General features: G+C 74.0%; 102 protein-coding genes, 3 tRNA genes, 3 pseudogenes and 2 riboswitches (1 of these 110 only partly in view). Of the genes and pseudogenes, 67 read left to right on the forward strand and 41 right to left on the reverse strand.

The window, feature by feature from the left end; genetic code table 11:
• Positions 1-275: pseudogene (locus AB0E77_RS11685) on the reverse strand (serine/threonine protein kinase); the annotation flags it as partial.
• A 735-nt stretch (positions 276-1,010) separates the two neighbouring features.
• Positions 1,011-1,631 carry a TetR/AcrR family transcriptional regulator gene (locus tag AB0E77_RS11690; RefSeq protein WP_361568874.1) on the reverse strand — a complete coding sequence of 207 codons (621 nt, stop codon included), beginning with the start codon at positions 1,629-1,631 and terminating at the stop codon, positions 1,011-1,013.
• A 109-nt stretch (positions 1,632-1,740) separates the two neighbouring features.
• Here AB0E77_RS11690 and AB0E77_RS11695 point away from each other — a divergent pair, with 109 nt between their 5' ends.
• Complete coding sequence (locus AB0E77_RS11695; protein ID WP_361568876.1) at positions 1,741-2,748, forward strand: GNAT family protein; 1,008 nt, start codon at positions 1,741-1,743, stop codon at positions 2,746-2,748.
• A gap of 55 nt (positions 2,749-2,803) precedes the next feature.
• On the opposite strand, the pseudogene AB0E77_RS11700 reads toward AB0E77_RS11695, so the two are convergent.
• Positions 2,804-3,004, reverse strand: a pseudogene (locus AB0E77_RS11700) (aldehyde dehydrogenase); the annotation flags it as partial.
• Between the two features lie 459 nt (positions 3,005-3,463).
• Here AB0E77_RS11700 and AB0E77_RS11705 point away from each other — a divergent pair.
• The 20 genes from AB0E77_RS11705 (at position 3,464) to mnhG (ending at position 22,587) form a co-directional block, all read left to right on the forward strand.
• Positions 3,464-5,551 carry an ATP-binding protein gene (locus AB0E77_RS11705; RefSeq protein WP_361568878.1) on the forward strand — a complete coding sequence of 696 codons (2,088 nt, stop codon included), beginning with the start codon at positions 3,464-3,466 and terminating at the stop codon, positions 5,549-5,551.
• 125 nt (positions 5,552-5,676) lie between these two features.
• The gene (locus AB0E77_RS11710) at positions 5,677-6,111 is read left to right on the forward strand and encodes a roadblock/LC7 domain-containing protein (RefSeq protein ID WP_104633373.1); all 435 of its coding nucleotides are present in this window, start codon (positions 5,677-5,679) and stop codon (positions 6,109-6,111) included.
• 2 nt (positions 6,112-6,113) lie between these two features.
• Positions 6,114-6,488 carry a DUF742 domain-containing protein gene (locus tag AB0E77_RS11715; RefSeq protein ID WP_361568880.1) on the forward strand — a complete coding sequence of 125 codons (375 nt, stop codon included), beginning with the start codon at positions 6,114-6,116 and terminating at the stop codon, positions 6,486-6,488.
• On the forward strand, positions 6,466-7,101 hold the full coding sequence (locus AB0E77_RS11720) for an ATP/GTP-binding protein (protein ID WP_361568881.1): 636 nt from the start codon (positions 6,466-6,468) through the stop codon (positions 7,099-7,101). Before AB0E77_RS11715 ends, AB0E77_RS11720 begins: the two co-directional genes overlap by 23 nt.
• Positions 7,098-7,673: a GAF domain-containing protein gene (locus AB0E77_RS11725; RefSeq protein WP_361568882.1), complete on the forward strand. Its 576-nt coding sequence runs from the start codon at positions 7,098-7,100 to the stop codon at positions 7,671-7,673. Before AB0E77_RS11720 ends, AB0E77_RS11725 begins: the two co-directional genes overlap by 4 nt.
• Positions 7,674-7,850: 177 nt before the next feature.
• The gene (gene tdh / locus AB0E77_RS11730) at positions 7,851-8,879 is read left to right on the forward strand and encodes an L-threonine 3-dehydrogenase (protein ID WP_361568883.1); all 1,029 of its coding nucleotides are present in this window, start codon (positions 7,851-7,853) and stop codon (positions 8,877-8,879) included.
• A gap of 64 nt (positions 8,880-8,943) precedes the next feature.
• Positions 8,944-10,137: a glycine C-acetyltransferase gene (locus AB0E77_RS11735; protein WP_361568885.1), complete on the forward strand. Its 1,194-nt coding sequence runs from the start codon at positions 8,944-8,946 to the stop codon at positions 10,135-10,137.
• A 27-nt stretch (positions 10,138-10,164) separates the two neighbouring features.
• Positions 10,165-11,067, forward strand: a complete 903-nt coding sequence (locus tag AB0E77_RS11740) for a LysR substrate-binding domain-containing protein (RefSeq protein WP_361568886.1) — start codon at positions 10,165-10,167, stop codon at positions 11,065-11,067.
• A gap of 64 nt (positions 11,068-11,131) precedes the next feature.
• Positions 11,132-12,538 carry a radical SAM protein gene (locus tag AB0E77_RS11745; protein ID WP_361568888.1) on the forward strand — a complete coding sequence of 469 codons (1,407 nt, stop codon included), beginning with the start codon at positions 11,132-11,134 and terminating at the stop codon, positions 12,536-12,538.
• 10 nt (positions 12,539-12,548) lie between these two features.
• On the forward strand, positions 12,549-13,133 hold the full coding sequence (locus tag AB0E77_RS11750) for an XRE family transcriptional regulator (protein WP_361568889.1): 585 nt from the start codon (positions 12,549-12,551) through the stop codon (positions 13,131-13,133).
• Positions 13,130-13,666 carry a GNAT family N-acetyltransferase gene (locus tag AB0E77_RS11755; protein WP_361568890.1) on the forward strand — a complete coding sequence of 179 codons (537 nt, stop codon included), beginning with the start codon at positions 13,130-13,132 and terminating at the stop codon, positions 13,664-13,666. Before AB0E77_RS11750 ends, AB0E77_RS11755 begins: the two co-directional genes overlap by 4 nt.
• A 42-nt stretch (positions 13,667-13,708) precedes the next feature.
• Positions 13,709-14,068 (forward strand): MmcQ/YjbR family DNA-binding protein, encoded by a 360-nt coding sequence (locus tag AB0E77_RS11760; RefSeq protein WP_361568892.1) that lies wholly within the window; start codon positions 13,709-13,711, stop codon positions 14,066-14,068.
• Positions 14,069-14,304: 236 nt separating this feature from the next.
• On the forward strand, positions 14,305-15,633 hold the full coding sequence (locus AB0E77_RS11765) for an MFS transporter (protein ID WP_361568894.1): 1,329 nt from the start codon (positions 14,305-14,307) through the stop codon (positions 15,631-15,633).
• A gap of 103 nt (positions 15,634-15,736) precedes the next feature.
• Positions 15,737-15,810 (forward strand) — tRNA-Pro (locus AB0E77_RS11770).
• Between the two features lie 203 nt (positions 15,811-16,013).
• A complete protein-coding gene (locus AB0E77_RS11775) occupies positions 16,014-18,929 on the forward strand; it encodes a Na+/H+ antiporter subunit A (protein ID WP_361568896.1) in 2,916 nt (971 codons plus the stop codon).
• Positions 18,926-19,687 carry a Na(+)/H(+) antiporter subunit C gene (locus AB0E77_RS11780; protein WP_361568897.1) on the forward strand — a complete coding sequence of 254 codons (762 nt, stop codon included), beginning with the start codon at positions 18,926-18,928 and terminating at the stop codon, positions 19,685-19,687. The genes AB0E77_RS11775 and AB0E77_RS11780 overlap by 4 nt, the downstream gene beginning before the upstream one ends.
• Positions 19,684-21,315 (forward strand): Na+/H+ antiporter subunit D, encoded by a 1,632-nt coding sequence (locus AB0E77_RS11785; RefSeq protein ID WP_361568898.1) that lies wholly within the window; start codon positions 19,684-19,686, stop codon positions 21,313-21,315. The genes AB0E77_RS11780 and AB0E77_RS11785 overlap by 4 nt, the downstream gene beginning before the upstream one ends.
• Positions 21,312-21,911, forward strand: coding sequence for a Na+/H+ antiporter subunit E (locus AB0E77_RS11790; protein WP_361568900.1), 600 nt, complete (start codon positions 21,312-21,314; stop codon positions 21,909-21,911). The genes AB0E77_RS11785 and AB0E77_RS11790 overlap by 4 nt, the downstream gene beginning before the upstream one ends.
• The gene (locus AB0E77_RS11795; protein ID WP_361568902.1) at positions 21,908-22,225 is read left to right on the forward strand and encodes a monovalent cation/H+ antiporter complex subunit F; all 318 of its coding nucleotides are present in this window, start codon (positions 21,908-21,910) and stop codon (positions 22,223-22,225) included. Before AB0E77_RS11790 ends, AB0E77_RS11795 begins: the two co-directional genes overlap by 4 nt.
• Complete coding sequence (gene mnhG / locus AB0E77_RS11800) at positions 22,222-22,587, forward strand: monovalent cation/H(+) antiporter subunit G (RefSeq protein WP_361568904.1); 366 nt, start codon at positions 22,222-22,224, stop codon at positions 22,585-22,587. Before AB0E77_RS11795 ends, mnhG begins: the two co-directional genes overlap by 4 nt.
• 33 nt (positions 22,588-22,620) lie before the next feature.
• On the opposite strand, the gene AB0E77_RS11805 is transcribed toward mnhG, so the two are convergent.
• The 8 genes from AB0E77_RS11805 to AB0E77_RS11840 all read right to left on the reverse strand — a co-directional run bounded on the left by AB0E77_RS11805 (position 22,621) and on the right by AB0E77_RS11840 (position 29,150).
• Positions 22,621-23,148, reverse strand: coding sequence for an NUDIX hydrolase family protein (locus AB0E77_RS11805; protein ID WP_361569305.1), 528 nt, complete (start codon positions 23,146-23,148; stop codon positions 22,621-22,623).
• Between the two features lie 79 nt (positions 23,149-23,227).
• The gene (locus tag AB0E77_RS11810) at positions 23,228-24,373 is read right to left on the reverse strand and encodes an amidohydrolase family protein (protein ID WP_361568906.1); all 1,146 of its coding nucleotides are present in this window, start codon (positions 24,371-24,373) and stop codon (positions 23,228-23,230) included.
• Between the two features lies 1 nt (position 24,374).
• Entirely contained in the window at positions 24,375-25,778 is a 1,404-nt protein-coding gene (locus AB0E77_RS11815) for a glutamine synthetase family protein (protein ID WP_361568908.1), read from the reverse strand.
• A 167-nt stretch (positions 25,779-25,945) separates the two neighbouring features.
• Entirely contained in the window at positions 25,946-26,821 is an 876-nt protein-coding gene (locus tag AB0E77_RS11820) for a hypothetical protein (RefSeq protein ID WP_361568909.1), read from the reverse strand.
• Between the two features lie 152 nt (positions 26,822-26,973).
• Entirely contained in the window at positions 26,974-27,627 is a 654-nt protein-coding gene (locus AB0E77_RS11825) for an endonuclease (protein ID WP_361568911.1), read from the reverse strand.
• Positions 27,624-27,956, reverse strand: a complete 333-nt coding sequence (locus AB0E77_RS11830) for a DUF3140 domain-containing protein (protein WP_361568912.1) — start codon at positions 27,954-27,956, stop codon at positions 27,624-27,626. The genes AB0E77_RS11825 and AB0E77_RS11830 overlap by 4 nt, the downstream gene beginning before the upstream one ends.
• Before the next feature lie 64 nt (positions 27,957-28,020).
• Positions 28,021-28,311, reverse strand: coding sequence for a WhiB family transcriptional regulator (locus AB0E77_RS11835; protein ID WP_361568914.1), 291 nt, complete (start codon positions 28,309-28,311; stop codon positions 28,021-28,023).
• Between the two features lie 29 nt (positions 28,312-28,340).
• Complete coding sequence (locus AB0E77_RS11840; RefSeq protein ID WP_361568916.1) at positions 28,341-29,150, reverse strand: lysophospholipase; 810 nt, start codon at positions 29,148-29,150, stop codon at positions 28,341-28,343.
• A gap of 196 nt (positions 29,151-29,346) precedes the next feature.
• Between AB0E77_RS11840 and AB0E77_RS11845 the strand changes: the two genes are divergently transcribed.
• The 3 genes from AB0E77_RS11845 (at position 29,347) to AB0E77_RS11855 (ending at position 32,938) form a co-directional block, all read left to right on the forward strand.
• Positions 29,347-30,534, forward strand: a complete 1,188-nt coding sequence (locus AB0E77_RS11845; protein ID WP_361568918.1) for a thiolase family protein — start codon at positions 29,347-29,349, stop codon at positions 30,532-30,534.
• Positions 30,535-30,591: 57 nt separating this feature from the next.
• A complete protein-coding gene (locus tag AB0E77_RS11850) occupies positions 30,592-32,100 on the forward strand; it encodes a long-chain fatty acid--CoA ligase (protein ID WP_361568919.1) in 1,509 nt (502 codons plus the stop codon).
• 64 nt (positions 32,101-32,164) lie between these two features.
• Positions 32,165-32,938 (forward strand): sulfite exporter TauE/SafE family protein, encoded by a 774-nt coding sequence (locus tag AB0E77_RS11855; RefSeq protein WP_361568921.1) that lies wholly within the window; start codon positions 32,165-32,167, stop codon positions 32,936-32,938.
• 22 nt (positions 32,939-32,960) lie between these two features.
• On the opposite strand, the gene AB0E77_RS11860 is transcribed toward AB0E77_RS11855, so the two are convergent.
• Complete coding sequence (locus AB0E77_RS11860; RefSeq protein ID WP_361568922.1) at positions 32,961-35,261, reverse strand: helix-turn-helix domain-containing protein; 2,301 nt, start codon at positions 35,259-35,261, stop codon at positions 32,961-32,963.
• A 239-nt stretch (positions 35,262-35,500) separates the two neighbouring features.
• On the opposite strand from AB0E77_RS11860, the gene AB0E77_RS11865 reads away from it, so the two are divergent.
• Together AB0E77_RS11865 and AB0E77_RS11870 are read left to right on the forward strand one after the other, a co-directional pair.
• The gene (locus tag AB0E77_RS11865; RefSeq protein WP_361568923.1) at positions 35,501-36,229 is read left to right on the forward strand and encodes a DUF4232 domain-containing protein; all 729 of its coding nucleotides are present in this window, start codon (positions 35,501-35,503) and stop codon (positions 36,227-36,229) included.
• Positions 36,230-36,375: 146 nt separating this feature from the next.
• The gene (locus tag AB0E77_RS11870; RefSeq protein ID WP_361568925.1) at positions 36,376-37,125 is read left to right on the forward strand and encodes a cobalt-precorrin-6A reductase; all 750 of its coding nucleotides are present in this window, start codon (positions 36,376-36,378) and stop codon (positions 37,123-37,125) included.
• A 28-nt stretch (positions 37,126-37,153) separates the two neighbouring features.
• Here AB0E77_RS11870 and AB0E77_RS11875 read toward each other — a convergent pair whose 3' ends face one another.
• The 3 genes from AB0E77_RS11875 to AB0E77_RS11885 all read right to left on the reverse strand — a co-directional run bounded on the left by AB0E77_RS11875 (position 37,154) and on the right by AB0E77_RS11885 (position 40,661).
• A complete protein-coding gene (locus AB0E77_RS11875) occupies positions 37,154-39,232 on the reverse strand; it encodes an MDR family MFS transporter (RefSeq protein WP_361568927.1) in 2,079 nt (692 codons plus the stop codon).
• Positions 39,233-39,295: 63 nt separating this feature from the next.
• A complete protein-coding gene (gene cobF, locus AB0E77_RS11880) occupies positions 39,296-40,069 on the reverse strand; it encodes a precorrin-6A synthase (deacetylating) (RefSeq protein WP_361568929.1) in 774 nt (257 codons plus the stop codon).
• Between the two features lie 64 nt (positions 40,070-40,133).
• Positions 40,134-40,661, reverse strand: coding sequence for a DUF309 domain-containing protein (locus AB0E77_RS11885; protein WP_361568930.1), 528 nt, complete (start codon positions 40,659-40,661; stop codon positions 40,134-40,136).
• Positions 40,662-40,762: 101 nt separating this feature from the next.
• Between AB0E77_RS11885 and AB0E77_RS11890 the strand changes: the two genes are divergently transcribed.
• A tRNA-Pro gene (locus tag AB0E77_RS11890) sits at positions 40,763-40,836 on the forward strand.
• Between the two features lie 53 nt (positions 40,837-40,889).
• Here AB0E77_RS11890 and AB0E77_RS11895 read toward each other — a convergent pair.
• Positions 40,890-41,342, reverse strand: coding sequence for an ankyrin repeat domain-containing protein (locus tag AB0E77_RS11895; protein ID WP_361568932.1), 453 nt, complete (start codon positions 41,340-41,342; stop codon positions 40,890-40,892).
• 198 nt (positions 41,343-41,540) lie between these two features.
• On the opposite strand from AB0E77_RS11895, the gene AB0E77_RS11900 reads away from it, so the two are divergent.
• Positions 41,541-41,888, forward strand: a complete 348-nt coding sequence (locus AB0E77_RS11900; RefSeq protein ID WP_361568933.1) for a MerR family transcriptional regulator — start codon at positions 41,541-41,543, stop codon at positions 41,886-41,888.
• A 93-nt stretch (positions 41,889-41,981) separates the two neighbouring features.
• On the opposite strand, the gene AB0E77_RS11905 is transcribed toward AB0E77_RS11900, so the two are convergent.
• On the reverse strand, positions 41,982-42,347 hold the full coding sequence (locus AB0E77_RS11905) for a MarR family winged helix-turn-helix transcriptional regulator (protein ID WP_361569307.1): 366 nt from the start codon (positions 42,345-42,347) through the stop codon (positions 41,982-41,984).
• Positions 42,348-42,419: 72 nt separating this feature from the next.
• Between AB0E77_RS11905 and AB0E77_RS11910 the strand changes: the two genes are divergently transcribed.
• Positions 42,420-42,809 (forward strand): amidohydrolase family protein, encoded by a 390-nt coding sequence (locus tag AB0E77_RS11910; RefSeq protein ID WP_361568935.1) that lies wholly within the window; start codon positions 42,420-42,422, stop codon positions 42,807-42,809.
• A 198-nt stretch (positions 42,810-43,007) separates the two neighbouring features.
• A complete protein-coding gene (locus AB0E77_RS11915) occupies positions 43,008-43,664 on the forward strand; it encodes an alpha/beta hydrolase (RefSeq protein ID WP_361568937.1) in 657 nt (218 codons plus the stop codon).
• A gap of 31 nt (positions 43,665-43,695) precedes the next feature.
• Here the strand turns inward: AB0E77_RS11915 and iolD are convergent, their stop codons facing one another.
• From iolD to iolC, 4 genes are read right to left on the reverse strand one after another with little or no spacing between them, the layout of a single operon-like run.
• The gene (iolD, locus tag AB0E77_RS11920) at positions 43,696-45,570 is read right to left on the reverse strand and encodes a 3D-(3,5/4)-trihydroxycyclohexane-1,2-dione acylhydrolase (decyclizing) (RefSeq protein WP_361568939.1); all 1,875 of its coding nucleotides are present in this window, start codon (positions 45,568-45,570) and stop codon (positions 43,696-43,698) included.
• Entirely contained in the window at positions 45,567-46,460 is an 894-nt protein-coding gene (gene iolB / locus AB0E77_RS11925) for a 5-deoxy-glucuronate isomerase (RefSeq protein ID WP_361568941.1), read from the reverse strand. Before iolB ends, iolD begins: the two co-directional genes overlap by 4 nt.
• A gap of 27 nt (positions 46,461-46,487) precedes the next feature.
• Positions 46,488-47,375 carry a deoxyribose-phosphate aldolase gene (locus AB0E77_RS11930; protein WP_361568943.1) on the reverse strand — a complete coding sequence of 296 codons (888 nt, stop codon included), beginning with the start codon at positions 47,373-47,375 and terminating at the stop codon, positions 46,488-46,490.
• A 13-nt stretch (positions 47,376-47,388) separates the two neighbouring features.
• On the reverse strand, positions 47,389-48,351 hold the full coding sequence (gene iolC / locus AB0E77_RS11935; protein WP_361568945.1) for a 5-dehydro-2-deoxygluconokinase: 963 nt from the start codon (positions 48,349-48,351) through the stop codon (positions 47,389-47,391).
• Between the two features lie 228 nt (positions 48,352-48,579).
• On the opposite strand from iolC, the gene AB0E77_RS11940 reads away from it, so the two are divergent.
• The 5 genes from AB0E77_RS11940 to AB0E77_RS11960 all read left to right on the forward strand — a co-directional run bounded on the left by AB0E77_RS11940 (position 48,580) and on the right by AB0E77_RS11960 (position 53,095).
• The gene (locus AB0E77_RS11940; protein ID WP_361568946.1) at positions 48,580-49,602 is read left to right on the forward strand and encodes a sugar ABC transporter substrate-binding protein; all 1,023 of its coding nucleotides are present in this window, start codon (positions 48,580-48,582) and stop codon (positions 49,600-49,602) included.
• A complete protein-coding gene (locus AB0E77_RS11945; RefSeq protein WP_361568948.1) occupies positions 49,602-50,675 on the forward strand; it encodes an ABC transporter permease in 1,074 nt (357 codons plus the stop codon). Before AB0E77_RS11940 ends, AB0E77_RS11945 begins: the two co-directional genes overlap by 1 nt.
• 6 nt (positions 50,676-50,681) lie before the next feature.
• The gene (locus AB0E77_RS11950) at positions 50,682-51,683 is read left to right on the forward strand and encodes an ATP-binding cassette domain-containing protein (protein WP_361568950.1); all 1,002 of its coding nucleotides are present in this window, start codon (positions 50,682-50,684) and stop codon (positions 51,681-51,683) included.
• Between the two features lies 1 nt (position 51,684).
• Positions 51,685-52,587 carry a sugar phosphate isomerase/epimerase gene (locus AB0E77_RS11955; RefSeq protein WP_361568952.1) on the forward strand — a complete coding sequence of 301 codons (903 nt, stop codon included), beginning with the start codon at positions 51,685-51,687 and terminating at the stop codon, positions 52,585-52,587.
• 94 nt (positions 52,588-52,681) lie between these two features.
• Positions 52,682-53,095 carry a VOC family protein gene (locus tag AB0E77_RS11960; RefSeq protein WP_361568953.1) on the forward strand — a complete coding sequence of 138 codons (414 nt, stop codon included), beginning with the start codon at positions 52,682-52,684 and terminating at the stop codon, positions 53,093-53,095.
• Positions 53,096-53,123: 28 nt separating this feature from the next.
• Here AB0E77_RS11960 and AB0E77_RS11965 read toward each other — a convergent pair whose 3' ends face one another.
• The 3 genes from AB0E77_RS11965 to AB0E77_RS11975 form a co-directional block, all read right to left on the reverse strand.
• On the reverse strand, positions 53,124-54,128 hold the full coding sequence (locus AB0E77_RS11965; protein ID WP_361568954.1) for a Gfo/Idh/MocA family oxidoreductase: 1,005 nt from the start codon (positions 54,126-54,128) through the stop codon (positions 53,124-53,126).
• Between the two features lie 208 nt (positions 54,129-54,336).
• Positions 54,337-55,500 (reverse strand): Gfo/Idh/MocA family oxidoreductase, encoded by a 1,164-nt coding sequence (locus AB0E77_RS11970; protein WP_361568955.1) that lies wholly within the window; start codon positions 55,498-55,500, stop codon positions 54,337-54,339.
• Positions 55,501-55,622: 122 nt separating this feature from the next.
• Complete coding sequence (locus AB0E77_RS11975; RefSeq protein WP_361568956.1) at positions 55,623-55,970, reverse strand: cupin domain-containing protein; 348 nt, start codon at positions 55,968-55,970, stop codon at positions 55,623-55,625.
• A 198-nt stretch (positions 55,971-56,168) separates the two neighbouring features.
• Between AB0E77_RS11975 and AB0E77_RS11980 the strand changes: the two genes are divergently transcribed.
• From AB0E77_RS11980 to AB0E77_RS12010, 7 genes are all read left to right on the forward strand, one after another.
• Positions 56,169-56,819, forward strand: coding sequence for a GntR family transcriptional regulator (locus AB0E77_RS11980; protein ID WP_361568958.1), 651 nt, complete (start codon positions 56,169-56,171; stop codon positions 56,817-56,819).
• A 48-nt stretch (positions 56,820-56,867) separates the two neighbouring features.
• Positions 56,868-57,620: a PIG-L deacetylase family protein gene (locus tag AB0E77_RS11985; protein WP_361568959.1), complete on the forward strand. Its 753-nt coding sequence runs from the start codon at positions 56,868-56,870 to the stop codon at positions 57,618-57,620.
• Positions 57,617-58,324, forward strand: a complete 708-nt coding sequence (locus AB0E77_RS11990; RefSeq protein ID WP_361568961.1) for a 4-carboxy-4-hydroxy-2-oxoadipate aldolase/oxaloacetate decarboxylase — start codon at positions 57,617-57,619, stop codon at positions 58,322-58,324. The genes AB0E77_RS11985 and AB0E77_RS11990 overlap by 4 nt, the downstream gene beginning before the upstream one ends.
• A complete protein-coding gene (locus AB0E77_RS11995) occupies positions 58,321-59,436 on the forward strand; it encodes a 4-oxalomesaconate tautomerase (protein WP_361568962.1) in 1,116 nt (371 codons plus the stop codon). Before AB0E77_RS11990 ends, AB0E77_RS11995 begins: the two co-directional genes overlap by 4 nt.
• Entirely contained in the window at positions 59,417-60,367 is a 951-nt protein-coding gene (locus AB0E77_RS12000; RefSeq protein ID WP_361568963.1) for a VOC family protein, read from the forward strand. Before AB0E77_RS11995 ends, AB0E77_RS12000 begins: the two co-directional genes overlap by 20 nt.
• A 175-nt stretch (positions 60,368-60,542) precedes the next feature.
• Positions 60,543-61,865, forward strand: a complete 1,323-nt coding sequence (locus AB0E77_RS12005) for an aromatic acid/H+ symport family MFS transporter (RefSeq protein WP_361568965.1) — start codon at positions 60,543-60,545, stop codon at positions 61,863-61,865.
• A 118-nt stretch (positions 61,866-61,983) separates the two neighbouring features.
• Complete coding sequence (locus tag AB0E77_RS12010) at positions 61,984-62,430, forward strand: GNAT family N-acetyltransferase (protein WP_361568967.1); 447 nt, start codon at positions 61,984-61,986, stop codon at positions 62,428-62,430.
• Positions 62,431-62,469: 39 nt separating this feature from the next.
• Here the strand turns inward: AB0E77_RS12010 and AB0E77_RS12015 are convergent, their stop codons facing one another.
• Positions 62,470-63,429, reverse strand: a complete 960-nt coding sequence (locus tag AB0E77_RS12015; protein WP_361568969.1) for a bile acid:sodium symporter family protein — start codon at positions 63,427-63,429, stop codon at positions 62,470-62,472.
• A gap of 139 nt (positions 63,430-63,568) precedes the next feature.
• Between AB0E77_RS12015 and AB0E77_RS12020 the strand changes: the two genes are divergently transcribed.
• From AB0E77_RS12020 to AB0E77_RS12070, 11 genes are all read left to right on the forward strand, one after another.
• A tRNA-Pro gene (locus AB0E77_RS12020) sits at positions 63,569-63,642 on the forward strand.
• A gap of 214 nt (positions 63,643-63,856) precedes the next feature.
• Positions 63,857-65,260 (forward strand): threonine/serine exporter family protein, encoded by a 1,404-nt coding sequence (locus tag AB0E77_RS12025; protein ID WP_361568971.1) that lies wholly within the window; start codon positions 63,857-63,859, stop codon positions 65,258-65,260.
• Between the two features lie 127 nt (positions 65,261-65,387).
• Positions 65,388-65,510: a putative leader peptide gene (locus tag AB0E77_RS12030; RefSeq protein ID WP_361568972.1), complete on the forward strand. Its 123-nt coding sequence runs from the start codon at positions 65,388-65,390 to the stop codon at positions 65,508-65,510.
• Positions 65,511-65,599: 89 nt separating this feature from the next.
• Positions 65,600-66,283: a glutathione S-transferase C-terminal domain-containing protein gene (locus tag AB0E77_RS12035; RefSeq protein ID WP_361568974.1), complete on the forward strand. Its 684-nt coding sequence runs from the start codon at positions 65,600-65,602 to the stop codon at positions 66,281-66,283.
• A gap of 53 nt (positions 66,284-66,336) precedes the next feature.
• Positions 66,337-66,446, forward strand: a riboswitch (SAM riboswitch).
• Positions 66,447-66,477: 31 nt separating this feature from the next.
• The gene (locus tag AB0E77_RS12040) at positions 66,478-66,627 is read left to right on the forward strand and encodes a hypothetical protein (protein ID WP_361568976.1); all 150 of its coding nucleotides are present in this window, start codon (positions 66,478-66,480) and stop codon (positions 66,625-66,627) included.
• 210 nt (positions 66,628-66,837) lie between these two features.
• Positions 66,838-67,818 (forward strand): amino acid ABC transporter permease, encoded by a 981-nt coding sequence (locus tag AB0E77_RS12045; protein ID WP_361568977.1) that lies wholly within the window; start codon positions 66,838-66,840, stop codon positions 67,816-67,818.
• On the forward strand, positions 67,815-68,597 hold the full coding sequence (locus AB0E77_RS12050; RefSeq protein ID WP_361568979.1) for an amino acid ABC transporter ATP-binding protein: 783 nt from the start codon (positions 67,815-67,817) through the stop codon (positions 68,595-68,597). Before AB0E77_RS12045 ends, AB0E77_RS12050 begins: the two co-directional genes overlap by 4 nt.
• Before the next feature lie 50 nt (positions 68,598-68,647).
• A complete protein-coding gene (locus AB0E77_RS12055) occupies positions 68,648-69,673 on the forward strand; it encodes an ABC transporter substrate-binding protein (protein WP_361568981.1) in 1,026 nt (341 codons plus the stop codon).
• A 59-nt stretch (positions 69,674-69,732) separates the two neighbouring features.
• Positions 69,733-70,476 (forward strand): GNAT family N-acetyltransferase, encoded by a 744-nt coding sequence (locus AB0E77_RS12060; protein WP_361568983.1) that lies wholly within the window; start codon positions 69,733-69,735, stop codon positions 70,474-70,476.
• A 91-nt stretch (positions 70,477-70,567) separates the two neighbouring features.
• Positions 70,568-71,773: an LLM class flavin-dependent oxidoreductase gene (locus AB0E77_RS12065; protein WP_361568984.1), complete on the forward strand. Its 1,206-nt coding sequence runs from the start codon at positions 70,568-70,570 to the stop codon at positions 71,771-71,773.
• A 20-nt stretch (positions 71,774-71,793) separates the two neighbouring features.
• Complete coding sequence (locus tag AB0E77_RS12070) at positions 71,794-73,170, forward strand: NtaA/DmoA family FMN-dependent monooxygenase (protein ID WP_361568986.1); 1,377 nt, start codon at positions 71,794-71,796, stop codon at positions 73,168-73,170.
• A 186-nt stretch (positions 73,171-73,356) separates the two neighbouring features.
• Here AB0E77_RS12070 and AB0E77_RS12075 read toward each other — a convergent pair whose 3' ends face one another.
• Positions 73,357-74,436, reverse strand: a complete 1,080-nt coding sequence (locus tag AB0E77_RS12075; RefSeq protein ID WP_361568987.1) for a M12 family metallopeptidase — start codon at positions 74,434-74,436, stop codon at positions 73,357-73,359.
• A 109-nt stretch (positions 74,437-74,545) separates the two neighbouring features.
• On the opposite strand from AB0E77_RS12075, the gene AB0E77_RS12080 reads away from it, so the two are divergent.
• The gene (locus AB0E77_RS12080) at positions 74,546-76,432 is read left to right on the forward strand and encodes a LuxR C-terminal-related transcriptional regulator (RefSeq protein ID WP_361568988.1); all 1,887 of its coding nucleotides are present in this window, start codon (positions 74,546-74,548) and stop codon (positions 76,430-76,432) included.
• Between the two features lie 26 nt (positions 76,433-76,458).
• Here the strand turns inward: AB0E77_RS12080 and AB0E77_RS12085 are convergent, their stop codons facing one another.
• The gene (locus AB0E77_RS12085) at positions 76,459-79,257 is read right to left on the reverse strand and encodes a CHAT domain-containing protein (protein WP_361568990.1); all 2,799 of its coding nucleotides are present in this window, start codon (positions 79,255-79,257) and stop codon (positions 76,459-76,461) included.
• Between the two features lie 146 nt (positions 79,258-79,403).
• Between AB0E77_RS12085 and AB0E77_RS12090 the strand changes: the two genes are divergently transcribed.
• From AB0E77_RS12090 to AB0E77_RS12100, 3 genes are all read left to right on the forward strand, one after another.
• Positions 79,404-80,837 carry a S8/S53 family peptidase gene (locus tag AB0E77_RS12090; protein WP_361568991.1) on the forward strand — a complete coding sequence of 478 codons (1,434 nt, stop codon included), beginning with the start codon at positions 79,404-79,406 and terminating at the stop codon, positions 80,835-80,837.
• A 72-nt stretch (positions 80,838-80,909) separates the two neighbouring features.
• Positions 80,910-81,485, forward strand: a complete 576-nt coding sequence (locus AB0E77_RS12095; protein WP_361568992.1) for a sigma-70 family RNA polymerase sigma factor — start codon at positions 80,910-80,912, stop codon at positions 81,483-81,485.
• Entirely contained in the window at positions 81,482-81,976 is a 495-nt protein-coding gene (locus AB0E77_RS12100) for a hypothetical protein (protein WP_361568994.1), read from the forward strand. The genes AB0E77_RS12095 and AB0E77_RS12100 overlap by 4 nt, the downstream gene beginning before the upstream one ends.
• 21 nt (positions 81,977-81,997) lie before the next feature.
• Here the strand turns inward: AB0E77_RS12100 and AB0E77_RS12105 are convergent, their stop codons facing one another.
• From AB0E77_RS12105 to AB0E77_RS12120, 4 genes are all read right to left on the reverse strand, one after another.
• On the reverse strand, positions 81,998-82,795 hold the full coding sequence (locus AB0E77_RS12105; RefSeq protein ID WP_361568995.1) for an N-formylglutamate amidohydrolase: 798 nt from the start codon (positions 82,793-82,795) through the stop codon (positions 81,998-82,000).
• A gap of 112 nt (positions 82,796-82,907) precedes the next feature.
• Positions 82,908-85,127: an NADP-dependent isocitrate dehydrogenase gene (locus AB0E77_RS12110; protein ID WP_361568997.1), complete on the reverse strand. Its 2,220-nt coding sequence runs from the start codon at positions 85,125-85,127 to the stop codon at positions 82,908-82,910.
• Positions 85,128-85,258: 131 nt separating this feature from the next.
• On the reverse strand, positions 85,259-86,338 hold the full coding sequence (locus AB0E77_RS12115; RefSeq protein WP_361568998.1) for a mechanosensitive ion channel family protein: 1,080 nt from the start codon (positions 86,336-86,338) through the stop codon (positions 85,259-85,261).
• 288 nt (positions 86,339-86,626) lie between these two features.
• Positions 86,627-87,640, reverse strand: a complete 1,014-nt coding sequence (locus tag AB0E77_RS12120) for a lysylphosphatidylglycerol synthase transmembrane domain-containing protein (protein WP_361569000.1) — start codon at positions 87,638-87,640, stop codon at positions 86,627-86,629.
• Positions 87,641-87,775: 135 nt separating this feature from the next.
• Here AB0E77_RS12120 and AB0E77_RS12125 point away from each other — a divergent pair, with 135 nt between their 5' ends.
• Positions 87,776-89,650, forward strand: a complete 1,875-nt coding sequence (locus tag AB0E77_RS12125; RefSeq protein ID WP_361569309.1) for an ABC transporter ATP-binding protein — start codon at positions 87,776-87,778, stop codon at positions 89,648-89,650.
• Positions 89,651-89,722: 72 nt separating this feature from the next.
• On the opposite strand, the gene AB0E77_RS12130 is transcribed toward AB0E77_RS12125, so the two are convergent.
• The gene (locus tag AB0E77_RS12130; protein ID WP_361569002.1) at positions 89,723-91,504 is read right to left on the reverse strand and encodes a SpoIIE family protein phosphatase; all 1,782 of its coding nucleotides are present in this window, start codon (positions 91,502-91,504) and stop codon (positions 89,723-89,725) included.
• 278 nt (positions 91,505-91,782) lie between these two features.
• Here AB0E77_RS12130 and AB0E77_RS12135 point away from each other — a divergent pair, with 278 nt between their 5' ends.
• The 5 genes from AB0E77_RS12135 (at position 91,783) to AB0E77_RS12155 (ending at position 97,293) form a co-directional block, all read left to right on the forward strand.
• Positions 91,783-93,369, forward strand: coding sequence for a Re/Si-specific NAD(P)(+) transhydrogenase subunit alpha (locus tag AB0E77_RS12135; RefSeq protein WP_361569004.1), 1,587 nt, complete (start codon positions 91,783-91,785; stop codon positions 93,367-93,369).
• A 6-nt stretch (positions 93,370-93,375) separates the two neighbouring features.
• Positions 93,376-94,842, forward strand: coding sequence for a Re/Si-specific NAD(P)(+) transhydrogenase subunit beta (pntB, locus tag AB0E77_RS12140; protein WP_361569005.1), 1,467 nt, complete (start codon positions 93,376-93,378; stop codon positions 94,840-94,842).
• A 198-nt stretch (positions 94,843-95,040) separates the two neighbouring features.
• Entirely contained in the window at positions 95,041-96,441 is a 1,401-nt protein-coding gene (locus AB0E77_RS12145) for a DEAD/DEAH box helicase (protein WP_361569007.1), read from the forward strand.
• Between the two features lie 99 nt (positions 96,442-96,540).
• Complete coding sequence (locus AB0E77_RS12150) at positions 96,541-96,783, forward strand: DUF5302 domain-containing protein (RefSeq protein WP_361569008.1); 243 nt, start codon at positions 96,541-96,543, stop codon at positions 96,781-96,783.
• 27 nt (positions 96,784-96,810) lie between these two features.
• Positions 96,811-97,293, forward strand: a complete 483-nt coding sequence (locus tag AB0E77_RS12155) for a protease inhibitor I42 family protein (protein WP_361569009.1) — start codon at positions 96,811-96,813, stop codon at positions 97,291-97,293.
• Positions 97,294-97,299: 6 nt separating this feature from the next.
• Here AB0E77_RS12155 and meaB read toward each other — a convergent pair whose 3' ends face one another.
• Genes meaB through AB0E77_RS12170 form a run of 3 tightly spaced genes read right to left on the reverse strand, consistent with a single transcriptional unit; the run spans position 97,300 to position 102,311 of the window.
• Positions 97,300-98,310, reverse strand: coding sequence for a methylmalonyl Co-A mutase-associated GTPase MeaB (gene meaB / locus AB0E77_RS12160; RefSeq protein WP_361569010.1), 1,011 nt, complete (start codon positions 98,308-98,310; stop codon positions 97,300-97,302).
• 12 nt (positions 98,311-98,322) lie between these two features.
• Complete coding sequence (gene scpA / locus AB0E77_RS12165; protein WP_361569012.1) at positions 98,323-100,500, reverse strand: methylmalonyl-CoA mutase; 2,178 nt, start codon at positions 100,498-100,500, stop codon at positions 98,323-98,325.
• Positions 100,500-102,311, reverse strand: a complete 1,812-nt coding sequence (locus AB0E77_RS12170; protein ID WP_361569014.1) for a methylmalonyl-CoA mutase family protein — start codon at positions 102,309-102,311, stop codon at positions 100,500-100,502. The genes scpA and AB0E77_RS12170 overlap by 1 nt, the downstream gene beginning before the upstream one ends.
• Before the next feature lie 105 nt (positions 102,312-102,416).
• Positions 102,417-102,634: riboswitch (cobalamin riboswitch) on the forward strand.
• 36 nt (positions 102,635-102,670) lie between these two features.
• Between AB0E77_RS12170 and AB0E77_RS12175 the strand changes: the two are divergent.
• Positions 102,671-103,096 (forward strand): annotated as a pseudogene (locus tag AB0E77_RS12175) (ABC transporter ATP-binding protein); the annotation flags it as partial.
• Between the two features lie 565 nt (positions 103,097-103,661).
• On the opposite strand, the gene AB0E77_RS12180 reads toward AB0E77_RS12175, so the two are convergent.
• From AB0E77_RS12180 to AB0E77_RS12205, 6 genes are all read right to left on the reverse strand, one after another.
• Positions 103,662-105,365, reverse strand: coding sequence for a hydrogenase maturation protein (locus tag AB0E77_RS12180; RefSeq protein ID WP_361569016.1), 1,704 nt, complete (start codon positions 105,363-105,365; stop codon positions 103,662-103,664).
• A 193-nt stretch (positions 105,366-105,558) separates the two neighbouring features.
• The gene (locus tag AB0E77_RS12185) at positions 105,559-106,674 is read right to left on the reverse strand and encodes a PP2C family protein-serine/threonine phosphatase (RefSeq protein ID WP_361569017.1); all 1,116 of its coding nucleotides are present in this window, start codon (positions 106,672-106,674) and stop codon (positions 105,559-105,561) included.
• A gap of 134 nt (positions 106,675-106,808) precedes the next feature.
• Positions 106,809-107,321, reverse strand: coding sequence for a hypothetical protein (locus AB0E77_RS12190; protein ID WP_361569019.1), 513 nt, complete (start codon positions 107,319-107,321; stop codon positions 106,809-106,811).
• Positions 107,322-107,391: 70 nt separating this feature from the next.
• On the reverse strand, positions 107,392-107,883 hold the full coding sequence (locus tag AB0E77_RS12195; protein ID WP_361569021.1) for a class F sortase: 492 nt from the start codon (positions 107,881-107,883) through the stop codon (positions 107,392-107,394).
• 148 nt (positions 107,884-108,031) lie between these two features.
• A complete protein-coding gene (locus AB0E77_RS12200; protein WP_361569022.1) occupies positions 108,032-108,868 on the reverse strand; it encodes a DUF4397 domain-containing protein in 837 nt (278 codons plus the stop codon).
• A gap of 104 nt (positions 108,869-108,972) precedes the next feature.
• Entirely contained in the window at positions 108,973-109,581 is a 609-nt protein-coding gene (locus AB0E77_RS12205) for a sigma-70 family RNA polymerase sigma factor (RefSeq protein ID WP_361569023.1), read from the reverse strand.
• Between the two features lie 165 nt (positions 109,582-109,746).
• Here AB0E77_RS12205 and AB0E77_RS12210 point away from each other — a divergent pair, with 165 nt between their 5' ends.
• From AB0E77_RS12210 to AB0E77_RS12220, 3 genes are all read left to right on the forward strand, one after another.
• Positions 109,747-110,751 carry a MerR family transcriptional regulator gene (locus AB0E77_RS12210; protein WP_361569024.1) on the forward strand — a complete coding sequence of 335 codons (1,005 nt, stop codon included), beginning with the start codon at positions 109,747-109,749 and terminating at the stop codon, positions 110,749-110,751.
• 231 nt (positions 110,752-110,982) lie between these two features.
• Positions 110,983-112,233 carry an NAD(P)/FAD-dependent oxidoreductase gene (locus AB0E77_RS12215; protein WP_361569026.1) on the forward strand — a complete coding sequence of 417 codons (1,251 nt, stop codon included), beginning with the start codon at positions 110,983-110,985 and terminating at the stop codon, positions 112,231-112,233.
• A 398-nt stretch (positions 112,234-112,631) separates the two neighbouring features.
• Positions 112,632-113,271, forward strand: partial view of a lycopene cyclase family protein gene (locus tag AB0E77_RS12220; protein WP_361569028.1) — the 5' portion only. It continues 575 nt past the right edge of the window; only the first 640 of its 1,215 coding nucleotides appear in the window; the start codon lies at positions 112,632-112,634; its stop codon lies off the right edge, out of view.

Raw genomic sequence — 113,271 nt, forward strand, 5'->3', positions numbered from 1 at the left:
TGCAGGACGGTGTCCTCGGGCAGTGCCGTCGTCTCGGTCAGGGCGCGCTGAAGGGTGGGTCCGTGGTGGAACTCGTAGGCCAGCCAGGGCACTCCGGCCTCGGAATCGGCGTCGATCACGCGGGCGGTGCGGGGGCTGTGGACGCGTCGGGCGGCGAGGGCTTCGCGGCGTAGTCGGTGCCGGAAGGTGTCGTCGTAGGCGGCGAAGGTGTCGCGTACGAGTTTGACGGCGACGAGGCCGCCCGCGGGGCCGGAGGCCAGGAGGACCCGGCCCATGCCTCCCTCGCCCAGTACCGCGCGCGTCCGGTACGGCCCGACCGTACGCGGATCAGACGGCGCCAGGTCCCACACAGACGGCCTCTCCCCGATGAAGGTGGTGCGCCTCGACTTCTCTTCCCGGTCTCGCGGCCACTTTTCACGTAACCGGGAGTGGGCGTCACTGTAGTGGACGACGTCCGAGGGACGTCGACGTTCCGGCAAGGTCACCGCAGCGGGTCCGCGTCTCCCGCGAAGCCTCCGTCACGCCCATTGCCCGCACTGCCCCGCCTCGCCATGTCAACGAAGAATCACCTCACTCGACGAGGTGCGGGATGTGATGGACCACCCGACCCTCGGTGTCGCGCTCGGGCTCGTGGGCGTGGCGGACGGCGCGAAGGCATGGGCGTGGTCGTAGGCCGGCTCGGTGGCCGGCAGCGACACGGGTGCCGGCCCGGAGTACGTGTGGGACGACGCGACGGGCCCCCTGATGGCCTCGTTGCTCGAGAACGGCAGCGTCCCTACCGTCAACGCGGCGATGAAGGGGTGGGTGAACAACGGCGGCCCGCTGCCCGGTGGTCTGCCGGCCGCCCTCACCGCGCACCTGAGCCGGCCGACAGGCTGCCCTCCTGAGCCGGCCGGGCCGAACCGACCCGCGCCGGCGACTGCGACCGGCGCCGGGACACCTGCCTGTTCATGCTGTACGGCCCCGGCAGCGGCATGATGAGCACCGTGATCCCGCGAGGCCGGAAGCGTCTACTGGCCGGCGGGCGCCGCCGGCCCCGGCCCGGCGAGCCGGGCGACGAAGTCGTCGACCATGGCGATCTGCACGTCCTCGGGAAACCGTCCGGGGTCGAAGAGGGCCTGTACGACGAGTCCGTGGACGAAGGCGACGGCAGCGGCGGCCAGCTGACCCGTGTCGGCCGTCGCGGGGATCTCCCCGAGGTCACGTGCCGTCTCCAGATGAGGGCGGAAACCGTCGCGCAACCTCGCGTACCGGTCGCCCTGTCGGGCGGCCAGCGCCTCGTCGGCGAGGGACTGGTCCCAGGAGCCGACCCAGACGCGGTTGCGGGCGGTGTCGGCCGGCGTGAGCGGCAGGATGTCGAGCAGCATGGCCCGCACGGTGGACAGGCCGTCGGCGGGGGGAGTCCGGCGCGGGCGTCCGGCCGTGTCCTGTTCCAGCAGCTCCAGCGCGTGCGTGACGAGGGCCCGCTTGCTCGGGAAGTAGTGCGTCAGCATGCCGGTCGAGACGCCCATCTCGGCGGCGACGGCGCGCAGCGTCAGCCCGTCGAATCCCTTGGCGGCAAGGACGCGCCACACCGCCTCGGACACGTCCTTGCGGCGGGCTTCGTGATCTCCGGGTGCGGGGGGCGTCATGCCGCTAGCCTACATACCAAACGCTTGTTACGTACCCTCCCTGCCATGTGACCGCGGGCAGCTCCTCGTCTGCGTCATCGGCCGGCCCGACCCGGAAGGCGGAACGCCCATGTTCACCGACCCGCTCGACGACCGCGCACACCTTGGTCCCCTGGAGCCTTGGCAGGCTCCGGAGTTCCTGGCGCACATCGACCGGGCCCGCCCCCTGGTCGACCCGTGGATCCCCTGGGCGTCACTCACCACCGACCTGGCCTCGGCCAGATCGACCCTCCAGCGCTACGCCGACCTCTCGTCCTGCGACAGCGGCCGGATATACGGGATCTGGCTGGACGGAGTGCTCGTCGGCGGCGTCATGTTCACCCGCTTCGACGCCTCCTCGGGCGTGTGCGAGATCGGCTGCTGGCTGGAGGAGGCCGGGCAGGGCCGAGGGCTGGTGACCCGTGCGTGCCGGGCACTGATCGACTGGGCCTTCACCGAGCGCGGAATGAGCAGGGTCGAGTGGTGGGTCGCCTCGGGCAACACCCGCAGCATCGCGTCCGCCCGCCGTCTGGGGATGACCCGGGACGGCGTGCTCCGGCAGCGTTACCCGTACCGCGGGGTGCGCCACGACAGCGAGGTGTGGTCCGTCCTGGCGCAGGAGTGGCCGCCGGCAGAGGGTCGGGCCACACGCGAGCCCGAGCCCGGGTTCGTGTCCGCCTCCGGCGACCAGGCGGAGATCGACCGGTTGATGGGCCTGTTCATGGACTCCTTCACCAACACCGGCGGAAGGCGCTGCGATCTGGAGATCATCCGTGAACTCTTCGTCCCGGAGGGGCGGATCATCTCCAACATCGGGAACGACCCCGTGATCATGGACGTGGACGCGTTCGTCGAACCGCGTCGCAAGATGCTCAGCGACGGCACGCTGACGGAGTTCTCCGAGTGGGAGGTCTCCCAGCGCACCGAGATCTTCGGATCGGTCGCGCACCGGTTCAGCGAGTACCGCAAGTCCGGCGTCCGGGACGGAGCACCCATCGAGGGGCGCGGTCACAAGACCACCCAGTTCCTCCGGACCCGAGACGGCTGGAGGATGTCCTCCATGGCCTGGGACGACGAACCGGCCCGCCGTCCGGAGTGACGGGCACCCGGCTCCCCGGCCCACGGCCACGTCCTGCCCGGCGGGCGGTCCAGTGCCGCAGGTGCGGGGCCCGGGCCGGCCGCACCGCGCGCTCCCGGGCCGCGGCCGGCACCTCGAACGAGGTCAGCGCGACCGGCGGGGCGAGCCGCTGCACCGTCGTCGACTGCACGGCGAAGGCCCGCAGCCCCTCCGCTCCGTGGACCCGCCCGAAACCGGAGTCCTGCGAACCGCCGAACGGCAGCGTCGGCGCCGCCGCGTGGTGCGGGGGCGGTGTCTGGGGGGCGGTCATGGGGTCCCCTGTGAGGTGAAGATGCAAAAGCCACTTCGCATGGGGAGCCTTGCATGCTCGGGCCCGGCACCTGTCCGGGCATGCGTGGACACCCCCTCGTCACCGTCACGCACGGTGACCGATTCTGATCGAGTCCGACCGCTTCTCGATACTTCCGGAGCGACTGCTTCACCGGCTTATCGGTCTGTCGTACGACGCCTCATACCAGAGCGGGACGTTGTCCGAAGGACTTTGGCAACTGCCCACCGCACTTGATGTGCGGGCGACTACTGTCAGTGTCCGTCGGGCGGCGTAGGGCCGGAGCCCCGGTCCGTCCGGCCGACCCGCGACGGCGCACACCCGTGTGGCGTCGCGTGCCCGCGTGACGTCCGCCCCACGCGCCGGCACCCGTGCCCGACGGACCAACGGACCAGTACGAGGACCCCGATGTCTCACCTCCGCGCCCCCGCCGCGCGAGCAGACCGCCGTGAGGGCGGACGGCACGGCCGGCCGGCCTCACATACCGCCCCCGCGCTGCACGAGACCCACATACGGCCCCAACTCCTGCGCCTGGCCGTGCTGCCGCCCGTCGCGGTCGCCCTCAGCGCCTGCGCGGCCGTGCTGTTCATCGTCCGCTCCACCGGCGTACGGCCGGGTCCCGCCCTGTGGGCCGTGCTCGGCGGAGCGGTCTCGGTGGCACTGGCCGCCGTCGTCATCGCCGCCGTCGCCGCCGGCCGCGCCGCGCGGTCCGTGCACGACCGGGTCGCCGCGCTGCGCCGCAGCGCCGCGCGCGGGGAGGGCGAACTGCGCGCCGCCCTCGAGGCGTTGCGCCGCGGCGAGACCCCGCCCCGGCGCAAGTCGCGCGGCGGGCCCCCGGCCGACGCCGACGACTTCGAGCTGCTCGCCGCCGACCTCTCCCGCGCCCACGACGCCGCCGTCACCGCCGTCGTCAAGGCCGCCCAGCTCTCCAGCCAGGCGGGCAGCGAACAGAAGCTGGAGGTCTTCGTCAACCTCGCCCGGCGCCTGCAGTCCCTGGTGCACCGCGAGATCTCCATCCTGGACGAGCTGGAGAACGAGATCGAGGACCCCGACCTCCTCAAGGGCCTCTTCCACGTCGACCACCTCGCCACCCGCATCCGCCGCCACGCCGAGAACCTCGCCGTGCTCGGCGGCGCCGTCTCCCGCCGGCAGTGGAGCAACCCGGTGGACATGACCGAGGTGCTGCGCTCCGCCATCGCCGAGGTCGAACAGTACTCCCGGGTCCGGCTCGTCCCGCCGATCGACGGGACCCTGCGCGGCCACGCCGTCGCCGACGTCATCCACCTGCTGGCCGAACTCGTCGAGAACGCCACGCTGTTCTCCGCCCCGCAGACCCAGGTGCTGATGCGGGCCAGCCTCGTCACCTCGGGCCTCGCCGTGGAGGTCGAGGACCGCGGACTCGGCATGCCCGTCGCCGAGCAGAGCCGGATGAACGCCCTGCTCGCCGACCCCGACCAGGTGAACGTCGCCCGGCTGCTGGCGGACGGCCGCATCGGGCTGTACGTGGTCTCGCAGCTCGCCAAGCGGCACGGCATCACGGTCCGCCTGCAGACCAACATCTACGGCGGGGTGCAGGCCGTACTCGTCGTACCGCAGGCCCTGTTGGGCACCGAACCGGGCCTTGAGGAGGGCGGGGAACAAACCGGGGAGACCACGGGCCCCACGCCGGCGCTCGCACCCCCTCCGCAGCAGCACCGGCTGCCCGGGACGTCCGCCTCAGCCCTGCCGGGCCCCGGGACGCCTGCCACCGAGCCCGTGCCGGGGGCGCCCGTTCCCCCGTCCGCGGTGCCCGTGCCGGGGGCGTCGGCTCCCGCCGCTCAGGTGCCGGGTGTCCCCACCCCCGTCCCGCCCGGCACCGGGGCGCCCGCGTCCGACGCACCGGCCTCCGACGCGTCCGGCACCGGGGCGCCGGTGCCGGGCGGGACGTGGGCGGACGAGCCCGCTCCCGGGTCCTCCGTCTCCGCCGTACCGGCCGTCCCCGAGCGCGAGCCCGCGCCCGCCGCTCCCGGGGCGGCGGCCCCCGGCCGTCACGCCTCGTCGGTCCCCGCGCACGGCGGGGAACCCGCGCCGCTGCCCGTGCGGGGCGCACGGCAGGACCGGGCCAACCCGGCCGCCGCCGTGCCGGGCATCGGGCCCGCCGACCGGGCCCCCCTCGCCGAGCACGCGACCACCCGGCCCGTCCCGCGCCACAGCGCCGTACGCGGCACCATGGGCAAGCCCCAACTGCCCCGCCGCCGCGCCCACGAGCACCTCGTGCCGCAACTGCGCGGCGGCCCCGCGCCGCGCCCGGAACCCGGCCCCGAGCAACTCGTCGGCCACGACCCCGGCCTGATGGCGGCCTTCCAGCGCGGCGTCGGCCTCGCCGAGGCACAGCAGCACCTGGAGCAGGCCCACCCGGACGCACCCCCCACCCCGCCCGGCACCCCCGTCGCGTTGCCCGCGCCCCGCGCCGACCGCAGCGCCGCCGCGCACGACGGGAGCGAACCGGCCGGATGACAGCACCCCCGACCATCCCCGGCACGCCCACCCCCACCCCCGCACCCATGCCCACGCCCGCCCCCACCCCCGCACCCACGACCAGCGCTCCCGCAGACCTTCGTACCCCAAGGAGTCGATCCACCATGGCGAGCGATGCGCCGACCGGCCACGTGTCCGACCTCGACTGGCTGATGAGCGGCCTCGTCCAGCGTGTGCCGCACACCAGCAGCGCGGTGCTCCTGTCCGCCGACGGACTGGTGAAGTCCGTCCACGGCCTCGACGCGGACAGCGCCGACCACATGGCCGCCCTGGCCTCCGGCCTCTACTCCCTCGGCCGCAGCGCCGGCGTCCGCTTCGGCGACGGCGGCGACGTACGGCAGGTCGTCGTCGAACTCGACTCGACCCTGCTCTTCGTCACCACCGCCGGCTCCGGCACCTGCCTCGCCGTGCTGGCCGGCCGCGAGGCCGACGCGGCCGTGCTCGGCTACGAGATGGCGATGCTGGTCAAGAGCGTCCGCCCCTACCTGGTCACCGCCCCCCGGCAGCACGCCGTGGAACCCCCGGCGATGAGGCCTTGAGGGTGGCAGCGGCCGGCGACGGGCCCTGGCTCGACGACGCCGCCGGACGGCTGGTGCGCCCCTTCACCGTCAGCAACGGCCGTACCCGGCCCACCGTCGCGCTCGACCTGATGTCCCAGGTGATGGCCACCGGTGCGACCCCCCTCGGCTATCTCGGACCCGAACACGCGCAGGCGCTCGACCTGTGCCGGGGGCCCCTCCCGGTCGCCGAGCTCGCCGCCCACCTGAGGCTGCCGGTCGCGGTCACCAAGGTGCTGCTGTCGGACCTCGTCGACTGCGGCGCGCTGACCACCAAACCCCCCGCCGCGTTCCACCACGACCCCACGGACCGGGCCCTTCTGGAGGCAGTGCTCGATGGACTACGACGACAGCTCTGACTACGGCCGCGGCCACGACGACGGCACCGACCCCTTCCCCACCGCGCTGAAGATCCTCGTGGCGGGCGGATTCGGTGTCGGCAAGACGACCTTCGTCGGCGCGGTCAGCGAGATCGCCCCGCTGAGCACGGAGGAACTGCTCACCACCGTCAGCGCCGCGACCGACAACCTCGACGGCATCGAGAACAAGCTCGAGACGACCGTCGCGATGGACTTCGGCCGCATCACCCTCGACCCGCAGCACGTGCTGTACCTGTTCGGTACCCCCGGCCAGGAACGGTTCTGGTTCATGTGGGACGAACTGTGCGAGGGTGCGCTCGGCGCGGTGATCATCGCCGACACCCGGCGGCTGGAGGAGTCCTTCGCCGCCGTCGACTTCTTCGAGGAGCGCGGCCTCGGCTTCATCGTCGCGATCAACGAGTTCGACGGCTCCTACCGCTACGACCCCGAGGAGGTGCGCGCGGCCATGGACCTCCATCCCGAGATCCCGATCGTGCGCTGCGACGCCCGGATCTCCAGCTCCGGCGTGCAGACGCTGCTCACCCTCGTCCGCCACCTCATCGCCCACACCCCGGCCCCCACGACGGGGTCCGGCGCCGGAGCCCGCCCATGAGCTACGACCCGCCGCGCCCGGTCGGACGTCTGCTGCTCACCCCCGAGGACCGGGAGGCCCCCGCCCGGGTGCGCCGGCTGCACCGGCTCGGGCTCGCGCAACGCCCGGACCCGGCCCTCGACGCCTTCGCGGCCCATCTCGCCGGGCTGGTCGAGGCGCCGTACGCGATGGTCAACTTCCTGGTCGAGGGCGGGCAGTTCTTCGCCGGCCTGCGGGTGCCCGAGATACCGCCCGTGCGGCGCGGGGACGGCACCAGTCCCGAGTTCGGCCGCGTCCAGCCCCGTGACCGCGGCTTCTGCCCCCATGTGGTGGTCCGGCGCAAGGCACTGGTCCTGGAGGACGTGCGCGACTACCCGCGCTTCGCGGGCAACGCGGTCGTCGACGAGTTCGGCATCCACTCCTACCTCGGCGCGCCGCTCATCGACAGCACGGGCACGGTGCTGGGCACCGTCTCCGCCGCCGACGTACGGCCCCGGACCTGGGGGAAGCCCGGCCTGGAGACCGTCAAGGCGTCGGCCGCGGACCTCGTACGGCGCATCGAACGCAGCGCGGAGGACGGGCTCCCCCTGTGAGGCGGTCCCGCGGCCGTGCGGGGGTGTGAAGGAAAGCTGCGGCCGGGCTTAAGAAAGGCTCGATGGACCCGGGGCGGTCGCGTACGGCAGATTGCTGTGCGATTCCACTTCCCTCCCCGGACGCGGGCCGCTTCGGCATGCCCGGCGCCGGGACCACACCCGTCAGGAGCCGTAGCGTTGAAGGCGCTGGTCAAGGAGAAGGCGGAGCCCGGGCTCTGGCTCGCGGACGTCCCCGAGCCCGCCGTGGGCCCCGGTGACGTGCTCATCAAGGTGCTGCGCACCGGTATCTGCGGCACCGACCTGCACATCCGGGCCTGGGACGGCTGGGCGCAGCAGGCCATCCGCACCCCGCTCGTCGTCGGCCACGAGTTCGTCGGCGAGGTCGTGGAGACCGGCCGGGACGTCACCGACATCAAGGCCGGCGACCGGGTCAGCGGCGAAGGACACCTCGTGTGCGGCAAGTGCCGCAACTGTCTGGCCGGACGGCGTCACCTGTGCCGCGCCACGGTCGGCCTCGGAGTCGGCCGCGACGGGGCCTTCGCCGAGTACGTCGCCCTGCCCGCCGCCAACGTCTGGGTGCACCGCGTCCCCGTCGACCTCGACGTCGCCGCGATCTTCGACCCGTTCGGCAACGCCGTGCACACCGCCCTGTCCTTCCCGCTGGTCGGCGAGGACGTCCTCATCACCGGCGCGGGCCCCATCGGCCTGATGGCTGCCGCCGTGGCCCGGCACGCGGGCGCCCGCAACGTCGTCGTCACCGACGTCAGCGAGGAACGCCTCGACCTCGCCCGCAAGATCGGCGTGAGCCTCGCCCTGAACGTCTCGGCCGCCACCATCGCCGACGGCCAGCGCGAACTGGGCCTGCGCGAGGGCTTCGACATCGGCCTGGAGATGTCCGGCCGCCCCGAGGCGATGCGCGACATGATCGCCAACATGACGCACGGCGGCCGGATCGCGATGCTCGGCCTGCCCGCCGAGGAGTTCCCGGTCGACTGGGCCAGGATCGTCACGTCGATGATCACGGTCAAGGGCATCTACGGCCGCGAGATGTTCGAGACCTGGTACGCCATGTCGGTGCTGCTCGAGGGCGGCCTCGACCTCGCCCCCGTGATCACCGGCCGGTACTCCCACCGCGACTTCGAGGCCGCCTTCGCCGACGCCGCCAGCGGCAAGGGCGGCAAGGTCATCCTCGACTGGACCGCGTAAGTCTTTCGCCTCTTGCGGCCTTTCCAGCTTTGCAAGCTTTTCCAGGAGCTTAGGAGTTTCCGAGATGTTCGACTCCGTGCGCGACGACCTGCGCGCCACCCTCGACGAGATCCGCGCCGCCGGCCTGCACAAGCCCGAGCGCGTCATCGGCACCCCGCAGTCCGCGACCGTGGAGGTCACCGCCGGGGGCCGCCCCGGCGAGGTCCTCAACTTCTGCGCCAACAACTACCTCGGCCTCGCCGACCACCCCGAGGTCGTCGCCGCCGCCCACGAGGCGCTGGACCGCTGGGGCTACGGCATGGCGTCCGTCCGCTTCATCTGCGGCACCCAGGAGGTCCACAAGGAGCTGGAGGCACGCCTGTCCGCGTTCCTCGGCCAGGAGGACACGATCCTCTACTCCTCCTGCTTCGACGCCAACGGCGGCGTCTTCGAGACCCTGCTCGGCCCCGAGGACGCGGTGATCTCCGACGCCCTCAACCACGCCTCGATCATCGACGGCATCCGCCTCAGCAAGGCCGCCCGCTTCCGCTACGCCAACCGCGACATGGCCGACCTCGAGGCGCAGCTCAAGGCCGCCGGCGACGCCCGCCGCAAGCTGATCGTCACCGACGGCGTCTTCTCCATGGACGGCTACGTCGCCCCGCTCGACGAGATCTGCGACCTCGCCGACCGCTACGACGCCATGGTGATGGTCGACGACTCGCACGCCGTCGGCTTCGTCGGCCCCGGCGGACGCGGCACCCCCGAGCTGCACGGCGTCATGGACCGCGTCGACATCATCACCGGCACCCTCGGCAAGGCCCTCGGCGGCGCCTCCGGCGGCTACGTCGCCGCCCGCGCCGAGATCGTCGCACTGCTGCGCCAGCGCTCGCGGCCCTACCTCTTCTCCAACACCCTGGCCCCGGTGATCGCCGCCGCCTCCCTCAAGGTCCTCGACCTGCTGGAGTCGGCCGACGACCTGCGCGTCCGCCTCGCCGAGAACACGGCCCTGTTCCGCCGCCGGATGACCGAGGAGGGCTTCGACATCCTCCCCGGCGACCACGCCATCGCCCCGGTGATGATCGGCGACGCGTCGAAGGCGGGCCGCATGGCGGAGCTGCTGCTGGAGCGCGGCGTGTACGTGATCGGCTTCTCCTACCCGGTGGTCCCGCAGGGCCGGGCCCGCATCCGCGTGCAGCTGTCCGCCGCCCACTCCACCGAGGACGTGAACCGCGCGGTGGACGCCTTCGTGGCGGCGCGGGAGCAGCTCGGCGCCTGACCCCGGCGACCTGAGAGGATCGATTCCGTGATCGAAGCGCGGCGGCTGCACATCCTCCGAGCGGTGGCGGACCACCGCACCGTGACGGCGGCTGCCGCCGCGCTGTACCTCACCCCGTCGGCGGTCTCCCAGCAGCTGACCGCCCTGGAGCAGGAGACCGGGCACCGCCTGGTCGAGCGCGGCGCCAAGGGCGTACGGCTGACCCCGGCCGGCGAGATCCTGCTCAGCCACACCAACGCCGTCCTCGCCCAGCTGGAGCGGGCCGAGGCCGAGCTGGCCGCGTACGGCTCGGGCGAGGCCGGCACGGTCACGGTCGCCGCCTTCGCGACCGGCATCACCCTGGTCGTCGGGCCCGCGCTGGCCCGCCTCGCTCAGTCGGCGCCCGGCATCCGCATCCGCGTCCAGGACGCGGAGGGCGACGCCAGCCTGCCGATGGTCCTGGACCGGCAGGTCGACGTGGCGGTGGCCGTCGAGTACCGGGGGGCGCCGGCCGCCGACGATCCGCGCCTGACCCACGTCCCGCTGTACGCGGAGCCGTTCGACGCCGTCGTCCCGGTCACCCACCGCCTCGCCGACGCCGCGGAGGTGCCGCTCGCGGAGCTGGCCAAGGACCCGTGGATCGGCCCCTACCCCGGCAATCCCTGCCACGACGTGGTGGTGCTCGCCTGCGAGACGGCCGGATTCCAGCCCCGCCTGGAGCACTCCTCGGACGACTTCCGCGCGGTGGTCTCCCTCGCCGCGGCCGACGCGGGCGTGGCGCTCGTCCCGCGCTCGGCGCTGCTCGGCATGGACCTGGCCGGCGTGGTCGTCCGTCCGGTCGACGGCGTCGCCCCCACCCGCCGGGTCTTCGCGGCCGTGCGCCGGGGAGCGGAGGGGCATCCGCTGATCCGTCCGGTGCTCGACGCGCTGGAGGCGGTCGCCGAGCGGTAGGCCGTGCCCGCGGCGAAGACCGGCCGGCGGAACCGGCCACCCGCCCTCCGCAGTCTGGGCTGTCATGCGCGTGACGATGATCCTCCCGGCCCTGACCGAGGCGACGAGCCCGCTGTTCCGGCCCATCAAGTACTCGCTGTTCCCACCGCTGGGCCTCGCCACCCTGGCCGGCTACCTGGACCCCGACGACGAGGTCGCTCTCCACGACGAGCACGTGGAGCGCCTGGACCTGGCCGCCATGCCCACCCCGGACCTGCTGGTGATCCAGCCGTACATCACCTCGGCGCGGCGCAGCTACGAGATCGCCGACCACTTCCGGGCCCGCGGCGCCCACGTCGCCATGGGCGGCCTGCACGTCACCTCGCTGCCCGACGAGGCGGCGGCCCACGCCGACACGGTCTTCACCGGCCCCGGCGAGGACACCTGGCCGCTGTTCCTGAAGGACTTCCGCGACGGCGCCCCGGCCCGCCGCTACGACTCCACCCTGCGCACCCTCGCCGCACTGCCACCGGTGCGCCGAGACCTGATCAGACGTCACCTCTACCTCGTGCCCAACTCCCTCGTCGTCTCGCGCGGCTGCCCGCACCACTGCGACTTCTGCTACAAGGACGCCTTCTTCGAGGGCGGCAAGTCCTTCTACACCCAGGCCGTCGACGACGCCCTCGCTGAGATCGACCGCCTGCCCGGCCGCCACCTCTACTTCCTCGACGACCACCTCTTCGGCAACCCGCGTTTCGCGGAGGCCCTGTTCGACGGCATGAAGGGCATGGGCCGGCTGTGGCAGGCGGCCGGCACGGTCAACTCCGTGCTGAAACCCGGTCTGCTGGAGCGGGCGGCCGAGGCGGGGCTGCGCAGCCTCTTCGTCGGCTTCGAGACCGTCAACGACGCCAACCTCGCCGAACGCCGCAAGAACCAGAACATCGGCACGGACTACGGCGCGGCGGTACGGCGCCTGCACGACGCCGGGGTGATGGTCAACGCCAGCTTCGTCTTCGGCCTCGACCAGGACGGCCCCGACGTCTTCGACCGGACGGTCCGGTGGGCGGTCGAGCAGGGCGTCGAGACGGCGACCTTCCACATCATGACGCCCTACCCGTCGACCGGGCTGTGGCGCCAACTGGAGTCCGAGGGCCGCATCCTGCACCGCGACTGGGACCTGTACGACACCCGCCACGTCGTCCACCGGCCCCGGGGCATGACGGCCGAGCAACTGGAGGACGGCTACTGGCGGGCCTACCGCGACTTCTACCGCTGGTCCAGCATCTGGCGGGGCTCGGCCGCCCAGCCCGGCGCGCACGAGCGGCTGCGGCACCTCGCGTACGCCGGGGGCTGGAAGAAGTTCGAGCCCGCCTGGGACCTGCTGATCCGTTCGAAGCGGGTGGTCCGGGCGCTGCCGGCCCTGGAGCGCACGCTGAGCGCGTTCGGCGGGCGTTCCGCCCCTGCCCGACCCGGCGTTTCGCATCTGGGATAGCATCCCGGATATGAGACATGCGGAGGCAGTGCACGAGCCGGACCCCGTCGACGCCAGGCTCGGCGCCCGCCTCGCCGAGCTGCGGGCCGAGCACGGCTGGTCGCTGGGCGAGCTGGCGGAGCGCAGCGGGGTGAGCCGGTCCACCCTGTCCCGAGCCGAACGGGCCGAGATCAGCCCCACCGCGTCCGTCCTGAACCGCCTGTGCGCGGTGTACGGACGGACCATGTCCCGGCTGCTCAGCGAGGTCGAGGCGGAGCCGGCACTGCTGCTGCGCGCCGGGGAGCAGCCGCTGTGGGAGGACCGCGCCGCCGGATTCGTGCGCAGGTCGGTGTCCCCGCCGCACGCGGGCCTGCGCGGCGAACTCGTCGAGGGACGCCTCGCCGCCGGCGCCGACATCGCCTACGACCGGCCGCCCGTGCCCGGCCTCGAACAGCACATCTGGGTCCTGGACGGAGCCCTGGAGGTGACCGTGCGGGACCTCGCGCACGACCTCGGCACCGGCGACTGCCTGCGCCTTCGGGTGTGGGGGCCGACCCGCTTCCGCTGCCCCGGCCCGGGCGACGCCCGCTACGTGCTGGCGGTGGTGCTGCCGTGACCGTGACCCGCGTCGACGAGGCCCGGCTGACCGCGCTGCTGGGGGAGCTGGCCGACCTGCTGACCGACACCGTGGACGGGGGCGCATCCATCGGCTTCCTGGCGCCGCTCGGCCGCGACGAGGCCCTCGCCTGGTGGCGGGAGCGGGCCGCTGCCGTGGCCGCCGGGCGGATCGCCGTCTGGGTGGCGCACGACGGGGACCGGGTGGCCGGGACGGTGAGCCTCGCCCTGCCCGACAAGCCCAACAGCCGCCACCGCGCCGAGCTGGTGAAACTCATGGTGTCCCGCGAGGCTCGCGGCCGGGGGCTCGGACGCCGGCTGCTGGCCACCGCCGAGAAGGCCGCCGCCCGGACCGGCATCACCCTGCTCCACCTGGACACCGAGACCGACAGCCCGGCCGAGCACCTCTACCGCTCCGCCGGGTGGACGCGGGCCGGGACGATCCCCGACTACGCGGCGAGCCCGGACGGCGTGCTGCGGCCGACGACCCTCTACTTCAAGCAGGTCGGCGCCGCCGCGACCGCCGGAACCTGAGTATCAGGATCAATGTCAGTGGCGGCGGCTACGGTGCCTGACATGCCGGACGCAGAAGACGTACGCCGTATCGCCCTGTCCCTGCCGGACACCACGGAGAAGACCGCCTGGAGCATGCCCACCTTCCGGGTCGCGGGCAAGATGTTCGCCACGCTGCCCGAGGACGAGACCTCCATCGCGGTGCGCTGCCCCAAGGAGGAGCGCGACGAACTGGTGCTGGCCGAGCCGGAGAAGTTCTGGATCGCCGGTCACGAGGCACAGTTCGCCTGGGTGCGGGCGCGCCTCGCCGCCCTCGAGGGCGAGGACGAACTGCGCGACATCCTCGCCGACTCCTGGCGCCAGGCCGCCCCCGCCCGGCTGCTGGAGGCGTACCCCCGGCTGGGGCTGCCGGCCGGGGGCTGAAAACCCCTCGGGCGTTGTCAGTGCCCCGTGGCATGATCCGGAGACACGCGTGGCAGCCGGGGCCGGAGGGGGGCTCCGGCTGCCGGAGGCGCGGGGACGATCAGGGCCAGGGAGATCGACGGCGGCCTGGAAGGGAGCGCGGAGGCCGGTGCGACCGGCCGGGCGGCGCACAGGGCCGGCGCGAGCGGCCGGGGAGCACGGAGCCGGTGCGGGCCGGCCGGGAGGGGAGCGCACGGATGGCCGGGACGCCAGCGGGGGCCGTGCGCGAAGGGCCTGGCCGGAAGGCAGTGCGGCCGGTCTGGTCGCGGGACTTCGCGCTGTTCTTCGTCGCCCGGGCCGTCGCCCGGCTCGGCGACACCATGCTGCCCGTCGCCCTGGCCGCCGGCCTGCTCCAGCACGGGTACGGGGCGGGCGCCGTCGGTCTCGCCATGGCCGCGACGGCCGCCGCCTTCGCCGGGCTGGTCGTCTTCGGCGGGGTCCTCGCCGACCGGTTCAGCACCCGCAAACTCATGATCGGCGCCGACCTGGTCCGCCTGGTCACCCAGGCCCTGGCCGCCGCGCTCTTCTTCTCCGGCCACGTGGTGCTCTGGGAAATCTGCGCGATCGGCTTCCTCAACGGCGTCGCCGGCGCCGTGTTCCAGCCCGGCGTCGCCAGCACCGTGCCCCGGCTCGCCTCCGACATCCAGGGCGCCAACGGCGCCATACGCGTCGCCGAGTCCGCGGCCCAGCTCGCCGGCCCCGCCGCGGCCGGACTGCTGGTCGGCTTCGCCTCACCCGGCGGGGTCTTCGCCGCCCACGCCACCACCTACGCGGTCAGCGCCCTGTGCCTGCTGCTGCTCCGGCTGCCACCGCTCCCGCCCCGGGACCGCGCGGCGGAACCCCCGGAGCGCCGCGCCGGCGCAGCCTTCCGCGCCGACCTCGTCGAGGGCTGGCGCGAGTTCCGCTCTCGCACGTGGCTCTGGGGCGTGATAGCCGTCTGGGGCATCTACATGATCGCCGTCTGGGGTCCGACCGTGCCCCTGGTGGCGACCGAGGTCGTCCAGCAGCACGGCCCGCGCGCCTACGGCCTGGTCAACTCCGCCCTGGGTGCCGGCACGGTCGTCGGCGGACTCCTCGCGCTGCGGCTGCGCCCACGCCGCATGCTCCGCGCGGGTGCGATCGCCCTCTTCGGCTTCGCCGCCTTCCCGGCGAGCGTCGGCGCCGGCCTCGGTGTACCGGCCATGGCCGCCGGCGCCGCCGTCGCCGGCGCCGGGATGTCCTTCTGGGGCGTCATGTGGGCGACCAGCGTGCAGACCCAGGTCCCGCCCGACGTCCTCAACCGCATCCACGCCTACGACGTCGCGGGCTCCCTCGCCATGATGCCCGTCGGCCAGGCCCTCGCCGGTCCCGCCGCCTCGGCCCTCGGCGCGGACCACGTCCTGCTCGTCGCCGGCGCGATGAGCTTCGTGGTCTGCGCCGCCCTGCTCGTGATACCGGCGGTGCGCGGCCTGGTGCGCGTCGACGCGAGTGCGGCCGGCCCGGCTCCGGCGGCGCCGCGCGGACGGGCCCGAGCGGAGCAGGGCTGACCCGCAGGGCGCCGCCCGGAAAAGCCGTGCGCGACCACCGGCCCGAGTGCGGTATGGTTTTCCTGCGCGTTCGGCCAGGGGAAAGCCCAGGTCACACGGGCAACGGGACGTGGCGCAGCTTGGTAGCGCACTTGACTGGGGGTCAAGGGGTCGCAGGTTCAAATCCTGTCGTCCCGACTGGAGACAGCGGTAGTTCGAGGGGCGGTCCCGGAGAGATCCGGGACCGCCCCTCGACCGTTGTCCCGCTCCCGTGACGCCGGCCGCCGGGACAGCTGCCCCGCCCTCGCTGCGGCGTGCCTGGGTGCCCTGGCGAGATGCCCGATATATCACTGTCGGGTGTCCTGTCCCTCCGTCGCCCCCGTGACCCAGTCCGGACCCGCATGACCGCGCTCATCCTCTGCCACTTCGCGCTCGCGCTGTTCGCCGCGCCGCTGGTGCGCTGGTGGGGGACCCGTGCCTTCCTCGTGCTGGCCCTGCCCCCCACGGCGGCGGCCGTCTGGGCGGCCACCCGGTGGAGCACGGCCGCCGGGGGCGGCGCCGACACCGCCGAGTGGACCTGGCTGCCGGCCTACCACGTGGACTGGGCGCTGCGCCTGGACGCCCTCGCCGAACTCATGGTGCTGCTCGCCGCGGGAGTCGGCGCCCTCGTCCTGGTCTACTGCGCCTCCTACTTCGACGACCGGTCGCGGCAGCTGGGCAGGTTCGCCGGGAACCTCCTCGCCTTCGCCGGCGCGATGCTCGGCCTGGTCCTCGCCGACGACCTGGTCCTGCTCTACATCTTCTGGGAACTGACGACCGTCTTCTCCTACCTGCTGATCGGCCAGACCAGCGACCACAAACGGAACCGGCGCAGCGCCCTGCAGGCCCTCACGGTCACCACGCTCGGCGGGCTGACCATGCTCGTCGGCTTTCTGCTTCTGGGCCACGAGGCGGGCACCTACCGGATCTCCGCGATCCTCGCCGACCCGCCGCCCGCGTCGGCCGCGCTGTCCACCGCGATCGTGCTGATCCTCGTCGGCGCCCTCTCCAAGTCCGCGATCTGGCCGTTCAGCCTGTGGCTGCCCAACGCCATGGCCGCCCCCACCCCGGTCAGCGCCTATCTGCACGCCGCCGCGATGGTCAAGGCCGGCGTCTACCTCATCGCCCGGCTCGCCCCCGCCTTCGCGGACGTCACGCCCTGGCGGCCGCTCCTGCTGGTCCTCGGCTCCGCGACGATGCTGCTCGGCGGCTGGCGGGCACTGCGGCTGCACGACCTGAAACTCGTCCTCGCGTACGGCACCGTCAGCCAGCTCGGCTTCCTCACCGTCCTCGCCGGCGCCGGACGCCACGACACCGCCCTCGCCGCCACCGCCATGATCCTCGGCCACGCCCTGTTCAAGGCGCCGCTCTTCCTGGTCACCGGCATCGTCGACCACGCCACCGGCACCCGCGACCTGCGCAGGCTCTCCGGGCTCGGGCACAGGCTGCCCGCCGTGTGCGCCGTCGCCGTGACCGCCGGGCTGTCCATGGCCGCCGTACCGCCGCTGCTCGGCTTCGCCGCCAAGGAGGCCGCCTTCCAGTCCCTCCTGGACGGGGACACCGCCGACCGCTGGGCCCTCGCCATGACCGTCGTCGGCTCGGCCCTGACCACCGCCTACACCCTGCGCTACCTGTGGGGCGCCTTCGCCCGCAAACCCGGTTTCCAGGACACCGACGCGCACCCCGTCGCCCCCGCCTTCCTCGCGCCGCCCGCCCTGCTGGCCCTGGCCTGCCTCGCCCTCGGGCCCGGAGTCACCTGGCTCCAGGGACTCCTCGGCACCTACGCCGGGCAGTTCCCCGCTCCCGCCCACCCGTACCACCTGGCGCTGTGGCACGGGCCGGGCGCGGCCCTCGGCCTGTCCTGCGCGGCCTGGGCCGGAGGCGTCCTGCTGTTCCTCGCCGCGAGCCCCGTCCTGCGGGCCGGGCAGGCCCTCGCCTGGCGCTCCGCCGACCGGGTCTTCGGCACGTTCCTGCTGGCCCTGGAACGCACCGCCCTGCAGTGCACCGGCTTCGTGCAGCGCGGCTCACTGTCGGTGTACCTGGTGACGACCATCAGCGTGGTCCTCGCCGGGCAGATCGCCGTCCTCGTCGTGGACGAACCCTGGGCCGGCGTGCCCGCCCCCCGGCTGTGGGACCACCCGGCCCAGGCCGGTGTCGCGGCGCTGACCTGCACCGTCGCCCTGCTGTGCCTCGGGGTGCGGCGCCGGATGAAGGCCGTCGTGCTCGCCGGGCTCACCGGATACGGCACCGCGCTGCTCTTCGTCACGCAGGGCGCGCCCGACCTGGCGCTGACCCAGTTCTGCGTGGAGACCGTCTCGATGATCGTCTTCGTGCTCGTGCTGCGCCGGATGCCGGTGCGCTTCGAGGAGAACTACAGCCGGTGGCGGCGCGTGGTGCGGATGCCCGTCGCGCTCGCCGGCGGTGCCGCCGTCGCCGTCGTCGTCTGGATCATGGCCGGGCACCGCAGGGCCGACAGCGCGGGAGCGGCCATGGTCGAGGAGACCGGCCACCACGGCCTGAAGGACGTCGTCGCGACGATCCTCGTCGACCTGCGGGCCTGGGACACGATGGGGGAGTCCGCGGTGCTCGCCGCCGCGGCGATCGGCGTCACCAGCCTCATCTACCTGCACCGCCGCACCGATGGCGACGAACAGCCCGTCCTGCCGCTGCCCGGGGACCATCCGCACGCCGGGCTGCGCACCGCCTGGCGGGCGACCGGCTACGAACTGGCCGGCCTGCCCAGCGGCGACGAGGGCGCGCCGGAGCGGACCTGGCTCGCGGGCAGCTCCACCCTCGCCCCCGAGCGCCGCTCCCTCGTCCTGGAAGTGGTCGCCCGCCTCATCTTCCACCCCGTCCTCGTCCTCTCCGTCTATCTGCTGATGTGCGCGGAGAACCTGCCGGGCGGCGGCTTCGTCGGGGGCCTGACCGCCGGCGTCGCCTTCATCACCCGCTACCTGGCGGGCGGACGGCACGAACTCGCCGACGCCGTGCCCTTCAAGCCGGGCATGTTCACCGGCCTCGGCCTGTTCGTGTCCACGGCGGTCGCGCTCGCCGGTCTCGCCGACGGCACCGTGCTGCACGGCTGGACCTGGCACGGCCATCTGCCGGTCTGGGGCAAGGCCCACATGTCCACCGCCGTCCTCTTCGACTGCGGCGTCTACCTGCTCGTGCTCGGCGTGGTCCTGGACATCGTGCGGGCCCTCGGCGCCCGCATCGACCACCAGATCGAACGGGCCGCCGCCCGGCAGGCATCGCGCGGAGAGGCGGGCCCCGCATGACCGTCAGCCTGTCCCTCCTGGTCGCCGCCGCCGTCCTCAGCGCCGTCGGCGCCAGCCTGCTGCTCACCCGGTCCCTGACCCGGATCCTGCTCGGCGCCGTCGTCCTCGGCAACGGCGTCAACCTGCTGGTCCTCGCCTCGACGGGCAGCGCGGGCGAGGCACCGCTGCTCTACCCGTACGTCATCCGCAACCGGGTCACCGACCCGCTGCCCCAGGCCATCGCCCTCACCGCCATCGTCATCACCCTCGCCACCACCGCCTTCCTGCTCGCCATGGCCTACCGCAGCCACCAGGTCACCGGCTCCGACGAGATCAGCGACGACACCGAGGACCGGCTGGTCGCCCTGCGCGCCGAGTTCCTGGACCGGCGGGGCGAACTGCGCGACCGCTACCGCGAGGACCGCGCCGACGGCGGCACCAGCCCCGAACAACGCGCCCGCTACCGCGCCGCCCGCAGACGGCTGCGCCGGCGGGTCCGCGAGGAACGCGCCTACCAGGCCCGCGCCACCGAGGTCTCCGGAAACCTCTGGAACGACATCCTCGGCGCCGACCCCGAGGACTACCGCGAGGGCGAGCAGCGGGGCTCCACCGACGCCGCGGGCCGCCCGGGGCCGGCTCCGGCCCGCGTCACCGGCCCCTCCAACGACCCCGAGGAGACCGGCCGCGAGCCCGACTCCCTGCCCGGAGAGGACTCCGGCCACCCGCCGCCCGACCAGCCCGACGACCCCGGGGGCGCCGGCACGGAAGGAACCAGGTGAACGCGCTCGTCCCGCTCCCCGTCCTGCTGCCCCTGTGCGTCACGGGCCTGAAGCTCGCCATCGGCCCCCGCCTCCAGCGGTTCCAGCGCCTCATCAGCCTCGCCGTGCTCGGCGCGGTCCTCGTACTCTCCGTCATCCTCATGATCGCCGCCGACCGGCACGGACCGCTCAGCGTGCACCTCGGCGATTTCGCACCGCCGATCGGCATCACCCTCGTCGCCGACCGGCTCGCCGGGCTCATGCTCACCGTGTCCAGCGCCGTCACCCTGCTCGTCAACCTCTACTCGCTCGGCCAGGGCATGGCCGACCGCGACGACCAGACACCCGTCGGCGTCTTCCACCCCGCCTACCTCATCCTCGTGGCGGGCGTCTCCTGCACCTTCCTGGCCGGCGACCTCGTCAACCTCTACGTCGGCTTCGAGATCATGCTCGTCGCGAGCTTCGTCCTGCTCACCATCGGCGGCACCGCGACCCGCATCCGGGCCGGTTCGACGTACGTGATCATCTCCCTCTTCTCCTCGGTGCTCTTCCTCGTCGCCATCGCCATGACGTACTCGGTCGCGGGGACCGTGAACTTCGCCCAGCTCGCGGGGCGGCTCCAGGACGTGCCGACCGGCGTGCGCACCCTGGTGGAGGCCATGCTGCTGACCGTCTTCGCCATCAAGGCGGCGGTGTTCCCGCTCGCGGCCTGGCTGCCCGACTCCTACCCGACCGCGCCCGCACCCGTCACCGCGGTCTTCGCCGGCCTGCTGACCAAGGTCGGCGTGTACTCGATGCTGCGCACCCAGACCCTGCTCTTCCCCGGGCACCGGCTCGGCGACCTGCTGCTGCTCGCCGCGCTCGCCTCCATGGTCGTCGGCATCCTCGGCGCGGTCGCCCAGACCGACCTGAAGCGGGTGCTGTCCTTCACCCTGATCAGCCACATCGGCTACATGGTCTTCGGCATCGGGCTCGCCGGCCGGGACTCGATCAGCGGGGCGATCGTGTACGTGGCCCACCACATCACCGTGCAGACGACCCTCTTCCTCGTCGCCGGACTCATCGAGCGGCGCGGCGGCACCACGGAACTCACCCGCCTCGGCGGCCTGGCGAAGACGGCACCGCTGCTCGCCGTGCTGTTCTTCGTGCCCGCCATGAACCTCGCCGGCATCCCGCCGCTGTCCGGGTTCATCGGAAAGCTGGGCCTGATGCGGGCCGGTGTCGCGGCCGGCGGCGGCTGGGCGTGGGCGCTGGTCGCCGGGTCCGCCGCCACCAGCCTGCTCACCCTCTACGTGATGGCGAAGGTCTGGAACCTCGCCTTCTGGCGCGACGCCCCGCCCGGGTACGAGGGCGAGGGCGTGGTGCTGGAGTCCGCCGGCGACGAGGCCGACGACACGGACGAGGAGCCGACCGGCGCCGCGAGCGACCTGCCGGAACCGGCCGGCGCCGTCGTCTCCGCCGGGTTCCTGGGGCAGTCCATCGTCACCACCAGACGACTGCCCTGGCCGATGCTGGTGGCGACCGGCGCCGCCGTCGGCCTCGGCCTGCTCTACACCGTGCTCGGCGGCCCCCTGACCACCTTCACCGAGGCCGCCGCCACCGAACTGCTCGCCCGTACGCCCTACATCGAGGCGGTGCTCGGACGATGAGCGACCTCTTCCGCGACCGCTCGCCCTACAGCTGGTCCTTCCGCGTGGGGCGCGGCCGGCGCGTGCTCGACCTGCCGCTGATCGCCTGGATCGCCGTCATCTGGATCCTGCTGTGGGGCACCTGGTCCTGGGCCAACCTCGTCAACGGGATCCTCGTCGCGGTGGGCCTGTGCCTCGCCTTCCCGCTGCCCGCCGTCGACATCGGCCTGCGACTGCGCCCGGTGGGCATCCTGCGGCTGGCGGCCTACCTGCTCTACGACATGTTCTCGTCCAGCGTCGAGGTCACCCGGCAGATCTTCGCCAAGGGCCCGTACCACGCGGCGGTCGTCGCCGTCCCGCTGCGGGTGCGCAGCGACCTCATGCTCACGGCCACCGCCGTCGCCGTCTCCAACGTCCCCGGCGGCTCCGTGATCGAGGTGCGCCGCTCGACGGCCACCGTCTTCCTGCACGTCCTCGACGCCGACGACCCCGGGGAGATCGAGAGCGCCCGGCGCTCGGTGTGGCGCATGGAGGAACTCGTCGCCCGCGCCTTCGGCACCGCCGAGGACATCGCCCACGCCGCCCGGCCCGTACCGGAAGGGGACACCTCGCCGTGACCACCCTGGACACCGTCGAGGCGGCCATGCTGACCGCCTCCGCCGTCATGGTCCTCATCGCCGGCGCCCTGCTGCTGTTCCGCATCTGGTACGGGCCCTCGATGCTGGACCGCGCGGTCGCCCTGGACGTGGCGGCGGCGCTCATCATCGCCGGCATCGCGGTCAAGGCCGCGCACGACCGCGACTCCTTCTACTTCCCCGTGATGCTGGTGCTGGCCTTCCTCGGCTTCACGGGCTCGGTCGGCATCGCCCGGTTCATCGCCGTACGCGACCGGCCCTCGGTGCGGGCGGACGGCAAGGAGGACCACCGGTGAACGCCTGGACCGAGGCCGCCGACCTGGCCGGGGCGATCCTGCTGCTCCTCGGCTGCCTGCAGTGCCTGCTCGGTGTGATCGGGATGCTCCGCTTCCCCGACGTGCTCTCCCGCAGCCACGCCGCCACCAAGCCGCAGACCCTCGGGATGCTCCTGGTCCTCGTCGGCGTGGCGCTGCAACTGCGTCACGCCATCGACCTGGGCACCCTGACGCTCATCGTCTTCTTCCAGTTCCTCACCAGCCCGGTCGCCTCCCACCTGGTGGCCCGCTCCGCCTACCGCACCGGGCAGACGGGGTCCCGGGGCCTGCTGCGGGACGACCTCGACCCGCAGCTGAGCGACGGGGAGCAGCCGCAGGAGTAGCACGGGAGCGGCGGAAGCCGAGGCACCGGGGCCTCAGATCACGCAGCCCACATGCGCCAGCGCCTGCTTCAGCAGCACCCCGTGCCCACCCGGCATCTCGCTCTGCACGGCCTCCGACAGTGCCTCCCGCGGGCTGAACCACACCAGGTCCAGCGCGTCCTGCCGCGGCCGGCAGTCGCCGGCCACCGGCACCACATAAGCCAGGGAGACCGCGTGCTGACGGGGGTCGTGGTACGGCGTGACGCCGTGCGTCGGGAAGTACTCGGCCACCGTGAAGGGCTGGAGCGAGGACGGCACCCGGGGCAGCGCCACCGGGCCGAGGTCCTTCTCCAGGTGCCGCAGCAGGGCGTCGCGGACCCGCTCGTGGTGCAGCACCCGGCCGGAGACCAGGGTCCGGCTGACCGTGCCGTCCGGCCCGATGCGCAGCAGCAGGCCCACACTGGTGACTTCGCCGCTGTCGTCGACGCGCACGGGCACGGCCTCGACGTACAGGATCGGCATGCGGGCGCGCGCCATCTCGAGTTCGTCGGTCGTCAGCCAGCCCGGCGTGGTTTCGGTCATGTCAGACATCGCTTGATCATACTTTCGGTGTCTCGTGCTTCCTGGGCGCCGCTCCGGACTGTGACCGTCCCCACGCCGCTCAGCCGTCGTCCTGCGGGTCGCCGGGCAGGCCGTACACCCGGCGCGCGTTGTCCCGCCCCGCCCACCGCGCGATGCGCAGCGCGTCCGGCAGGGCGATCTCGTCGGCGTCCACCCGCCGCTGCAGCAGCCCGGCGAGTCCCTGGCGGAAGGACACCGCCCCGAGGTGGTGGAACTCGGCCACTCCATAGGCGTCGGAGCTGTGGAGCAGCTTGCGGAACGGCGTGATCTCCAACGCCTCCGCGAGGATCGCCCCCGCCCGGCCCGGGCCGACGTGATGCAGGGTGAGCCCCACGTCGAGGTACACCCCTTCGAAGACCGCCGACAGATAGGCGGCCTGCCGCTGGTAGGGCCAGCAGTGCAGCAGCAGGACCGGGACCGTCCCGGCGGTCAGACGCAGCCAGTCGGTCAGGCGGGCCGGGTCGGCGCGGTGCAGGCGGAGGTCGCCGTCGCCGAACCCGGTGTGCAGTTGCAGCGGCCGTCCCAGGTCGACGGCGGTCCACAGCAGATGCCGTACCAGCACCGGATCGTCGAGCCGGCCGCCGCGCGCCAGCCAGCCCCGGGCGGCCCGCGTCACCTCCTGGTCCGACGGGCGCGCCGGATCGAGGTCGAAGCCGGTGCGGTACGCGGCCACCGACTTCACGCCCACCACGCCCGGCCGCCGCACCGCCTCCCACGCGGCCGTGCGGAACGCCTCCGCGTACGCGTCCGGTTCCACGCCCCCGGACGCCACCGCCTCCGCCACGCCCTCCAGCCGGACGACCTCGTACGCCACCGCGTCCGCCGCCCCGGCCAGCTCGGCCGGCGTGGTCACGGGGTGCGGGGCGTACCCGGTGTCCACGCAGAACGCCCCCGTGCCCGCGGCGCGCAGCAACCGCCGGTTCACCTCGGTGGGGCCCAGCTCGGACCGGCGGGCCAGGTACGCCTCCGGCGCTGCGTGCCGCGGCAGGTCCAGCACGGGCGCGCAGTACCGGCGCACGGCGAGCCCGACCGGGGTGTCGAAGGCGGAGAGGCCGGGCCACGCCTCGCCCTCGGTGAGGAGGGACTCGAAGCCCGCCCGGTCCAGGCCGGTGGTGACGGCGCCGTGGCAGTGGTGATCGACCAGGTCCAGGGCGGCGAGGGTCTCGTGGACGGGGCCCGCGGCCATGTCAGTAGACCCAGCGGTAGGCCGCCGCCACCCGGTCGTCGTCCAGCCCGTCGACCGCCGCGATCTCGCCCCGCCGCACCGTGGTCACCGCGTCGGCCAGGACCGGCCCCAGCGCGTCCCGGAGCACCTCGTCCGCGCGGAACGCCTCGACCGACTCCGCGAGCGAGAGCGGCAGCCGGTGAACACCCCGGGCCGCCGCCTCGGCCGCGTCCAGCCGTGCCGGGTCGCCGGTGATCTCCTCGGGCAGGGACGCGGAGGACGCCAGGCCGTGCAGTCCGGCGGCGATCACGCAGGCGAGCGCGAGATACGGATTGGCGGCCAGGTCGACCGGCTTGACCTCCAGGTTCGCCGCCTGGTCGCGCACCCCGGCCGTGCCGGTGACCACGCGCAGGGCCGCCTCGCGGGTCTCCCGGCCCCAAGAGGTGAACACCCCGGCCCACTGGGACGGCTTGAGACGCAGACGGCTGGCCGGACTGGGCGCGGTCACCGCGGTGAGCCCGGGCAGGTGCGCGAGCACCCCGGCGACCAGCGACTCGGCCTCGGCCGTCATGCCGTACCGGCCCGCACCGCCCGCGTGCAGGTTCCGCCCGTCCCGCCACGCCGACAGATGCAGGTGCCCGCCGTTCCCGACGCCCCGCGCCGACACCGCGGGGGAGAAGGAGACCCGCATCCCGTGCCGCTGGGCGACCGCACGGATCGTCTGGCGCACCAGGACGCTGCGGTCGGCCGCCGCCACCGGGTCGAGCGCGCCCACCGAGACCTCGAACTGCCCCGGCGCGTACTCGGGATGCAGCTGCTCCACGTCCACGTCCTGCGCCGCCAGGGCGGCCAGCAGCTCGGCGGCGCAGTCGCTCAGGCCGACCTGCCGGGTCGCGCCGTACGCCGGTCCGGACACGGCCGGCACGAAGGTGTCGTCGGGCGCGTCGCCCCGGCCGAGGACCCACTCGATCTCGACGGCGGCCCGGAAGGCGACCCCGTGCCGTTCGGCGGCCTTCGCCACGATCCGGCGCAGCACCGTCCGTCCGCACGCCGGATGCGGCTCGCCCTCCTGCGTGATCCGGTCCACCGGCGCCCACGCCCAGCCGGGCTGCGCCGCGAGCACGGTCAGCCGGTCGAGGTCGGGGTAGAGGCGCAGGTCGCCGTCCGGGGAGCCGAGGACGTCCGTCGAGACGATCGCGTCGTTCGCGAGGAAGGTGTCGAACACCGGCGACATCCCGACGCCCCAGGCGGCGGCCGAGGCGAGCTTCGCGGTGGGCACCGTCTTCACCCGGCCGATCCCGGCGGTGTCGACGTACGCGAGGACGACTCCGTGCACTCCCCGCCCGGCCAGCTCGCCGCTCAGCGAGGCGGCCCGGGCGACGTCACCGGGCCGTCCGCCGGGGACGGGATCGGCAAGGTCGGTCATACGTCCTCCCTGACGGGACGGCATGCGGTGCCCACCGGGCCGCGCGCGTGCGCCGCCCGCCGCGGACCATTGTGCCGCCCGTTCGATCACGGTGTCCCGGGATTCGCCGAGGGCCGCACGGCACCCGCCCCGCGCCGAGGACGCGGGGCGGGTGCCGTGCGGCGCGGTCAGTCGAGGTTGCCGGGCTGCGGGGAGGGCGTCTTGCCGGCCAGGACGGTCTCCAGCCGTTCGGTGCCCTGCTGCGCCGCCTGCTGGACGGAGCCGGTCTCGGCGCCGCCCAGGCCGCCGCCGGTGACCGCGACGGCGTTCGTGCCGACGCGCACGGCGGCGACGTCCAGGGTGAGGGTCGCGGGGTCGCCGTCGGCGGTGCCCTGCACCGTCACGTGCACGCCCGCGCGGGCGTCGCCGACCTTCGGCACCGAGGCCTCGGTCACCTGCACCGTGCGCTTGCCGCCCGCGTCGTCGGTCGCGGTGAACTGGTCGCAGGTCTGCGGCAGCGCGTTCATCCACTTCAGGGAGGTGTCCAGCTGGGTGCGGTTGTAGGCGGCGACCTGCTCCAGCAGCCGGGAGTCGCCCTGCTCGAAACCGGTGAGCGCCGACGCCCCGGACGGCTTGCCCAGCAGATCGCCGGAGTAGAGCCGGTCGAGCAGCTGCTGGCACTGCGCCGCGTCGGCCTGAGCGGTCAGGAAGTCGGACACGTCGACCTTGCCGACGAGCATGCTGTCGTGCCACTTGTCCGCGTCCTGCACCTGCGTCCAGTCGTCCTCCACGTCCGCCTCCGTGATCAGCGCCGCCTTCGCGCCGCTCTCGGTGAGCGCCGACGGCGAGGCCGTGGCGGAGGCGGTGGGGGAGTCGGTGGGAGCCGCTCGCACCGCGTCCCGCTCGACGGCGGGCGACGCGGCCCGGGCGGCCTCCTCGGCGGCGGTGTCCGAGGCGGCGCCCGGCCCGCCGCCGTCGTCCGAGCAGGCCGTCGCGGTCAGCAGCGCGCCGGCCGCGAGCGCGGAGGCGAGGAGACGGACGGGGTGGGACGGACGACGGCTCATCGCGGATGCCTCCTGGAGGACGTGGCACGGTGCCCCCAGGGCATCACCGCGACGGAGGCGTCACCAGCGCACGGGCCCGTCCGGGTGACGGTACGGCCGGCCCGGCCGGGACACCGGCGACGTGCGGTCGGCGCCCCGGTCGTCGCCGGTGGTCAGCCGGCGCGCTCCAGGGAGTCCCGCACCGTCTCCTCGTCCACCGCCGCGCGCACCAGGGCGGCGGCCAGCACGGCCGGTTGCGTCCCGCCGGCGAGCTCGAGCAGCCGGCCGGCGTCCTCGGGCAGGCCCAGGCGCCCCGCGCCCTGCAGCGCCTTGCGGTCGATGCAGGGGGCCACCTCGGGCCAGACCCGCTGGACCTCGCGCAGGAAGATGTCCGCGCCGGCCGGCCCCACACCGGGGAACTCCTGGAGCAGGCGCCGCAGTTCGGACGGATCGCCGTCCGCCTCCTCGCGCAGCCGGCGCAGGTCCCCGCCCCACCGGTCGAGCAGCAGCTCGGCCCCGTCGCCGAGCTGGGTGGCGGTGCGCTCGTCGTAACGCCGGTAGCCGCCCCGGCCCAGCGCGTCCACCCGCTCCTGCCAGTCGGCGTCGGCCATCCGGCGCGGGTCGCCGAGTCCCGCCTCGTCCAGGGCGCGGGCGGTCGCGACCGCGATCGAGCCGCGGATGCGGGCGCTGAGCAGGTGGGCGAGGACCAGCAGCCGGTACAGCGGCTGCGGGGTGTCCTTCAGCCGGATGCCCGCCTCCTCGGCGTACGTCTGCCCGTGCGCGCCGACGAGTTCCCGGACGACGCGCTCGTCGTGGCCCGCCGTCACGGCTTCAGCGGGTCGTGGCCGACCGTCATCAGCCGGTGCCTGAGCCGGGTGTCGTCGGACCGGGGCTCGTTCTCCAGGTCGGCCTGCGCGGTCACGGTGTCCACCACCTTGCGCATCGCCCGCAGGTCGTCCTCCGTCAGATCCGTGCGCCGTTTCTGCAGGATCGCGAGGACGTGCCGGCCCAGGGGCGGCCCGGCGTCGTCAGGCAGCGGCTCGGTCACCTCGCCGGAGTCCCGTACCCGGAGCCAGTCCGCGAGCTCCGCGGACGTCATGTTCACCACGCGGTGGAAGTCCTCCCACAGGGCGTCGAGTTCGAGGGCGTCGGCCATGGTGCTCTTCTTCCGTCGTGCTTCTGTCGTGCCTTCGTCGTGCGGCGTGCCCGGGCGCGAGGTGTCAGGACAGGTCTACGGCGCTGCCGCCGTTCCCCGGCGCCGAGCCTCTGCCGGCGCGGAGCAGGGCGTCGCGCTCGTCCTCGCAGGTGCCTCCCCACACGCCCGACGTGGGCACGGTCTCCAGGGCCAGCGTCAGGCAGGGGGCGCTCACCGGGCACCGGGCGCAGACGCGCTTGGCGGCGGCGACGTCCCGCAGGGCCGGTCCGGAGGTGCCCACCGGGAAGAACAGTTCGGGGTCCTCATCCACGCAGGCGGCGTGGCGCAGCCACTCCATGGGGGCGCGGGTGCCCATGGGGCACAAGGGCAAACGCCTCCGGCGGCTCAGCGGGCGAGTACGCCGTCCAGGAAGCGCGTGACGTCCGCGAACACCTCCGCCCGGTTCGTCTCGTTGAAGACCTCGTGCCGTGCGCCCGGGTGGATCCGCTCGGTGAGGTCGCCGCCGCTGAGCCGTTCGACGCCGACGCGGCTGCCGGGCAGCGGCACCAGCCGGTCGTCGTCGCCGTGCACCCACAGCAGCGGGAGCGGGCCCACGTCGCCGCCCTCGTCGACGGTCTTCAGCGTCCGCACGAACGCCTCCAGGGTCGGCCGCTTCATCGGGCCGTGCCACACCAGGGGGTCCGCCGCGTACGCCGCGCCGACCGCAGGGTCCCTGGAGAGCGAGGACGGGCTGATCGGAGTGTCGGGGATCTCGTCCAGGGCGAGCAGCCGGCGCGGCAACTCCCAGTCGCCGATGACCGGGCCGGACAGCACCAGCGCGCTCAGCTCTTCGGGGTGACGCTGCGCGTAGCGGGAGGCGATCAGGCCGCCCATCGAGTGGCCGAGGACGACGACCGGCAGGCCGGGATGGGCGGCCCGGGCGAGTTCCGCGACGGCGTGCACGTCGGTGACCACGTCCTCGAAGTCCTCGATCAGCACCCGCTCGCCGTCCGACGCGCCGTGCCCCATGTGGTCGGGGGCGTACACGGCCGCCCCGTGCGACGTCAGCACGCCGGCCACCTCGCCGTACCGTCCGGAGTGCTCCCCGTAGCCGTGGACCAGCAGCACCACGTACCGGGGCCGCCCGGCGGACCACTCGCGGACGGTGATCCGTCCCCGCGTTCCGGACAGGACGTGCTCGCGGGACTCGGCCATGGCTCCTCCAGCTGCGTCGGTGCAGGTCACCCGGAGGATCTTCCCAGGGAGGCGGCCGGAGGTCTATAGTCCAAAACTAGCAGTGCTAATTTCACCTGCGGGCAGAAGACAGACCCGCGGGAACCAAGAAGGCTCGCGGAGGCCGACCGGCGGCACACCGCCCGGCGGCCCGGCGACGACGGTCAGGAGTCCCCACGTGCGTCCCGTCCACTTCGCGGCCGCCCGCCGCACCCCGATCGGCAAGCTGCGCGGCGCCCTGTCCGGCGTACGGCCCGACGACCTCGCCGCCACCGTGATCCGCGGCCTGGTCGCCGACGTGCCCGCGCTCGATCCCGCCCGCATCGACGACGTGTACTGGGGCGCCGCCAATCAGGCCGGCGAGGACAACCGCAACGTGGCCCGCATGGCCGCCCTGCTCGCGGGCCTGCCCGAGACCGTGCCCGGGGCCACGGTGAACCGGCTCTGCGCCTCCGGACTCGAGGCCGTCACCACCGCCGCCCGCACCATCGCCGCCGGCGAGGCCGACATCGTGCTCGCGGGCGGCTCGGAGTCGATGAGCCGCGCCCCCTTCGTCCTGCCCCGCCCCGACGAGGCCCTGCCGCACCGCATCGAGACCGCCGACACCCGGCTCGGCTGGCGCCTGGTCAACCCGGCGATGAAGGACCTGCACGGCCTGCTGGCCATGGGCGAGACGGCGGAGGAGGTCGCCGCGCGGTACGACGTGTCGCGCGAACGGCAGGACGAGTTCGCCCTGCGCAGCCACCGCCTGGCCGCCGAGGCCCGCAAGAACGGTCACTTCGACGCCGAACTGCTCCCCGTCGAGCGCCCCGACGGTGTGGTCGTCGACGCCGACGAGTGCGTCCGCGAGGACACCTCCCTGGAGAAGCTGGGCCGCCTCAAGCCGGTCTTCCGTGCCGGCGGCACGGTCACCGCGGGCAACGCCTCACCGATGAACGACGGCGCCGCCGGCCTCCTGCTGGTCAGCGAGGAGGCGCTGGACGAACTGGGCCTCGAGTCCCTCGGCCGCTATGTGGCAGGCGGCTCGGCGGGCGTCCACCCGGACGTCATGGGCATCGGCCCGGTCCCCGCCACCCGCAAGGTCCTCGCCCGCGCCGGCTGGAGCGTCGAGGACATCGCGGAGGCCGAGTTCAACGAGGCGTTCGCCGCCCAGGCCCTCGCCTGCGTCGACCGGCTCGGCATCGACCCCGGCCTGGTCAACCCCACCGGCGGCGCCATCGCACTGGGCCACCCGCTCGGCTGCTCCGGCGCCCGCATCCTCACCACCCTGCTCCACCGCATGCGGCGCACCGGTGCCGCCCGCGGGCTGGCCACCATGTGCGTCGGCGTGGGGCAGGGCAGCGCGGTGCTCGTCGAGCGGCAGTAGCGCGCAGGTCGTCCCCACCCCTCTGCAGAGCCGCAGCAAGGAACGGAGCAACACCCCATGGCAACCCTCTCCGTCGCCGCCATCCTCGCCGAGAACGCCCGGCGCCGACCCGACAAGGAGGCGCTGGTCGAGGGCGACCTGCGGCTGACCTTCGCCCAGGTGTGGCAGCGGGCCCGCGCCCAGGCGGGGGCCCTGGTGGGCCTGGGCGTCCGGCCGGGGGACCGGGTCGCCCTGATGGCGCCGAACACCGCCGACTTCCCGCAGGCGTACTACGCGATCGCCGCGGCCGGCGCCGTCGTCGTCCCGGTCCACCTGCTGCTGTCCCCGGCGGAGGTCGGCCACGTCCTCACCGACAGCGGCGCGACCCTGCTGCTGGTGCACCCGGCACAGGCGGAGACCGGCGCGGCCGCGGCCCGGGAGGCCGGCGTACGGGTCGTCGTCCTCGGCGACGAACTCGGCAAGCTCGCCGCGGACGCCGAGCCGCTGCTCTCGTACGTGACGCGGGACGCCGACGACCCGGCCGTCGTCTTCTACACCAGTGGCACCACCGGCGTGCCCAAGGGCGCGGTGCTCAGCCACTTCAACCTGGTGATGAACGCGACCGTCAACGCCTTCGACGCCAACGACATCCGGCCCGACGACATCGCGCTCGGCGCGCTGCCGCTGTTCCACGCCTTCGGCCAGACCGTCTCCCTCAACTCCACCTGGCGGGCCGGGGCCACCCTCGTCCTGCTGCCCCGCTTCGACGCGGCGCGCGCGATCGAGCTGATGGTGCGGGAGAAGGTCAACACCTTCCACGGGGTGCCCACCATGTTCGTCGCCCTCGCCGGCGCGGCGGCCGAGGCCGGCGCCCTGCCCGAGCTGCGGGTGTGCATCTCCGGCGGTGCCTCGCTGCCCGTCGCCGTCCTGGAGCGCTTCGAGGCCGCCTTCGGCGCCAAGATCTACGAGGGCTACGGGCTCTCCGAGACCTCACCCGCGGCGGCCGTCAACCAGCCGGTGTTCGGCGCGAAGCCCGGCACCATCGGCCACCCGCTGTGGGGCGTGGACGTCGAGATAGCCCGCGCCGAGACCGAGGACCGCATCGAACTGCTCCCGCCCGGTGAGCTCGGGGAGGTCGTCGTCCGCGGCCACAACGTCTTCTCCGGCTATCTCGGCCGCCCCGAGGCCACCGCCGAGGCGCTGGTCGACGGCTGGTTCCGCACCGGGGACCTCGGCACCAAGGACGACGAGGGCTTCCTCAGGATCGTCGACCGCAAGAAGGACGTCGTCATCCGCGGCGGCTACAACGTCTACCCGCGCGAGGTCGAGGAGGTCCTGATGCGCCACCCCGGCGTCGCCCAGGTCGCCGTCATCGGCCTGCCGGACGAACTGCACGGCGAGGAGGTGTGCGCCGTGGTCGTCCCCGCGCCGGGCACGACGCCGGACGGCGCCGGGATCACCGAGTGGTCCCGGCAGCACCTCGGCAAGTACAAGTACCCGCGTCGCGTGGAGTTCACGGACGCGCTGCCGCTGGGCCCGAGCATGAAGGTCCTGAAGCGGGAACTGCGCGCACGGTACGCCGGGTGACAGGGATCGTCTGACGAGACGGTCTCACGGCCACCGGGCGGGTGCGCATAGCATCGGTGGCCGCATGGACATCATCTCGCTCTGGCACCTCACCGGCTGGGAATTCGCCGCCCTCGCCTTCGCGGCCCTGCTCGTCGGCTTCTCCAAGACCGCCGTGAGCGGGGCCAATACGGTCAGTCTCGCGATCTTCGCGGCGGTCCTGCCGGCCCGCGCCTCCACCGGCGTGCTGCTGCCCGTCCTGATCGCCGGCGACGTCCTGGCCGTCCTCACCTACCGGCGCCACGCCCACTGGCCCACGCTGTGGCGGCTGTTCCCGGCGGTGGGGGCCGGCGTCGTCGTGGGCACCGTGTTCCTGGTGTGGGCCGACGACACGGTGGTACGGACGTCGATCGGTGTGATCCTGCTGTTCATGGCCGGCGTCACGGTGTGGCGCCGGCGCCGGGCCGAGGCGAGCGAGCAGCCCGACCCGGTCGCCTCCCGGGCCGGCCGCGTCAAGGCCCGCTCGTACGGAGTCCTCGGCGGCTTCACCACGATGGTCGCCAACGCGGGCGGCCCCGTGATGTCGATGTACCTGCTCTCCGCGGGCTTCCGCAAGCTCGGCTTCCTCGGCACCTCCGCCTTCTTCTTCCTCGTCGTCAACGTCTCCAAGCTGCCCTTCAGCGCCGGCCTCGGCCTGATCGACGGCCACTCGCTGCTCCTCGACGCCGCGCTCGTGCTGTTCGTGGTGCCCGGCGCGTTCCTCGGCAAGTGGGCGGTGCACAGGATCGACCAACGGCTCTTCGAGCAACTCGTCATCGCCGCCACGGTGGTGGGCGGGCTGCAACTGCTCCTGCGCTAGGTGTATTGACCCGCAGGGCCGTTCACGCGGGCGCTCCGTCGAGGGCGGCGAGCGCGGCCGCCGCCTCGACCTGGCGCGGGCTGCGCAGCTGCGCGAGGGCGTCGCGGGCGGCGCGGAGGGTCTCCCGGGCGTCCGGGTGGCCCATGGCGGCGAGCACCTGCCCCAGGTCCAGACGGGCCTGCTCCGTCCAGGCCGGCATCTGCGCGGCGTCGAAGGCGGCGAGCGACCGCCGCAGCGGCTCCTCGGCCTCGGGCCAACGCTCCAGAGCCGCCAGGTCGTTGCCGATCTGCTGCCGGGCGACCGCGTGGTACAGCGCGATCACCTCGTCCGTGCGGCCCGGGACGCCCGCGCGGCAGATCCGCTCGCTGCGGCGGTGGATCTCCAGCGCCTCGGCCGCCCGGCCGGCCTGACGCAGCAGCGTGCCCAGGGAGTTGAGGATCGTCAGCTCGGCCAGCCGGCCCTGCGGCGAGTCCTGCGAGGCGAGGCGGCGGGCCCCCTCGCGCAGCCGTTCCTGGGCCTCCTCCACCCGGCCCAGCCGGTGCAGCGCGCCCGCGCCGTAGCCCAGCGCCCAGCCCTCCTGGAGCCCGTCCCCGCACTCGCGGGCGGCCGTCAGCGCGGCGTCGGCGCTCACCAGGGCGGCGTGCGGGTCGTGCACGCACAGGTTGCAGGCCCAGGCGAGGTAGTTGAGGTGCACGGCCTCCTCCCGCCTGCTGCCCAGGGCACGGGCCGCGTCGGAGGACCGCCGGAACACCTCCACCCACTGCTCCCAGTGCTGGTTGAGATCGGAGAACCAGTGCATCGCCACCGCCGTGTCCAGCACCTCCCGGTGCCGGCCGGCGTCGTGCGCCCGGCGCAGCGCGGCGAGCCACTGGGCCCGCTCGGCCTCCAGCCAGGCCCGCGCCTCGTCCCGGCCCGCGGGCGCCGTCTCCGGCTCCGGGTCGCCCTGCTGTGCGGTCCGTTCGTGGTCGACGTCGAAGTGCAGCGCGGCGGCCGTGGCCCGGCGCAGCATCCAGGCCGCGGTCCGGTCGAGGGCGGCATCGCGGACGGCGGGGCCGTCCTCGGCCTCGACCTGCTCGGCCGCGTAGAGCCGCAGCAGGTCGTGGAAGCGGTACCGCTCGGTGTCGGCGTCGCTCTGGAGCAGTCCGGCGTCGGTGAGCTCCTCGGCGCGGGCCACCGCCTCGTCGTAGGACAGCCCGGCCAGCAGCGCGGCGGTCTCGGGGCTGAAGTCCGGCCCGGCGGACAGCGCCGCGCGGCGCAGCACCGTCCGCGCGTCCGGCGGCAGTTGCCGGTAGGAGAGCGCGAAGGCGGCCCGCACCCGCAGGCTTCCGGCCTGGAGCCCGTCGAGGCGCCGCCCCTCGGCGGCGAGGCGGGCGACGAGCTTGCCGAGCCGTTCGTGCGGCCGGCCGAGGAGCCGCTGCCCGGCGATCCGGACGGCCAGCGGCAGATGCCCGCACAGGTCGGCGAGGTCGCGTGCGGCCTGTGCCTCCGCCCGTACCCGGTCCGCGCCGATGATGCGGGTCAGCAGCTCCACCGCCTCCTCGCGCCGCAGCAGCGCCAGATCGGTGCGGTGCACGGCCTCCAGCCCGGCCAGGGCGTGGCGGCTGGTGACGATGGTCAGGGACGGACCGGTGCCGGGCAGCAGGGGGCCGACCTGGTCCTCGTCGACGGCGTTGTCCAGCAGCACGAGCAGGCGCCGCCCGGCGGTCAGGGACCGCCACAGACCGGCGCGGTCGTCCGTGCCGGCCGGCATCGCGGCGTCGGCGACCCCCATCGCGCCGAGCAGCCGGGCCAGCGCGTCCCGGGGCGTGGTCGGCTCGGGATCCATGCCGTGCAGGTCCAGCGCGAACTGCCCGTCCGGGAAGTGCGGGGCGAGCCGGTGCGCGGCGTGCACCGCGAACGCCGTCTTGCCCAGTCCGGGCTGTCCTGCGACCACGGTGACCGAGGGCCGGTCCGGGCCGGTGTCCCGCGCCAGGTCCAGCAGCCGGGCGAGGGCCGGGCCGCGGGCGGTGAAGTCCCGGATGTCGCGCGGCAGGGCCAGCGTGCCGGGGGCGGCCGGACCGGCGGCCGTGCGAGGACGCGGACGGCCGGGGGCGGCCGCCTCCTCCAGCCCCGCCGCCTCGTTCTCGTCCAGCCCCAGGGCGTCGGCCAGCGCCTGCACCGTACGGCGTTGCGGCCCCCGGGTCCGTCCGCGCTCCATGTCGGCCAGGGCCCGCACGCTCACCCCGGCCGCATGCGACAGGGCCTCCTGGCTCAGCCCGGCGCGGCCCCGCAGGTTCCGCAACCGCTGCCCGAAGTCCCCCGCGGAAGACGTGCCGTCGTGCACCGTCGGTGTCCCCGATCGTCCGGCCCGCCCGGACGCGAGCCACCGGCAGAAGTATCGCCGACGGTACTTCTGCCGGGAGAACCGCCTGGTCGCAGGGGGCGCGCCGATGATCGACTGAAGGCCGACGCGGAACGGCCCTCCCGGGCCCCGCCCGGCCCGGGCCCGGACGTGGCCCGGGCCGCCGCCGCCGACCGACCATGGCCCGCGTGCCGTAGCTCACCGAACGGGGAATCCTCCACATGAACACCACTATGCGTCAGCGCTCCGCACTGCTCGCCGCCGCGGGCACCGCCCTCGTCCTGTCCCTCACCGCCTGCCAGGGCGACGAGGACGCCGGCACCTCGTCCGCGCCGTCCGCCGAGGCCACGGTCGCCTCGAGCCCGACGGCGTCCGGGACGCCGGCCGGCAAGGGCACCGGTACGCCGGGCGCGACGGGGGCCGGCGACCCGGCCGGCTCGTCGAAGCCGAACGGCTCGGCGGGCTCCGCGGACGACTCCGCGGGCGGGACCGGGGGTTCCGGCGGTTCCGGAGAGCAGGCCGGCGCCTCCGCCCCGCTCTGCAAGGCCGGCGACGTCAAGGTCACCGCCGACACCCAGGACGGCCCGCCCTACACCCACATCGTCCTCACGGCGCGCAACAGCAGCGGGCACTCCTGCCGGATGACGGGCTTCCCGCACGTCCAGTTCCTGGAGAGCCACAAGCAGGACGCCCCGGCCGTCGCCAAGAGCAAGCCGGGCGGACCGATCGTGCTCGGGGCGGGAGACCCGGCCTACGCCCTGGTGAAGCTGTCCGACGGCGGCATGGACGAGGAGAACGAGCCCGTCGTGGCCTTCTCCGTCACGCTGGAGGGCGACCCCACGGTCATCGCCGTCAGCGCGCCCGGCAGCGAGGGCATCGCCGTCGACCCGGCGAAGGCGCTCACCGGCTACTGGACGTACGAACTCCGCAACGGCGCCGACGACTTCTGAAGGCCACGGCGGGACACCGCGGCCACCCCGGGGGCCGCGCGCACAGCGTCGCCGGCCCCCGGGGCCCGGGCCCGCGCCCGGACGGGCGAGGCGTGCCACCGGATCCGGCGGCACGCCCGCGCCGGGCACCTCGTACGCTCGACGCCATGCCGATCGCGCACGTCCTCGTCCTGGGCGGCACCACCGAGGCCCGCCGACTCGCCGCCGTCCTCGCGGACCGGCCCGGGGTGCGGGTGACGACCTCGCTGGCGGGACGGGTGACCCGGCCGGGCGCGCTCGCCGGGGAGGTGCGGACCGGCGGTTTCGGCGGCGCGGAGGGGCTGGCCGCCTGGCTGCGCCGGCAGCGCGTGGACGCCCTCGTCGACGCGACCCACCCCTTCGCCGGGACCATCACGGCGAACGCGGTCCGGGCCGCGGACGCGTGCGGAACGCCCCTCGTGGTCCTGCGCCGGCCGGGCTGGCACCCCGGCCCCGGAGACCGGTGGCACCCCGTCGCCTCCCTTCCCGATGCGGCGGCACTGCTGCCGGAGCTGGGCCGCCGGGTCCTCCTGACCACCGGCCGGCTGGGCCTCGGGGCCTTCGCGCACCTGACCGGCCTCCACTTCGTCGCCCGCTCGGTCGAGCCCCCCGAGCCGCCCTTCCCGCCCGGCACCCGGGTGCTGCTGGCCCGCGGCCCGTTCACGGTGGCCGACGAGACCGCCCTCCTGCGCGACCACCGCATCGACGTCCTGGTCACCAAGGACAGCGGGGGAGCGGCGACCGCGGCCAAACTGACGGCGGCCCGTGACCTCGCCCTGCCGGTCGTGGTCGTGCGCCGGCCGCCGCTGCCGGAGGGCGTGCCCGTGGTGCCCGACGTGCCCGGTGTCCTGGAGCGGCTCGGCCTCGCCGGGCCCTGACCGACGCCCCGTCCCTTCGCCCGCTCCGTCAGTGCGCCGCCTCGGCGGCCGGCCGCCGTGCCCCGGCGGGCAGCCCGTTGCCCAGGTCCTCGACCAGCAGGCGCTTGGCGATCGCGTCGACGGCGGCGCGCAGGTCCGCGCCCGAGGGACGGCCGATGTCCTGTTGCACCCGGTCCTCCAGCCAGGCGGCCCAGGCCCGCCCGATGACCAGGGCCTCACGGGCACCGGCCTCGGTGTGCGAGAGCAGCGAACCGTGCCGGGTCAGGAACCCCTCCTCCACCATCCGGTCGAACACCGGCAGCAGCACCTCCGGCGGCACCCGGCGGCGGGCGGCGATCAGGCCGAGGCTCGCGTGGCCGACCAGCCGCGTGAACAGCTCGACCTGCATGACGGCCCAGGCGCCGGCGACGTCGAGCCGGGTGTCGCTGTCCGCGATGATGCGGCGCGCGGTGTCCAGCTCCGTACTGCCGATGATCTTCCCGACGGAGGCCTCCAGCGCTCTTCTGCTGCTGGCGTCGTGCGGGGAGGCGAAGCCCTCGCCCATGTCGGTGGAGCCCGCGCGGGCGCTGTCGCGCAGCTGCACCTGCTTGAGGAAGAGGGCGACCACGAGGCCGACGGCGGCGACGGGCACCGTCCACAGGAACACGGTCTGGATGGTGTCCGCGTACGCGCCGATGACCGGCGCCGCCGCATCCTGCGGCAGCCCGTGCACGCCCGCCGGACTGGTCGCCGCCCGGCCGATCACCGCGGGGTCCGCGGCGCCGGTCCGCGCGGCCTCGGCGATGCCGTCGCGGAGGTTGGGCCCGAGGGCGTTGGCGTAGATCGTGCCGAACACGGCGGTGCCGAAGGAACTGCCCAGCGTGCGGAAGAAGGTGACGCCGGAGGTCGCGGTGCCGAGGTCGGCGTAGTCGACGGTGTTCTGCACGGCGATCGTCAGCACCTGCATGGACAGGCCGATGCCCGTGCCCAGCACGAACATGTACAGCGACTCCAGGCCGGCGCCCGTGGACGGCCCCATCAGCGACATCAGATACAGCCCGACGCCCATCACCAGGGTGCCCGCGATCGGGAACAGCCGGTACCGGCCCGTCCTGCTGACCACGCTGCCGCTGAACACCGACGCGATCAGCAGCCCGGCCACCATCGGCAGCGTCCGCACGCCCGAGACGGTGGCCGAGTCGCCGTCGACGTACTGGAGATAGGTCGGCAGATAGGTCAGCGCGCCGAGCATCGCGAAGCCGACGATGAAGCTGAGGACCGAGCAGACCGTGAACACCGGGTTGGCGAACAGCCGTATCGGCAGCATCGGTTCGGCCGCCCGGGTCTCCACCAGGCAGAACAGGGCGAGCGCGAGCAGCCCGCCGGCGAAGAGGCCGAGGATGACGCCCGAGCCCCACGCGTACTCGTTGCCGCCCCAGCTCGTCGCCAGGATCAGCGCGCTCGCGCCGAGCGCGACCAGGGCGATGCCCAGGTAGTCGATGACGGGCCGGACGGCCGACTTCACCACCGGGATGGTGCGGGCGGCGGCGATCACCACCACGACGGCGATGGGCACGTTGACGTAGAACGCCCAGCGCCAGGACAGGTGGTCGGTGAACAGGCCGCCCAGCAGCGGCCCGATGACCGTCGCGACGCCGAACACCGCGCCGATGGCGCCCTGGTACTTGCCGCGCTCCCGCAGCGGGATGACGTCCGCGATCAACGCCATCGACGTGACCATCAGGCCGCCCGCGCCGACCCCCTGCATGGCCCGCCAGGCGATCAGCAGCGGCATGTTCGTGGCCAGCCCGCACAGGAACGAGCCCGTGATGAACACGACCGCAGAGACCTGGAAGACCACCTTGCGCCCGAACAGGTCGCCGAACTTGCCGACCAGCACCGTCGCGACGGTCTCCGCGAGCAGGTACGAGGTGACCACCCACGACATGTGGGAGGCGCCGCCCAGGTCCGACACGATCGTCGGCAGCGCGGTGCCGACGATGGTCTGGTCGAGGGCCGCGAGCAGCATGCCGAGCATGATCGTGACGAAGACGACGTTGCGGCGCCGCCGGTCCAGCACGGGCGGCTGGGCCGCGGCGGTCCGGGGCGTTTCCTCGGCGACGGTCACGAGGTCACGATCACACCCGTGCACAGGGCACGCCTCCGGGGACGGTCCGCCCGGGTACCGCCCCTAGCGGTCCCCGGGGTCGCGCCGCAGCAGGTACGTGTCCATGATCCAGCCCTTGCGCTCCCGGGCCTCGGCGCGCAGCCGCTCGATGCGGGGCGCGGCCTCGGCGATCGGGCCGGAGACGAGGATCTCGTCCGGGGTGCCCAGATAGGCGCCCCAGTAGATGTCGATGTCCTGGTCCGCGTACCGCCGGAAGGCCTGGTGGGCGTCCAGCATCACCACCACGTCGTCCACGCCCTCCGGGAAGCCCTCGGCGAGCCGCCGGCCGGTCGTGATCTGCACCGGGCGCGCGACCCGGTTCAGCCCGGTCCGGTGCCGGGCGACGAGCGAGGAGACACTGCTGATGCCGGGCACGACGTCGTACGCGAACGTCACCGTGCCGCGCTCCAGGATCTCCTCGAGGATGCCCAGCGTGCTGTCGTACAGCGCCGGATCGCCCCAGACCAGGAACGCTCCGCTCTCGTCCTCGCCCAGCTCCTCGGCGATCAGTCGCTCGTAGATGCCGGCGCGGGCGCTGCGCCAGTCCCCGACGGCGGGGGAGTACGCGGCGCCGCCCGCGGTGCGGTCCCGGTCCGGGTCGCGCGCCTCGACGACCCGGTACGTGCCCTCCGGCACATGCGTCTCCAGCATGTCCCGGCGCAGTCGCACCAGGTCCGCCTTGGCCTCGCCCTTGTCCAGGACGAAGAACACGTCCGTGCTCCGCAGCGCCCGGACCGCCTGGAGGGTGAGCTGGTCGGGGTCGCCCGCGCCGATACCGATCACATGAATTGTCCGCACGCCCCGAGTCTGCCGTACGCCGCTGCCGCCGCCCCCGCCGGGCTGCCCCCGGCCGACGTGCGGCTCAGCCCCGCAGCCGCGGTGCCCGCGCCCCCGCGTCCACCGGCACGCCGCCCTCCACGTCGTCCGCCAGCGCCCGGGCCCACCCGGCGACCGCGGCCGGATCCATGCCGTACGGCCGTTCCCGCCCGGGCCCCGACGCCGCCCACTCGGTCACGGCCCCGGCCCCGCGCCGCAGCAGCCTGGCCCCGCCGGTGACATTGCCGCGGGCCGCGTGCGTGAGCCCGACCGCCAGCTGGGCCAGGCCGCGCCACAGCTCCCGCTCCTCCTCGGGGCCCGACTTCCAGGCGTCCTCGAAGACCTCGTGCGCGTGGAACGGCTTGCCCTCGTCCAGCAGCCGCTGCGCCTCGGCGACCGTCTCGGCGGGGGCCCGGACGACCCCCTCGGGCTGGCGGGGGACGCCCTCGGCGCCGTACGGCAGCGGGCGCCCCAGCCCGTCCCGCGGCCGGGCGTTGCGGGCCCGGCCCTCGTCGTCGCGGTCCCGCGCGTCCGCCGGGCGGTCGGAGGCTGTGCTGTCGGCAGGGCTGTCCATGGGGCCGATTGTCCCTCGCCCGTCCCCGCTTAGGCACAGCCCCGCGTGTGGGGTAAAGTGCTGTCCGCGTGATCGCGCGGGTGCACCCCGCGAGACCACATCGGGACGTGGCGCAGCTTGGTAGCGCACTTGACTGGGGGTCAAGGGGTCGCAGGTTCAAATCCTGTCGTCCCGACTCGTGAGAGTCGCAGGCCGAGGGCCGGTACCGGAGAGATCCGGGACCGGCCCTCAGTCGTTGTCGGGGCCCGTCGACGCGGACGCCGGTCCGGGCCGGGCGCCTGCGGCGATCAGCAGCTCCGCGGTCTCGGGATGCGGTCCCCTGGTCGCCCAGTCGAGCGGGGACCAGCCGGTGCCGTGGTCCTCCCTCAGGTCCGGGTCGGCGCCGTGCGCCAGGAGCGCGCGCACCGTCTCGGTGTGACCCCAGCAGGCCGCCCCGCACAGCGGAGTGCCCTCCGAGCCGATCCCGCTCTCCGTGTCGGGCGAGGCCCCGGCCGCCAGCAGCAGCCGGACGAGACCCGCGTCCCCGTTCACCGCCGCCTGGTACAGCGGCGTGGTGCCCGCGGAGTCGGCCGTCTCGGCGGGCGCGCCCGCCCGCAGCAGCGCCCGCACCCGTGCCGGGTCGCCCACCAGTACGGCGCTGACGAGCCGCCCGGACAGTTTCTTCCGTCGCCGTCGGTTCATGATCGCAGAGCCTAGCGGGCCGTACGGCACTCCCTGCTCCGTGCAGTAGGGACGGACCCCCGCAGGCCCGCCCTCCCGGGCGCAGCCCGCGGACACGGAAGGCCGGCGCAGTCGGCGGGTGGACGGTGTGGAAGGCTCGGGGGCCCGGGCGCCGGTCGGCACCCGGGTCCCCGAGGCGTCACCCGGAAGAAGAGGTCTATGCCCCCTGGCAGTCCCCGCCCCGTCGACAACCTCGATGACGACGACTTCCCCGCCTACACCATGGGCCGGGCCGCCGAGATGCTCGGCGCCACCCCCGCCTTCCTCCGCGCCCTGGGTGAGCACCGCCTGATCACCCCGCTGCGCTCCGAGGGCGGCCACCGCCGCTACTCCCGCTACCAGTTGCGCATCGCCGCCCGCGCCCGCGAACTCGTCGACGCCGGCACCGCTGTGGAAGCCGCCTGCCGGATCATCATCCTCGAGGACCAGCTCGAAGAGGCCCAGCGCATCAACGAAGAGCTCCGCGCGGCCCAGCGCGACGGTGCGAAGCCGAAGAGCTCGGTCTGACCGCCCGGCTTCCGCAGGCCGCCCCGCCCGGCCCGGGGCCGCTGAGTCATGGGGCGACGCGGGCCCGCCGGACCCCTCGTCGCCCCCTTCGGTTCACGGTGCCCGGACCACCGGCGGTTCGCCGCGGGGCAGGGTCAGCGCGGCGCGCAGGGCGGTCGCGGCCTCCTCGCCGATGCGCTCGGCCAGGGCGTCCTCGACGACGGCGAGGGTCGCCTGGGCGCGCCGGTGGACGCGGGCGCCCTCCGCGGTGATGCGGATCAGCCGGTTGCGCGCCGAGGCGGGGTCCGGCACCTGTTCCAGCAGGCCGAGCGCGAGCAGGCCGTGCACGGCCTGGTGGGCCGTCTGCCGTGTGACGCCGAGGCGGCGGGCCAGTTCGGCGACCGTGGTGCCCTCCGGGTCCAGCAGGGCGAAGACCTGCCCCTGGGCGCTGCTCAGCGGCTGCTCGCCGGCCGCCCGCATGCTCGCCGTCAGCGCGTCGTCGAACCAGCGCTTGGCCCGGCCGGCACCCTGGAACGCCACCCCGGCCTGCGGGTGATCGTCCCGCACTGCGGTGGCGCGCTGCCCGTCCTCGCCGACCGCATCGACGGCTTCATGAAGCTCTTCCTCCCGGCCGGGGAGGGCGACGCCCCCGACGCCGTCGCACAACTGCGGCGCCTGCACTACGACATGGCCGGCCCCGCCTTCCCGCGCCAGGTCCCCGCGCTGCTCTCCCTGGTCGACCCGGACCGGTTGCTGTACGGCAGCGACTACTGCTGGACGCCCGCGGCCGGCGTGGACGCCCATGCCGCGGCCGTCGACGCCGCGCCGGTGCCGGTGGGCGCCGCCGACTGGCGGTCCCTGACGACGGCCAACGCCCTCCGTCTGCTGCCCCGCCTGGCCGGGCCCACCGTCCCCGGCACCCGGGGAGCCGACCGGACATGACCGTGCACCCCCGGCTCGCCCCGTTCCTGGTCCCGCCCGACCCCGCGGTCCTGCCCCTCCCGCCCGCCGCACATCCCGCCGACGGCGTACGGCTGCTGCGCGCCGTCCCGTACGCCGTGCACGACGGCGGCCGGCCCCTCGAACTCGACGTGTGGCTCCCCGGAGGCCCCCGACGGTCCGCTGCCCGTCATCGTCCTCGTGCACGGCGGCGCCTGGCGCTCCGGGCTGCGCGACGACCTCGGCCCACGCTTCCGCGCCTGGCGGCCCGGACCCTTCGCCCGCCTCGCCCGGGCCGGGTTCGCCGTCGTCTGCCCCGACTACCGGCTCAGCGGCGAGGCCCGGTTCCCCGCCCCGCTGGACGACCTCCACGCCGCACTGGCGTGGCTGCGCACCCGCGCCGGCGAACTAGGCACCGACCCCGGACGGACCGTCGTCTGGGGCGAGTCCGCGGGCGGTCACCTCGCCGCGCTCCTCGCCCTCACCGCCGACGCGCCCCTGCGCGGCTGCGTCGTCTGGTACGCCCCGAGCGACCTCACCGCCGCGTCGCCGCACACCCCGGAGGCGGCGCTGCTCGGCGCCCCCGCCGCAGAAGCCCCCGAACGCGCCCGCGCGGCCAGCCCGGTCGCCCGGGCCGGGCGGGGCGCCCCGCCCTTCCTGATCCTGCACGGAGACGCGGACACGGTCGTCCCCCTGAGTCAGGGGGAGGCCCTGACGGCGGCGCTGACGTCGGCCGGCACACCGGTCGCCTTCCGGGCCGTCGCCGGAGCCGACCACCTGTGGATCGGCGCGGCCGAGCCGGACGTGGAGCAGTGCTTCGCCTCGTCCCTCGACTTCGCGCGGAGCCTGACGGGGTGAGGGGGACGGGCGCCACCGCCCTGCCGGGGCGTCAGAGGTGGCGACGGCGGTCGGCGACGGCACGCTCGTACCGTGCGCGGGCGTCCACGGCGGCCGGGCGCGCGGAGACCTCCGCCACCGGCACGTCCCACCAGGCCTCGGCGCCGGGCGCGGTCGCCGCCGGGTCCGTCTCCACGTGGACGCAGACCGGGCGGGTCGCCGCACGGGCCGCCGTCAGCGCCTCCCGCAGCTCGCGCACCGTCTTCGCGCGCAGCACCTCCATGCCGAGGCTCGCCGCGTTGGCCGCGAGGTCGACGGGCAGCGGGGCGCCGGTGAAGGTGCCGTCGGCGGCACGGTGGCGGTAGGCGGTGCCGAAGCGCTCGGCGCCGACCGACTCGGACAGACCCCCGATGGAGGCGTAGCCGTGGTTCTGCACGACGACCAGCTTCACCGGCAGGTTCTCCTGCACGGCGGTGACGATCTCCGTCGGGTTCATCAGGTACGTGCCGTCGCCGACCAGCGCCCAGACGGGCGTCCCCGGCGCCGCCTGCTGCACGCCGAGCGCGGCCGGGATCTCGTAGCCCATGCACGAGTAGCCGTACTCCAGGTGGTACTGGCGCGGGGAGCGGGCCCGCCAGAGCTTGTGCAGGTCGCCGGGGAGCGAACCGGCCGCGTTGATCACCACGTCCTCGTCGCCCACCACCGCGTCCAGCGCGCCCAGCACCTGCGTCTGGGTCGGCGCGGCGTTGTCGTCGTCCGCCGTCAGGGCGGCCTCCACCACCCGCTCCCAGCGCTCCTTGCCCGCGCGGTACTCCGCCTCGTACGACGGCGCCACCCGGTGTCCCGCGAGGGCGTCGGTCAGCAGGGTCAGGCCGGTGCGCGCGTCGCAGACCAGGGTGCGGGCGGCGAGCTTGTGGGCGTCGAAGGCGGTGACGTTGAGGTTCAGGAAGCGGACGTCCGGGTGGCGGAAGAGGGTGCCGGAGGCCGTGGTGAAGTCCGAGTAGCGGGTCCCGACGCCGATCACCAGGTCCGCGGTGCGGGCCAGGTCGTCGCCGACGGCGGTGCCGGTGTGGCCGATGCCGCCGAGGTCGGCCGGATGGGCGTGGCGCAGGGAGCCCTTGCCCGCCTGGGTGGAGGCGACCGGGATGCCGGTGGCGTCCACGAAGGCCTTCAGCGCCTCCTCCGCCTCGCTGTGGTGGACACCGCCGCCCGCGACGATCAGCGGGCGTTCGGCGGCGCGGACCGCCCGGACCGCCTCGGCCAGCTCCACCGGGTCGTGGGAGGGACGCCGGACGCGCCAGACGCGGTCGGCGAAGAACTCCTCAGGCCAGTCGTACGCCTCGGCCTGCACGTCCTGGGGGAGGGCGAGGGTGACCGCGCCGGTCTCGGCCGGGTCGCTCAGCACCCGCATCGCCTGGAGCGCGGAGGCGATCAGGGCGTCCGGGCGGGTGACGCGGTCGAAGTACCGGGACACCGGGCGCAGGGTGTCGTTGACGGACACGTCGGCCTCGACCGGGTGCTCCAGCTGCTGGAGCAGCGGGTCGGCCGCGTGCGAGGCGAAGTAGTCGCCGGGCAGCAGCAGGACCGGCAGCCGGTTGATCGTGGCCAGGGCGGCGCCGGTGACCAGGTTCGTGGCGCCCGGGCCGATCGAGGTCGTCACCGCCTGCGCGGACAGCCGGTTGAGCTGGCGGGCGTGGCCGACGGCCGCGTGCACCATGGCCTGTTCGTTGCGGCCCTGGTGGTACGGCATGGCGTGCCCGTACTCGACCAGCGCCTGGCCGATGCCGGCCACGTTGCCGTGGCCGAAGATGCCCCAGGTGCCGGCGATCAGCCGGTGCCGGGCGCCGTCGCGTTCGGTGTACTGGGCCGCCAGGAAGCGCACCAGGGCCTGGGCGGTGGTCAGTCGGCGGGTGGCGGCGGCGCTCATGCGGGCCTCTCCGGTGCGGTGTAGAGGGGGAGCCGGGGGTCGACCGGCTGCTCGGGCCAGGTGTCGCGGATCCAGGCGTGGTCGGGGTGGTCGCTGATCAGCCAGGCGCGTTCGGCGTCCGGGCCGGCCATGACGTTGAGGTAGTACATGTGGTGGCCCGGGACCGCCATCGACGGTCCGTGCCAGCCGTCCGGGATCAACACCACGTCCCCGTCCCGTACTTCGGCGAGCACGTCGGTGCCCTTGCCGTGCCCGGAGGGCGAGACCCGCTGGTAGCCGAGGCCGGGGACGCCGTCGTGGCCGGCGATCGCGAAGTAGTAGATCTCCTCCAGCACCGACTCCTCGCCGGGGCGGTGCTCGTCGTGCTTGTGGGGCGGGAAGGACGACCAGTTGCCGCCGGGGGTGATCACCTCGACCGCGATCAGCCGGTCGCACTCGAAGACGCCGGCCGCGGCGAAGTTGTTGACCTGCCGCGAGCAGTTCCCGGTGCCCCGCAGCTCCACCGGGACCGACGACGCCGGTCCGTGACGGGCGGGCAGGCGGCGGGTGCAGCGGGCGCCGGTGAGCGCGAACCGGCCGCCGCCCGCCGAGGTGACGGTGGCGCGGGCGTCGCGGGGCAGGTAGGCGAAGTCGCTCACGCCCGCGAACACCTGGGTGCGGCCGGTGAGTTCGAAGGTGTCGTGGCCGAAGTCGTCGGCGCATCCGACCGTACAGCCGCCGCTCAGCGGGAGCACGATCCACTCGCTTTCACCGGTGTCGAAGGTGTGCGTGCCACCCGGCGGCAGTTCGAGGACGCGCAGGCTCGAGTAGCCCCAGCCGGCCGTCTCGGGGCTCACGTCGACGAGGTAGGGGCCGGCGTGCGCCGTGCCCGCGGGAAGGTGATGCGTCATGGGTTCCCTTTCGTCACGACGGGCGTCTCACAACAGGCTCACGGCGGTGTCCACCGCCTCTTCCACCGTGCCGTCGGCCGGGTAGAGCAGTGAGCGGCCGACGACCAGGCCCTGGACGGTGGGCAGCCGGAGCGCCTTGCGCCAGCGTTCGTAGGCGGCGGCCTGGCCCGCCGGGGAGCCGCCTGTGTCCCCGCCGAGCAGGACAGCGGGGAGCGTGGAGGTCTCCAGGACCTCGCCCATGTCGTCCGGGTCGTGGGTGACGGGCAGCTTCAGCCAGGTGTAGGCGGAGGTGCCGCCCAGGCCCGAGGCGATGGCGACCGAGCGCGTGACAGCGTCGGCGGACAGGTCGTTGCGGACCCGGCCGTCGATCCGGCGGGAGACGAACGGCTCCACGAACACCGGCAGCCCGCGGGCGGCCATGGCGTCGACCGCGCGGGCCGCGGACTCCAGGGTGGCCAGCGAGCCGGGGTCGTCGTAGTCGATGCGCAGCAGCAGCTTGCCCGCGTCGAAGCGCAGCCGGGCGAGGTCCTCGGCACGGTGCCCGGTGAAGCGGTCGTCCATCTCGAAGGCGGCGCCCGCGAGACCGCCGCGGTTCATCGAGCCCATGACGACCTTGTTCTCCAGCACCCCGAGCAGCAGCAGGTCCTCCAGCACGTCGGCGGTGGCGAGCACCCCGTCGACGCCGGGCCGCGACAGCGCGGTGCACAGGCGTTCCAGCAGGCCGGCCCGGTTGGCCATGGCGAGCCGCCGCCCGCCGACGCCGAGCGCGCCTCGCGCCGGATGGTCCGCGGCCACGATCATCAGACGCCCGGACGCGCCGATCAGCGGCCGGCGCACCCGGCGGGCCGCCGCCTCGGCGATGGCCTCCGGATGCCGGGCTCTGACCGCCGTGAGGTCGGGGATGCTCAGGGACAAGGCAGCGCTCCGTTCAGGGGGTGGCCCGCGCGAGGAGGCCGTCGACCTCCGCCCCGGTGGGCATCGCGGAGGAACAGGCGAGACGGGAGGCGACGAGCGCGCCTGCCGCGTTGGCGTACCGCATGGTCCGCTCCAGGTCCCAGCCGGACAGCAGACCGTGGCAGAGGGCGCCGCCGAACGCGTCGCCCGCGCCGAGGCCGTTGACCACCTCGACCGGCACCGGCTCCACCTCTGCCGTCCGGCCGTCGCGGTGCACGGCGAGGACGCCCTCGGGACCCTGTTTGACGACGGCCAGCTCCACGCCCGCCGCGAGCAGCGCCTCGGCACAGGCCCGCGGCTCGCGCACCCCGGTGGCGATCTCGCACTCCTCGAGATTGCCGACGGCGACCGTCGCGTGCCGCAGCGCCTCGGCGTAGTACGGGCGGGCCTGGCCTGGATCGGTCCAGAACATCGGCCGCCAGTCCAGGTCGAAGACCGTGGTCGCCGCCTTCGCGCGGTGCGCGAGGGCGCCCAGGGTCGCCGTACGGCTCGGCTCCTCGCTCAGTCCGGTGCCGGTGATCCAGAAGACGCGGGCCGCGCGGATCGCGTCGAGGTCCAGCTCCCCGGGACGGATCTCCAGGTCGGGAGCCTTGGGCCGGCGGTAGAAGTACAGCGGGAAGTCGTCCGGCGGAAAGATCTCGCAGAAGGTGACGGGCGTCGGGTACGCGGCGACCGGCGTCACCCAGCGGTCGTCGACGCCGAACTCCTCGAGCGCCCGGTGCAGAAAGCCGCCGAACGGATCGTCGCCCGTGCGGGTGATGACGGCGGTGGTCCGGCCCAGGCGGGCGGCGGCGACGGCCACGTTCGCGGCCGAGCCGCCGAGGAACTTGCCGAAAGTCTCGACCTCCGCGAGGGATACACCGGTCTGGAGGGGATAGAGATCCACTCCGATGCGACCCATGGTGATCAGATCGAAATGCCGGACCGACTCGGTCATCTGTGACGCTCCTCGGGGCTGGGCGGTGGCCTGCCGCCTCCCAGGTCTATGACTGTGCGACGAGCCTGTCAAGGCTTTGTACGGACATACGGACTAGCTCCTGAAATGATGTCTTGACAAAGTATTGACAGCGGGCCCCTCAAGGGCTTGTATCCGGTCCCAGCGCAACAGCCCTTCTTCTCCGGGTCCGACCCACGGTTCCCCGTCGCACAGTGAGGTGCAGGAAAGATGGTCCGCTCTTCGCACGCCCGCTCCCGCAGATACGCCCCGGCCGTGGCCCTCGCCGCGGCGGCGGCGCTGACCCTCGCCGGCTGCTCCAGCAGCTCCGGGGGCAAGAAGGCCGACGAAGAGGAGGACTCCGGGGCTTCCGGTGGCCAGGCGAACACCCCACGCATGACGGTCGCGCTGGTCACCCATCAGGCGCCCGGCGACACCTTCTGGGACATCGTCCGCAAGGGCGCCGAGGCCGCCGCCGCCAAGGACAACGTCAAGCTCGTCTACTCCGCCGACCCCAACGCCGGCAACCAGGCCAACCTGGTGCAGAACGCGATCGACCAGAAGGTCGACGGCATCGCGGTCACCCTCGCCAAGCCGGACGCCCTGCGCGGCGTCCTCGCCGAGGCGGAAAAGGCCGGCATACCCGTCGTCGGCCTCAACTCCGGCCTCGCCGACTGGAAGCAGCTCGGCCTGACGGAGTTCTTCGGCCAGGACGAGAGCGTGGCGGGCGAGGCCTTCGGCAAGAAGCTCAACGAGGTCGGCGCGAAGAAGGCCGTCTGCGTCGTCCACGAACAGGGCAACGTCGGCCTGACCCAGCGCTGCGACGGCGTGAAGAAGACCTTCGAGGGCTCGGTCGAGAACCTCTACGTCAACGGCACCGACATGCCCTCGGTGAAGGCCACGATCACCGCGAAGCTCAAGCAGGACGGCGACGTGGACCACGTCGTCACGCTCGGCGCCCCGTTCGCCATGGCCGCGACCCAGTCCGTGGCGGAGACCGGCGGCAAGGCGAAGGTCGCCACCTTCGACCTCAACAAGGAGCTGACCGGCGCCATCGAGAAGGGCACCATCGAGTTCGCCGTCGACCAGCAACCCTACCTCCAGGGCTACTTGGCGGTCGACGGGCTGTGGCTCTACCGGAACAACGGCAACTACAGCGGCGGCGGCGAGCAGCCGGTGCTCACCGGCCCGGCCTTCGTCGACAAGTCAAACGTCAAGACCGTCGCCGGGTTCGCGGCGAAGGGCACCCGGTGATGAGCGCCGCCCCACAGGCCGGGACGGCGGTCACCTCACCGCCGCCCCCCGGACCGGCGCCGGGCGACGGGCGGGCCCGGCGGCCCCTGGCGCTGCGGCTGCTGGCCCGGCCGGAGGTCGGGGTCTTCCTCGGCGCCGCCGCCGTCTTCGTCTTCTTCCTGATCGCCGCGCCCTCGGTCCGCGACGGCGGCTCCATGGCGACCGTCCTCTACCAGTCCTCCACCATCGGCATCATGGCCCTGCCGGTCGCCCTACTCATGATCGGCGGCGAGTTCGACCTGTCCGCCGGCGTCTCCGTGGTCACCTCGGCGCTCACCGCGAGCATGCTCAGCTACCAGCTGACCGTGAACGTGTGGACGGGCGTGATCGTCGCCCTCGCGGTCTCCCTCGGTGTGGGCGCGTTCAACGGCTGGGTGCTGGTGCGGACCGGGCTGCCGAGCTTCCTCGTCACCCTCGGCACCTTCCTGATCCTCCAGGGCGTCAACCTCGCCGTCACCAAGCTGGTCACCGGCAACGTCGCCACCGACGACATCAGCGACATGGACGGCTTCGACCGGGCCAGGGCGGTCTTCGCCTCCTCCTTCGACGTCGGCGGCGTCCAGGTGAAGATCACCGTCGTGTGGTGGCTGGTCTTCGCCGCGCTGGCCACCTGGGTGCTGCTGCGGACCAAGTACGGCAACTGGGTCTTCGCCGTCGGCGGCAACAAGGAGTCCGCCCGCGCCGTCGGCGTCCCCGTCACCTTCACCAAGATCACCCTGTTCATGCTGGTCGGCTTCGGTGCCTGGTTCGTCGGCATGCACCAGCTGTTCTCCTTCAACACCGTGCAGTCCGGCGAGGGCGTCGGCCAGGAGCTGATCTACATCGCCGCGGCCGTCATCGGCGGCTGCCTGCTCACCGGCGGCCACGGCTCCGCCGTCGGCCCGGTCTTCGGCGCCTTCATGTTCGGCATGGTGAACCAGGGCATCGTCTACGCCGGATGGAACCCCGACTGGTTCAAGGCGTTCCTCGGCGTGATGCTGCTCGGTGCCGTCCTCGTCAATCTGTGGGTCCGCCGTGCGGCGGCCCGGAGGTGATCGGAAATGACCAGCAAGTCCACCGGCACCCAGGGCACCGCCCGCGCGGCCACCGTCCCGGCGGATGCCGGCCGGCCGCTCGTGGAACTGCGCGGCGCCGGCAAGGCCTACGGGACCGTCCGCGCCCTGCACGGAGTCGACCTCGCCGTCCACCCCGGGCGGGTGACCTGCGTGCTCGGCGACAACGGCGCCGGCAAGTCGACCCTCATCAAGATCATCTCCGGGCTGCACCGGCACACCGAGGGCGAGCTGCTCGTCGACGGCGAACCGGTGCGCTTCGGCAGCCCCCGCGACGCCCTGGCCCGGGGCATCGCCGCCGTCTACCAGGACCTCGCCACCGTGCCGCTGATGCCGGTGTGGCGGAACTTCTTCCTCGGCTCCGAGCTGACCCGGGGGCCGTGGCCCGTGCGCCGCCTCGACATCGCCCGCATGAAGAAGACCGCCGACGCGGAACTGCGCAGCATGGGCATCGTCCTGGACGACCTGGAACAGCCCGTCGGCACCCTCTCCGGCGGCCAGCGCCAGTGCGTGGCCATCGCCCGCGCCGTCCACTTCGGCGCCCGCGTCCTCATCCTCGACGAGCCCACCGCAGCCCTGGGCGTCAAGCAGTCCGGCGTGGTCCTCAAGTACATCGCCGCGGCCCGTGAACGCGGCCTCGGCGTCGTCTTCATCACCCACAACCCCCACCACGCCTATCTGGTCGGCGACCACTTCAGCGTGCTGCGCCTGGGCACCCTCGAGCTCAGCGCCGCCCGCGCCGGCATCACCCTCGAGGACCTCACCCACCACATGGCGGGCGGCGCCGAACTCGCCGCCCTCAAGCACGAACTGGCGCAGGCCGACGGGGTCGACACGACGGCGCTCCCGGGGGCGGAGCCGGAAAGCCGCGGGCCGGAAAGCCGCGGGCCGGAGATCCCCGAGCCGGAAAGTCGCGGGCCGGAGATCCCCGCTTCCCGTGTCCCCGAGCCCCGCCCCGCCGGGTCCGACACCGCCGAAGGGAAGGCCTGACATGCCCACCGCCCTGGACCGCATCCGCGTCGGCTCCGCCCCCGACTCCTGGGGCGTCTGGTTCCCCGACGACCCCCGGCAGGTGCCCTGGCGCCGCTTCCTGGACGAGGTGAGCGAGGCCGGGTACGAGTGGATCGAGCTGGGGCCCTACGGCTACCTGCCCACCGACCCGGCCCGCCTCCGCGACGAGGTGGCCCGGCGCGGCCTCAGGGTCTCCGCCGGCACCGTCTTCTGCGGCCTGCACCGCGGCGCCTCCGAATGGGACGCCACCTGGGAGCAGGTCGCCCGCGTCGCCGGCCTCGCCCGGGCCGTGGACGCGACCCACCTCGTCGTCATCCCGTCCTTCTGGCGCGACGACCGGACCGCCGAGGTCCTGGAGCCGCCGGAGCTCACCGGCGAGCAGTGGACACACCTGACCCGGGGCATGGAACGCCTCGGCCGCCGGGTGCGGGAGACCTACGGCCTGGACGTCGTCGTCCATCCGCATGCCGACACCCACATCGACACCGAGGAACACGTCGAGCGCTTCCTCGACTCCACCGACTCCGGCCTGGTCGGCCTCTGCCTGGACACCGGCCACTACGCCTACTGCGGCGGCGACAGCGTCAAGCTGATCGAGACCTACGGCGAGCGCATCGGCTACCTCCACCTCAAGCAGGTCGACCCGGAGATCCTCGCCGACGTGCGCGCGAACGGCGTGCCGTTCGGGCCGGCCGTCCAGCGCGGGGTGATGTGCGAACCGCCCTCGGGCGTCCCCGAGCTGGGCCCGGTGCTCACGGCGGCCCAGCGGCTCGGCGTGGACCTGTTCGCCATCGTCGAGCAGGACATGTACCCCTGCGCACCCGAGACGCCGCTGCCCATCGCGGTGCGCACCCGCGGGTTCCTGCGCTCCTGCGGCGCCTGACGGGCCGGCCCCGGCGCCGGCTCGGCGAGCCGTTGTCAGTGCCACGCGCTAGCGTGCGAAGCACTGACCGCTCGCTCCGTTCCGGGAGGTTCCGATGGCCTCGCGCCTCAATCCGTATCTCAGCTTCGACGGCGACGCCCGCCAGGCGATGGAGTTCTACGAGCAGGTCTTCGGCGGCACCCTGTCGCTGAACACCTTCGGCTCGGCCGGCATGCCGGACAGCGCGTACACCGACAAGATCATGCACGGCATGCTGGAGACGCCGAGCGGCTTCACCCTGATGGCGGCCGACACCCCGCCCGGGATGGAGTACACACCGGGGAGCAACTTCTCCGTGAGCCTCAGCGGCGACGACGACGCCGAACTGCGCGGCTACTGGGAGAAGCTCTCCGAGGGCGGCACCGTCGCCGTGCCGCTGGAGAAGCAGATGTGGGGTGACGTCTTCGGCATGTGCACCGACCGGTTCGGCGTCCCGTGGATGGTGAACATCAGCGAGCCGGCGGGCTGACCCGCGGCCAGCCGGTCCGCCCGGCCGCTCAGCCCCGCCGGACCTCCGCCACCGTCACCGGCCGGTGCTCGCGCAGCGACAGGGCGCACGCCTCGGCGGTCCAGCCCGCCTCCAGCGCGTCCTCGATCGTGCAGGGCGAGGGGCGCTTGCCGGCCACGACCTCGGTGAAGGCGGCGAGTTCGGCGCGGTAGGCGGCGGCGAAGCGGTCCATGAAGAAGTCGTGCGGGACACCGGCCGGGAAGGTCGCGCCGGGCTCGGCCGAGCGCAGCGGCAAGCGGTCGTCCAGGCCGACGGCGAGGGAGTCCGCGAAGCCGTGGATCTCCATGCGGACGTCGTACCCCCGGGCGTTGTGGCGGCTGCTGGAGACCATCGCGATCGTGCCGTCGTCCAGGGTGAGCACCGCGCCCGTGGTGTCCGCGTCGCCCGCCTCCCGGATGAAGCCGGCGCCCCGGTTGCCGCCGACGGCGTACACCTCCCTCACCTCACGGCCCGTCACCCAGCGGATGGCGTCGAAGTCGTGCACGGAGCAGTCCCGGAAGATGCCCCCGGAAGCGGCGACGTACGCGGCCGGCGGTGGCGCCGGGTCCAGCGTGGTCGACCGCACGGTGTGCAGAATGCCCAGCTCACCGGCGCGCACCGCCGCCCGCGCCGCGGCGAATCCGGCGTCGAAGCGGCGGTTGTAGCCGATCTGGACCGGCACGTCGCGGTCCGCGACCGCATCGAGGACCGCGACGCCCTCCGCCATGGTGCGGGCGACGGGCTTCTCGCAGAAGACGGGCACCCCGGCCTCGACGGCGGCCAGGATCAGCCCCGGGTGGGCGTCGGTCGCGGCGGCGATCACCACCCCGTCGACCCCGGCGGCCAGCAGCGCTTCGGGCGAGGCGGCCACCTCGGCGCCGAACCGGCCGGCGGCGGCCCGCGCCGCGTCCGCGGACGGGTCGGCGACGACGAGCGAGCCGACGGCGTCGAGTCCGGAGAGGGTCTCGGCGTGGAAGGCGCCGATGCGGCCGAGGCCGAGGATTCCGATGCGCATGGACTGTGCCGCTCCTTGTGTGGGGTGCCGTGACCGTGTGTGCGCGGGGTGCGATGACCGTGACGGCGCCGCGAGCGCGTGACGTACGGCGTCGCCCTGTGGGTGTGTGACGCGGCCATGCGGGGCCGGCTCGTCCTGGTGCCGGTCGAGAGCGTGCTCGGCCGGTGGGCTCGGCCGGTGGGCGAACGGGTCTGCCGCGCGCCCCCGGTCATCCGGCGGCCTCGGGGCTGACCCACGTACCCCGCTCGGCCGACCGCGCCATCGCGTCCAGTACGGCCGCGGCGCGCACCGCGTCGGTCACGGTGGCGCCGTACGGGATGCCCTCGGCGATCGAGCGCAGGAAGCGCTGGGCCTCCACCACCTTCAGGTCGTCGTAGCCCATGGCGTTCGCCGCGCCCGGCTGGAAGGCGGCGAACTCGCCGTGCCCGGGGCCGGCATGGACCGTGCTGACCGGCTGGTCCTGGTAGGCCGTGCCCCGGCTGACGCCCAGCTCGTTCAGGCGGCGGAAGTCCCAGAACAGCGCGCCCCGCGTGCCGTGCACCTCGAAGCCGTAGGCGTTCTGCTCGCCGACCGAGACCCGGCAGGCCTCCAGGACACCGCGGGCTCCGGAGGCGAAGCGGAGCAGGCAGCCGACGTAGTCCTCGTTCTCCACGGGGCCGGGTTCGCCGCCCGCGGCACGCGTGTGACCGGCCGTGGCGGCGGTGGGACGGGCCCGCTCCGGCACGAAGACCGCCGTGTCCGCGGTCAGGGACGCGATGTCGCCGAGCAGGAAGCGGGCCAGGTCGGCGCCGTGCGAGGCCAGGTCGCCCAGCACCCCGCTGCCCCCGCGCTCCCGTTCGAAACGCCAGGTCAGGGCCGCGTCGGGATGGGCCGCGTAGTCACTGAACAGGCGGATGCGGGCATGCGTGACGGCGCCGATCTCCCCGGCCGCGATCAGCTCGCGGGCGGCCTCGACGGCGGGCGCGTTGCGGTAGTTGAAGCCGACGGCGCCCTGGACGCCGGCCCCGGCCACCGCGTCCGCCACCGCGCGGGCGTCCCCGGTGGTCAGGCCGACCGGCTTCTCGATCCAGACGTGCTTGCCGGCCTCGGCCATCGCCACGCCGATCGCCCGGTGCAGGAAGTTCGGCGCGGTGACGCTGACCGCCCGCACGCGCGGGTCGGCGGCCACGTCGCGCCAGTCACGGGTGGCCGAGGCGAACCCGAACTGCGCGGCGGCCCCCTCGGCCCGGCCCGGCACCTCGTCGGCGACCGCGATCAGCTCCGGACGCAGCGGCAGCCGCGGATAGTGGTGCCGGACGCGTGCGTACGCCCGGGTGTGCACCCGGCCCATCCAGCCGAATCCGACGACGGCGACACCGAGCGCATCCACCATGAGAGCCCCTCGATCGAGGACCGGTCCGTGAACTGTCCAGGCCACCCTGTGCGGACCCTGTGCATCATGTCAACCGTTTGACAGGACAAAGGCCGGGAGTGTCCGGCGGGACCCTCGCGGGCCTACCGAAGGTTGATCGCGTACGCCTTGCGCAGCGTCTCGTGCACCGTCCACGTCGTCCGGTCGCCCTCGCGCAGGACGGCCAGGTCGCCCGGCCCGACCGTCAGCGTGGGGCCGCCCTCCACCTCGATGGTGGCCGAGCCGCTGAGCACGACGAAGAGTTCGTCCGCCTCGGTGTCGGTGACGACGCCGGGGGTGATCTGCCAGACGCCCCGCACCTGGCGGCCGTCGGCCGACTCCCAGACCACCTTGCCGGTGACCTCGGGGCTGCCGGAGACGATCTGCTCGGGGGAGAGGGGCTCGGGCTCGAGCTCGGCGTCGGGGACGTGGACAACGAAACTGTGGGTCATGCGGCGACGCTAGCCGGGGCGGAGGGGGCCGCGGGGGCGACAGGGTGTGCCGTATCCGCGGGCGTACACGGACACTTCGTCGCGCCCTGCGCCGCCCTCGCCGGGCCGTCCACCGGCCCATATGTCTCGAACAAAATTGTTGACAATCTTGTCTGGCTAGATTTAGGTTCGACAGGCACTCACTCAGGGAGGGCAACCATGCCGAACCAGGCCCGTCCGAACACCGGGGAGCAGGCCAAACAGCTTGCGCTCGGGCAGTTGCGGCAGGCGATCCTGCGCGGCGAGATGGCACCGGCGCAGCGGCTGGTGGAGAACGAGCTCGCCGAGCAGTTCGGCGTGACCCGGGCCAGCATCCGGGCCGCGCTGATCGACCTGGAGGCACAGGGGCTCGTGGAGCGGATCCGGAACCGGGGTTCCCGGGTCCGGGTGGTGACGGTCGAGGAGGCCGTCGCCATCACCGAGTGCCGCCTGGTCCTCGAAGGGCTCTGCGCGGCGAAGGCGGCGGCCGCCGTCAGCGACGCGCAGGTGACCGAGCTCAAGGACCTGGGCACGGCGATGCGCAAGGCCGTGGCCGGCGGGGAACCGCTGACCTACTCGGACCTCAACCACGAACTCCACGCCAGGATCCGGGAGTTCTCCGGCCAGCTGACGGCCGTGGAACTGCTGGAGCGTCTCAACGCGCAACTGGTGCGGCACCGCTTCCAGCTGGCGCTGCGCCCGGGGCGGCCGCAGCAGTCCCTGAACGAGCATCTGGCCATGATCGAGGCGATCGAGGCCAGGGATCCGCAGGCGGCCGAGGCGGCCGTCCGCGCCCACCTCACCAGCGTGATCGAGGCGCTGCGCGACTGAGACACGCACCGAGGCGGGCGTCACCTGTCCACCAAGGAGATTGCACCCATGACGCACGGCAACGCGCCCGCCGCCACCCCACGGTCGACACTCGTCGTCACCGCGCACGCGGGGGACTTCGTGTGGCGGGCCGGCGGAGCCATCGCCCTGGCCGCCTCGCGCGGGGAGAAGGTCACCATCGCGTGCCTGACCTTCGGCGAGCGCGGCGAGTCCGCCAAGGCCTGGCGGGAGGGGAAGAAGCTGGCGGAGATCAAGGCGATCCGCCGGGACGAGGCCGAGCGGGCCGCCGCCACGCTCGGTGCCGAGGTCCGCTTCTTCGACGCCGGCGACTACCCGCTGCTCGTCACGCCCGAGCTGACCGACCGGCTCGTCGAGGTCTACCGCGCCGTCCAGCCCGACGTCGTGCTCACGCACCCGGTCGAGGACCCGTACAACGGCGACCACCCGGCCGCCAACCGCATGGCCCTGGAGGCCCGTGTCCTGGCCCAGGCCATCGGCTACCCGGGCGAGGGGGAGATCATCGGCGCCCCGCCCGTCTTCTACTTCGAGCCGCACCAGCCCGAGATGAGCGGCTTCCGGCCCGAGGTCCTCCTCGACATCACCGAGGTCTGGGAGACCAAGCGCAAGGCCATGGAGTGCCTCGGCGCCCAGCAGCACCTGTGGGACTACTACACCGACCTGGCCGTCCGCCGCGGCGTCCAGCTCAAGCGCAACGCCGGCCCGAACCTGGGCCTGGCGCACCGGACCATGGCCGAGGCGTACATGCGCCCGTACCCGCAGATCGCGCAGGAGCTGGCATGAGCGGCGTCGTCGTCACCGGCCCGCCCCGGGCCGCCGCCGAGGACGTCGAGGCGCTGGGCGCGTACGGCGTGGCCACCGTCAGCGAGGCCATGGGCCGCACCGGGTTGCTCGGTCCGGACCTCCGCCCGGTCCAGCAGGGCGTACGGATCGCCGGCACCGCGGTCACCGTGCTCAGCTGGCCCGGCGACAACCTGATGATCCACGCCGCGGTGGAGCAGTGCGGCGAGGGCGACGTCCTCGTCGTCACGACCACCTCACCGTCCACCGACGGCATGTTCGGCGAGCTGTTCGCCACCGCGCTCCAGCGGCGCGGAGTGCGCGGGCTGGTCATCAACGCGGGCGTCCGCGACACCCAGGAGCTGCGGGAGATGGGCTTCGCCGTCTGGTCCCGGGCGGTCTCCGCGCAAGGGACCGTGAAGGCCACCGGTGGCTCGGTCAACGTGCCGGTCGCCGTGGACGGCCAGGTGATCCGCGCCGGCGACGTGATCGTCGCCGACGACGACGGCGTGGTGGTCGTCCCGCGCGAGCGGGCCCGGCGGGTCGCCGAGGCGTCCGAGGCCCGCGAGGCGAAGGAGGCCGCCTCCCGCGCGGCCTTCCTGGACGGTCAACTCGGCCTGGACCGTTACGGGTTGCGCGAGAAGCTGGAGCGGCTCGGGGTCACCTACCGGTCGTACGACGAGTACAGCGCGGGGGAGGGGACGTGACCGGCCCCGGGGAGGTCCGCTGCACGCTGATGCGCGGCGGCACCTCGAAGGGCGCCTACTTCCTGGCCGGGGACCTGCCCGCCGAACCGGACGCCCGCGACGACCTGCTGCTGCGCGTCATGGGCAGCCCCGACCCGCGCCAGACCGACGGCCTGGGCGGCGGCCACCCGCTGACCAGCAAGGTCGCCGTGGTCTCCCGCTCGGCCGACCCCGCGGCCGACGTCGACTACCTGTTCCTCCAGGTCGCCGTCGACCGGCCCGAGGTCACCGACCGGCAGAACTGCGGCAACATCCTGGCCGGGGTGGGCCCGTTCGCCGTCGAGCGCGGGCTCGTACCGGCCGGTGACCCCGAGACGTCCGTGCGCATCCGCATGCTCAACACCGGCGAACTCGCCGTCGCCACCTTCCCGACCCCGGGCGGGCGCGTCGACCACGCCGGCACGGCCCGGATATCGGGGGTGCCCGGCACGGCCGCCCCGGTCGTCATCGAGTTCCCGCAGGGCGCCGGCCCGCTCCTGCCCACCGGCAACGTCCGGGACGTCGTCGCCGGAACGGAGGTGACCTGCGTCGACAACGGCATGCCGGTCGTGCTGATCCCGGCGGAGGCGCTCGGGGTCACCGGGTACGAGGAGCCGGGAGAGCTGGAGGCGGACGCCGCTCTCGCCCGCCGGCTCCGGGAGATACGGCTTGCGGCCGGCCCGCTGATGGGGCTCGGCGACGTCGAGGCCGCCACCGTCCCCAAGCTGACGCTGCTCGCCCCGCCCCGCGACGGCGGCGCGGTCACGACCCGCACCTTCATCCCGGTGCGCTGCCACACCTCCATCGGCGTCCTCGGCGCCGCGAGCGTGGCGGCCGGCCTGCGCGCACCCGGCGGGGTGGGGGAGGGCATCGCCGCACTCCCCGCCTCCGGCGACCTGGTGCGCGTCGAACACCCCACCGGGTTCCTGGACGTCGAGGTCCGCGTCGACCCCGGCCCGCTCGTGGTCCGCCGCACCGCCGTCGTGCGCACCGCACGGAAGATCTTCGACGGCACGGTCTTCCCCCGTCCCGCCGCGACGGCGCCCGTACCCGCACAACCCTCTGGAGACCGCCATGACTCCGCCGCTCGGTGACATCGCCCATGTCGGCCACGCCCAGCTGTTCACTCCCGACCTCGACGCGAGCGTCGGTTTCTTCACCGACTACCTGGGCCTCACGGTCAACGGCCAGGACGGCGACACCGTCTACCTGCGCACCTACGACGACTACGAGCACCACAGCCTGGTGCTCACCGCCCGGGAGCGGCCGGGCCTCGGCCGGCTCGCCCTGCGCACCTCCGGTGAGGAGGCCCTCCGGCGGCGGGTGGCGGCCCTGGAGGCCGCCGGCCGCCCCGGTGCGTGGGTCGAGGACGAGCCGGGCATCGGCAAGCTCTACCTCACCACCGACCCCGACGGGCACGAGCACGCCCTGTACTGGGAGAGCGAGCACTACCAGGCGCCCGACGAACTGCGGCCCGCCCTGAAGAACCAGCCGCAGGCCAGACCCAACCGGGGCGTGGGCGTGCGCCGCCTGGACCACATCAACTTCCTCGCCTCGGACGTCCTCGCCAACGCCGAGTTCCAGGAGCAGCTCCTCGGCGCCCGGCCCACCGAGCAGATCCGGCTCGACTCCGGGCGGATCGCCGCCCGTTGGCTGACCTTCACCGACAAGTCGTACGACGTCGTCTACACCGAGGACTGGACCGGCTCCTCGGGCCGGCTGCACCACATCGCCTTCGCGGCCGACACCCGCGAGGACATCCTGCGCGCCGCCGACCTCGCCATCGACACCGGCGTGTTCATCGAGACGGGTCCGCACAAGCACGCCATCCAGCAGACGTTCTTCCTGTACGTCTACGAGCCCGGCGGCAACCGCATCGAGCTGTGCAACCCGCTCACCCGCCTGGTGCTGGCGCCCGACTGGCCGCTGATCACCTGGACCGAGGAAGAGCGGAAGAAGGGGCAGGCCTGGGGCCTGAAGACCATCGAGTCGTTCCACACCCACGGCACTCCGCCGATCGCCTGACCGAGGTCCGCACCACCGGGGGGTGGGTCCGCGCACGCTTGTGCACGGACCCACCCCCCAAATCGTTGCTGAGATTGTTAACAAAAGCGTTGACACTCGAGGGACGCGGTCCTTAGCGTCGCCCCAACACCCGTCCCCTTCCAGGCACCGCCTCCTGGACGAGAGGAATACAACGATGTCCTCCTCACCCGCCGCGCCCCTCGCCCGCGGCAGCAGACTGGCCCTGCTGGTCGTCGGCCTCTGCTGGCTGGCCGTGCTCTTCGACGGCCTGGACATGTTCATCTACGGCTCGGTGCTGCCGCACATGCTCCAGGAGAAGGCCCTCGGCATCACCTCCGGCCAGGCCGGCGACCTCGGCAGCTACGCCACCTTCGGCATGCTGGTCGGCGCGCTGACGGCGGGGACGGTCGCCGACCGCATCGGCCGCAAGAAGCTGATGGTCTCCTGCGTCACGCTCTTCTCACTGGCCTCCGGCGTCTGCGCGATCTCGCACAGCGTCGCCGTCTTCGGCCTCGGCCGCACCCTGGCCGGCGTCGGCCTCGGCGGACTGCTGCCCACCGCGATCAGCATGGTCTCCGACTACGCCCCGCGCGGCCGCGCCGCCCTCACCATCGGCCTGCTCATGACCGCCCACCACGCCGGCGGCATCCTCTCCGCCTACGTCGCCCTGTGGATCGTCGAACCGCTCGGCTGGCGCGCCGCGTTCTGGGTCTGCGTGGTCCCGCTGCTCTTCGTCCCCGTCCTCGCCGCCTTCCTGCCCGAGTCGCTGAGCTTCCTGGTCGCCAAGGGCCGCACGGAGGAGGCCCGCGCCCTGGCCGGCCGCTACGACGTCGAACTCCCCGCCGCCACCGGCAAGGCCACCGGCGCAGCCTGGACCAACCTCGCCAACCTCTTCCGCGGCGGCCGGTGGATCCAGACCCTGCTGTACTGGCTGGCCTCCTTCGGCGGCCTGCTGCTCGTCTACGGCGTCGCCACCTGGCTGCCCACCCTGATGCGCAGCGAGGGCTACGAACTCGGCTCCGCGCTGACCTTCGTCGTACTGTTCAACCTCGGCGGCATCGTGGGCATGCTGGTCGCCGGCCGCGCCTCTGACCTCTTCGGCGCCCCGCGCATCTCCGCGATCTGGTTCGCGCTGACCGCCGCCGGCGTCTTCCTGCTCAGCGTCCACATGCCGCTGGCGCTGACCTTCGTCGTGGTCTTCCTCACCGGGGTGTTCCTCAACAGCGCCCAGACCATGATCTACGCGACGGTGTCCATCGGCTCCGTCCCGGCCGACCGCGCCACCGCGGTCGGCTGGACCTCGGGCATGGGCCGTTTCGGCGCGGTCTTCGGCCCCTGGCTCGGCGGCCAGTTGCTGGCCGCCGACAAGGGCGACTGGGGCTTCACCGCCTTCGCCCTCGCCGGCGTCTCGTCCATGGTCTTCATCGGCATCGCGGCCCTGCGCACGAGCCGGCCCGCCGCCGGCACCCCGGAACAGCGGCTCGCCGGCGCCCACTGACCGCCGCTCGCGGCCCACGACGAACGCCGGCCACCGCGACGCAGCGGCGGCCGGCGCCGGCACGCCTACCGGCACCCGGCCGGGAGCGGGGCACACCGGGGCCGGTAGCGTGGCGATCGTGACGGAGTGGGAGCTGCGGCCCGCGTCGACGTCGGACGTGGAAGCCGTCGCAGAGCTGCGGGCCGTGGTGCTGCGGGCGGACCTGGAGCGGCTCGGCCGGTACGACGAGCGGCGGGTGAGGCAGCGCCTGCGGGACGGCTTCGACCCGGCGCACACCTGGGTCATCGAGGTGGGCGGCGCCTTCGCCGGCTGCGTGGCGCTGCGGCCGGCCGAGGACGCCCGGTGGCTGGAGCACTTCTACCTGGCCCCCCAAGCACAGGGCGCGGGCATCGGCTCCGCCGTGCTCCGCGCGCTGCTGGCGCGGTGCGACCGCGGCGGTGACGCCGTCCGTCTGAACGTGCTGCGGGGCAGCCCGGCCCGACGCCTGTACGAGCGGCACGGGTTCACCGCCGAGACCGAGGACGCCGTGGACGTCTTCATGGTGCGCGAGCCGGCCCCGGCCTGACGGGCCCGCGCCGGCGCAACCCGCTCCGCGGGCCGCGGGTCACCGGCCCCGGCGGGACAGCCAGGCGGCGGTCAGGGAGCCGGAGACGTTGTGCCAGACGGAGAAGACCGCCGCCGGCAGGGCCGCCAGCGGGCTGAAGTGGGCGGTGGCCAGCGAGGCCGCGAGGCCCGAGTTCTGCATGCCGACCTCGAAGGCCATGGCCCGGCTCGCCGGTTCGCCGAGCCGGCCGAGGCGCCCCGCGCCGTAGCCGAGGGCCAGCCCGAGGCCGTTGTGCAGGACGACGGCGAGGAACACCGTCCCGGCCGCCGACCTGATGGCGTCGGCGCTGCCCGCGACGACCACGGCCACGATCACGGAGATGGTCAGCGCGGACAGCCACGGCAGCGCGGGCAGCGCCCGCTGCACGTACCGCCCCGCCACGAGCCGCACGACGACGCCCGCGAGGATCGGCAGCAGCACCGTCTTGAAAATGTCCGTGACCATGGAGCCGGCGTCGACCGGGAGGTACTCACCGGCCAGCAGCAGCGTCAGCGGAGGGGTGACCAGCGGGGCGACCAGCGTGGAGACGGTGGCGACGGAGACCGAGAGGGCGACGTCGCCCCGGGCCAGATAGGTCACCACGTTGGAGGCCGTGCCGCTGGGCGCGCAGCCGACCAGGATCACGCCCGCGGCGAGCTGCGGGGAGAGGTCCAGCAGATGGGCGATCGCCCAGCCGAGCCCCGGCATGATGACGTAGTGCGCGACCAGGCCGAGGGCCACCGCCCAAGGGCGTCCGACGACACCGCGGAAGTCGTCCGGGGTCATGGTGACGCCCATGCAGAACATCACCACGCCCAGCAGATACGGCACCGCCTCGCCCCACCCGGTGAAACTCCCCGGGAGCAGCAGGCCGAGGCCGCCGGCCGCGAGGACGAGGAGGGGGAAGACGGTGACGGCACGCCGCGCGGAGCGGTCGCCGGTCGTGTCGACGCTGACATGTTCGGCTCGTTCGGTTCGCACCGTGCGAGGTAACGCCCGCCGGCGGGCACGACGCAACGCCGTCTCGCGATGTGATCATCGGAGCGGTGCGCGAATAGGGTAGGGTTTGACCTGCGTGATCACACGGAAACCGCTCACTCGCGGCCCGTGCGACGCACACCGGGACGTGGCGCAGCTTGGTAGCGCACTTGACTGGGGGTCAAGGGGTCGCAGGTTCAAATCCTGTCGTCCCGACGGTGACGAAGTAGATCAGAGGGGCCCTTCGGGGCCCCTCTCGATCGTTTCCGGCGCGGAACGCATGAAGCGCGCGTCGGCCCGTGCCGTCATCTCGCCTGATCGGCGGTCCCCGTCGTGCGGCGGGCGGGGAACGCTACCTCGGACGGCGCGACCGATGGACACGAAGGCGGACAGGCGCATGCGGCAGGTGCTACGGAATCGGCGGCAAGCGGTGCGGGCGCGACGGGAGCGGCTCCAGCGGCTGCGCCAGGACGACCGCACCCTCCTGGACCGCCTCTACGGCACTCCGTACGAGGACGTCGTCTTCCCGCCGGCGCGGCTCCTGGACGACACCGAGGCGGTGGAGTTGCTCGGCTTCGCGCTGCGGCTCGGCCGGGCCCTGTTCCTCGCCGGGGCGCAGACCCGCCGGATCGAGTCGTCCGTCGTGGCGGTGACCGCCGCCTGGGGCATGGACAGCCAGGAGGTGGACGTCAACTCCCGTTCGCTGCAGGTGCAGTACGCGCCCGAGGGCCGGCGGCCGGTCGTGATGCTCAAGGTGATGGGCTCGGAGGACAACCGTGACCTGATGCGGCTGGCCGCGCTGGAACGGCTGACGACGCGCGTCGTCTCCGGACGGCTGTCCCCTCGGGCGGCGGACGGGGAACTCGGGCGGATCGAGACCGGGGCTCCCCGCTGGCCGTGGTGGTTCACGCTGGGCGGGGGCGCCGTCCTCGCGGCGATGCTGTGCGTGCTCGCCTCCGGGACGCTGCGGGCGGCCGCGGTCTCCCCGGTCGTGTTCCTGCTGACGGACCGCGGCGGATGGGCGCTGTCCCGGTCGGGCGTACCGTCGTTCTTCGTCACGGCAGCGAAGACGGCCCTCCTCGTCGTCCTGGTGACGGTCCTGGCCGCGGCCGACGCGCTGAGCCCCCCGGAGGTGGCGAGCGTGATCGCGGCCAACGTGATCCTGCTGCTGCCGATCTTCACGATCATCTCGCTGACCGAGGACGCGATCGACGGTTTCCGCTCCATGGCGGCCGGCCGCGCCGTGAGCCTCATGGCCTTCTTCACGGCGCTCGCCTGCGGATTCCTCGCCGTCGGCTTTCTGCTGCGGGGGGCCGACGCCGACGCCCGGTCCACCGCCCTGCTTCCGCTCCCGGTCGTCCTGACGCTCCTCACCAGTGCGATCGGCGCGCTCGGCAACGCCGTGTTCATGGGCGGCGGCCCGCGCATCATCCCGCCGGCGATCGGCGTCGCCGCCCTCGGCGCGGGCGCGAAGCTGACCGGCGTCAGCGCACTGGAGTGGTCCCTTCCGCTGGCGACGGGCGTGGCGACCGTGCTGATGGGGCTCGCGTCCGCCGCGCTGACCCCGCGCACCGGCATCCCGGCCCGCGCCGTCGTGATCCCCGGGATCGCCGGCGGCGTCCTGCCCGGACCGGACCTGTACCGGAGCCTGCTCCAGTGGCTCCTGCACGTGCACGGCGCGGGCGCCTACCTGGTGTCCACGATGGCGTCGGTCGCCGCCATCGGCATCGGCGTGGTGCTCGGCACCCGGCTCGGCTCGGCCGCCGGACGCCTCTGGTACCACCACCCCGGACGGACCGTCCCCACCACGGCCCCGGCCCCGGCATCCGACTGACGGCCGCACCGCACCGCCGCGCGCACCCCCGGAGCGCCCCGGCGGACCACACCGTGGACGCCCTCTTGACGCACTCCGGACACGGGCCGACACTTCCCAGGTAATCCTAGTGAACAGGTAGGGAATCATGGGGAGCATCGAGCCGGTCGTCGCCGACGCGAGCCGTACGCCGGGACCGACCCCTCTGCTCACCTCCCGCCGCCACATCGACCTCCTCCGCGTCTGCAGCGCCACCGGCTCCCAGGACTGAGCCCGGACGAGCCGAGCCGTGCCCGCTCGCGGCCGGCCGCCGCCTTCGCCGCCGCGCGTGTCTCCACACCCCCGCACCCGAGGAGAACCATGTCCGTCATCCCGCTCGCCCCCGCCCCCGCCTTCCGGGGACGCATCGGCCGCGACCCCCGCAGCGGCCACTACGCCGTACCGCGCCGCTACCGCCTCCACCTCTCGCCCGGCCACGACGAGTGTCTGCGCATCGCCGTCGTCCACAGCCTCCTCGGGCTCGACGAGGTGTGCCCGGTGACCCTCCTCGACCCCGGCGCAGACTGCGCCGACGGCGGCCACCCCGCGCTGCGCCCACTGTACGAGGCGAGCGCGCACCACTACCGGGGCCCGGCCGTCGCGCCGGTGCTCAGCGACGACTGGTCGGGCCGGATCGTGAGCACCCACGCGCCCGACATCATGCGCGACCTCGCCCGGCACTTCGCCTCCACCGGCCCCGAGCTGTACCCGTGTGGCGAGGACGCGGCGATCGAGGCCGTCGAACAGCTCTGCGCCCGGGCGGCCGACCCGGCGGTACTGGACGTGCTGGAGGAACGGCTGACCGCCCACCCGCACGTCCTGGGGGAGCGGCTCACCGCGGCCGACGTCGAGGTGTGGGTGGCCCTGACCCGGCACGAGACCGCCCACCCCACGGACCGTCACCCCGCCCTGTGGGCCCACGTGCGGCGCCTGAGCGCCCACCCGGCCTTCGCGCGCCCTCTCGAGCGCCACCTCGGGCACCGTCTCGGGAGCCGTCCCATCTGACGGGACGGCGTTGACACGAGCACGGTCAACTGCCTTACTTACGGACCAAGAACGGTCATGAGCGTCAGCGACAAGCCCTGGCTGGCTGACCGGCAACCCTCGCTCCGCGGTGGGGTGCCCCAGGTGACGACCGGACCGGATGACACTTCGGTAAGCGCGAGGCCCTCGGGGCCGGAACAGTGACGGTGACGGACATGTACGCAGCTCCCAGGACGGCGGACCCCCGCCCCCAGGGCGCCGTACGCCCGTACCCGAGCCCGCTCGTCGCCGACCGGACCGTCGACCTGCTCCGCGTCAGCAGCGCACTGTGTACCGACCGCGGCCGCGGCCGCCGCCAGGGCTGACCTCCCTCCGGGACCCCAGCCCTCGCAGCGGTCGCGCGGCCACGACGAACACCGCCCACGCGGTGTGCCGTTGTCCGCCCCGCCCCGGTCCCGTGCCTTCCCCCGTGCGCCGCCCCGCGCGGCGGAGCGGCTCCCGCCGCGCCGCCGCGCCGTAGCGGTACGGCGCCGTACGCACGACCCCGGGGTGTCCGAATCCACCGGAGTCCTCCCATGAGCGAACCCCCGGGCGTCGCCGTGTCCCTCGCCGAGGCACCGCCCGCCACCGAGATCCCCCGGCCGCCCACCGCCCAGCGCGTGCTGCCGCTGCGCCGGCCCGGCCGCTGGATCGCGACCGCCGCGGTCCTGGTCGTCGTCGCCCAGATCGTCCACGGCCTGGCCACCAACCCCTTCTACCAGTGGGACCGCTTCCGCCACTGGTTCCTGCGCCCCACCATCCTCGACGGACTCCTCGTCACCCTCGAAGTGGCCGCGCTCAGCGCCGTGCTCGGCCTGCTGGGCGGCGTCCTGCTCGCCCTCGCCCGGCTCTCCGGCAGCCCGGTCCTGCGCGCCGTGAGCTGGACCTACACCTGGCTGTTCCGGTCCGTGCCGCTGATCGTCGTCCTGATCTTCCTCTACAACTTCTCGGCCCTGTACCAGACGCTGAGCCTGGGCGTCCCCTTCGGACCGGCCTTCGTCACCTTCGACGAGTCCCGGCTCGCCACCGACATGGCCGTCGCCGTCGTCGGCCTCAGCCTCAACGAGGCCGCGTACGCCTCCGAGGTGGTCCGCGGCGGCATCCTCTCCGTCGACCAGGGCCAGCACGAGGCCGCCGCCGCCCTCGGTCTGCCGAAGGGCTACCAGTTCCGCCGGATCGTGCTGCCGCAGGCCCTGCGGTCCATCACCCCGAACTACGTCAACCAGCTCATCGGCCTCATCAAGGGCACGTCCCTGGTGTTCTACGTGTCCCTGCTCGACCTCTTCGGCTCGGTGCAGACCATGGGCAGCACCTACCCCGGCGACATCGTGCCGCTGCTGCTGGTCGCCACCGTCTGGTACCTGGTCCTCACCAGCGCCGTGTCCCTCGTCCAGTTCTACGTCGAGCGGTACTTCGCCCGGGGAGCGACCCGCACCCTGCCGCCGACGCCCCTGCAGAAGGCGCGCGCCGGCCTCACCGAGGTCCGGGCCCGGCTGCGCCGGGAGGCCGCCGTATGACCACCGCCACCGACATCACCCCGGCCGCCCTCGAGGTGCACGGCGTCCACAAGTGGTACGGGACCCACCACGTCCTCGACGGCATCGAGCTGACGGTACGGCCCGGCGAGGTCACCGTCGTCCTCGGCCCGTCCGGCTCCGGCAAGTCGACACTGCTGCGGGTCGTCAACCACCTGGAGAAGCCCGACCTCGGCCACGTCAGCGTCGGCGGTGAGCCGATCGGTGTACGGCGCCACGGCAACCGGCTGAAGGAACTCGGCGAACGGGCCATCCTGCGCCAGCGCGGCCGGATCGGTTTCGTCTTCCAGAACTTCAACCTCTTCCCGCACCTGACCGTCCTCGACAACGTCGCCGCCGCGCCCGTCGCCACCGGCAGGCTCACGCGCGAAGAGGCCCGGAAGCTGGCCCGCGACCTGCTCACCCGGGTCGGCCTCGGCGACCGGACCGGGGCCTACCCCCGCCAACTGTCCGGCGGTCAGCAGCAGCGCGTCGCCATCGCCCGCGCCCTCGCGCTGCGGCCCGGCATCATCCTCTTCGACGAGCCGACCTCGGCCCTCGACCCCGAACTGGTCGGCGAGGTCCTCGCCGTCATCAAGGACCTGGCGACCAGCGGCACCACCCTCGTCATCGTCACCCACGAGATCGGCTTCGCCCGCGAGGTCGCCGACCGCGTCGTCTTCATGGACGACGGACGGATCGTCGAACAGGGCCCGCCCGCCGAGGTGCTCGACGCCCCGCGGCACGAACGCACCCGGGACTTCCTCGCCAAGGTCCTCTGACCGTTTCTCCCTTTCCACGCCCAGTGAATCCTCCAGCGACAAGGACAGCCATGCGCCACCACCTCTCCCTCTCCCGACGCGGTCTGCTCCGCGGCATCGCGGCGGCCACCGCCGCGGCCGCCCTCGCCACCGGGCTCGCCGCCTGCGGCGGGGACAGTGACGCCGCCACCACGACCGACGCCGCGGGCACGGTGACGGTCGGCCGGCTGTCCAACGGCGCCGCGAAGGAGACCACGCTGAAGGTCTCGGAGGTGAAGTCGATCAGCGCCCGCCTCCCCGAGTCGGTCCGCAGGAGCGGCAAGCTCGTCATCGGCGTCGGCGCCCTGCCCGACGGTTTCCCGCCGCTGGCGTACGTCGGCGACGACCAGAAGTCCCTCACCGGTGCCGAACCCGACCTGGCCCGGCTGGTCGCCGCCGTGCTCGGCCTCGAGCCCGAACTGAAGAACTCCACCTGGGAGAACATGTTCGTCGGCATCGACAGCGGCCGCACCGACGTCGCCTTCGCCAACATCACCGACACCGAGGAACGCAAGCGCAAGTACGACTTCGCCTCCTACCGCAAGGACGACGTCGGCTTCGAGGTGCCGAAGAAGAGCACCTGGAACTTCGCCGGCGACTACCGCAACCTCGCCGGGAAGACCGTCGCCGTCGACAACGGCACCAACCAGGAGAAGATCCTCCTGGAGTGGCAGGCGAAGCTGAAGCAGGAGGGCAAGCAGCTCACCGTCAAGCACTACGCCAGCAAGAGCAGCACCTACCTGGCGCTGACCGGCGGCAAGATCGACGCCTACTTCGCCGCCAACCCGGGCGTCGCCTACCACATCACCCAGACGGCGAAGTCCCCCAACGCCACGCGCAGCGCGGGCACGTACTCGGGAGCCGGCGCCTCCCTCCAGGGGCTGATCGCGGCCACCGTCAAGAAGGACAGCGGGCTCGCCCGGCCGATCGCGGACGCCATCGACCACCTCATCGAGAACGGCCAGTACGGGAAGTGGCTGGCCGCCTGGAACCTCACCAGCGAGGCCGTCGAATCCTCCGAGGTCAACCCGCCCGGGCTGCCGCTCGACAACTCCTGATGAACCGTCAACTGCGCCCCGTGCAGCCAGTTCCGCCCGACGTAAAGGACCCCGCCCCCGTGACCCAGCCGACCGGCCTGCGCGTCGCCCCGGCCCCGGCCGCCGACCCGCACCCTCTCGACAACCCCGTCTGGGCCGCCCTGACCGGCCCGCACGCCTCCTTCGCCGAACGCCTCGGCAAGGCCGCCCGCTACCCCGCCGACGTCGCGGTCTTCACCGCCCTCGAGGACCCCGCCGACCCGGCCGCCTGGGCCGACCTGCACCGGCTGGTCGGCCCGGACACGGCCGTCGCGGTACCCGGCGCGCCCGTCCTCCCCGACGGCTGGCGCATCTCCGGCGTCGTGCCCGGCGTCCAGCTCGTCGACACCGCCCTGCGCGCCGAGCCCGACCCCGAGGCCGTACGGCTCGGGCCCGCCGACGTCCCCGAGATCCTGGACCTGGTCGCCCGCACCCGGCCCGGCCCGTTCCTGCCCCGCACCGTGCTCCTCGGCACCTACCTCGGCATCCGGCACCGCGGCAGACTGATCGCCCTGGCCGGCGAACGCCTCCGGCTGCCCGGCTGGACCGAGATCAGCGCCGTCTGCACCGACCCGGACCACCGCGGCCGGGGCCTCGCCACCCGCCTGGTCCGCGCCGTCGCCGCGGGCATCCGGGAACGCGGCGACACCCCGTTCCTGCACGCCGCCGCGAGCAACACCCACGCCGTCGGGCTGTACGAGTCCCTCGGCTTCACCCTGCGCCGCCACACCGACTTCCGCGACGTACGCACACCGGCGACGGCCGCCGCGCCCAGGGCGCGGTGAGCTCCGGCGCCCGGCCCGCCCGTTCCCTCACCACCGACCCGTCGCCGCGTGCCCCGCGTTCCCTCCGGACGACCAGGAAGGCATCACACCCGTGACCACCACTCCTCCCACCCCCCTGCACCTCGCCGTCGCGCTGGACGGCACCGGCTGGCACCCCGCGTCCTGGCGCGAGCCGGTGGCCCGCCCCTCAGAACTGTTCACCGCCGCCTACTGGGCCGACCTCGTCGCCGAGGCCGAGCACGGCCTGCTCGACTTCGTGACCATCGAGGACGGCCTCGGCCCGCAGTCCTCCCGCCTCCTCGGCCCCGACGAGCGCACCGACCAGGTCCGCGGCCGCCTCGACGCCGTACTGATCGCGTCCCGCGTGGCGCCCCTGACCCGGCACATCGGGCTGGTGCCGACCGTGATCGCCACCCACACCGAGCCGTTCCACATCTCCAAGGCGATCGCCACGCTCGACTACGTCAGCACCGGCCGCGCCGGACTGCGCGTGAAGATCTCCGCGCGCCCCGACGAGGCCGGCCACTTCGGCCGCCGCACCGTCCCGCACATCGACGGCTACGAGAGCCCGGCCGCGCGCGAGCTGGTCACCGAGCTGTTCGACGAGGCCGCCGACCACGTCGAGGTGGTCCGCCGGCTGTGGGACAGCTGGGAGGACGACGCGGAGATCCGGGACGTGGCCACCGGCCGCTTCATCGACCGGGACAAGCTGCACTACATCGACTTCCACGGCCCGCGCTTCAGCGTCAAGGGCCCCTCCATCACCCCCCGGCCCCCACAGGGCCAGCCCCTCGTCACCGCCCTCGCCCACTGGACGGTCCCGTACCGGCTCGTCGCCCGGCAGGCCGACATCGGCCACGTCACCCCGCACGACGCCGGCCAGGCACGGGACATCGTCGCCGAGATCCGCGCCGAACAGGCGGCGGCCGGCCGCGCCGCCGAGCCGCTGCACGTCTTCGCCGACCTGGTGGTCTTCCTGGACGACGACCCGGCCGAGGCCCGCGCACGCAAGGACCGCCTGGACGAGCTGGCCGGCGAGCCGTACTCGAGCGACGCCCGTGTCTTCACCGGCACGCCCGCGCAACTGGCCGATCTGCTGGAGGAGTTCGCAACCGCGGGGCTGACGGGTTTCCGCCTGCGCCCCGCGGTCCTCGGCCACGACCTGCCGGCCATCACCCGCGGCCTGGTCCCCGAGCTCCAGCGCCGGGGCCTGTTCCGCACCGCCTACGAGGCGGACACCCTGCGGGGACTGCTCGGCCTGACCCGCCCCGCCAACCGCTACGCCGCCACCGCCTGAGCCGGGAGGACACGACCCCCATGACCAAGCCCCTGAAGCAGATCCACCTGGCCGCGCACTTCCCCGGCGTCAACAACACCACCGTGTGGAGCGACCCGGAGGCCGGCAGCCACATCGAGTTCGCCTCCTTCGCGCACTTCGCGCACACCGCCGAACGCGCCAAGTTCGACTTCCTGTTCCTCGCCGAAGGGCTGCGCCTGCGCGAACAGGGCGGGCAGATCTACGACCTGGACGTCGTCGGCCGCCCCGACACCTTCACCGTCCTCGCCGCGCTGGCCGCCGTCACCGACCGGCTCGGCCTGACCGGCACCATCAACTCCACCTTCAACGAGCCCTACGAGGTGGCCCGCCAGTTCGCCAGCCTGGACCACCTCTCCGGCGGACGCGCCGCCTGGAACGTCGTCACCTCCTGGGACGCCTTCACCGGCGAGAACTTCCGCCGCGGCGGCTTCCTGCCCCAGCAGGAGCGCTACTCCCGCGCCCGCGAGTTCCTGGCCACGGCGAACGAACTCTTCGACTCCTGGCGCGGCGACGAGATCGTCGCCGACCAGACCACCGGCACCTTCCTGAGCGACGCCCGGGCCGGTGCCTTCGTCCACCAGGGACAGCACTTCGACATCCACGGCCGCTTCGACGTCCCGCGATCCCCGCAGGGCCGCCCGGTGATCTTCCAGGCCGGGGACTCCGATGAGGGCCGCGAGTTCGCCGCCGCCGACGCGGACGCGATCTTCAGCCGGTACGCCACCCTGAAGGAGGGCCAGGCCTTCCACCGGGACGTCAAGAGCCGCCTCGCCAAGTACGGTCGCCGCCCCGAGGACCTGCTCATCCTGCCCGCCGCGACCTTCGTGCTCGGCGACACCGACGAGGAGGCGGAGGAGCGGGCCCGCGAGGTCCGCCGGCAGCAGGTCAGCGGCGCCACGGCCCTCAAGCACCTGGAGTTCGTCTGGAACCGGGACCTCTCCGGCTACGACCCTGAGGGCCCGCTGCCCGACATCGACCCGGACGTGACCGGCGACCACATCGCCCGCGGCCGGGCCCAGGTCCGGATGTACCGGGACCCCCTGGCCACCGCCCGCGAATGGCGCGAGCTGGCGGCGGCCAACCACTGGTCCATCCGCGACCTGGTCATCAACACGGGCAACCGCCAGACCTTCGTCGGCACCCCGGCCACGGTTGCCCGCACCCTCGACGACTTCGTCCAGGCCGACGCCGCCGACGGCTTCATCCTCGTCCCGCACATCACACCGTCGGGCCTGGACGAGTTCGCGGACAAGGTCGTCCCGCTCCTCCAGGAGAAGGGCGTCTTCCGCACCGAATACGAGGGCACCACCCTCCGCGACCACCTTGGCCTCACCCACCCCGACACGCCCCGCACGGAGGTGCGCGCGGCGTCGTGAGGCGGCCCGCCGGGCGCGCGGTACGGCGGTGCCGTGTCCGCCGCCCCCTCGCACGGCGGACACGGCACGGGCCGGGGACGTCACCCTCCCCCGAAGGGACGTCCCCGGCCGGCCCCCGGCGCCGGTCTGTGGGTGGTCGTGCGCGGGCGTGGCGGAGCCGTGCGGTCACCGGCACGGCCGGGGCGGTCACCAGTACATGACCGCCGTCTCGCCCGCACCCCACGAGGAGTACAGGCGCACCCGGACGACATAGCGGCGGCCCTTGACGAGACGGGCCCTGATCGTGGCGTTACGGGGTGTTCCTCCGTCGTCCTGACCGGCGAGGAAGCGGGGCTCGCCGCCGCGTTCCTCGAAGACCACGACGACGGCGTCGCTGTCGCCGAAGGTGCCGAGGGTGTACTCGCGGGTCTCCGGCGGGTCCAGGCGGAAGTCGGCCTGTTCGCCCCGGCCGAGGCCGAGCGGTACCGAACGGAACGGCACCAGCGGACCCGGCCGGCGGATGGGCGGGTACCAGCGCAGCGCGAACTCCTTGTCGGCGGCGGAGAGGGTGCCGGGCGGGTGCAGGCCGGCGCGGTAGTGCTCGGGCTCCAGTATCAGGCCGGAAGGGAAGGGATACTCCATGATCGACTGCGGGTCCCAGGCCGGGCCGTTGACCTCGTCGGTGTCGAGCGTGCGCAGGATGTTGTGGAACGTCCGCTCCCGGTTCCAGTGGTTCGGCGGCCCCGCCAGCTCGGCGTAGACGGCCTCGTCGTCCCAGAGGATGCCCGCGTACGGGCTCTGGTGCTCGTGCAGCATGCCGAGGGCGTGCCCGATCTGGTGCAGGGCGGTCGCCCGTTCACCGGGCGCGGTCAGGTCCCAGCCGAAGTTCATGGTGCGGTCCTGCATGCCGGTCCGCAGCGCGTCGCGGCCCACCGCCGACCAGGAGCCGTCGCCCGGCCGGAAGCCGATGCGCAGTTCGGCCTCCGAGGGGTCGCCGGTCTCGGCGAGGACGAGCCCGGTCCCGAGATCCTGCCACTCCCGGAAGCAGTCGCGCACCACGGCCCGCTGCTCCTCCGTGCCGGACCACGCCCCCCGCCGCGGCCGGCCCGTGCCCCGCAGGGGGACCACCGAGGTGTCGGTGTCGTCGCCGAGGAAGCAGTAGTGCAGCACCGTGCCGTTGACCCACATCCGCCGCCCGCCCGTGAGCGCGGCGTGCCGCTCGACGGCCAGCCCCGGCGGATACGCGGGGGCTGGCTGCCGCGCGAGCGAGCAGTAGCGTGCGGTCATGGCCCCAGCCTGCCGTGCGGCCGGGCCGGGCACCTGAGTCGAGGGCTACTCAAGTCCCCCTGTATCAGGACTGAGTAGGCCGACTCCTGTTTCCGTGACGACTGTGACGATGCCGACGACACCAGTGACGCCGCCTGTGACGACCGTGTCGACGGCCGCGCGGGACGCGAAGACGCTTCAGCCGCCCTGGCCGTTCACCGGCCGCGCCGACGAACTGGCGCTGGTGCGCCGGTCCCTGGCCGCCGGACGGGGCGGCATCGTGGTGACGGGACCGGCGGGCTGCGGCAAGACCCGGCTCGCCGCCGAGGCCGTCCACGGCACCGACTGCGCCCGCGCCGCCGGCACACCCGGAGCCCACGGCATCCCCTTCGCCGCCTTCGCCCACCTGCTGCCCGACACCGTCACGCTGCACCGCGCCGTGCACCTCCTGTCGGGCGTGCGGCTCCTGCTGGTCGACGACGCGCATCTGCTCGACGACGCCTCCGCCGCCCTCGTGCACCAGCTCGCCGTGCAGGGCCGCACCCGGCTCCTGGTCGTCGCCACCGAGGGTGCCCCGGTGCCGGACGCCGTGTCCCGGCTGTGGACCGGCGAACTGCTGCCCCGGCTCACCCTGGAGCCCATGGCCCGCGAGGAGACCGCGGACCTGCTCACGGCCGGCGCGGGCACCGCCCTGGACCGGCTCACCGCGGACCGGCTGCACCGCCTGTGCCGGGGAGACCTGCGGCTGCTGCGCGAACTGCTCACCGCGGTACGCGAACGCGGGCTGCTGACCGCCGTACCGGGCACGGACGAACGGGCCTGGCGCGGCCCGGTGCCCCTCACCCCGGCCGTGCGCGAACGCGCCGTCCGCCTCCTCGACCGCGCCCGTCCCGAGGAACGCGAGACACTCGACCGTCTCGCCTTCGCGGAGCCCCTCTCCCTCGACCCGGACACCCTCGACCTGCGCACCCTGGAGTGCCTGGAGGCGGAGGGCCTGGTCCGTGTCGACGACGACGGCGCCGCCCGCCTCGCCGACGCCCTGCACGGGCCCGTCCTGCGCGCCGCGGCCGGCCGGCTGCGGGCCCGGCGGCTCGCCCGCACCCCGTACCGGTGCGGGCCCGCCCTGGCAGCGGAGACGGACGCCCTGAACCGGCGGATCGAGCGGGCCGACGTACGGGACCACCCCGCGCCCGTGGGGGAGTGGCTGGTGGCGGAGGGCTCGCCGGTCCCGGCCGGGGACGCGGCGGTGCGCGCCCGGTTCGCCCGGCTGCGCGGCCGGCTGCGGGAGGCGGCCGCGTGGGCCCGCGAGGGGCTGCGGCAGGGCGGGGGCCATCCGGGGTGCCTGGCCGAACTCGCCCTGACGGCCGCCCAGTCGGGCGACGTGTGCCCGCCGCCGGGTCCGCACGGCGGACGGTCACAGGGCCGAGACGGCCGATGCGACCGTCCCGGGCGGGACGGGGGTGTGGCCGCGTGGACGGCTGCCGCACGCGGCGACCTCGACGGGGCCCTTCGCGCGGTCGACACCGGCGATCCCTACGACGCCGTCCGGCTCGGCGCCCCCGAACGCGCCGCCGGCCTGCTGACCGGCGTCTTCGCCGCCCACGCCGACGCCCTCGCCCGCGGCGACGGGCCCGCACTGGACGGGGTGGCCGGGGAACTGGAGCGGCGCGGCTTCCTGCTCTTCGCCGCCGAGGCGCACGCCCAGGCGGCACGCGCCCACCGAGATCCGCGGGCCGCCCGCACCGCCCGCACCCGCGCCGTCGCCCTCGCCCGCCGCTGCGAGGGCGCCCGGACCCCGGCCCTGTCCGGTCTGGTGCTCGGCGAACTCACCGCCCGGCAACGGCAGATCGTCACGCTCGCCGCGGCGGGACTGAGCAACCGTCAGATCGCCGAGCGGCTCACCCTCTCCGTCCGCACCGTCGGCAACCACCTCTACAGCGCCTACACCCGCCTCGGCGCCGGCGACCGAGGAGCCCTGCACTGGCTGGTGGACCTGCCCACGGCCCAGCCCGCCTGACCAGATCCGGCCCGCCTGACCTCGCCTCAAGCGGCGCCGAACGCCGAGAAGGCCCACCCCGTGGCCTGGTGCACCGCGTCGCCCGGCAGCGCGGCCCGCGCGTCGCGCAGCGCCTCCGCCAGGGACAGCCCCGCGTCCAGCCCCTTGTGCAGCGCGAGCATCAGCGGCACCACCGCCGCGTCGTTGACCGGCGCGCTGCACGCCACCACCCCGGCCGTGCCCAGCGGCAGCAGCGCGGTGACCAGCCCGAGCAGCTCGTCCGCGCCCACCGAGGCGAACCGGGCGGTGTCGCAGCAGGACAGGATGATCCGGTACGGGCTGCGGTCCAGCCGCTCCAGGTCGTGCACGATGAGCGGGCCGTCGGCCATCCGCAGCGAGGAGAACAGCGGACTGTCCGCACGGAACGTGCCGTGCGCGGCGATGTGCGCGAGCGCGGCTCCGTCCAGTTCCCGCAGCACCCGCGGCACCCGCGCCTCATCGCCCTCCAGGACCACCTGGCCCCCGTGCCCGTCCCCGCCCCGTGCCCCCGGCACGTCACCGTGCCCGCCGTCCGACGCGGCGGTCGGTCGCGCGTGCGGCCCCTCGCCCGCCGCCGCGGTCCCCGGCCCGGCCCGACCGCCCCGGACGTCCCGCCCCCCGCGCTCCCGGGGCGCCCCCGCGCTCCCGTACCCGCCGTCGGCTTCCCCGCCCACCGTCCGCCCCGCGAGCTCCGTCACCTCCGCGCCGCCGGTCGCCAGGCCCGGCCCGCGGACCAGCACCCGGCGGCCTCCGGGCGGCGGTGTCGTCTCGTGGGCGCGCAGCCAGCTGGTCGCCGACGGCGACACGCTCAGCACCCGCTCCCGCAGCGCGGGAAGCAGCGCCCACGGCACCCGGTGCAGCCGCCCCGGCGGCACGATCACGACCGGTCCGGTGCCCAGATGGGCCGCAGCGGGACCGAGCAGCAGTTCCTCCAGCCGCACCCCCGCAGCCTCCACCACCGGCAGCCGCGCCTCCGCCCCCGGATGGGCGAGCCGCCGCAGCCCCGCCTGGACGTGCTCGGCCTCCCGCTCCGCCTCCGCCAGCAGCCCCGCCTCGAACCGCCGCACCCGGCCCCGCCCGCACAGCAGTACGTGCACCCGTCCGTCCAGCACGGCCAGCTCCACCAGCCGCACGCCGTCCCCGAGCCGGCGCAGCAGCCGGTCCACGTCGAACCGGTCGCCGTCCCCGGACGCCTCGCCCCGCATGTGCAGGGTGCGGGAGCGGATCTCCCGTTCCAGGCGCCGCTGTTCACGCTCCAGTACGGGCACGGGCCGGCCCCCGTCCAGCCGGGCCTCCTCCGCACGGGCGGCGATCTCCCGGAACGCCGTCATACCGCTCAGCAGCGCCGGGTCGGCCGGCGGCCGGGTGGGCGGCGCCGTGAGCACGGTCGCCCGCCACCGCTCGCTCCACACCAGCAGCCGCCGCGGCCCGCCCGAGGCCAGGCTCGCCCGCTGCGCCAGCGCCGCCAGCTCCGCGCCCTGCGCCGTGGCCCGGGCCCGCAGCTCCGAGGCGCCCAGCGTCATCCGGTGGTCGTCCAGCACGTCGAGGCCCCGCCGGCAGGCCTCCAGCACGCCCCGCGTCGAGCCGGCCGCCCGGGCGCGCAGGGCCTGCGCCGCCCAGCCCGTCATCCGCGCCAGCGGCGGCCCGCTGCGCCGGCTGCGCGCGGCGACCGCCAGATGCCGTTCCGCGTCCGCCGTCCAGCCCAGCTCCAGCGCGATCCGGCCCGCCAGCAGCGAGGCCTCCGGCGCGGCCGGCGCCCCGAACCCCGCCAGCCGCTCGGCCACCTGCGCCGCGTCCGCGACCAGCCGGCCCGAGGCACGCCCCGCAGCGACCCGCGCCTCGATCAGCACGAGCCGCGCGTGCGTCTCGTACCAGGTGCGCCGCTGCGCGGCGAAGAGCCGCGCCGCGAGCGCCGCGCGGGCGATCGCGGTCCGTGCGTCGTCCGCCAGCCGGGCCGCCCGCGCGGCCACCAGCAGCAGCTCCGCCTTGCGCGTTGACTGCCCGCCGATGCCGTCCAGCGCGGCGATCGCCGCGTCCGCCTCGGCCAGCGCCTCCCGGGCCAGCCCCGCCGCCAGCAGCACCTCGCAGCGCCGGATGGTCAGCATGAACGTCGGCGTGCCCAGCTCGGCGTACCGCTCCTCCGCCTCGTCCAGCAGCCGCAGCGCCGCCGGCACGTCACCGGACCGGAACGCCGCGAGGCCCCGGCTCTCCACCGCGTCGGCCTTGTCGTGCTCCTGGCCGGTCGTGTCCCACAGCGCCTCCGCCGCCGCGAAGTCCGCCTCCGCCCGCTCCACCGAGCCCAGCGCCAGATGCACGGTCGCCCGCAGCGTCAGCGCCCGCGCCGTCCAGATCACGTCGTCCGCCTGCCGCAGCACCGGGATCGCCCGGCGGACGTCCTCGAGCGCCTCGCCGTGCCGGCCCAGCACCCACCACACGTACGCCCGCCGGAACAGCACCCGCGCCCTGGTGTGCCCGGTGCCGCGCGCGACCCCCTGCTCGAACGCCGCGAGACCGTCCCGGGTGCGCCCGGCGTGCACCAGCGCCACCCCGAGCGTGGCCAGCACGTCCGCCTCCCGCTCCGCCGAGTCCGCCCGCGCCGCCAGATCGCGGGCCCGCCGCAGATGGGCCAGGGCGCGCCGCATGTCGCCGAAGTCCCGCTGCCAGATGCCGATCACCTGGTGGGCGACGGAGGCGTGCAGCGGCGAGGGATCGGCGTCGAGCACCGCTCCCGCCCGCTCCACGGCCTCGTTGGGAGCGGCGAACACCATCGGCAGCAGGTGGAGAACCGAGTCGTTTCCCGCTGTCACCCCACGGATGGTAGTGGTCCGCAACCACGTCCCACAGGTTCGAGTCTGTATCAATCGACCGCCCCCGGACTCTGATTGACGACCACCGGCGGCCGCCCCGGCCGTCGGCGCCGTCGCCACGACAGCCGCCTCAGTGGAGGACCCGCATGGCACCACAGCGTTTCCGCGAGCAGTTCGACCAGATCCAGCGCTCGATGCCCGGCGTCCCGCTGGCGATGGGACCGGACGACTCCGCCGAGTTCTTCTACGAGAAGGGCGTCGTCCTCGCCCGCGACGGCGAGGAGGCCCGCCTGGTCGAGGACACCGTCCGCGAGCACTTCACCGCGATGTCCGGCCTCACCCCCGACCACGTGCGCCGGGCGAGCCCCGAGACCAACCGCACCGGCATCACCCGCATCCAGGTCGGCGACCCCGGCGAGGGCGCCCGGGACGGCGATCCCCTCGTGGCCCACGCCCTGCGCTCGCTCAGGACGGTGGAGGGCCGCGCGGGCCGCCGGCTGATCAGCCGCAACCACGTCGTCTCCATCGCCGTCAACGCCTGCCCCGGCGACGAGCCCGTCCCCGTCCCGCTCACCGAACCGCCCAACCCGGCCGCCGCCGCGACGCCGTACGACGCCGGGACCGCCGTCGGCGTCCTGGTCGTCGACACCGGCCTCATGAACGACTACCGCTCCTACCCGCTGCTCGCCCACACCGACGGCGACGCACAGGTCAAGGAGTGCGACGACGACGGCGTCCTGTGCCAGTACGTCGGCCACGGCACGTTCATCGCCGGCCTGCTCGCCGCCGTCGCGCCCAACACCGACGTGACCGTGCGCGGCACCCTCAACGACGCCGGGGCGATCCTGGAGTCCGAGTTCGGCGAGAAGCTGTTCGAGGCCGTCGACCGGGGCGGCTGGCCCGACATCCTCAGCCTCTCCGCCGGCACCTCCAACGGCCGCACCGACGGCCTGCTCGGCCTCCAGGCCTTCATGGAGGAACTGCGCGGCCGGCGCACCCTGCTGGTCGCCGCCGCCGGCAACAACGCCAGCGCGACGCCCTTCTGGCCCGCCGCCTACGCCGACCTGCCCGGCTGGGAGCATGCCGTCCTGTCGGTGGGCGCACTGCGCGCCGACGGCGAGTTCGGCGCCTGCTTCAGCAACCACGGCGGCTGGGTCAAGGCCTACGCCCCCGGCGAGCGCCTCACCAGCGCCCTCACCGGCTTCGGCACGCCCGTGCCGTACGTCTACCAGCACTCCACCTACGACGCCTGCCGGTTCGGCTTCGGCTACGCCTGCACCTGCCAGTACCCCCGGCACCACGGGGTGCTCAGCGAGCCGGGCGAGGCGCCGGCCAAGCCGGACCAGGTGATGTTCGAAGGGCACGCGCAGTGGAGCGGCACCTCCTTCGCGACCCCCGTGGCCGCCGGACTGATCGCCTCCCACATGACCGAGCACAAGGAGACGGACCCCCGCGCGGCCCGCCGACAACTGCTCGCCGCCACCACCGAGTTCGCCGAAGTGCGCGGCGCGCACGTACCGGCGCTGCTGCCGCCCACCTGGCGCCCGGGCTCCGTCGCACCACCGGCCGCGGGACAGTGAGCGGCGCCATGCCGGCCGGAACGGCCCCCTGCGCGGCGTACGATGACGAGTCGTACACGAGGGGTGGGGCCGGTGGACCGTGCAGATGTCGGGGCGCTCGTCAGGTCGGCCGCCGACGGGGACGCGGCGGCCTGGAAGTCACTGGTGGACGGGCTGGGCCCGCTCGTGTGGTCGGTCGCCCGGGCGCACGGCCTGTCCGACGCCGACGCGCACGAGGTGTACCAGACCGCCTGGTTCCGCTTCGCCCAGCACCTGGGTCGGATCCGCGAACCGGAGAAGACCGGCTCGTGGCTGGCGAGCACCGCGCGCCACGAGTGCCTGAAGCTGCTCAAGGCCTCGAAGCGCTGGACGCCGACCGACGATCCGCAGCTGCTGGACCGGCCGAGCGAGGACCGAACGCCCGAGGAGTCGGTGCTCGACTCCGAGGAGGCCGCCGCGCAGACCGAGCGCGTGCGGCGGCTGTGGCAGGAGTTCGAGGAACTGGGGGAACGCTGCCGCCAGTTGCTGCGGGTGCTGATCTCCTCGCCACCGCCCAGTTATCAGGAGGTGTCCGCCGCGCTGGGAATCGCGGTGGGCAGCATCGGGCCGATGCGCCAGCGCTGTCTGCGCCGGCTGCGGGCCCGGCTCGAGGCACGGGGGACGACATGAGCGACACGTACGACGACTTCGGGGACGAGTGTCCCGGGGAGACCTTCACCGACGGGGAGCCGGCCGCCGGGCTGCTGGAGGAGGAACTGCGGCAGGCCGCCGCGATCCTGGACCCGGTCCCGGCCGGGCTGCGGCGGATCGCCGTCGACGCCTACGCGCTGCACGACCTGGAGGCGCGCGTCGCCGAGCTGACCTTCGACTCGCTGACGGACGCCGTCCCGGTACGGGGCGAGGGGGACCCGCCGCGGATGCTGACCTTCCGCGCGGACGACCTGACCGTCGACGTGGAGGTGACCCCCGAGGGTCTGTTCGGACAGGTGCTCCCGCCGGCCCCGGCCAGGATCGAGGTGCTCGCCGGCCCGCTGGCCCACGCCCGGCTCACGGCCGACGACATGGGCCGCTTCACCGGCGACGCCCCGCCCGCCGGCCCGTTCGCCCTGCGGCTGCGGACCGGCGGCCAGGTGGTCGTCACGGAGTGGCTGCGCGCCTGACGCCCGCGGAGGGCCGGCCGGTCAGACCGACACGGCGTCGACGAGCGCCGCCAGCGACGCCGCGAGGCGGGACAGGCCGGGGCCGGCCGGGCCGCCCGGCTCCGTCATGTAGGTGTCCCGGCGGATCTCCACCATCAGCGCGCCGACCTCGCCCCGCTTCCCGTAGAAGTCCAGCGGCACGTACGTCCCGCCGAACGGGCTGTCCAGTCCGGTCCCCCCGCACGGCGCGAACGCCTCACGGGCGGCGGCGAGCAGCCCGGGCGGCGTGTGGAAGCCGTCGGTGCCCAGGCAGACCGGCGGACGCGGGCCCTCGCCGTGCAGCTCGTAGGGCAGCGGCTCGCTGGGGTATGAGTGCACGTCGACGATCACGGCCCGTCCGGTGGCGGCGAGCCGGCCGGCGACCGCCTCGGTCATCGCCCGCGCGTACGGCCGGAAGTACCGCTCGAGCAGCGGTTCCGGGTCGGTGCCGGCGGCCCGCAGGACCTCCCGGTGCGTGGTCCGCGTGTACACGGCGCCCATGCCCACGGCCGTCATCTCCTCCCGGTCGTCCGGGAACCGCTCCGGGTCGACCACCAGCCGCGACGCCCGGTTCACGAACCGCCAGGGCGTGACCCCGGCCAGCCGAGCCGCGGCCTCGGCGATCTCGGCGGTGTGCGCGTCGGTGATGTGGTCCAGCTCGCGTTCCAGTGCCGCGTCGTCGAGGACGATGCCGGGGCGGACGTCGGCCGGTATCTCCCGCGAGGAGTGCGGCACGTGCAGGATCACGGGGGAGTGCGCGGCACCGGGCAGCAGCGCGAAGGTCTGCGGGGCGTCGGTCATGGGCTGCTCCGGGGTGGGTCGGGGAGAGGAGCCGGGCGGCGGCGAAGAGACGGGCACCCCGCCTCCGGCGTACGGAGACGGGGTGCCCGGGAGCCCTGCGGGGCCGGGAGGATCAGGCGAGGGACGCCAGCGCCTCGTTCCAGGTGGCCGACGGGCGCATGACCTCGGCGGCCTTGGCCGGGTCGGGCTGGTAGTAGCCGCCGATGTCGGCCGGCTTGCCCTGCACGGCGTTCAGCTCGTCCACGATCTTCTGCTCGGCTGCGGCCAGCGTCTCGGCGAGCGGGGCGAAGGCCTTGGCCAGGTCCGCGTCCTCGGTCTGCGCGGCCAGCTCCTGCGCCCAGTACAGGGACAGGTAGAAGTGGCTGCCGCGGTTGTCGATGCCGCCGACGCGACGGGTCGGGGACTTGTCCTCGTTGAGGAAGGTCGCCGTGGCGCGGTCGAGGGTGTCGGCGAGGACCTTGGCGCCGCCGTTGCCGGTGGCCGCGGCGTACTGCTCCAGGGACGGCACCAGGGCGAAGAACTCACCCAGGGAGTCCCAGCGCAGGTAGTTCTCCTTGACCAGCTGCTGGACGTGCTTCGGCGCGGAGCCGCCGGCGCCGGTCTCGAACAGGCCGCCGCCCGCCATCAGCGGGACGACCGACAGCATCTTGGCGCTGGTGCCCAGCTCCAGGATCGGGAACAGGTCGGTCAGGTAGTCGCGCAGCACGTTGCCGGTGACGGAGATGGTGTTCTCGCCGCGGCGGATGCGCTCCACCGACAGCTTGGTCGCCTCGACGGGGGACAGGATCTTGATGTCCAGGCCCTCGGTGTCGTGCTCCGGGAGGTACTGCTCGACCTTGGCGATCAGGTTGGCGTCGTGGGCGCGGCCCTCGTCCAGCCAGAAGACGGCCGGGTCGCCGGTGGCGCGGGCGCGGGTGACGGCCAGCTTCACCCAGTCGCGGATCGGGGCGTCCTTGGTCTGGCAGGCGCGGAAGATGTCGCCGGCGGAGACCGTCTGCTCCAGGACCGCGGTGCCGTTCTGGTCGACCAGGCGGACCGTGCCCGTGGTGGGGATCTCGAAGGTCTTGTCGTGGCTGCCGTACTCCTCGGCCTTCTGCGCCATGAGGCCGACGTTCGGGACGGAGCCCATCGTCGACGGGTCGTAGGCGCCGTTGGCGCGGCAGTCCTCGATGACGGCCTGGTACACGCCGGCGTAGGAGGAGTCCGGGAGCACGGCGAGCGTGTCGTGCTCCTGGCCGTCCGCGCCCCACATGTGGCCGGAGGTGCGGATCATGGCCGGCATCGAGGCGTCGACGATGACGTCCGAGGGCACGTGCAGGTTGGTGATGCCCTTGTCGGAGTCGACCATGGCCAGCTCCGGGCCCTCGGCCAGCTCGGCGTCGAAGGACGCCTTGATCTCGGCGCCCTCGGGCAGGGACTCCAGGCCCTTGTAGATGCCGCCCAGGCCGTCGTTCGGGGTGAGGCCGGCCTTGGCGAGGACGTCGCCGTACTGCGCGAACGTCTTCGGGAAGAAGGCGCGGACCACGTGACCGAAGATGATCGGGTCGGAGACCTTCATCATCGTGGCCTTCAGGTGCACCGAGAACAGCACGCCCTCGGCCTTGGCGCGGGCCACCTGCGCGGTGAGGAACTCGCGCAGCGCGGCGACGCGCAGCACGGAGGCGTCGACGACCTCGTCCTTCTTCACCGGTACGGACTCGCGCAGCACCGTGGTGGTGCCGTCGTCGCCGACCAGCTCGATCCGCAGCGCGCCGTCCTCGGCGATCACCACGGACTTCTCCGTGGAGCGGAAGTCGTTCTCGCCCATGGTCGCGACGTTGGTCCTGGACTCGGGGGTCCAGGCGCCCATGCGGTGCGGGTGGGTCTTGGCGTAGTTCTTCACCGAGGCCGGGGCGCGGCGGTCGGAGTTGCCCTCGCGCAGGACCGGGTTGACCGCGGAGCCCTTGACCTTGTCGTAGCGGGCGCGGATGTCGCGCTCCTCGTCGGTCTTCGGGTCGTCCGGGTAGGCCGGCAGCGCGTAGCCCTGGCCCTGCAGCTCGGCGATCGCGGCCTTGAGCTGGGGGATGGACGCCGAGATGTTCGGCAGCTTGATGATGTTGGCGGCGGGCGTCTTGGCCAGCTCGCCCAGCTCGGCGAGGGCGTCCGGGATGCGCTGGTCCTCGGTGAGGTACTCCGGGAACAGGGCGATGATCCGGCCGGCCAGCGAGATGTCCCGGGTCTCCACGGAGACACCCGCCTGGGAGGCGTACGCCCGGACCACCGGCAGGAACGAGTACGTCGCCAGGGCCGGGGCCTCGTCAGTGTGTGTATAGATGATGGTCGAGTCAGTCACCGGGTGCTCCGCTCCACGTCTGCAACATTGCTCGACATCAAGATATCTCGTGATCGCCCTCGGCTCGACAGGGGTCGCGCGGACAATCCGGCCGGCCGGCCGTGCGGGACCCCTGCCGGGCGAGTGACGGTTCAGGCGGACGGCACGGTGTCCTCGCCCGCCCGCTGCTGCGGGATCACCACGGTCCCCTGCTGGAGCGCGACCGTCCGGGCGGGCGCCGGGATGCGGATGCCCTCCTCGCGGTAGCGCTTGTGCAGACGCTTGATGAACTCGTGCTTGATCCGGTACTGGTCGCTGAACTCGCCGACGCCGAGGATCACGGTGAACCCGATCCGCGAGTCGCCGAAGGTGTGGAACCGCACGGCGGGCTCGTGCTCGGGGACGGCGCCGGTGATCTCCGTCATCACCTCGGCGACGACCTCGATCGTGATCCGTTCCACATGCTCCAGGTCGCTGTCGTAGGCGACGCCGGCCTGCACCAGGATGGTCAGCTGCTGCTCCGGGCGCATGAAGTTGGTCATGTTCGTCTTGGCGAGCTGCCCGTTCGGGATCACGACCAGGTTGTTGGAGAGCGCGCGGACGGTGGTCTGCCGCCAGTTGATGTCCTCGACGTAGCCCTCCTCGCCGCTGCTGAGCCGGATGTAGTCGCCCGGCTGGACGGTCTTCGAGGCGAGGATGTGGATGCCCGCGAACAGGTTGGCGAGCGTGTCCTGCAGCGCCAGCGCGACCGCGAGGCCGCCCACGCCGAGGGCGGTGAGCATCGGCGCGATGGAGATGCCCAGCGTCTGCAGCACCACCAGGAACCCGATCGCCAGCACCAGGACCCGGGTGATGTTCACGAAGATCGTCGCCGACCCGGCCACGCCGGAACGGGACGTCGTCACCGTCCGGACCAGGCCGGCGATCACCCGGGCCGCCGACACCGTCACGACGAAGATCAGCAGGACGGTCAGCACCTGGTTGACGTTGTGCTGCACGGTCCGGGTCAGCGGCAGCGCCGCCGCCGCTCCCGCCACGCCGCCCGCGACCGCCGCCCACGGCACGACCGTGCGCAGCGCGTCCACGATCACGTCGTCGCCGCCCCAGCGGGTGCGCTCCGCGTGCCGGCCCAGCCAGCGCAGCAGCATGCGCAGCAGGAACGCCCCCAGCAGACCGGCCGCCAGCGCGATGCCGGCGGGCACCAGATGGTCCATGGTGAGGTCCTCGGTCATCCGTCACCTCCGAGGGGCACGGCAGCGGCGGAGCCGCTCGCGGACGGGCGGATGTGCTTACTCGTCACCTGTCACCTGCTCGATTCTCCGATGTGCGAACGCACCGGCCCGCAAGGGAGTTCGACCGGTGCGGGCTCATACTGCCGTATCCCGCAGGGCCGTTCGCACCACCGGGCCGCGGGGCCGCCCGGGCGCAGGACACGGTGGCGGCTCGGCGGCACGCCCGGGACCCGTCGGCCCGCGCCCGCCCCTCACGAGGGCCCGGCCCTCCCATGAGGGCCCCGTCCGTCAGAGCACCTTCGTGCGCACCAGCACCGCCAGGGTCAGCGCCCCCGGCAGCAGCGGCAGCCACACGGTGACGACGCGGAAGGCGAGGACCACCGCCGTCGACACGGCCGCCGGGCCGCCCGCCGCCACCAGGGCCACGACGAGCGCCGTCTCCACCGAGCCGAAGCCGCCCGGCGTGGGCACCAGCGCGACCGCCACCGTCGCCGCCAGGTACGCCTGCGCCACGTGCCCGGCCGGCACCCCGAGCCCCAGCGCCCGGCCTACCAGGACCAGCACGGTCGCCTGCAACGCGGGGAAGGCCAGCGCGCCGCCCCACAGCGCGAGCGCCCGCGCCGGGCGGGCGTGCACCGAGCGGGCCTCACCGAGTGCCGTCCGCAGGAAGGAGGCCACCGCCGTCCGCAGCCGCCGCACCAGCACCAGCGCACCCGCCGCCGCGACCGGCACCGCCCCCGCGGCGACCAGCAGCGGACCCACGGCGCCCTCGGGCAGCAACGCGCCCGGCCGCAGCGCGCCGGGGAACGCCAGCAGCAGCCCGCCCAGCAGGGCCAGCCGCCCGGCGCTCTCCGCCAGCAGATACAGGGCGAGGGCGGCGGAGGAACGGGCCAGGGGCAGCCCGCGCACCGTCATGAACCGCAGGTTGACCGCGCTCGCGCCCAGCCCCGTCGGCAGCAGATGGTTGGCCGCGCCCGCCGCGAACTGGGTGGCGAGCAGCCGTCCCCACGGCAGCCGCTCCACCACGGCACCCTGCCGGGTACACGCGGCGGCCACCCAGGTCAGACACGTCACACCGCCCGCCGCCAGCAGCCAGGGCCCCTCGGCGCCGGCGAGCCGGCCGAGACCCTCGGCGAGCACCGGCCGGTGCCGCACCGCCACCACGGCGACCAGCAGCAGCGGCAGGACACAGACGAGCCGCCGCACCAGGCGGCCACGACCGGCCGGACGGACACGACGGGCCGGGCCCGTCGCGGGAACACCGCCGGACAGCGGGGTCCGGGGAGTCTGAGGAAGGCGCACCGCGGTCACACCACAGGACATTCCCCCAGCCGCGCCAACCACGGATGACCGACGCGCGGACACGGGCTTACGGACCGCGGACACGCCGTCCTTGACCTCAAGGAAGCTTGAGGTCCTACCGTTCCCGGCATGAGCATGGAGACCACCGCCTGGACCCAGCTGCACAGCGTGCTGAACGCCGAGCAGGAACGCCGCCCCCTCGCCCGCGCCACCCTGCGCCGCATCGGAGCCTTCGCCCGCCCGCACCGCCGCCGCATCGGCTGGTTCGTGCTGCTCGGGGTGGCGACCGCACTCCTCGCCGTCGCCACCCCCGTGCTGGCCGGCAAGGTCGTGAACGCCATCGTGACCGGCGGCGACGAGGGCACGGTCGTGCGCCTGGCCCTGCTGATCGCGGTGATCGCGGTCGCGGAGGCGGCGCTCGGCATCCTCTCCCGCAGGCTCTCGGCGACGCTCGGGGAGGGACTCATCCTCGATCTGCGGACGGCTGTCTTCGATCATGTGCAGCGCATGCCGGTCGCGTTCTTCACACGCACTCGTACGGGAGCGCTCGTCTCCCGGCTCAACAACGACGTCATCGGCGCCCAGCGCGCCTTCAGCAACACCCTGTCCGGCGTCGTCAGCAATCTGGTCACCCTGCTGCTGACCCTCGCCGTCATGCTCACGCTGTCCTGGCAGATCACGCTGATCGCGCTGGTCCTGCTGCCGGTGTTCGTGCTCCCCGCCCGTCGCATGGGCCGCCGCATGGCCCGGATGCAGCGCGAGGCCGCCACCCTGAACGCCGCGATGGGCACCCGGATGACCGAGCGCTTCTCCGCGCCCGGAGCCACCCTGATCAAGCTCTTCGGCCGCCCGGAGGAGGAGTCCGCCGAATTCGCCGACCGTGCCCGCCGCGTCGCCGACATCGGTGTGCGCACCGCCACCGCCCAGGCGGCGTTCATCACCGCGCTCACCCTGGTCTCCGCCCTGGCCCTGGCCGTCGTCTACGGCCTCGGCGGCTACTTCGCCCTGCGCGGCACCCTGGACCCGGGCGCCGTCGTCGCCCTGGCCCTGCTGCTCACCCGCCTGTACGCGCCGCTCACCGCGCTGGCCGGGGCCCGCGTCGAGGTGATGAGCGCCCTCGTCAGCTTCGAGCGGGTCTTCGAGGTGCTGGACCTGACCCCGCTCATCGCCGAGAAGCCCGACGCCCGCCCCGTCCCCGACGGCCCCGTCGCCGTCGAGTTCGACGACGTCCGCTTCGGCTACCCGTCCGCCGACAAGGTCTCCCTCGCCTCCCTCGAAGAGGTCGCCTCCCTGGACACCCGCGGCGGCGACGAGGTCCTGCACGGCCTCTCCTTCCGCGCCGAACCGGGCCAGACCGTCGCGCTCGTCGGCTCCTCCGGCGCCGGCAAGTCGACCATCGCCCAGCTGCTGCCGCGCCTGTACGACACCGACGCCGGCGCCGTCCGCATCGGCGGCGTCGACGTCCGCGACCTCACCGCCCGCTCGCTGCGCGACACCCTCGGCATGGTCACCCAGGACGGCCACCTCTTCCACGACACCGTCCGCGCCAACCTGCTGCTGGCCCGCCCCGGGGCCGGCGACGCCGAGCTGTGGGACGCCCTGCGCCGCGCCCGCCTGGACGACCTCGTACGGTCCCTGCCCGACGGCCTGGACACGGTGGTCGGCGAGCGCGGCTACCGCCTGTCCGGCGGCGAACGCCAGCGCATGACCATCGCCCGGCTGCTGCTGGCCCGCCAGCGCGTCGTCATCCTCGACGAGGCCACCGCCCACCTCGACAACACCTCCGAAGCGGCCGTCCAGGAGGCCCTCACCGAGGCCCTGGAGGGCAGGACGGCCATCGTGATCGCCCACCGGCTGTCCACGGTCCGGGCGGCCGACCAGATCCTGGTCGTGGAGGCGGGCCGGATCGTCGAACGCGGCACCCACGACGAACTCCTCGCAGCCGACGGCCGCTACGCCCAGCTGCACCGTACCCAGTTCGCCCGCCGGACGGTCGAGAAGGCGGCGTAGAAGGCGCCGCGGGGGTCCACCGGCCGCAGGGCGGTGCCGGACCTGTCCCCGGGATCGGCACCGGCCGCGGGCCTACGCCGGACCGGGCCCCCCGAGCCGCGCCGGCAGGTCCTGCTCGGCCCAGACGACCTTCCCGCCGGGCGTGCGGCACGAACCCCAGCGCCGGCACAGCATGTTGATCAGCTGGAGCCCGCGCCCGCTCTCGTCGCTCACGTCGGCGTGCTGGATCTGCGGCAGGTCGGGCCCGGAGTCGGACACCTCGACCGAAAGCCGCTCGTTCCGCAGCAGCCGCAGCTCACCGGGTGCGTTCCCGTAGCGCAGGGCGTTGCCGACCAGCTCGCTGACCACCAGCTCCGTCGTGTCGACCAGGTCCTCGAGCCCCCACTTCTCCAGCTGCTCCCGCACCGCAGTGCGGGCCTGCCCCGCGGCCGTACCGTCGGGCGGCAGCGCCCGCACGTACACGTCGCCCTCGGGACCGAGCGGGCGCGCGGCCGCCACCAGCACGATCGTGTCGTCCGTCCGGTCACCGTCGAGCAGCTCGGTGAGCGCCTCGCACAGCGTGCCGTCCGCGGGGACGGCGTCGCCGGCCGCCCGGCGCAGCCGCTCCATCTGCGTGTCGAGACCGGCGGTGCGCGACCTGATCAGCCCGTCCGTGTACAGCGTCAGGCGCCCCTGACCGGGCAAGGGGCAGTCGATCGGGTCGTAGGGGATCACCCCGGCCCCCAGCGGCGCCCCGGCCGGCACGTACAGGTACGACGTCCTGCCGTCCGGCGTGGTCAGCAGGGGCGGCGGGTGACCGGCGCTGGCGATGCGGAAGGTGCCGTCGTACGGGTCGTGGACCGCGCACAGACAGGTGGCGACCTGGTCCTCCTCCAGGTCGCGGGCGGCCAGGTCCAGCCGGGCCAGCAGCCGCTCGGGCGCGATGTCCAGGGCCATCAGGGTGCGGGCCACCGTGCGCAGCCGGCCCATGGTCGCGGCGGCGGCCAGCCCGCGCCCCATCACGTCGCCCACCATCAGCGCCGTCCGGCCGCTGGGCAGCGCGACGACGTCGAACCAGTCGCCGCCCACCGCCGCCGGATCACCGGCGGGGACGTAGCAGGAGGACACGTCGAGACCGGGCGTGCTCGGGCTGGTCCGGGGCAGCAGGGCCCGCTGCAGGGTGACCACGTGCTCGCGCTCGCGCCCGTACAGCCGGGCGTTGTCGATGTACAGGGCGGCCTTGGACGCCAGCTCCATGGCCAGCGCGACGTCGGCGCGGGTGAACGGGGCCCGGCTGCCGGTCCGGATGAAGTCGACCAGCCCCAGCAGCACCCCGCGGGCGATCAGCGGCACCGCCAGATACGAATGCACCCGCGCCCGGCGCATGAGGTCGGCCGCCTCGGCGCTGGGGGCCACGGCGGCGTGGTCGGCCCGCGTCATCCGGGTCAGCAGCACCGGCTTGCGAGAGGTCAGACAGGTCTGCCCCAGCCGGTCGGGGGTGTGCACGGACAGCTCGCCCACCGGGTCCGGCGCGAGATGCAGCCCGTCGATCTGCGACACCGCCATGGCCCTCAGCTCGAGCGCGCCCGGCCCCCGGGAGCGGTCGCCCTCCTGGAACCGCAGCACCGAGTCCAGCAGGTCCACCGCGCACCCGTCCGCCAGCTCGGGCACCGTGAAGCGGGCCAGTTCCCTCGCCGTGTCCTGGAGATCGAGCGTGGTGCCGATGCGGGTCCCCGCCTCGTTCAGCCAGGCCAGCCGGCGGCGTGCGCCCAGCGCCTCGGTGACCGGACGCAGCGCGGCCCGCAGCGTGCGGTGCCCGCCGGCGAAAGGGCCCGGAGGCCGTCGCGCTCCACGCCGCCGCAGTCGTTCCCGCACGCGTCGCCTCCTCCCACGGCCTCCTGGATCCGATTCTGCCCCTCCTACCGCCCATCGCGCCTGTCCGGCCGGGGAAAAGCCCCGCCCCGAACCGAGGGCAGGACCGGCCCGCGGCCGGCGGAGCGGGGCCACCGAGTGAGACGCGCCACGGTCACGGGCCTCTGCACGGGCGACCGCGGCGGGTAGGTTCCTACGGCTGCGCCCACCGGGAAAGGGGCCGCTGGACACCCACCGCACGCGGACATCCGTACATCCCCTCCGAGGAGAGAGCACGAGACATGTCTTCACGTGAATCCGCGCACCACCCACCCCAGCACACGGCGAACCGTCCACAGCGCATAGGCGTGGTCGCCGAGTCCGAGCCCGGGGAGACCCGCGTCGCGGCGACCCCCACGACCGTCCGGGGCCTGCTCGCCCTCGGCTACGAGGTCGTGGTGGAGCCGGGGGCGGGCGAGGCCTCCGGCTTCGGCGACCGCTCCTATCGCGAGGCCGGCGCCGAGACCGGGGAGGCCTGGACCGCGGACGTCGTCCTGAAGGTGACCGCCCCGACCGACGAGGAGGTCGCCCGGCTGCGGCCCGGCGCCACCCTGGCCGCCCTGCTGGCCCCGGCCCAGAACCCCGGGCTGCTGCGGGCGCTCGCCGGCGCCGGGGCGACCGCGCTCGCGCTGGACGCCGTGCCGCGCATCTCCCGGGCGCAGTCGATGGACGTGCTGTCGTCGATGGCGAACATCGCCGGGTACCGGGCGGTCATCGAGGCCGCCCACGCCTTCGGCCGCTTCTTCACCGGCCAGGTCACCGCGGCGGGCAAGGTGCCGCCGGCGAAGGTGCTCGTCGCCGGCGCGGGCGTGGCCGGTCTGGCGGCGATCGGCGCCGCGTCCAGCCTCGGCGCGATCGTCCGCGCCACCGACCCGCGGCCCGAGGTCGCGGACCAGGTGAAGTCCCTCGGCGGCGAGTACCTCCCGGTGGACGTCGCCCAGGAGGCGAGCACCGACGGGTACGCCAGGGCGACCACCGCCGACTACGACCGTGCCGCCGCCGAGCTCTACCACGAGCAGGCGCGGGACGTGGACGTCGTGATCACCACCGCGCTGATCCCGGGCCGGCCGGCGCCGCGCCTGCTGACGGCCGAGGACGTGGCCGCCATGAAGCCGGGCAGCGTCGTCGTCGACATGGCCGCCGCCCAGGGCGGCAACGTCGAGGGCACCGTGCCGGGGCGCACGGTGGTCACCGACAACGGGGTCACCCTCATCGGCCACACCGACCTCGCCTCCCGGCTGCCCGCCCAGGCGTCACAGCTGTTCGGCACCAACCTGCTGAACCTGCTGAAGCTGCTCACGCCCGGCAGGGACGGCCGGCCGGCGATCGACTTCGACGACGTCGTGCAGCGCGCCGTGACCGTCGTACGGGACGGGGAGATCACCTGGCCGCCCCCGCCCGTCGCGGTCTCGGCGGCGCCGCCCCCGGAGCCGGCGCGGCCCGGCACCGAACCCGCCCCGCCCGGCCCCGGGCGAACGAGGGCGACGCCCGCGGTGCGCCTGGGCGCGCTCGGCGCCGGCATGCTCGCGCTGTTCCTCCTGGTGGCCTTCGCCCCGGCCCAGCTCGCCGAGAACCTCACCGTGTTCGCCCTGGCCGTGGTGATCGGCTACTACGTCATCGGCAAGGTCCACCACGCGTTGCACACCCCGCTGATGTCGGTGACCAACGCGATCTCCGGAATCGTCGTGATCGGCGCCCTGCTCCAGATCGGGCACGAGAGCAGGATCGTCACCGCGCTGTCCTTCGCGGCGATCCTGCTGGCGAGCGTCAACATCTTCGGAGGCTTCGCCGTCACCCGCCGCATGCTGTCCATGTTCTCGAAAGGCTGATCCCGGATGACCTCCCTGACGGCCTCCCACGCGGCCGACCTGGTCGCCGCCCTGCTGTTCATCCTCAGCCTGGCCGGCCTGTCCCAGCACCGCACCTCGCGCGCCGGCGTCGTCCAGGGCATCGCCGGCATGGCCCTCGCCCTGGTCGCCACGGTCGTGGTGGCGGCGCGGGACATCAGCGCCGGGGCGGTGGCCCTGATCGTGCTGGCGACGGCGCTCGGTGCCGCCGCCGGCCTGTGGCGGGCCCGCCGCGTCGAGATGACGCAGATGCCCGAACTCATCGCCGTACTGCACAGCTTCGTCGGCCTCGCCGCCGTCCTGGTCGGCTGGAACAGCTACCTGGAGGTGGAGGCGCACGGCGCGGCGCAGACCCGGATCGCGGCCGACCTGCTGGGCATCCACCACGCCGAGGTGTTCATCGGCATCTTCATCGGCGCGGTCACCTTCACCGGCTCGATCGTCGCCTTCCTGAAGCTCTCGGCGCGCATCGCGTCCCGTCCGCTGATGCTGCCGGGCAAGAACGCCCTGAACGTCGGCGCCCTCGTCCTCTTCGCCGCGCTGACCGTGTGGTTCACGATCAGCCCCGGACTGCCGCTGATGATCGCGGTGACCGTGCTGGCCCTCGCGCTCGGCTGGCACCTGGTCGCCTCGATCGGCGGCGGCGACATGCCCGTCGTCGTGTCGATGCTGAACAGCTACTCGGGCTGGGCGGCGGCCGCGGCGGGCTTCCTGCTCGACAACAACCTGCTCATCGTCACCGGCGCCCTGGTCGGCTCCTCCGGCGCCTATCTGTCCTACATCATGTGCAAGGCGATGAACCGTTCCTTCCTCTCCGTCATCGCGGGCGGCTTCGGCATCGAGGCGCCGTCCGGCGGCGCGGACGAGCAGGGCGAGCACCGCGAGGTGCGGGCCGCCGAGGCGGCCGAACTGCTCGCCCGGGCCCGCTCGGTGATCATCACCCCCGGGTACGGCATGGCCGTCGCCCAGGCCCAGCACCCGGTCGCGGAACTGACGCGCCGGCTGCGCGAGCGGGGCGTCGAGGTCCGCTTCGCCGTCCACCCCGTCGCGGGACGCCTGCCGGGGCACATGAACGTGCTGCTGGCCGAGGCCAAGGTGCCCTACGACATCGTCCTCGAACTGGACGAGATCAACGACGACTTCGCGGACACCTCCGTCGTCCTCGTCATCGGCGCCAACGACACCGTCAACCCGGCCGCGACCGATGACCCGGCCAGCCCCATCGCGGGCATGCCCGTGCTGCGGGTCTGGGAGGCGGAACACGTCGTCGTCTTCAAGCGCTCCATGGCCTCCGGCTACGCGGGTGTGCAGAACCCGCTGTTCTTCCGCGAGAACAGCGGCATGCTCTTCGGCGACGCCAAGCAGAGCGTCGAGGAGATCCTGCGGGCGCTCGGCACCGGCGACGACGGCCCCCTGGCCGCGGTCCCGCGCCAGGCCACGCCGGCCCGCCGGTGACCCGCGGGCGGCCACCGGCCCGCCCGGTGGCCGCCCTCCCGCCGAACCGCCGAACCGCCGGATCGCCGGCGTGTTAGGCTCACGCGTTTGCGTGGTCGTCGCGGTGGGCGATTCTGCGCGTGCGGTCGCGCCGGTGCGCGGGCCGCCCGATCCCGCCGGGCCTTCCTCGGTACGTTCTCCTGCGGAAGGCTCTTCACGATGCACCCCGACGACTCCGGCACCGCCCACGGCGGCCCCGGCCGGTCCGGCACCACGGCCCCGGCCGTCTCCTTCGCGGGCCTCGGCCTGCCGGCGGAGGTCGTGCGGACGCTGAGCGGACACGGGGTGCGCGAGCCCTTCCCGATCCAGGCCGCCACGCTGCCCGACGCCCTCCAGGGACGCGACGTCCTGGGACGCGGCCGCACCGGCTCCGGCAAGACGCTCGCCTTCGGCCTGCCGCTGCTGACCCGCATCGCCGGCCGGCGCGCCGAACCGAAGGAGCCCCGCGCCCTGATCCTCCTACCCACCCGGGAACTGGCCCAGCAGGTCTCCGAGGCGCTGGCGCCGTACGCCGAGGCGCTGCGGCTGCGGATGGCCACGGTCGTCGGCGGCGTCTCGATCGGCCGGCAGATCACCGCGCTGCGAGAGGGAGCCGAGGTCGTCGTCGCCACCCCGGGACGCCTGCACGACCTGATCGCGCGCAACGCCTGCCGCCTGGGACGGGTGCGGATCACGGTGCTCGACGAGGCCGACCGGATGTGCGATCTGGGATTCCTGCCACAGGTCGTCGACGCGCTCGACCAGGTGCACCCCGACGGCCAGCGGATGCTGTTCTCGGCCACCCTGGACCGCGACGTCGAACAGCTGGTCAGCCGCTATCTGCACGACCCCGTCGTCCACTCGGTCGACCCGTCCGCGGGCGCGGTCGCGACGATGGAGCACCACGTCCTGGTCGTCCACGGGCCCGACCGCTACGCGGTCACCACGGAGATCGCCGCCCGCGACGGCCGCGTGGTGCTCTTCCTCGACACCAGGCACGCCGTGGACCAGCTCACCCGGCATCTGCGGGCGAGCGGCGTGCACGCGGGGGCCCTGCACAGCGGCAAGTCCCAGCCCCAGCGCACGCGGACCCTCGCGCAGTTCAAGGACGGCAAGATCACGGCTCTGGTGGCGACCGACGTCGCGGCCCGCGGCCTGCACGTCGACGACCTCGACCTCGTGGTCAACGTCGACCCGCCCACCGACGCCAAGGACTACGTGCACCGGGCCGGCCGCACCGCCCGCGCCGGCCGGTCCGGCCGAGTGGTCACGCTCGTGACGGCGGGGCAGCGCCGCGAGACGAGCCGCGTGCTGGCCGAGGCCCGCATCGAACCGACCGTCACCAAGGTGCGCTCCGGCGAGGCGGAGCTGAGCCGGATCACCGGCGCCAAGGCTCCCTCCGGCACCCCGCTCGACGGCGGTCCCGCCGCTCCCCGCCCCAAGAACGCCAACGCCCCCTTCCGCGGCCTCGGCACCAGCAAGGACCCCGCCCGAGGCGCCGGCGGCAAGTCCCGCAAGGCCGGTGAGGCCCGCAGGCTCGCCGAGGCCCGCAGGGCCGCCCAGGTGCGGCGCGGCGGCTGAGAGCCCGACCCTGACCGGATCACGCCGACGGCGCCCCGCACCGCGCCCGGCATGACAAGCTGTGCCTGCCCCACCCCACCCCGAACCCAGGAGGTCACCATGACCGCAGAGCCCGCGTCGACGGAAGGTTCGGAGCCGGCCGACGCCGAGACGTCCCCTCTGGCGCCGGACGACGACGGCAACTACGACCTCAAGCGCAAGTTCCGCGAAGCCCTGGCCCGCAAGCGCGGCGCACAGGCGGAGGCCGCCGACCCGGCCGCCAACCCGGACGCGTCGAAGGTCCGCGCGGCGCACGGCCCGGCCGCGAGCCAGCGCTCGTTCCGGCGCAAGAGCGGCGGCTGAGCCGCTCGGCCACCCGGGCTTCCCTCGATGATCTCCTCGACACGTACGGCGTTCGCCCTCCGTGGGAGCAGGGGCGGTGCCGCCGTCGCGGCGGCCGCGCTCCTCGCTCTCGCGGCGGGCTGCGGTTCGCAGGGCACCTCCAGCCGCCCGGCCGACGGCACCGGCATCACCGCCGAGCCGGGCGAGCGCTTCACGCTCACCGTCGACCAGAACGCGTCGACCCGCGAGTACTGGTACCTGGTCGGCCCGGCGCCCGACAGTTCGGTGCTGGTCCCCCGCGGCCGGGACTACGCGCCGGCGTCCGGCGACGAGCCGATGCCGGGCGCCGCCGGCCGGCTCACCTTCACCTTCGAGGCCAAGGGCGAGGGCACCACCCGGTTCACGCTGCTGCACTGCACCTTCAGCACCTGCCGGGGCAACACCGCCACACGGCCCCCCGAGGCGTCCGGTCCCTCCTCCGCCGCCTCCCCGGCCCCCGAGCGCATCACCTACACCGTGACCGTGGGCTGAGCCCGGTCACCGCAGGGGTTCGGGGGCGGCTTCGGACGTGCCGCCCGCGAAGGCGTCCAGGATGCGTTCCGCCGCCAGCGTGGCTGTCAACCCGCCCTCCCTCACCCGTTGTTCGAGCCCCGGCGCGAGCGAGCGGACGGCCGGGTCGGCGTGCAGGCGGCCCAGCAGCTCGTCGTGGACCATGGCCCACACCCAGTCGACCTGCTGGGTGCGCCGCTTCTCGGCGAGGCGCCCGGTGGAGTCCAGCAGCGTGCGGTGCTGCTCCAGGCGTTCCCAGACGGTGTCGAGCCCGGCCGACTCGCGGGCGCTGCAACTGAGCACGGGCGGCGTCCAGAAGGCGTCCTTGCCGTGCATCAGCCGCAGCGCGCCCGCCAGTTCGCGGGCCGCCGCCCGGGCGTCGCGTTCGTGCGGGCCGTCGGCCTTGTTGACGGCGATGACGTCGGCCAGCTCCAGCACGCCCTTCTTGATGCCCTGGAGCTGGTCGCCCGTGCGGGCCAGGGTGAGCAGCAGGAAGGAGTCGACCATGTCGGCGACGGTGGTCTCGGACTGGCCGACACCGACCGTCTCCACCAGCACCACGTCGTAGCCGGCGGCCTCCATCACGATCATCGACTCGCGGGTCGCCTTCGCGACCCCGCCGAGCGTCCCCGCCGTGGGGGAGGGGCGGACGAACGCGGCCGGGTCGACGGCCAGGCGCTCCATGCGGGTCTTGTCGCCGAGGATCGAGCCGCCGGTCCGGCTGGAGGACGGGTCGACGGCGAGGACGGCGACCCGGTGTCCGCGCCCGGTCAGCATGGTGCCGAAGGCGTCGATGAACGTCGACTTGCCCACGCCCGGCACCCCGCTGATCCCGATCCGCCGGGCCGCGCCGCTGTGCGGCAGCAGCTCCGTCAGCAACTGCTGGGCGAGCGCCCGGTGCTGGGGACGGGTGGACTCCACGAGCGTGATCGCACGGGCGACCACCGCGCGCCTGCCGTCCCGGACGCCCTTGACGTACGCGTCGAGTGCGAGAGCCATCACGTCACCGGCTCACAGCTCGTCGTGCCCGAGGTCGGCCGCCAGCCGCTCCACCAGGTCCCGGGCCGCGTCCGGGATCACCGTGCCGGGCGGGAACACGGCCGCCGCGCCCATGTCCAGCAGGACCGGCACGTCCTGCGGCGGGATCACCCCGCCGACGACGACCATGATGTCCTCCCGGCCCTCCTCGGCGAGCGCCTCGCGCAGCGCGGGCACGAGGGTGAGGTGCCCGGCGGCCAGCGACGACACCCCGACGATGTGCACGTCCGCCTCGACGGCCTGGCGGGCCACCTCGGCCGGGGTCTGGAACAGCGGGCCGACGTCCACGTCGAAGCCGAGGTCGGCGAAGGCGGTGGCGATCACCTTCTGGCCGCGGTCGTGGCCGTCCTGGCCCATCTTCGCGACCAGGATGCGCGGACGGCGGCCCTCGGCCTCGGCGAAGGCGTCCACGACCGTCCGGGTGCGCTCCACGGCCGGCGACTGGCCCGTCTCGTTGCGGTACACACCGGAGATCGTACGGATCTGGCCCGCGTGCCGCCCGTACACCTTCTCCAGGGCGTCGCTGATCTCGCCGACGGTCGCCTTCGCGCGGGCTGCGTTCACCGCCAGCTCCAGCAGGTTGCCCTCGCCGCCCGCGGCCCGCGTGAGCGCGTCCAGCGCGTCGCGGCAGGCGGTCTCGTCCCGTTCCTCGCGCAGCCGCCGCAGCTTGGCGATCTGCTGGGCGCGCACCGAGGAGTTGTCGACCTTGAGCACCTCGATCTGCTCGTCGGTCTCCACCCGGTACTTGTTGACGCCGATCACCGGCTGCCGTCCGGAGTCGATGCGCGCCTGGGTGCGGGCCGCCGCCTCCTCCACGCGCATCTTCGGGATGCCCGCGTCGATGGCCTGCGCCATGCCGCCGGCGGCCTCCACCTCCTGGATGTGCTGCCAGGCCCGGCGCGCGAGGTCGTACGTCAGCTTCTCCACGTAGGCGCTGCCGCCCCACGGGTCGATCACCCGGGTCGTGCCGGACTCCTGCTGGAGCAGGAGCTGCGTGTTGCGGGCGATGCGCGCCGAGAAGTCGGTGGGCAGCGCGAGCGCCTCGTCGAGCGCGTTGGTGTGCAGGGACTGGGTGTGGCCCTGGGTGGCGGCCATCGCCTCCACACAGGTGCGGGTGACGTTGTTGAACACGTCCTGCGCGGTCAGCGACCAGCCGGAGGTCTGCGAATGCGTGCGCAGCGACAGCGACTTGGCGTTCTGCGGATCGAACTGCCTCACCAGCTTGGCCCACAGCAGCCGGGCCGCCCGCAGCTTGGCGATCTCCATGAAGAAGTTCATGCCGATCGCCCAGAAGAACGACAGCCGCGGCGCGAACGCGTCGACGTCCAGGCCGGCTTCACGCCCGGCCCGGATGTACTCCACGCCGTCGGCGAGGGTGTACGCCAGCTCCAGGTCGGCCGTCGCACCGGCCTCCTGGATGTGATAGCCGGAGATGGAGATGGAGTTGTAGCGGGGCATCCGCTGCGAGGTGTACGCGAAGATGTCGGAGATGATCCGCATCGACGGCTTCGGCGGATAGATGTAGGTGTTGCGGACCATGAACTCCTTGAGGATGTCGTTCTGGATGGTCCCGGCCAGCTTCTCCGGCGGCACGCCCTGCTCCTCGGCCGCGACGATGTACAGCGCGAGCACGGGCAGCACGGCGCCGTTCATCGTCATCGACACGGTCATCCTGTCGAGCGGGATGCCGTCGAAGAGCTGTCGCATGTCGTAGATCGAGTCGATGGCGACGCCCGCCATGCCGACGTCGCCCGTCACGCGCGGATGGTCGCTGTCGTAACCCCGGTGCGTGGGCAGGTCGAAGGCGACCGACAGGCCCTTCTGCCCGGCCGCCAGATTGCGGCGGTAGAACGCGTTGGACTCCTCCGCCGTGGAGAACCCCGCGTACTGACGGATCGTCCAGGGCTGGTTGACGTACATCGTCGGGTACGGGCCGCGCAGATACGGTGCCGTGCCCGGGAAGGTGTCCAGGAAGTCCAGGCCCTCCAGGTCCTGCCCGGTGTACAGCGGCTTGACCGCGATTCCCTCCGGTGTCTCCCAGAGCAGGTCGTCACCGTCGGCGGCCTTCTTCACGGCCGCGCGCCACTCGTCGAGGGCGGCGTCGGCGGCCGGGGCCCCCAGCTCGATCGCCGAGAAGTCGGGGATGGACATCAGGACACTCCCATGCGGTCGAGGGTGGCGGCCAGCACGGCGACCGCGTCGCAGCCGGCGAAGACGTAGGTGTCCACGCCCGGGTACGGCCCCGGGCGGCCCGCGAGGAACACGTGCCCGGCACCCGCCTCGCGCAGCGCGGCGGCGGCGGACTCGGCCTGCTCCTCGTACAGCGCGTCGCTGGAGCACAGGCACACCTCCCGCGCGCCGCTCTCCTCGAAGGTGCCGGTGGTGACGGCTTCGATGCCGCCCGCCTGGAAGAGGTTGGCGGCGAAGGTGAGCCGTGCGGTGTGCGCGGCGGCCGGGCCGAGCGCGGTCAGATGGACGCGGGGCCGGGAGCCGGTCGCGGCCAGGTGGGCGTCGGACCGGGCGCGCAGCGCCTCGAACGCCTCGTCCCGCCGTACCCGGGGCAGGCCCCCGGACGGCGGCTCGGGCGCGGGCTCGCGCACGACGGGCTTCTCGGCCAGGTGCGGGAACTCGCTGACACCGGTGACCGGTTCCCGCCGCTTCGCCAGCTTCGCGCTGCGCACCGCCCAGGTCGCCGCGAGCCGTTCGCCGACCGCCCCGGAGCGCAGGGCGGCGGCCTGTCCGCCCGCCCGCTCGATCTCCTGGAAGAACTCCCAGGCGGCACGGGCCAGTTCGTCCGTCAGCCGCTCCACGTACCAGGAGCCGCCAGCCGGGTCGATCACCCGGGACAGGTGAGACTCCTCGATCAGGATCGTGGAGGTGTTGCGGGCGATCCGGCGGGCGAACGCGTCCGGCATGCCGAGCGCGTGATCGAAGGGCAGCACGGTCACGGAGTCGGCGCCGCCCGTCCCGGCGGCCAGCGCGGCGACCGTGGTGCGCAGCATGTTCACCCACGGGTCGCGGCGCGTCATCATCACCGGCGAGGTCACCGCGTGCTGCAGCTGCGCGCCCGCCGCCGGCGCCCCGCACACCTCGGCCACCCGCGCCCACAGCCGGCGCGCGGCACGCAGCTTGGCGATGGTCAGGAACTGGTCGGCGGTCGCGGCGTAGCGGAACTCCAGCTGCGCCAGCGCCCCGGCCGTGTCCAGTCCGGCCGCGCTGAGATCGCGCAGATAGGCCAGGCCCGTGGCCAGGGACAGGCCCAGCTCCTGCGCCGCCGAACCGCCGGCCTCGTGGTAGGGCAGCGCGTCGACGGTCAGCGCCCGCAGGCCGGGGTGACGGGCGGCGCACAGCCGGGCCAGCTCGGCCACGGGCGCGGCGTCGTACGGGCTTCCGGTGCGGGCCTCGTGGCCCAGCGGGTCGGCGCCCAGATTGCCGCGCACGGCGTCCGCGGCGACGCCCCGCTCCTCGTACAGCCGGAGCAACTCCCGTGCGGCCGGCTCGAAGGCGGCGCCCGCGTCCAGGACGACGGGGGCCAGATCGAGGTGGACGCCCTCGAGGGTGCGGCCCAGCGCGGTGACCGGGAGGCCCGCCGGCTCGCCGACGGCCAGCCACAGGGAGGTGACGCCGTTCTCCAGATCGGCCAGGACCGGCGCGGGGTCGGCCACCGTGTGCCGCTGGCGCACGTCCCAGCCGCCGACCCGGTTCCCCTCGGCGCGGCCGCCGCGCACGAAGGGCGGAAAGCCCGGCAGGCCGGGATCGGGCGCGGCGTCGCGCGCGGAGTACAGCGGCCGTACCCGCAGGTCGTCCTCGAGCAGGGTGGAAAGGGCGCCCTCCGCCTCGTCGTCGGGCACGTCCCTGCCCGACTTGCGCAGTACGCCGGCCACCAGGCGCTGCCACTGCTCGTGTGTCGCGTGCGGGAACTCGGCCGCGAGGCGGAGTCCGTCGTCAGGCAGGAGCGTCATGCTCGGATGTTAGGTCAGTACGGCAGACGAGCAGCAGAGGGAACGGTTGTGACCTTGTTCTCGCCGCGGGTGTGACATGAGCCGCTCGCCGCCCCCGACCGGGTGATCTTGATGGATTGCGCGGGCCGGTCGTGCCACATCCGAGGCCAGGAAATCCGGTGGGAATCCGGAACTGACGCGCAGCGGTGAGGGGGACGGGCGGGGCATGTGACGCCACTGGGGCGGAGCTCGGCGGCCGAGAGGCCCGGCGCGCGACGCTCTGGGAAGGCGCCCCGTCGGGACGAACCCGAGTCCGAAGACCTGCTGGCTGCCGTCGACGCGGCGCTGGAACGTGCACCGGCCTGACCGCGCTGGGAGGCCGGTCCTGGCACACCCTCTCCGGCGGCGAACGCCAGCGCGCCCAGCTCGCCCGCGCCCTCGCCCGGGAACCCCGCGAACTGCTCCTGGACGAGCCCACGAACCACCTCGGCATCCAGGACCGGCTCGGCCTGCTCGACCTGGTCGCGGGCCTGCCGGTCACCACCGTCGTCGCCCTGCACGACCTCAACCTCGCGGCGATGTCCTGCGCCCGCCTGCTCGTCCTGCGCGACGGGCACGCCGTCGCCGAGGGCAGTCCGGCCGAGGTCCTCACCCCCGCTCTCATCGAGGACGTCTACGGGGTCCGTGCCGAGGTGACGCACGAACCGGGCCACCCGGTGATCCGCTTCCTGCGCCGGACCGGCGGCAGACCGGGCCCCGCCGACACCGGCCGGGACGCCGCGGGCCCCGCCCCTCACCCCCTGTAGGAGGTCGGCGGGAAGGGCGACCGGTCCTTCCGCCGGGCGGCACTCGTGGGGACCGCGCCCTCCCCGACCTGGCGATCCACCTCGGCCACGGCCTCCTCGTACTGCCTCGCGGGTGACGGGGGCGCTCCCCCGGGGAGCCCTGTCTCCCGCCGGACCTCTTCGGTGCGGCGCTCGAGTTCCTCGGCGTCGGGCCGTCGAGGCATGCCGCGACCGTGTCCGCGGTCCGGGTCACCCTCGACCTGACTGTTGGACTTGTGGTGATGCACCATCGTCTTCTCCTCGAGGTGAGCACCCGGGACATCGTGCTCGGATGACGCGGCCCGCCTTCGTGCCGGCCGGCCCGGGCGCGGTGGCCGGGTACGTCGGACGGCGGGGGTGAGGCCCGGCTCCGAGGACGGCTCGGCCGACTCGCGGGCAGGACCCACGCGGTCTGCTCCTGGTGCGCGATGCTCCTCCCAGCCAAACGCCATCGGGAGACCCACGCAAGCGGATCAGGGAGTCAGGGCCCTGCGCGCCGTGCTCGACGTCGTCGGCGGTGGCCCGGCCCACGGCGACGGCTCCCGCGTCACCGCACGGGTGACGGCCCCGGCGCCGGGGCCGGCTGCTTGCGGGCGAACGCCCGGCGGAGCGCGTGATAGGGCGCCTCGGGGTCGAAGAAGATCCTCCGCATCCGGTCGAGCTCCCGCGCGCGGACCGCCGCCAGGGGCGTGACCGCCTCACGCCGCTCGATCTCGGCCTTCTTCGCCGCCAGCCGCGCCGGCGCGGCTGGGGAGGAGGCCCACCGTCCGGCCAGCCGGACGACCTCGTCGGTGAAGCGGTCCGGAGCACAGTCGACGACCCGGTCCACGAGCCCGGTCTCCCGCGCGCGGGCCGCGCTGAACGGCAGCGCCTCGCGGGTGATCCGCTCGGCCGCCGCGGTGCCCACCCGGCGCGGCAGGCTGTACGTCCAGTACTCGGAGCCGTACAGCCCCATGCGCCGGTAGTGCGGATTGAGCACGGAGCCGGAACGGCACCACACCTCGTCGGCGGCCAGCGCGAGCATGACCCCGCCGGCCGCGGCGTTCCCGCCGACGGCCGCGGCCACCAGGCGGTCGCCGGTGGTCAGGACGGCTTCCACGAGGTCGTCCATGGCGTTGATGTTGGCCCACGACTCCGCCGCCGGGTCGGGGGCGGCCTCGATGACGCCGAGGTGGATGCCGTTGGAGAAGAAGTCCCGGGCGCCGCCCAGGACCAGGGCCGTGGTGGGCCGGTCGCAGGCGGCCCGGTAGGCGGCCAGCAGACGCCGGCAGCGGTCGGTGGACATCGCGCCGCCGGGGAACGAGAACGACAGCACGCCCACCGGACCCCGCTCGTCGTAGCGGATGTCCGACCAGCCGGGCTCGCCGTCGCCGGCCCCGTCGGGCGACGGGACCGGCGCGGGCAGCTCCGGCAGCGCGGGCAGGCGTCCGGCCAGGGCCAGGGTGGCGGGCAGCTTGCAGGCGCGCGGCTCGCCCGGCCCGGTACGGGCGCGCAGCTCCGGTATCCACACGGCGCCGTCCCGGGTGGCCCGGCAGACCGCCCCCGCCCGGGTCGCCAGCAGCTCACCGGGGCGCCCGCGCAGCAGCGGCTCCGCGTGACCTCCGTGCAGAAACCATTCCGCGCCGAGCAGCTCGTCCAGGACGCCGGGCTGGGAGTCGGCGGCGCGCAGCTTGCGCAGGACCGTCTCGACCGCGTCGTCGGCCCAGACGATCCGCCGGGCGGCCTGGCGCATCGGCGGCCGGGTGCGGGCGCCGGGTGCGGGCGCCAGGGTGCGCTGGTCGAGCGGCGTGTACGTGCCGGACGCGAACCGCTCGACCGCCGTCAGGGCCGCGTCGACGGCCGCGTCGGCCAGCTCGTTGCGGTACAGGTCGCTCTTGCCGACCCGGGGCAGGCGCACGCGGGCGGTCGCCCACACGGGCCCCGCGTCCATCTCCTCCTCGGCCTGCAGCACGGTCACCCCCCACTCCTCGGCGCCCTCGAGGATCGCCCAGTCCAGCGAGGAGGGCCCCCGGTCGCCGACCGGCCCCGGGTGGACGATCAGGCAGGCCCGGCTCTCCCACACGTCGCGGGGGACGACGGCCCGCAGCATGGGCGCCAGGACCAGGTCGGGGGAGTGGCGGACGACCGCGTCCCGCACGTCGTCGCCGCGCGGCGTCACCTCGACGGCGACGGAATGCGCGCGGTCGCGCAGCTCGGCGTGCAGGCGTTGCGCGAGGCTGTTGAAGGCGCTGGCGACGAGCAGGATGCGCATGACTGCCCTCCGGGGGACCGGGGTCATCGGCGTGGTGCGACGGGCTGCCAGCGATGGTGGCGCACACCGCCGCGCGGCCGTCGACATGCGTCCCGGTCGCCACCCGAAAGAGTGGTGCTCTCCGTCGCCGGGCAGCACGGCCGGGACACGCCCGCGGTCCGACCGGGGCGCCCCCGTACCTCCGGCCGGGCGGTCAGACCCGGGGTACCGCCGGACGCCGGACGGCGATCATGAGGGCGTCGTCGTCCAGCCGGCCGCCGACGTGGTCCAGCAGATCGCGCCGCAACCGCCCGAGGAAGGCGTCGCAGTCCTTCGTGGCCCAGCCGGTGACGCGCTCGGCGAGCGGGTAGAAGGCGCCGGAGGAGTCGCGGGCCTCGATGACGCCGTCCGTGTACAGCAGCAGCAGATCTCCCGGCTCGAACGGGAAGCTCTCGACGCGGTACCGCGGATCCGTCAGTTCGCCGAGCCCCAGCGGGGGCGCCGGGTGACGGGGGGTCATCGCCGTCGGCCGGCCGTCGCGCAGGACGAGCGGCGGAGGATGCCCGCAGGACACCATCTGCACCGGGCCTTCCCGGTCCGGGATGTCCAGGACGGTGGCGGTGACGAAGGTCTCTCCGTAGCGGCCCGTCTCGCCCGGTTCCGCCAGGTCCCAGCACACGCTGCGGTCGAGGTAGGCCACCAGCTCGCCCAGGCCCGCCTCGCGATGGGCCGCGACTCGGAACGCCCCGAGCAGCAGTGCGGCGTCGTTGACCGCCGTCATGCCCTTGCCCCGCACATCGCCGACGATCAGCCGGGTGCCGTCGGTGGTGCGCGCCGTGGCGTACAGGTCCCCGCCGATCTGCGCCTCGGCCTCCGCGGCGAGGTAGCGGGCGGCGGCGCGCAGCGGGCCGAGCCGCCTGGGCAGCGGCGGCAGCACCACGCGCTGGGCGGCCTCGGACACGTACCGCACCTGCTCCAGCTCTCTCGCGCGGCGCTCACGCACGACGCAGAAGACGACGAGACTCGCCCCGACCACCACCAGGGCCACGATCTGCGCCTCGTGATTGGCCGACAGGAGCTCGCTCGGGTCGCGCAGCACCCCGATGACCGTCTGCGCGATCACCGCGAGGGCGGACACCAGCGCCACCGTGCGGGGTCCGCCGAACAACGGGGTGATCGCCGGGGCCGCGACCAGCAGGGGGCCCAGGTGGATGTCGGGCGGGGCGAGCACGTCGATCACGGACACGACGACGATCCACGCGATCGGGACGGCGACCAGTGCCCTGCCCGCGCGCACCGGCTTGCGAGGTTCGTCGGGTCGCTGCGCCATGCCTCCTCTCTACACCGGCACGGAACGCCTGTCCTGTCACGCCCGACGCGGTGCCGTCTCCGAGGTTCGTACCGTGCTCGAGGTCGGGCCCGGCTTTCGCCGTACCCGGGTCCGGTCGCCCGGTTCCCTCCGCCTCAGCGGGCCCGTTCCCGGGCCGCTCGATCGGCGGGCCCAGGGCCCGGAGCAGGCCGGATGCGGCGCCACCACGGAATCCGTAGCCGCCGGCCGCGCAGTCGACCAGGCTCGCGGCCGGCCCTGATCCGCCACCACAGGGCCAGCAGGACGGCGACGCCCGGGGCGAGCGCCAGGAGCACCTCGCACGTCCGGGTGTCGGCCGACCGCCGGCGCCCGACGCCGTCACCCCTCTCGGCGACGGACCGGCGGAAGGGGTGCTCCCGAGGGGGTGACAGCCTGTCGTCCTCCTGGAGCGCCTCGAGGGTGATGCGCTGCCACACGCGCTCGGGTGGAGTCACCGGAAGGTCCGACACCTCCGCGCCGCGCGCGGCGGTCACCACGCGGATCGTCCGCAGCAGTTCCCCGCGGCAGCGCGGGCACGACGCGACATGCCGCAGAGCGCTGACGTCCGCCTCGTCGCTCACATGACCGAGTGCCAGCTCCACCAGGTGCGACGGGTCCACATGGCCCACTGCGCCCTCCTGCGTCTCGGGTGCGGTCGATGGTGTCCGTGCACGCGAACAGGGCGTGGCCCGAGCGATGTCACTCACGCGTCGGTTCCGCCGTGACGACGAGGTTGGCGAGGTAGCCACCGCGCTCGGGTTCGAACGGCGGTGCACATGTGATCAGGGTGAGGACCGGGGCGCCCGTCCGGCGGAACACGGAGGGCGGAAGTTCGTCCTTGGGCACGGTGGTGCGCGAGACGACGCGGTAGACGACGGGCGAGCCGTGTGTCCGCCGGACCTCGACGCGGTCACCGGCCCGCACGTCGTAGAGCGCGGCGAACTCGCCGAGCGCGCCCGTCTCGTCGTCCACGTGTCCGACGAGCACGGCCGATCCTTCGTGGCTCCCGGGGGCCGGGCCGTAGCGGTACCAGCCGGCCACGGAGGGGTCCGCGGGGACGGTCACTGCCCCCTGTCCGGTCACGCCCACCGGTCTTACGCGGGCGTCGAGGCCGATGCCGGGGACCTGGACACGCTCGGGCGGCACGGACGCAGCGGAGAAGCCGAACCGTGACTGTGTCGTTCCGGGCATCGAAGCGGTCGCAGCTCCCTGCTGCTGTGAGGGTGCCCGCCCGAAGTCGGGCGGTGCCGACGCGGGTTCCGACGGCCCGCCCGAAACGGCGACGGCGACTGCCAGAGCGGCAGCCACCGTCGCTGCTCCGGCCAGCCGTCGCGCGGGGTCAGCCACGCCGGCCGGCGGCTCGGCGGGCCACCAGGACGCCGGTCACCGTGATCGCTCCGGCCGCGGCGGCCCAGGCCGTCCACTGGTCGGCGGAGTTCGGTGTGACGGCGGCGCCGCTGCCACCCGCGTGCACCGCGTTGGGCATCGTCCGCATGCCGCCGAAGGTCTGGGTGGCCAGGGCCAGGTTCTTGTCGTCGGCGCTGCCCCAGGCGTAGACGACGTTGCTCGTGCCCTCCTTGAGGTCGAGGGACGCCGGTCCGACGGCCACGGTGTCCGTTCCGGCGAGGACGACGTCCGCGTTCACGGTGCCCGCGCCGACGGATGCGGTGTCCTCGTGCGGATTCGTCAGGCCGGTGAAGACGGGCTGGCCGTCGGCCCGGACGTCCACGGCGGGCGCGGCCGCGACATGGCGGACCGTCAGGCGTGCCTTGCCGGCGTCCACCTTCGAGACGTCGTTGGTGAACGCCGTCAGCCGGGGCTGGCCGGTGGCGGAGAGATGGGCGGCGAGGGTGGCATTGCCGCCCTCGGGCACCTTCACCTGCTTCTCCAGGGCGGGCGTGCCGTCGGGGCTCTGGCCGGCTTCGAAGATCTCGATGTCGTACGTCCCCGCGTCGAGCGACTGCGGATCGGTCACCGTGCCGGGCTCGAAGTCGCTGAGCAGCCGGTCGCCGTTGGCGTAGACGTCGACCGTCATGCCGGGGATGCCGTGGAAGACGGACACCATGGCCTTGTCCTCCGCTTGTTCGGGAGCAGCCATGGCGGGTGCGGTCGTGCCCAGGGCCAGGGCACAGGCCCCGGCCGAGGCGGCGACGGCGATGGTGGTCCGGGAAGTCATGGGGATCAGCCCTCCATGGGTGTCTGTGCCTGCTGGGGGTCTCGAAGGGGTTTCGCGGGTGACCGATGCCGTGGATGCGCCCGGAGCACCGCTTCTTCGACCCGTCAGGCGTCCGTGTCGTGCGTGTCGCCCCGGTCGACGGCCGTGCGCAACCGGTGCAGGCCGCGGCGGGCGTGGCTCTTCACCGTGCCCAGGGGCACACCCGTGCGCTCCGCGATCTGAGACTGCGTCAGGTCCTCGTAGAAGGCCATGCACAGCACCTCCCGCTGGGCGTACGGCAAGCGGGACAGGGCCTCGACGAGCAGTACGCGGTCGAGTACCTCGTCCGGTGACTGCTGGACGGGACGGGCGGGCGTGACGTCCTGTGCGGCCGACTCGACCAGGGACAGACGCCGCGTCCGGGCGGCCAGAGCGTCGACGATCTTGCGGCGCGTGATGCCCACGAGCCAGGCACCGAGCGCCCCCCGCTCGGGCCGGAAGCCGCGCCGGCCGCGCCAGGCGCCGACGAAGACCTGCTGGGTCACGTCCTCCGCCTCATGCGTGTCACCCAGGGACCGGGTCGCCATGGTGTGCACGAGTGAGCCCCAGCGCCGGTAGATGGCGGCGAACGCCTCCTCGTCGGCGCGCACGAGGCCGCGAGCCAGTTCCTCCTCGTAGCACGTCTCCTCCACGGGCGGCACCGTGGCGGTCGTCGTTCGTGTGCGGGTGCTCATGGCCGTTCCTCCTGCCGTGCGCCGTACAGGGACGGAAGGGGCCGTCCGCCGGACGGCAAGTGCGCCGGTCTGCTGCCCTGCGCGGCTGCCGTGCGCCTGGCTCCAGTGTTGGAGGCACGAACGACGCATACAACATGCGTCGTTTGTGCGTCGTAAAGTGGAGGCATGGGTGCGCACGAGGGAGAGGGCGAGGACCGGGTCGTCGAGGGCGGTCCGCACGGAGGCGGGCTGACCACCGGCGAGGTGGCGCGGCGTCTGGGGGTGGCACCCACCACCGTCCGCACGTGGGATCGCCGGTACGGGCTCGGGCCGGACACGCACACGGACGGCCGGCACCGGCGCTGGACGGCTACGGACGTGGCGAGGCTGGAGCGGATGTGCGCGCTGACGGCGACCGGGCTGCCGCCGGCCGAGGCGGCACGGCTTGCGCGCAGCGAGAAGTCGCCGACGGCCGTCGGATCCCGCAGCCCGGCCGGGTCGTCGCGTGCGTCGAACCCGCGCCGGAGCCGGGCGGGGAGCGGCCTGCAACTCGGTGACGTACGCCGGGAGTGCAGGGGGATCGCACGGGCCGCCCTGCGTCTGGACGCCGCCGTCCTGGACGAACTGCTGCTCGCCGCGATCACGGAACACGGACTGGTCGCCGCCTGGACCGAGGTGATCGTGCCGACGCTCCAGGCCGTCGGCCGCAAGTGGGAGACGTCGGGCGAGAAGTACGTCGAGGTCGAGCACTTCCTGTCCTGGCACGTCTCCGGGGCCCTTCGGCGTGCCGCGCCCCGCGCGGTCGCGGACCGTCCCGGTGCCACCACGGTGCTCGCCTGTGTGCCGGGGGAGCACCACACCCTTCCGCTGGAGGTCCTGTCCGCGGCACTGGCGGAGCGAGATGTTCCGGTGCGGATGTTCGGCGGGGCCCTGCCGGTCGAGTCGCTCGTCGCGGCGGTGCGCAGGACCGGGCCGGCCGCGGTGGGGCTGTGGGCGCAGTCCCGCACCACCGCGAGTCGGCCGCTGGCCCAGCACGTGGCCGCGATGGAGTGGGGAGTGCGCGGTGCTCGTCGCAGGCCGGTCGTGCTGACCCTGGGCCCCGGCTGGGCCGGGCAGGCGGTGGCCGGTCTGGCGCGTCCGTCGGGGCTCGCCGAAGCGGTCGCCGTACTGGCGTCGTCGGTTTCGCGCTGACGTGTTGTCGTCCGAGGCGCTCGGCCGTGGCGACTGGGCATCGGCCGGGGGACGTGGTCCGCTGGACCGGTGGTCGTGGACCCCGTCGCCCGCCGGTGGGCGCGCGCCGCGCGCGACGTTCCGGCTCCGGACCGTGCCGGGGGCGGCCGCGGGTACCGGCCGAGGCAGAGAGGCCGAGCGGACGGCCGGAGTCCCCGGGCGCCGCGGACACGGCGCCGACCGAGGAGAAGAATGAGCGACGAACATCACCGGGCACCTGACGCGGTCGTCGTCGGGGCGGGCCTCGCGGGCCTGGCGTGTGCCCTGGACCTGTGCCGCGCCGGACGGCGGGTGGCCCTGCTGGAGGCGTCCGACGGCGTGGGCGGACGGATGCGCACGGACCGGCGGGACGGATTCCTGCTGGACCGGGGTTTCCAGGTGTTCAACACCTCGTACCCGCAGGTGAAGCGGCGTCTGGAACTGAGGAGCCTGCGCTTGCGGCCGTTCACCGCGGGGGTGATCGCGCACACCCCGGCCGGGCCGGTCCGCCTCGCCGATCCGACCAGGGAGCCCCGCGCGGCAGGAACCCTGCTCCCGGGGCGGGCCCTGTCGGCCCGCGATCTGACCGCGCTGGCGGCACTCACCGCACGGGACGCCCTGCTGTCCGCATCCTCCGTCAGGCGGCGCTCCGACGGCTCCACCGCGGAGGCCCTCACCCGCGCCGGGGTGTCGGACGCCGCGATCGACGGCATCCTGCGGCCGTTCCTGTCCGGCGTCTTCCTGGAGGACCGGCTGGAGACCTCCGCCCGCTTCTTCCACCTGGTCTGGCGAAGCATGGTCCGAGGGACCCTCTGCCTGCCGGCGGACGGGGTCGGTGCCGTGCCCGCCCAGCTCGCCGACCGCCTGCCCGACGGCGTCCTGCGCCTCGGCACGCCCGTCGCGGAGGTCACGGACGCCGGAGCGCTGCTCGAGGACGGGACCGAGGTGCCGGCCCGGGTCGTCGTGGTGGCGACGGATCCGGCGACCGCCGCACGCCTGCTGCCCGCACTGACCGTGCCGGACACCCGTACCGTCACCACCTACTACCACGCCACCGACAGGTCACCGCTGGCCGAACCGACCCTGATGGTGGACAGCACCGGAGCGATCCTCAACACCTGTGTCCTCAGCGAGGTCGCTCCCGCCTGCGCGCCTCCCGGCACCGCGCTGGTCTCCACCTCCGTATTGGGCGCGGACTCGCCCGGCAGAGCACAGGCGGTGCTCCGGCGTCTGGCCGAGCTGTACGACACTGGGACGAGCGACTGGCGACAGGTCGCCGCCCGCACGGTCGAGGGTGCGCTGCCCGCGATGCTTCCGCCCTGGCCGCTGAGCCGCACGACACGCGTCGGCCCGGGCAGGTACGTCTGCGGGGACCACCGGGCGACCGGCTCCGTGCAGGGTGCCCTGGCATCGGGTACGCGCGCCGCGCGAGAGGTCATGGCCGACCTGGGACCGGAGAGGTGACGCCGAAGTGTGAAGCGTGTCCGGCCGCATCCACGGACGGCCTTGGCACGGAACAACCGACGGATCGAAGAAACCGCTGTTCGGAATCAGGGGAGAAGCGTGGAACTGACGGATGCGCAGGTCCCGGCGTCCTGTACCACCGGTGTGCTCGGTCGCGCGATCAGTGCCGAACTGAATGACCAGGGTGCCCGTACGGCCCTCACCGGACGCGACCGGGGCCGCCTGGCCCATCTCGGCGCAGGTTCCGCCGGTCGCCCCGTGCGGGGCACCGCCCCACCGCCGGCCCGAGGCGGCGACCCGCGTCAGGCAGCCGTCGCAGTCGCCGAGGCGCTGGAGGCCGGTGCCGAACCGCTGCGCTCGGTCCCGGGCGGACCACCCTTCGCCGGACGGCGAGCCCGGTGACACCCGGCTCCGCCGAGAACTCCGACGTACTCGTCATCGGGGGTGGTGCCGCCGGTCTCAGTCTCGTGCACCGGCTGACGGAGAGCGTCGCCGTCACCGTGACCCTGGTCGAGCCGCCGGACGGTCCGCTCCGTCCCGCGGAGCGCACCTGGTGCTACTGGGGGGCGGGCCCCGACGGCCTCGAAGAGACGGTCGGCGCGTCCTGGTCCGTGCTGCGTGTGCACGGGTCCGACGGCCGCCCGTTCACCGTGACACCGGCCCCGTTCACCTATCGCATGGTGCGCTCGACCGACTTCGAGCGGATGGTCCACGGCCGCCTGGCGCGTACGGACGGTGCGCGACTCCTGCGAGCGACGGTGGACTCGGTGCGCGCTGTGCCGGGAGGTGCGGAGGTGCGGTGCGTGCTGCACGGGGGCCGGCACCTGACGCTGCGTGCCCGGAGGGTCTTCGACTCGCGGCCCCTGACGGCTCCGCCGCCGGCACGTACGCGGCTGCTGCAGCACTTCCGCGGCTGGTTCGTGCGGACCCGCACCGGCCGGTTCGATCCCGCTGTCGCCGATCTGATGGACTTCCGGGTTCCCCAGCCGACGCGAGGGCTAGCCTTCGGTTACGTCCTGCCGCTGGCGCCGGACCGGG

Origin of the sequence: Streptomyces sp. NPDC032940, assembly GCF_040636935.1 — a bacterium.
Lineage (GTDB): Bacteria > Actinomycetota > Actinomycetes > Streptomycetales > Streptomycetaceae > Streptomyces.

Coding starts and splice junctions, on each gene's coding strand:
- AB0E77_RS11690 (WP_361568874.1), bottom strand. CDS start 1,631: ATGACGCCCCCCGCACCCGGAGATCACGAAGCCCGCCGCAAGGACGTG.
- AB0E77_RS11695 (WP_361568876.1), top strand. CDS start 1,741: ATGTTCACCGACCCGCTCGACGACCGCGCACACCTTGGTCCCCTGGAG.
- AB0E77_RS11705 (WP_361568878.1), top strand. CDS start 3,464: ATGTCTCACCTCCGCGCCCCCGCCGCGCGAGCAGACCGCCGTGAGGGC.
- AB0E77_RS11710 (WP_104633373.1), top strand. CDS start 5,677: ATGGCGAGCGATGCGCCGACCGGCCACGTGTCCGACCTCGACTGGCTG.
- AB0E77_RS11720 (WP_361568881.1), top strand. CDS start 6,466: ATGGACTACGACGACAGCTCTGACTACGGCCGCGGCCACGACGACGGC.
- AB0E77_RS11725 (WP_361568882.1), top strand. CDS start 7,098: ATGAGCTACGACCCGCCGCGCCCGGTCGGACGTCTGCTGCTCACCCCC.
- AB0E77_RS11735 (WP_361568885.1), top strand. CDS start 8,944: ATGTTCGACTCCGTGCGCGACGACCTGCGCGCCACCCTCGACGAGATC.
- AB0E77_RS11745 (WP_361568888.1), top strand. CDS start 11,132: ATGCGCGTGACGATGATCCTCCCGGCCCTGACCGAGGCGACGAGCCCG.
- AB0E77_RS11750 (WP_361568889.1), top strand. CDS start 12,549: ATGAGACATGCGGAGGCAGTGCACGAGCCGGACCCCGTCGACGCCAGG.
- AB0E77_RS11760 (WP_361568892.1), top strand. CDS start 13,709: ATGCCGGACGCAGAAGACGTACGCCGTATCGCCCTGTCCCTGCCGGAC.
- AB0E77_RS11765 (WP_361568894.1), top strand. CDS start 14,305: ATGGCCGGGACGCCAGCGGGGGCCGTGCGCGAAGGGCCTGGCCGGAAG.
- AB0E77_RS11775 (WP_361568896.1), top strand. CDS start 16,014: ATGACCGCGCTCATCCTCTGCCACTTCGCGCTCGCGCTGTTCGCCGCG.
- AB0E77_RS11780 (WP_361568897.1), top strand. CDS start 18,926: ATGACCGTCAGCCTGTCCCTCCTGGTCGCCGCCGCCGTCCTCAGCGCC.
- AB0E77_RS11790 (WP_361568900.1), top strand. CDS start 21,312: ATGAGCGACCTCTTCCGCGACCGCTCGCCCTACAGCTGGTCCTTCCGC.
- AB0E77_RS11805 (WP_361569305.1), bottom strand. CDS start 23,148: ATGACCGAAACCACGCCGGGCTGGCTGACGACCGACGAACTCGAGATG.
- AB0E77_RS11810 (WP_361568906.1), bottom strand. CDS start 24,373: ATGGCCGCGGGCCCCGTCCACGAGACCCTCGCCGCCCTGGACCTGGTC.
- AB0E77_RS11815 (WP_361568908.1), bottom strand. CDS start 25,778: ATGACCGACCTTGCCGATCCCGTCCCCGGCGGACGGCCCGGTGACGTC.
- AB0E77_RS11820 (WP_361568909.1), bottom strand. CDS start 26,821: ATGAGCCGTCGTCCGTCCCACCCCGTCCGTCTCCTCGCCTCCGCGCTC.
- AB0E77_RS11830 (WP_361568912.1), bottom strand. CDS start 27,956: ATGGCCGACGCCCTCGAACTCGACGCCCTGTGGGAGGACTTCCACCGC.
- AB0E77_RS11835 (WP_361568914.1), bottom strand. CDS start 28,311: ATGGGCACCCGCGCCCCCATGGAGTGGCTGCGCCACGCCGCCTGCGTG.
- AB0E77_RS11840 (WP_361568916.1), bottom strand. CDS start 29,150: ATGGCCGAGTCCCGCGAGCACGTCCTGTCCGGAACGCGGGGACGGATC.
- AB0E77_RS11850 (WP_361568919.1), top strand. CDS start 30,592: ATGGCAACCCTCTCCGTCGCCGCCATCCTCGCCGAGAACGCCCGGCGC.
- AB0E77_RS11855 (WP_361568921.1), top strand. CDS start 32,165: ATGGACATCATCTCGCTCTGGCACCTCACCGGCTGGGAATTCGCCGCC.
- AB0E77_RS11865 (WP_361568923.1), top strand. CDS start 35,501: ATGAACACCACTATGCGTCAGCGCTCCGCACTGCTCGCCGCCGCGGGC.
- AB0E77_RS11870 (WP_361568925.1), top strand. CDS start 36,376: ATGCCGATCGCGCACGTCCTCGTCCTGGGCGGCACCACCGAGGCCCGC.
- AB0E77_RS11885 (WP_361568930.1), bottom strand. CDS start 40,661: ATGGACAGCCCTGCCGACAGCACAGCCTCCGACCGCCCGGCGGACGCG.
- AB0E77_RS11895 (WP_361568932.1), bottom strand. CDS start 41,342: ATGAACCGACGGCGACGGAAGAAACTGTCCGGGCGGCTCGTCAGCGCC.
- AB0E77_RS11900 (WP_361568933.1), top strand. CDS start 41,541: ATGCCCCCTGGCAGTCCCCGCCCCGTCGACAACCTCGATGACGACGAC.
- AB0E77_RS11905 (WP_361569307.1), bottom strand. CDS start 42,347: ATGCGGGCGGCCGGCGAGCAGCCGCTGAGCAGCGCCCAGGGGCAGGTC.
- iolD (WP_361568939.1), bottom strand. CDS start 45,570: ATGAGCGCCGCCGCCACCCGCCGACTGACCACCGCCCAGGCCCTGGTG.
- iolB (WP_361568941.1), bottom strand. CDS start 46,460: ATGACGCATCACCTTCCCGCGGGCACGGCGCACGCCGGCCCCTACCTC.
- iolC (WP_361568945.1), bottom strand. CDS start 48,351: ATGACCGAGTCGGTCCGGCATTTCGATCTGATCACCATGGGTCGCATC.
- AB0E77_RS11940 (WP_361568946.1), top strand. CDS start 48,580: ATGGTCCGCTCTTCGCACGCCCGCTCCCGCAGATACGCCCCGGCCGTG.
- AB0E77_RS11945 (WP_361568948.1), top strand. CDS start 49,602: ATGAGCGCCGCCCCACAGGCCGGGACGGCGGTCACCTCACCGCCGCCC.
- AB0E77_RS11950 (WP_361568950.1), top strand. CDS start 50,682: ATGACCAGCAAGTCCACCGGCACCCAGGGCACCGCCCGCGCGGCCACC.
- AB0E77_RS11955 (WP_361568952.1), top strand. CDS start 51,685: ATGCCCACCGCCCTGGACCGCATCCGCGTCGGCTCCGCCCCCGACTCC.
- AB0E77_RS11960 (WP_361568953.1), top strand. CDS start 52,682: ATGGCCTCGCGCCTCAATCCGTATCTCAGCTTCGACGGCGACGCCCGC.
- AB0E77_RS11965 (WP_361568954.1), bottom strand. CDS start 54,128: ATGCGCATCGGAATCCTCGGCCTCGGCCGCATCGGCGCCTTCCACGCC.
- AB0E77_RS11970 (WP_361568955.1), bottom strand. CDS start 55,500: ATGGTGGATGCGCTCGGTGTCGCCGTCGTCGGATTCGGCTGGATGGGC.
- AB0E77_RS11975 (WP_361568956.1), bottom strand. CDS start 55,970: ATGACCCACAGTTTCGTTGTCCACGTCCCCGACGCCGAGCTCGAGCCC.
- AB0E77_RS11980 (WP_361568958.1), top strand. CDS start 56,169: ATGCCGAACCAGGCCCGTCCGAACACCGGGGAGCAGGCCAAACAGCTT.
- AB0E77_RS11985 (WP_361568959.1), top strand. CDS start 56,868: ATGACGCACGGCAACGCGCCCGCCGCCACCCCACGGTCGACACTCGTC.
- AB0E77_RS11990 (WP_361568961.1), top strand. CDS start 57,617: ATGAGCGGCGTCGTCGTCACCGGCCCGCCCCGGGCCGCCGCCGAGGAC.
- AB0E77_RS12000 (WP_361568963.1), top strand. CDS start 59,417: ATGACTCCGCCGCTCGGTGACATCGCCCATGTCGGCCACGCCCAGCTG.
- AB0E77_RS12005 (WP_361568965.1), top strand. CDS start 60,543: ATGTCCTCCTCACCCGCCGCGCCCCTCGCCCGCGGCAGCAGACTGGCC.
- AB0E77_RS12030 (WP_361568972.1), top strand. CDS start 65,388: ATGGGGAGCATCGAGCCGGTCGTCGCCGACGCGAGCCGTACGCCGGGA.
- AB0E77_RS12035 (WP_361568974.1), top strand. CDS start 65,600: ATGTCCGTCATCCCGCTCGCCCCCGCCCCCGCCTTCCGGGGACGCATC.
- AB0E77_RS12040 (WP_361568976.1), top strand. CDS start 66,478: ATGTACGCAGCTCCCAGGACGGCGGACCCCCGCCCCCAGGGCGCCGTA.
- AB0E77_RS12045 (WP_361568977.1), top strand. CDS start 66,838: ATGAGCGAACCCCCGGGCGTCGCCGTGTCCCTCGCCGAGGCACCGCCC.
- AB0E77_RS12050 (WP_361568979.1), top strand. CDS start 67,815: ATGACCACCGCCACCGACATCACCCCGGCCGCCCTCGAGGTGCACGGC.
- AB0E77_RS12055 (WP_361568981.1), top strand. CDS start 68,648: ATGCGCCACCACCTCTCCCTCTCCCGACGCGGTCTGCTCCGCGGCATC.
- AB0E77_RS12070 (WP_361568986.1), top strand. CDS start 71,794: ATGACCAAGCCCCTGAAGCAGATCCACCTGGCCGCGCACTTCCCCGGC.
- AB0E77_RS12075 (WP_361568987.1), bottom strand. CDS start 74,436: ATGACCGCACGCTACTGCTCGCTCGCGCGGCAGCCAGCCCCCGCGTAT.
- AB0E77_RS12080 (WP_361568988.1), top strand. CDS start 74,546: ATGCCGACGACACCAGTGACGCCGCCTGTGACGACCGTGTCGACGGCC.
- AB0E77_RS12090 (WP_361568991.1), top strand. CDS start 79,404: ATGGCACCACAGCGTTTCCGCGAGCAGTTCGACCAGATCCAGCGCTCG.
- AB0E77_RS12100 (WP_361568994.1), top strand. CDS start 81,482: ATGAGCGACACGTACGACGACTTCGGGGACGAGTGTCCCGGGGAGACC.
- AB0E77_RS12105 (WP_361568995.1), bottom strand. CDS start 82,795: ATGACCGACGCCCCGCAGACCTTCGCGCTGCTGCCCGGTGCCGCGCAC.
- AB0E77_RS12115 (WP_361568998.1), bottom strand. CDS start 86,338: ATGACCGAGGACCTCACCATGGACCATCTGGTGCCCGCCGGCATCGCG.
- AB0E77_RS12125 (WP_361569309.1), top strand. CDS start 87,776: ATGGAGACCACCGCCTGGACCCAGCTGCACAGCGTGCTGAACGCCGAG.
- AB0E77_RS12135 (WP_361569004.1), top strand. CDS start 91,783: ATGTCTTCACGTGAATCCGCGCACCACCCACCCCAGCACACGGCGAAC.
- pntB (WP_361569005.1), top strand. CDS start 93,376: ATGACCTCCCTGACGGCCTCCCACGCGGCCGACCTGGTCGCCGCCCTG.
- AB0E77_RS12145 (WP_361569007.1), top strand. CDS start 95,041: ATGCACCCCGACGACTCCGGCACCGCCCACGGCGGCCCCGGCCGGTCC.
- AB0E77_RS12150 (WP_361569008.1), top strand. CDS start 96,541: ATGACCGCAGAGCCCGCGTCGACGGAAGGTTCGGAGCCGGCCGACGCC.
- AB0E77_RS12155 (WP_361569009.1), top strand. CDS start 96,811: ATGATCTCCTCGACACGTACGGCGTTCGCCCTCCGTGGGAGCAGGGGC.
- meaB (WP_361569010.1), bottom strand. CDS start 98,310: ATGGCTCTCGCACTCGACGCGTACGTCAAGGGCGTCCGGGACGGCAGG.
- scpA (WP_361569012.1), bottom strand. CDS start 100,500: ATGTCCATCCCCGACTTCTCGGCGATCGAGCTGGGGGCCCCGGCCGCC.
- AB0E77_RS12170 (WP_361569014.1), bottom strand. CDS start 102,311: ATGACGCTCCTGCCTGACGACGGACTCCGCCTCGCGGCCGAGTTCCCG.
- AB0E77_RS12180 (WP_361569016.1), bottom strand. CDS start 105,365: ATGCGCATCCTGCTCGTCGCCAGCGCCTTCAACAGCCTCGCGCAACGC.
- AB0E77_RS12185 (WP_361569017.1), bottom strand. CDS start 106,674: ATGGCGCAGCGACCCGACGAACCTCGCAAGCCGGTGCGCGCGGGCAGG.
- AB0E77_RS12195 (WP_361569021.1), bottom strand. CDS start 107,883: ATGCCCGGAACGACACAGTCACGGTTCGGCTTCTCCGCTGCGTCCGTG.
- AB0E77_RS12200 (WP_361569022.1), bottom strand. CDS start 108,868: ATGACTTCCCGGACCACCATCGCCGTCGCCGCCTCGGCCGGGGCCTGT.
- AB0E77_RS12205 (WP_361569023.1), bottom strand. CDS start 109,581: ATGAGCACCCGCACACGAACGACGACCGCCACGGTGCCGCCCGTGGAG.
- AB0E77_RS12210 (WP_361569024.1), top strand. CDS start 109,747: ATGGGTGCGCACGAGGGAGAGGGCGAGGACCGGGTCGTCGAGGGCGGT.
- AB0E77_RS12215 (WP_361569026.1), top strand. CDS start 110,983: ATGAGCGACGAACATCACCGGGCACCTGACGCGGTCGTCGTCGGGGCG.